86 protein-coding genes (1 of these 86 cut by a window edge) are annotated in these 93,072 nt (G+C 56.9%); 63 read left to right on the forward strand and 23 right to left on the reverse strand.

Going from position 1 to position 93,072, the window contains the following annotated elements; translation table 11 throughout:
- Positions 1-325 carry the 3' portion of a nickel/cobalt transporter gene (locus AQ981_RS18485; protein WP_058913228.1) on the forward strand. It extends 659 nt beyond the left edge of the window, so 325 of the gene's 984 nt are visible here — the last part of the coding sequence; the start codon falls outside the window, past its left edge; the stop codon is at positions 323-325.
- A gap of 100 nt (positions 326-425) precedes the next feature.
- On the forward strand, positions 426-1,259 hold the full coding sequence (locus AQ981_RS18490) for a hypothetical protein (RefSeq protein ID WP_154675952.1): 834 nt from the start codon (positions 426-428) through the stop codon (positions 1,257-1,259).
- A gap of 78 nt (positions 1,260-1,337) precedes the next feature.
- Here AQ981_RS18490 and suhB read toward each other — a convergent pair whose 3' ends face one another.
- On the reverse strand, positions 1,338-2,141 hold the full coding sequence (suhB, locus tag AQ981_RS18495; RefSeq protein WP_058913230.1) for an inositol-1-monophosphatase: 804 nt from the start codon (positions 2,139-2,141) through the stop codon (positions 1,338-1,340).
- A 121-nt stretch (positions 2,142-2,262) separates the two neighbouring features.
- On the opposite strand from suhB, the gene trmJ reads away from it, so the two are divergent.
- The 12 genes from trmJ to AQ981_RS18555 all read left to right on the forward strand — a co-directional run bounded on the left by trmJ (position 2,263) and on the right by AQ981_RS18555 (position 13,311).
- Positions 2,263-2,997 carry a tRNA (cytosine(32)/uridine(32)-2'-O)-methyltransferase TrmJ gene (trmJ, locus tag AQ981_RS18500; RefSeq protein ID WP_058913231.1) on the forward strand — a complete coding sequence of 245 codons (735 nt, stop codon included), beginning with the start codon at positions 2,263-2,265 and terminating at the stop codon, positions 2,995-2,997.
- A 191-nt stretch (positions 2,998-3,188) separates the two neighbouring features.
- Positions 3,189-3,677 (forward strand): Fe-S cluster assembly transcriptional regulator IscR, encoded by a 489-nt coding sequence (iscR, locus tag AQ981_RS18505; RefSeq protein WP_058913232.1) that lies wholly within the window; start codon positions 3,189-3,191, stop codon positions 3,675-3,677.
- Between the two features lie 117 nt (positions 3,678-3,794).
- Positions 3,795-5,009, forward strand: a complete 1,215-nt coding sequence (gene iscS / locus AQ981_RS18510; protein WP_058913233.1) for a cysteine desulfurase — start codon at positions 3,795-3,797, stop codon at positions 5,007-5,009.
- A gap of 25 nt (positions 5,010-5,034) precedes the next feature.
- The gene (iscU, locus tag AQ981_RS18515) at positions 5,035-5,421 is read left to right on the forward strand and encodes a Fe-S cluster assembly scaffold IscU (protein WP_058913234.1); all 387 of its coding nucleotides are present in this window, start codon (positions 5,035-5,037) and stop codon (positions 5,419-5,421) included.
- A 13-nt stretch (positions 5,422-5,434) separates the two neighbouring features.
- Positions 5,435-5,758 (forward strand): iron-sulfur cluster assembly protein IscA, encoded by a 324-nt coding sequence (gene iscA / locus AQ981_RS18520; protein WP_058913235.1) that lies wholly within the window; start codon positions 5,435-5,437, stop codon positions 5,756-5,758.
- Positions 5,759-5,893: 135 nt separating this feature from the next.
- Positions 5,894-6,409, forward strand: coding sequence for a co-chaperone HscB (gene hscB / locus AQ981_RS18525; RefSeq protein WP_058913236.1), 516 nt, complete (start codon positions 5,894-5,896; stop codon positions 6,407-6,409).
- A 14-nt stretch (positions 6,410-6,423) separates the two neighbouring features.
- Positions 6,424-8,274, forward strand: a complete 1,851-nt coding sequence (gene hscA / locus AQ981_RS18530) for a Fe-S protein assembly chaperone HscA (RefSeq protein ID WP_058913237.1) — start codon at positions 6,424-6,426, stop codon at positions 8,272-8,274.
- Position 8,275: 1 nt separating this feature from the next.
- On the forward strand, positions 8,276-8,611 hold the full coding sequence (fdx, locus tag AQ981_RS18535) for an ISC system 2Fe-2S type ferredoxin (protein ID WP_058913238.1): 336 nt from the start codon (positions 8,276-8,278) through the stop codon (positions 8,609-8,611).
- Between the two features lies 1 nt (position 8,612).
- Positions 8,613-8,813: a Fe-S cluster assembly protein IscX gene (iscX, locus tag AQ981_RS18540; RefSeq protein WP_058913239.1), complete on the forward strand. Its 201-nt coding sequence runs from the start codon at positions 8,613-8,615 to the stop codon at positions 8,811-8,813.
- 75 nt (positions 8,814-8,888) lie between these two features.
- Positions 8,889-10,175, forward strand: a complete 1,287-nt coding sequence (gene pepB, locus AQ981_RS18545; RefSeq protein ID WP_058913240.1) for an aminopeptidase PepB — start codon at positions 8,889-8,891, stop codon at positions 10,173-10,175.
- Positions 10,176-10,239: 64 nt separating this feature from the next.
- The gene (sseB, locus tag AQ981_RS18550; protein ID WP_058913241.1) at positions 10,240-11,013 is read left to right on the forward strand and encodes an enhanced serine sensitivity protein SseB; all 774 of its coding nucleotides are present in this window, start codon (positions 10,240-10,242) and stop codon (positions 11,011-11,013) included.
- A 240-nt stretch (positions 11,014-11,253) separates the two neighbouring features.
- Positions 11,254-13,311: a M48 family metallopeptidase gene (locus AQ981_RS18555; protein WP_161969177.1), complete on the forward strand. Its 2,058-nt coding sequence runs from the start codon at positions 11,254-11,256 to the stop codon at positions 13,309-13,311.
- A gap of 37 nt (positions 13,312-13,348) precedes the next feature.
- On the opposite strand, the gene sseA is transcribed toward AQ981_RS18555, so the two are convergent.
- The 4 genes from sseA to AQ981_RS18575 all read right to left on the reverse strand — a co-directional run bounded on the left by sseA (position 13,349) and on the right by AQ981_RS18575 (position 18,116).
- Entirely contained in the window at positions 13,349-14,197 is an 849-nt protein-coding gene (gene sseA / locus AQ981_RS18560; RefSeq protein WP_058913243.1) for a 3-mercaptopyruvate sulfurtransferase, read from the reverse strand.
- 269 nt (positions 14,198-14,466) lie between these two features.
- Entirely contained in the window at positions 14,467-15,651 is a 1,185-nt protein-coding gene (locus AQ981_RS18565; RefSeq protein ID WP_058913244.1) for an amidohydrolase, read from the reverse strand.
- The gene (locus tag AQ981_RS18570) at positions 15,644-16,891 is read right to left on the reverse strand and encodes a Zn-dependent hydrolase (RefSeq protein ID WP_249226337.1); all 1,248 of its coding nucleotides are present in this window, start codon (positions 16,889-16,891) and stop codon (positions 15,644-15,646) included. The genes AQ981_RS18565 and AQ981_RS18570 overlap by 8 nt, the downstream gene beginning before the upstream one ends.
- A 1-nt stretch (position 16,892) precedes the next feature.
- The gene (locus tag AQ981_RS18575; protein ID WP_058913245.1) at positions 16,893-18,116 is read right to left on the reverse strand and encodes a hypothetical protein; all 1,224 of its coding nucleotides are present in this window, start codon (positions 18,114-18,116) and stop codon (positions 16,893-16,895) included.
- A gap of 436 nt (positions 18,117-18,552) precedes the next feature.
- Here AQ981_RS18575 and ndk point away from each other — a divergent pair, with 436 nt between their 5' ends.
- The 13 genes from ndk (at position 18,553) to AQ981_RS26285 (ending at position 32,461) form a co-directional block, all read left to right on the forward strand.
- Positions 18,553-18,984 (forward strand): nucleoside-diphosphate kinase, encoded by a 432-nt coding sequence (ndk, locus tag AQ981_RS18580; protein ID WP_058913246.1) that lies wholly within the window; start codon positions 18,553-18,555, stop codon positions 18,982-18,984.
- A 186-nt stretch (positions 18,985-19,170) separates the two neighbouring features.
- Complete coding sequence (gene rlmN, locus AQ981_RS18585; protein WP_420809773.1) at positions 19,171-20,325, forward strand: dual-specificity RNA methyltransferase RlmN; 1,155 nt, start codon at positions 19,171-19,173, stop codon at positions 20,323-20,325.
- Positions 20,326-20,728: 403 nt separating this feature from the next.
- Positions 20,729-21,751, forward strand: a complete 1,023-nt coding sequence (gene rodZ / locus AQ981_RS18590; protein WP_058913248.1) for a cytoskeleton protein RodZ — start codon at positions 20,729-20,731, stop codon at positions 21,749-21,751.
- A 27-nt stretch (positions 21,752-21,778) separates the two neighbouring features.
- Entirely contained in the window at positions 21,779-22,897 is a 1,119-nt protein-coding gene (ispG, locus tag AQ981_RS18595; protein WP_058913249.1) for a flavodoxin-dependent (E)-4-hydroxy-3-methylbut-2-enyl-diphosphate synthase, read from the forward strand.
- Between the two features lie 115 nt (positions 22,898-23,012).
- Positions 23,013-24,287, forward strand: a complete 1,275-nt coding sequence (gene hisS, locus AQ981_RS18600; protein WP_058913250.1) for a histidine--tRNA ligase — start codon at positions 23,013-23,015, stop codon at positions 24,285-24,287.
- 35 nt (positions 24,288-24,322) lie between these two features.
- A complete protein-coding gene (locus AQ981_RS18605) occupies positions 24,323-24,943 on the forward strand; it encodes a YfgM family protein (RefSeq protein WP_058913251.1) in 621 nt (206 codons plus the stop codon).
- Positions 24,944-24,953: 10 nt separating this feature from the next.
- Complete coding sequence (gene bamB, locus AQ981_RS18610; RefSeq protein WP_058913252.1) at positions 24,954-26,135, forward strand: outer membrane protein assembly factor BamB; 1,182 nt, start codon at positions 24,954-24,956, stop codon at positions 26,133-26,135.
- Between the two features lie 154 nt (positions 26,136-26,289).
- Complete coding sequence (gene der, locus AQ981_RS18615) at positions 26,290-27,762, forward strand: ribosome biogenesis GTPase Der (RefSeq protein WP_058913253.1); 1,473 nt, start codon at positions 26,290-26,292, stop codon at positions 27,760-27,762.
- 952 nt (positions 27,763-28,714) lie between these two features.
- Entirely contained in the window at positions 28,715-29,227 is a 513-nt protein-coding gene (locus AQ981_RS18620) for a fimbrial protein (protein WP_082683217.1), read from the forward strand.
- A gap of 10 nt (positions 29,228-29,237) precedes the next feature.
- Positions 29,238-29,753 carry a fimbrial protein gene (locus AQ981_RS18625; RefSeq protein ID WP_058913254.1) on the forward strand — a complete coding sequence of 172 codons (516 nt, stop codon included), beginning with the start codon at positions 29,238-29,240 and terminating at the stop codon, positions 29,751-29,753.
- Positions 29,754-29,797: 44 nt separating this feature from the next.
- On the forward strand, positions 29,798-30,760 hold the full coding sequence (locus AQ981_RS27715) for a hypothetical protein (RefSeq protein WP_154675953.1): 963 nt from the start codon (positions 29,798-29,800) through the stop codon (positions 30,758-30,760).
- 609 nt (positions 30,761-31,369) lie between these two features.
- The gene (locus AQ981_RS18635; RefSeq protein WP_058913256.1) at positions 31,370-31,675 is read left to right on the forward strand and encodes a hypothetical protein; all 306 of its coding nucleotides are present in this window, start codon (positions 31,370-31,372) and stop codon (positions 31,673-31,675) included.
- A 564-nt stretch (positions 31,676-32,239) separates the two neighbouring features.
- Positions 32,240-32,461, forward strand: coding sequence for a zinc ribbon domain-containing protein (locus AQ981_RS26285; RefSeq protein ID WP_071608941.1), 222 nt, complete (start codon positions 32,240-32,242; stop codon positions 32,459-32,461).
- 17 nt (positions 32,462-32,478) lie between these two features.
- On the opposite strand, the gene xseA is transcribed toward AQ981_RS26285, so the two are convergent.
- Entirely contained in the window at positions 32,479-33,858 is a 1,380-nt protein-coding gene (xseA, locus tag AQ981_RS18640) for an exodeoxyribonuclease VII large subunit (protein ID WP_058913257.1), read from the reverse strand.
- 169 nt (positions 33,859-34,027) lie between these two features.
- Here xseA and guaB point away from each other — a divergent pair, with 169 nt between their 5' ends.
- Positions 34,028-35,494: an IMP dehydrogenase gene (guaB, locus tag AQ981_RS18645; protein ID WP_058913258.1), complete on the forward strand. Its 1,467-nt coding sequence runs from the start codon at positions 34,028-34,030 to the stop codon at positions 35,492-35,494.
- A 68-nt stretch (positions 35,495-35,562) separates the two neighbouring features.
- Positions 35,563-37,140 (forward strand): glutamine-hydrolyzing GMP synthase, encoded by a 1,578-nt coding sequence (gene guaA / locus AQ981_RS18650; protein WP_058913259.1) that lies wholly within the window; start codon positions 35,563-35,565, stop codon positions 37,138-37,140.
- Between the two features lie 323 nt (positions 37,141-37,463).
- On the opposite strand, the gene AQ981_RS18655 is transcribed toward guaA, so the two are convergent.
- The 7 genes from AQ981_RS18655 to AQ981_RS26290 all read right to left on the reverse strand — a co-directional run bounded on the left by AQ981_RS18655 (position 37,464) and on the right by AQ981_RS26290 (position 43,666).
- Positions 37,464-38,654 carry a cytochrome c biogenesis protein/redoxin gene (locus tag AQ981_RS18655; protein ID WP_058913260.1) on the reverse strand — a complete coding sequence of 397 codons (1,191 nt, stop codon included), beginning with the start codon at positions 38,652-38,654 and terminating at the stop codon, positions 37,464-37,466.
- A 105-nt stretch (positions 38,655-38,759) separates the two neighbouring features.
- Positions 38,760-39,017: a YdgH/BhsA/McbA family protein gene (locus AQ981_RS18660; protein WP_058913261.1), complete on the reverse strand. Its 258-nt coding sequence runs from the start codon at positions 39,015-39,017 to the stop codon at positions 38,760-38,762.
- Positions 39,018-39,164: 147 nt separating this feature from the next.
- Positions 39,165-40,475, reverse strand: a complete 1,311-nt coding sequence (locus AQ981_RS18665; RefSeq protein WP_058913262.1) for an ATP-binding protein — start codon at positions 40,473-40,475, stop codon at positions 39,165-39,167.
- A complete protein-coding gene (locus AQ981_RS18670) occupies positions 40,472-41,212 on the reverse strand; it encodes a response regulator (RefSeq protein ID WP_058913263.1) in 741 nt (246 codons plus the stop codon). Before AQ981_RS18670 ends, AQ981_RS18665 begins: the two co-directional genes overlap by 4 nt.
- Before the next feature lie 95 nt (positions 41,213-41,307).
- Complete coding sequence (locus tag AQ981_RS18675; protein ID WP_249226341.1) at positions 41,308-42,279, reverse strand: alpha/beta fold hydrolase; 972 nt, start codon at positions 42,277-42,279, stop codon at positions 41,308-41,310.
- Between the two features lie 137 nt (positions 42,280-42,416).
- Positions 42,417-42,908, reverse strand: coding sequence for a DUF6130 family protein (locus AQ981_RS18680; RefSeq protein WP_058913264.1), 492 nt, complete (start codon positions 42,906-42,908; stop codon positions 42,417-42,419).
- Between the two features lie 554 nt (positions 42,909-43,462).
- A complete protein-coding gene (locus tag AQ981_RS26290; RefSeq protein WP_071608943.1) occupies positions 43,463-43,666 on the reverse strand; it encodes a YfgG family protein in 204 nt (67 codons plus the stop codon).
- Positions 43,667-44,029: 363 nt separating this feature from the next.
- Between AQ981_RS26290 and AQ981_RS18685 the strand changes: the two genes are divergently transcribed.
- On the forward strand, positions 44,030-46,273 hold the full coding sequence (locus tag AQ981_RS18685; RefSeq protein WP_058913313.1) for a sensor domain-containing phosphodiesterase: 2,244 nt from the start codon (positions 44,030-44,032) through the stop codon (positions 46,271-46,273).
- An 18-nt stretch (positions 46,274-46,291) separates the two neighbouring features.
- Here the strand turns inward: AQ981_RS18685 and ppx are convergent, their stop codons facing one another.
- The 4 genes from ppx to purM all read right to left on the reverse strand — a co-directional run bounded on the left by ppx (position 46,292) and on the right by purM (position 51,828).
- Entirely contained in the window at positions 46,292-47,827 is a 1,536-nt protein-coding gene (gene ppx, locus AQ981_RS18690; protein ID WP_058913265.1) for an exopolyphosphatase, read from the reverse strand.
- A gap of 5 nt (positions 47,828-47,832) precedes the next feature.
- Positions 47,833-49,893: a polyphosphate kinase 1 gene (gene ppk1 / locus AQ981_RS18695; protein WP_058913266.1), complete on the reverse strand. Its 2,061-nt coding sequence runs from the start codon at positions 49,891-49,893 to the stop codon at positions 47,833-47,835.
- A 259-nt stretch (positions 49,894-50,152) separates the two neighbouring features.
- Positions 50,153-50,794, reverse strand: coding sequence for a phosphoribosylglycinamide formyltransferase (gene purN / locus AQ981_RS18700; protein WP_058913267.1), 642 nt, complete (start codon positions 50,792-50,794; stop codon positions 50,153-50,155).
- Positions 50,791-51,828 carry a phosphoribosylformylglycinamidine cyclo-ligase gene (gene purM, locus AQ981_RS18705; protein ID WP_058913268.1) on the reverse strand — a complete coding sequence of 346 codons (1,038 nt, stop codon included), beginning with the start codon at positions 51,826-51,828 and terminating at the stop codon, positions 50,791-50,793. The genes purN and purM overlap by 4 nt, the downstream gene beginning before the upstream one ends.
- Before the next feature lie 328 nt (positions 51,829-52,156).
- On the opposite strand from purM, the gene upp reads away from it, so the two are divergent.
- The 3 genes from upp to AQ981_RS18720 all read left to right on the forward strand — a co-directional run bounded on the left by upp (position 52,157) and on the right by AQ981_RS18720 (position 55,009).
- On the forward strand, positions 52,157-52,783 hold the full coding sequence (gene upp / locus AQ981_RS18710; RefSeq protein WP_058913269.1) for a uracil phosphoribosyltransferase: 627 nt from the start codon (positions 52,157-52,159) through the stop codon (positions 52,781-52,783).
- Positions 52,784-52,919: 136 nt separating this feature from the next.
- Positions 52,920-54,209, forward strand: coding sequence for a uracil permease (uraA, locus tag AQ981_RS18715; protein WP_058913270.1), 1,290 nt, complete (start codon positions 52,920-52,922; stop codon positions 54,207-54,209).
- A gap of 98 nt (positions 54,210-54,307) precedes the next feature.
- A complete protein-coding gene (locus AQ981_RS18720) occupies positions 54,308-55,009 on the forward strand; it encodes a DnaA inactivator Hda (RefSeq protein ID WP_071608944.1) in 702 nt (233 codons plus the stop codon).
- Positions 55,010-55,046: 37 nt separating this feature from the next.
- Here the strand turns inward: AQ981_RS18720 and arsC are convergent, their stop codons facing one another.
- Both arsC and bepA read right to left on the reverse strand, forming a co-directional pair.
- A complete protein-coding gene (gene arsC / locus AQ981_RS18725) occupies positions 55,047-55,403 on the reverse strand; it encodes an arsenate reductase (glutaredoxin) (protein ID WP_058913272.1) in 357 nt (118 codons plus the stop codon).
- A gap of 9 nt (positions 55,404-55,412) precedes the next feature.
- Positions 55,413-56,876 carry a beta-barrel assembly-enhancing protease gene (gene bepA / locus AQ981_RS18730; protein ID WP_058913273.1) on the reverse strand — a complete coding sequence of 488 codons (1,464 nt, stop codon included), beginning with the start codon at positions 56,874-56,876 and terminating at the stop codon, positions 55,413-55,415.
- A gap of 203 nt (positions 56,877-57,079) precedes the next feature.
- Here bepA and AQ981_RS18735 point away from each other — a divergent pair, with 203 nt between their 5' ends.
- The gene (locus AQ981_RS18735) at positions 57,080-58,156 is read left to right on the forward strand and encodes an AI-2E family transporter (protein ID WP_058913274.1); all 1,077 of its coding nucleotides are present in this window, start codon (positions 57,080-57,082) and stop codon (positions 58,154-58,156) included.
- A gap of 81 nt (positions 58,157-58,237) precedes the next feature.
- On the opposite strand, the gene bcp is transcribed toward AQ981_RS18735, so the two are convergent.
- Together bcp and AQ981_RS18745 are read right to left on the reverse strand one after the other, a co-directional pair.
- On the reverse strand, positions 58,238-58,708 hold the full coding sequence (gene bcp, locus AQ981_RS18740; protein WP_058913275.1) for a thioredoxin-dependent thiol peroxidase: 471 nt from the start codon (positions 58,706-58,708) through the stop codon (positions 58,238-58,240).
- A 2-nt stretch (positions 58,709-58,710) separates the two neighbouring features.
- Entirely contained in the window at positions 58,711-59,283 is a 573-nt protein-coding gene (locus AQ981_RS18745) for a glycine cleavage system transcriptional repressor (protein WP_058913276.1), read from the reverse strand.
- Between the two features lie 148 nt (positions 59,284-59,431).
- Here AQ981_RS18745 and dapA point away from each other — a divergent pair, with 148 nt between their 5' ends.
- The 23 genes from dapA (at position 59,432) to eutR (ending at position 81,217) form a co-directional block, all read left to right on the forward strand.
- Positions 59,432-60,310, forward strand: coding sequence for a 4-hydroxy-tetrahydrodipicolinate synthase (dapA, locus tag AQ981_RS18750; protein WP_058913277.1), 879 nt, complete (start codon positions 59,432-59,434; stop codon positions 60,308-60,310).
- 15 nt (positions 60,311-60,325) lie between these two features.
- On the forward strand, positions 60,326-61,360 hold the full coding sequence (bamC, locus tag AQ981_RS18755; protein WP_058913278.1) for an outer membrane protein assembly factor BamC: 1,035 nt from the start codon (positions 60,326-60,328) through the stop codon (positions 61,358-61,360).
- Positions 61,361-61,463: 103 nt separating this feature from the next.
- Positions 61,464-62,177, forward strand: a complete 714-nt coding sequence (gene purC / locus AQ981_RS18760) for a phosphoribosylaminoimidazolesuccinocarboxamide synthase (RefSeq protein WP_058913279.1) — start codon at positions 61,464-61,466, stop codon at positions 62,175-62,177.
- Positions 62,178-62,311: 134 nt separating this feature from the next.
- Entirely contained in the window at positions 62,312-63,181 is an 870-nt protein-coding gene (ypfJ, locus tag AQ981_RS18765; protein ID WP_058913280.1) for a KPN_02809 family neutral zinc metallopeptidase, read from the forward strand.
- Between the two features lie 11 nt (positions 63,182-63,192).
- Positions 63,193-65,235, forward strand: a complete 2,043-nt coding sequence (locus tag AQ981_RS18770) for a tRNA(Met) cytidine acetyltransferase TmcA (RefSeq protein ID WP_058913281.1) — start codon at positions 63,193-63,195, stop codon at positions 65,233-65,235.
- Between the two features lie 73 nt (positions 65,236-65,308).
- Entirely contained in the window at positions 65,309-66,004 is a 696-nt protein-coding gene (ypfH, locus tag AQ981_RS18775; RefSeq protein ID WP_058913282.1) for an esterase, read from the forward strand.
- 461 nt (positions 66,005-66,465) lie between these two features.
- Positions 66,466-66,801 (forward strand): ethanolamine utilization microcompartment protein EutS, encoded by a 336-nt coding sequence (eutS, locus tag AQ981_RS18780; protein ID WP_058913283.1) that lies wholly within the window; start codon positions 66,466-66,468, stop codon positions 66,799-66,801.
- Between the two features lie 22 nt (positions 66,802-66,823).
- On the forward strand, positions 66,824-67,306 hold the full coding sequence (gene eutP, locus AQ981_RS18785; protein ID WP_058913284.1) for a EutP/PduV family microcompartment system protein: 483 nt from the start codon (positions 66,824-66,826) through the stop codon (positions 67,304-67,306).
- Positions 67,281-67,967, forward strand: a complete 687-nt coding sequence (eutQ, locus tag AQ981_RS18790) for an ethanolamine utilization acetate kinase EutQ (RefSeq protein WP_058913285.1) — start codon at positions 67,281-67,283, stop codon at positions 67,965-67,967. Before eutP ends, eutQ begins: the two co-directional genes overlap by 26 nt.
- Before the next feature lie 11 nt (positions 67,968-67,978).
- On the forward strand, positions 67,979-68,803 hold the full coding sequence (gene eutT / locus AQ981_RS18795) for an ethanolamine utilization cob(I)yrinic acid a,c-diamide adenosyltransferase EutT (protein WP_058913286.1): 825 nt from the start codon (positions 67,979-67,981) through the stop codon (positions 68,801-68,803).
- Positions 68,793-69,839, forward strand: a complete 1,047-nt coding sequence (locus AQ981_RS18800) for a phosphate acetyltransferase (protein WP_058913287.1) — start codon at positions 68,793-68,795, stop codon at positions 69,837-69,839. Before eutT ends, AQ981_RS18800 begins: the two co-directional genes overlap by 11 nt.
- A gap of 12 nt (positions 69,840-69,851) precedes the next feature.
- Positions 69,852-70,145, forward strand: a complete 294-nt coding sequence (gene eutM, locus AQ981_RS18805) for an ethanolamine utilization microcompartment protein EutM (protein WP_058913288.1) — start codon at positions 69,852-69,854, stop codon at positions 70,143-70,145.
- A 93-nt stretch (positions 70,146-70,238) separates the two neighbouring features.
- Positions 70,239-70,526 carry an ethanolamine utilization microcompartment protein EutN gene (gene eutN, locus AQ981_RS18810; protein ID WP_058913289.1) on the forward strand — a complete coding sequence of 96 codons (288 nt, stop codon included), beginning with the start codon at positions 70,239-70,241 and terminating at the stop codon, positions 70,524-70,526.
- Between the two features lie 10 nt (positions 70,527-70,536).
- The gene (locus AQ981_RS18815) at positions 70,537-71,949 is read left to right on the forward strand and encodes an aldehyde dehydrogenase family protein (protein ID WP_058913290.1); all 1,413 of its coding nucleotides are present in this window, start codon (positions 70,537-70,539) and stop codon (positions 71,947-71,949) included.
- Between the two features lie 10 nt (positions 71,950-71,959).
- A complete protein-coding gene (gene eutJ / locus AQ981_RS18820) occupies positions 71,960-72,799 on the forward strand; it encodes an ethanolamine utilization protein EutJ (protein WP_058913291.1) in 840 nt (279 codons plus the stop codon).
- Entirely contained in the window at positions 72,789-73,973 is a 1,185-nt protein-coding gene (locus AQ981_RS18825) for an iron-containing alcohol dehydrogenase (protein WP_058913292.1), read from the forward strand. The genes eutJ and AQ981_RS18825 overlap by 11 nt, the downstream gene beginning before the upstream one ends.
- Positions 73,974-74,013: 40 nt before the next feature.
- Positions 74,014-75,261: an ethanolamine utilization protein EutH gene (gene eutH / locus AQ981_RS18830; protein WP_058913293.1), complete on the forward strand. Its 1,248-nt coding sequence runs from the start codon at positions 74,014-74,016 to the stop codon at positions 75,259-75,261.
- Positions 75,258-76,661, forward strand: coding sequence for an ethanolamine ammonia-lyase reactivating factor EutA (gene eutA / locus AQ981_RS18835; RefSeq protein ID WP_058913294.1), 1,404 nt, complete (start codon positions 75,258-75,260; stop codon positions 76,659-76,661). Before eutH ends, eutA begins: the two co-directional genes overlap by 4 nt.
- An 11-nt stretch (positions 76,662-76,672) precedes the next feature.
- The gene (locus tag AQ981_RS18840; RefSeq protein WP_058913295.1) at positions 76,673-78,034 is read left to right on the forward strand and encodes an ethanolamine ammonia-lyase subunit EutB; all 1,362 of its coding nucleotides are present in this window, start codon (positions 76,673-76,675) and stop codon (positions 78,032-78,034) included.
- A 16-nt stretch (positions 78,035-78,050) separates the two neighbouring features.
- Complete coding sequence (eutC, locus tag AQ981_RS18845) at positions 78,051-78,935, forward strand: ethanolamine ammonia-lyase subunit EutC (protein WP_058913296.1); 885 nt, start codon at positions 78,051-78,053, stop codon at positions 78,933-78,935.
- 15 nt (positions 78,936-78,950) lie between these two features.
- Entirely contained in the window at positions 78,951-79,610 is a 660-nt protein-coding gene (eutL, locus tag AQ981_RS18850; protein ID WP_058913297.1) for an ethanolamine utilization microcompartment protein EutL, read from the forward strand.
- Between the two features lie 11 nt (positions 79,611-79,621).
- Positions 79,622-80,101, forward strand: a complete 480-nt coding sequence (gene eutK, locus AQ981_RS18855; RefSeq protein WP_058913298.1) for an ethanolamine utilization microcompartment protein EutK — start codon at positions 79,622-79,624, stop codon at positions 80,099-80,101.
- A gap of 60 nt (positions 80,102-80,161) precedes the next feature.
- On the forward strand, positions 80,162-81,217 hold the full coding sequence (gene eutR / locus AQ981_RS18860; protein ID WP_058913299.1) for an HTH-type transcriptional regulator EutR: 1,056 nt from the start codon (positions 80,162-80,164) through the stop codon (positions 81,215-81,217).
- Between the two features lie 206 nt (positions 81,218-81,423).
- On the opposite strand, the gene aegA is transcribed toward eutR, so the two are convergent.
- The gene (gene aegA, locus AQ981_RS18865; RefSeq protein WP_058913314.1) at positions 81,424-83,418 is read right to left on the reverse strand and encodes a formate-dependent uric acid utilization protein AegA; all 1,995 of its coding nucleotides are present in this window, start codon (positions 83,416-83,418) and stop codon (positions 81,424-81,426) included.
- A gap of 338 nt (positions 83,419-83,756) precedes the next feature.
- Here aegA and narQ point away from each other — a divergent pair, with 338 nt between their 5' ends.
- The 3 genes from narQ to acrD all read left to right on the forward strand — a co-directional run bounded on the left by narQ (position 83,757) and on the right by acrD (position 89,821).
- The gene (narQ, locus tag AQ981_RS18870) at positions 83,757-85,442 is read left to right on the forward strand and encodes a nitrate/nitrite two-component system sensor histidine kinase NarQ (protein ID WP_058913300.1); all 1,686 of its coding nucleotides are present in this window, start codon (positions 83,757-83,759) and stop codon (positions 85,440-85,442) included.
- Positions 85,443-85,486: 44 nt separating this feature from the next.
- Positions 85,487-86,131: a nitrate/nitrite response regulator protein NarP gene (gene narP, locus AQ981_RS18875; RefSeq protein WP_058913301.1), complete on the forward strand. Its 645-nt coding sequence runs from the start codon at positions 85,487-85,489 to the stop codon at positions 86,129-86,131.
- 573 nt (positions 86,132-86,704) lie between these two features.
- Positions 86,705-89,821, forward strand: coding sequence for a multidrug efflux RND transporter permease AcrD (acrD, locus tag AQ981_RS18880; protein ID WP_058913302.1), 3,117 nt, complete (start codon positions 86,705-86,707; stop codon positions 89,819-89,821).
- Between the two features lie 204 nt (positions 89,822-90,025).
- On the opposite strand, the gene ypfM is transcribed toward acrD, so the two are convergent.
- Positions 90,026-90,085, reverse strand: a complete 60-nt coding sequence (gene ypfM, locus AQ981_RS27355; RefSeq protein ID WP_121500695.1) for a protein YpfM — start codon at positions 90,083-90,085, stop codon at positions 90,026-90,028.
- Positions 90,086-90,922: 837 nt separating this feature from the next.
- Here ypfM and AQ981_RS18885 point away from each other — a divergent pair.
- The 3 genes from AQ981_RS18885 to AQ981_RS18895 all read left to right on the forward strand — a co-directional run bounded on the left by AQ981_RS18885 (position 90,923) and on the right by AQ981_RS18895 (position 92,693).
- A complete protein-coding gene (locus AQ981_RS18885; RefSeq protein ID WP_058913303.1) occupies positions 90,923-91,303 on the forward strand; it encodes an ArsC family reductase in 381 nt (126 codons plus the stop codon).
- A gap of 2 nt (positions 91,304-91,305) precedes the next feature.
- The gene (dapE, locus tag AQ981_RS18890; protein ID WP_058913304.1) at positions 91,306-92,433 is read left to right on the forward strand and encodes a succinyl-diaminopimelate desuccinylase; all 1,128 of its coding nucleotides are present in this window, start codon (positions 91,306-91,308) and stop codon (positions 92,431-92,433) included.
- A 71-nt stretch (positions 92,434-92,504) separates the two neighbouring features.
- Positions 92,505-92,693, forward strand: a complete 189-nt coding sequence (locus AQ981_RS18895; protein ID WP_058913305.1) for a YpfN family protein — start codon at positions 92,505-92,507, stop codon at positions 92,691-92,693.
- Positions 92,694-93,072 lie beyond the last annotated feature (379 nt).

The raw sequence follows: 93,072 nt of genomic DNA on the forward strand, positions 1-93,072 counted from the left end.
GATTATCCTGTCTATGGGGATGCGTCCCTGTTCCGGGGCGGTAATGGTGCTGCTATTCAGTAAAGTGATCGGGGTATTTTCCTGGGGAATGGCGGCGGCGATGGCGATGGCGGCGGGGACTTCGCTGACCATCTCGGCGCTGGCGCTGCTGGTGCACAGTTTCCGCAGTCTGGCGGTAAGACTGAGCGGCGACAAAACTCCGGCGTTATGGCGCCAGGTAGGCTGGGCGACGCTGGCGCTAACCGGCGGCGTTGTGCTGGTAGTTACGGCGCTGGTGATGTGGATGAGCGCGGCGCCGGCAGGGCGAGGAATACGGCCTTTTTAATACTGCCGGGCAGGTTAATCTCTTAAAAGAACAGTGAATTATTGTGGTCAGGGCTGGGTTATTCAAAACTCCATAGTTCAATGGAATAACGCGGAGGGTCATGATGACCGCAATAGTGACACAAGGATCCACAAAACTTTCCCGCTTCCCCTGGATGGCGGGCATTGCCGGACTTTTGGTTGGCCTGGCCATCGTCTGGTTCTGGCGCGATTTTGCCAACTGGTGGGCTATTGAGCCATACCGGTCAGGATTAACTTACGCGATGATGTGGGGGGATATCGGATGGGATCTCGTTTCGCCCGTGGTGTTCGGCCAATTAGTGATTGTCGGCTTTCTTCACACGTTGATGCTCCCGGGCCAGGGGAAACTGCCGATTTTCGCATGTCTATTGCATAATCAGCCGCAAAACAGAACGTTTTTTAGCTGGATACTGCGCGCCTGGGGACTGAAGTGCGGCATGTTGGCGGTTGTGTTTTGTAACGTGCTTTTTTTGAAATATGTCTCTTTCACTACGCTTAACTTATATATCAGTATCATAAATGGTATCGGCTATCTGATAACTATTTTGCTGGCTCTGCTATTGGTGCGCGATGCCTGGCGTCTGTCGCGCTCCTCGTCGACATCGCTCAGTCAGTTACGTTTGCCGCTTGTTCTGGTGCTGGGGTTTCAATTCCCCTGGTATGCGGTATTTGCGCTACATAGCGCCCGTGAATACGAGCATATGCTGCTGGGATGGAGTATGGTTGCGGCGATGATGACGGGGATCTTACTGGCGTACCTTGTTACCGCGTGGCTGGCGCTGGTGGTTCGCAATATGCTGGGCGAGGCCGCGTGTCAGGCCAGACGGGGGCAGTTTGCTCTGTTTAGCGCAATGGTGATGTTATGCGTGACGGGGAAGATATTATTTATTTTCGCGTTACAAATCCTGAAATAAACTCAGGCCATTGAATGTCTTTGCGGCCGGGTTTGCCCTTGATAAGGGAAGCGTGATGCTTCCCTTAGTTCTCATGGCTTAACGCTTCAGCGCTTCGCTCAGTTCGTCGCGCATATTCGCCAGCATCGCTTTTACCACGCGCGGGTTACCGGCGACGATATTGCCGGTCAGCATGTAGTTATGACCGCCAGTGAAATCGCATACCAGCGCGCCAGCTTCGCGGGCAATCAGTTCGCCAGCGGCGAAATCCCACGGCTTGAGGCCAATTTCAAAGTAACCGTCAACGCGGCCGGCGGCAACGTAGGCCAGATCCAGCGCGGCGGAACCGGTGCGGCGGAAATCAGCGCACTCAGTGAATAGTTTACCGAGAATATTCATATAAGCGCTGGCGTGCTGTTTGGCTTTGAACGGGAAACCGGTAGCCAGAATGGTGCCATCCAGATCGCGGGCGTTGCTGCCGCGCAGGCGATAACCGTTGAGCTGAGCGCCCTGGCCGCGAGTTGCGGTGAACAGTTCGTTGCGCATCGGATCGTAAACCACGGCGACTTCAGTGCGGCCTTTAACGCGCACAGCGATGGAAACGGAAAAGTGGGGAAGACGTTTTACAAAGTTGGTGGTGCCATCCAGCGGATCGATAACCCATTGTACATCCTGATCTTCGCCTGTGTGCTCACCGCTTTCTTCGGTGATGATGGTGTGCTGCGGGTAAGACTTGCGAATGGTATCAATAATCACCGCTTCGGCGGCTTTATCTACGTTGGTGACGAAATCATTGGTGCCTTTCTGGCTGGCCTCTACGGCGTCCGGCGTTTCGTAGTTTTTGGCGATTAAGTTACCCGCCTTGCGCGCGGCGCGCACGGCGATGTTGAGCATCGGATGCATCGGTTTCTCTCACTGGATGTTAAAGAACGGGAAAACGGCCGGGAGTATAGCAGAGGGTTCGGATAATGTCCCGGAAATATGGTATGCTGGGCGGATATTATTCGAATTCGTTGTACAGGCTATGCTGGAAAATATTCGTATCGTGCTGGTGGAAACCTCTCACACTGGCAATATGGGCTCTGTAGCCCGCGCCATGAAAACCATGGGATTAACTAACCTCTGGCTGGTCAACCCGCTGGTTAAACCGGATTCCCAGGCCATCGCCCTGGCGGCCGGCGCCAGCGATGTGATCGGCAACGCGCATATTGTCGATACCCTCGACGACGCCCTTTCCGGCTGCAGCCTGGTGGTTGGCACCAGCGCCCGCTCCCGTACCCTGCCGTGGCCGATGCTCGACCCGCGGGCCTGCGGTATCAAGAGCGTGGCGGAAGGGGCGCACGCGCCGGTAGCGTTGGTGTTCGGCCGCGAGCGCGTCGGCCTGACCAATGACGAATTGCAGAAGTGTCATTATCACGTCGCGATTGCCGCTAACCCGGAGTATAGCTCCCTCAATCTGGCTATGGCGGTGCAGGTGATTGCTTATGAAGTGCGTATGGCCTGGCTGGCGGCGCAGGAGCAGGGCGCGCAAGAGCATGAGGAAGCCCCGTATCCGCTGGTGGACGATCTGGAGCGCTTCTACGGTCACCTTGAGCAGGTGCTGCTCGACACCGGGTTTATTCGCGCCAGCCACCCCGGCCAGGTGATGAATAAACTGCGCCGTTTGTTTACCCGCGCGCGCCCGGAAAGCCAGGAGTTGAATATCCTGCGCGGGATCCTGGCGTCGATTGAAAGCGGCAAAAAACACGGGCAATCTTAACCGCACAAATAGTTGAGTAAAATGCCGGGTTAAATAGTTGACCAAATTACTCAGGAATGTCAGACTTGCCCCTGCTATGCAGTACTTATACGCAAAATCACTCAGGATGTGTCGATGTAGTAGCCAGGTGGATGGCGTGTATATCAATAATAAGTACCCCGGCTCGGGGCAATTCTGAGGTTAAGTAACACATGAGACTGACATCTAAAGGGCGCTATGCTGTAACCGCAATGCTTGACGTTGCGCTTAACTCTGAAGCCGGCCCGGTTCCGTTGGCTGACATTTCTGAACGTCAGGGTATTTCCCTCTCCTATCTGGAGCAACTCTTTTCCCGTCTGCGTAAAAACGGCCTGGTGGCCAGTGTACGCGGTCCGGGCGGCGGCTATCTGCTGGGTAAAGACGCTGCCGATATCGCCGTTGGCGAAGTGATTAGCGCCGTGGATGAATCCGTGGACGCGACCCGCTGTCAGGGTAAAGGCGGCTGCCAGGGCGGCGATAAATGCCTGACCCACGCGCTGTGGCGCGATCTGAGCGATCGTCTGACCGGTTTTCTGAACAATATTACCCTTGGCGAGCTGGTGAATAACCAGGAAGTTCTGGATGTTTCCGGGCGTCAGCATGGTGAAAATCACCGCACGACGCACATGCAGGACGCTATCGACGTAAAATTACGCGCATAAAAATATAACGAATTTCAGAATCAGGCCGGGGCCGCAGGATGACCCCGTCGGCCCGGACGTACATCAAGCCAGTAGCCTGATTCGCCACATTGAAGTGATGTACGGAGTTTGAGAGCAATGAAATTACCGATTTATCTTGACTACTCAGCCACGACCCCGGTTGATCCGCGCGTTGCTGAGAAAATGATGCAATTCCTTACCATGGACGGGACTTTCGGTAACCCCGCTTCCCGGTCGCATCGTTTTGGCTGGCAGGCGGAAGAGGCGGTAGATATCGCCCGTAACCAAATTGCCGAGCTGGTCGGCGCCGATCCGCGTGAAATCGTCTTCACCTCCGGCGCAACGGAATCCGATAACCTGGCGATTAAAGGCGCTGCCAACTTTTATCAGAAAAAAGGCAAGCACATTATCACCAGCAAAACCGAGCACAAAGCCGTGCTCGATACCTGTCGTCAACTGGAGCGCGAAGGGTTTGAGGTCACTTACCTGGCGCCGCAGAGCAATGGGATTATCGATCTTAAAGAGCTGGAGGCGGCGATGCGTGACGACACCATCCTCGTTTCTATTATGCACGTAAATAACGAAATCGGCGTGGTGCAGGACATTGCCACCATTGGCGAAATGTGCCGCGCGCGCGGGATTATCTACCACGTTGACGCTACCCAGAGCGTGGGCAAACTGCCTATCGATCTGAGCCAGTTGAAAGTCGATCTGATGTCCTTCTCCGGCCATAAAATCTATGGCCCGAAAGGCATTGGCGCGCTGTATGTGCGCCGTAAACCGCGTATTCGTATCGAAGCGCAGATGCATGGCGGCGGCCACGAGCGCGGTATGCGCTCCGGTACCCTGCCGGTGCACCAGATCGTCGGTATGGGCGAAGCTTACCGTATCGCCAGAGAAGAGATGGAAACCGAAATGGCGCGTCTGCGCGCGCTGCGCAACCGTCTGTGGAACGGTCTGAAAGATATTGAAGAAGTGTATCTCAACGGCTCTCTGGAGCAGGGGGCGCCGAACATCCTCAACGTCAGCTTTAACTACGTTGAAGGCGAATCCCTGATCATGGCGCTGAAAGACCTGGCGGTCTCTTCCGGTTCCGCCTGTACCTCAGCGAGCCTTGAGCCGTCCTATGTGCTGCGCGCGCTGGGCATGAATGATGAACTGGCGCACAGTTCTATCCGTTTCTCTTTAGGTCGTTTTACTACCGAAGAAGAGATTGACTACACCATCAATCTGGTACGCAACTCCATTGGCCGCCTGCGCGACCTTTCTCCGCTGTGGGAGATGTTTAAGCAGGGCGTGGACTTAAATACCATTGAATGGTCACATCACTAATCGGTAACCCGGAGGAGAATTCACCATGGCATACAGCGAAAAAGTTATCGATCACTACGAGAATCCGCGTAACGTCGGTTCTTTCGACAATAGCGATGACAGCGTAGGCAGCGGCATGGTCGGCGCGCCGGCGTGCGGCGATGTGATGAAGTTGCAGATTAAAGTCAACAATGACGGTATCATTGAAGACGCGCGTTTTAAGACCTACGGTTGCGGCTCGGCGATCGCGTCCAGCTCTCTGGTCACCGAGTGGGTGAAAGGTAAAACCCTGGATGAAGCGCAGGCGATTAAAAATACCGATATTGCAGACGAACTCGAACTGCCGCCGGTAAAAATCCACTGTTCTATCCTGGCGGAAGACGCGATCAAAGCCGCCATCGCGGATTACAAGAGCAAACGAGAAGCAAAATAACTGAGGTTTTGTTATGTCGATTACCCTGAGCGACAGTGCGGCCGCGCGAGTCAATACTTTCCTGGCGAACCGCGGCAAAGGTTTTGGCCTGCGTCTTGGCGTACGGACTTCCGGCTGTTCCGGGATGGCGTACGTGCTGGAGTTTGTTGACGAACCGGCGGCGGAAGATACCGTGTTCGAAGACAAAGGCGTGAAGGTCGTGGTCGATAATAAAAGCCTGCAGTTTCTCAACGGCACTCAACTGGACTTTGTCAAAGAAGGCCTGAATGAAGGGTTTAAATTCACCAACCCGAATGTCAAAGATGAGTGCGGCTGCGGCGAAAGCTTTAACGTTTAATCGCGTATCCCCTGTTATACCCTGAACTATTCAGGTTGCGGGCGTCAGACCTGTAACCTGAAGCCGACGGGGATAGCCCCACCGCAGCCAGGCTGTGGGTGGGGTTCGTTTTAACAGGCTAACCCTGAGATTGTTATGGATTACTTTGCCCTCTTTGGGTTACCAGCCCATTATCAGATTGATACTCAGGCGCTGGCATCCCGCTTTCAGGATCTGCAACGCCAGTTTCATCCGGATAAATTCGCCAGCGCTTCGCAGGCGGAACAACTGGCGGCGGTTTCGCAGTCCGCCACCATCAACCAGGCATGGCAAACTCTGCGTCACCCGCTGACGCGCGCTGAATACCTGCTGTCTCTTCACGGTTTTGACCTCGCCAGCGAGCAGCACACTGTGCGCGATACCGCGTTCCTGATGGAACAGCTGGAATTGCGCGAGCAGCTTGAAGAGATCGAAAAAGCCCGGGATGAAGGACGTCTGGGGAGTTTTATCCGGCACGTGCAGGGTATGTTTGACGCTCGCCATCAGCAAATGGTGGAACAATTAGATAGCCAGGCGTGGGACGTGGCCGCGGATACGGTGCGTAAACTGCGTTTTCTCGATAAACTTCGCAGCAGCGCTGAACAACTCGAAGAAAAACTGCTCGATTTTTAATTTCGGAAACCATTATGGCCTTATTACAAATTAGTGAGCCTGGCATGAGCGCCGCGCCGCACCAGCGCAGGCTGGCGGCGGGCATTGACCTGGGCACCACCAACTCACTGGTGGCGACGGTACGTAGCGGACAGGCCGAAACGCTGGCGGACAGCGCAGGGCGCCATCTGCTGCCTTCAGTGGTTAACTACCAGCAGCAGGGCCAGACCGTGGGCTACGAGGCGCGCGCCATGGCGGCCGCCGATCCCGCCAATACCATCAGTTCGGTAAAGCGGTTGATGGGACGCTCTCTGGCGGATATTCAGTCCCGCTACCCACACTTACCTTATCACCTGCAGGCCAGTGAAAATGGTTTGCCGCTGATTAACACTCCCGCCGGGGTTCTGAACCCGATTCGCGTTTCCGCCGATATCCTGCGGACGCTGGCTGAACGCGCCCGGGAAACTCTCAGTGGCGATCTGGACGGCGTGGTCATTACCGTGCCGGCCTATTTCGACGACGCTCAGCGCCAGGGCACCAAAGACGCTGCGCGACTGGCCGGGCTGCACGTATTGCGGCTACTCAATGAACCGACCGCGGCGGCTATCGCCTACGGCCTCGACTCCGGCCAGGAAGGGGTGATTGCCGTTTATGATCTGGGCGGTGGCACGTTTGATATTTCAGTCTTGCGCCTCAACCGCGGCATTTTTGAAGTGCTGGCCACTGGCGGCGATTCCGCGCTGGGCGGTGATGATTTCGATCACCTGCTGGCGGACTGGCTGCGCGAGCAGGCCGGGATTGCCGATCGCAGCGACGATCGGCTGCAGCGTCAGCTTCTGGATGCGGCCATTGCGGCGAAAATCGCTCTCAGCGACGCGCCGCAGGTCGCGGTGGAGATCGCCGCCTGGCAAGGCTCCGTCAGCCGCGAACAGTTTAATGCCCTGATAGCCCCGCTGGTAAAACGTACATTGCTGGCCTGCCGCCGCGCCCTGAAGGACGCCGGGGTGGACGCCAGCGAAGTGCTGGAAGTGGTGATGGTGGGAGGCTCGACGCGCGTGCCGCTGGTACGCGAACAGGTCGGCGAATTTTTTGGCCGCCCGCCGCTGACTGCCATCGACCCGGATAAAGTGGTGGCGATTGGCGCCGCTGTGCAGGCCGATATTCTGGCGGGGAACAAGCCGGACAGCGAACTGCTGCTGCTGGATGTGATCCCGCTGTCGCTGGGTCTGGAGACCATGGGCGGTCTGGTGGAGAAAGTGATCCCGCGCAACACCACCATCCCGGTGGCCCGCGCCCAGGAGTTCACCACTTTTAAAGACGGGCAGACCGCGATGTCTATCCACGTTGTGCAGGGGGAGCGCGAGCTGGTGCAGGATTGCCGGTCGCTGGCGCGCTTTACGCTGCGCGGGATCCCGCCGCTGCCGGCTGGTGGGGCGCATATTCGCGTCACTTTCCAGGTGGATGCCGACGGGCTGTTGAACGTTACGGCGCTGGAAAAATCCACCGGCGTTGAAGCGGCGATTCAGGTGAAGCCTTCTTACGGCCTCAGCGATAGCGAAATCGCCACGATGATCCAGGATTCCATGAGTTTTGCCGGCCAGGATATCGCGGCGCGAATGCTGGTGGAACAGAAAGTCGAGGCTTCCCGGGTGCTGGAAAGCCTTGAGAGCGCGCTGGCCGCTGATGCCGCCCTGCTCGACCCGCAGGAGCGTCAGGCCATTGACGACGCGACGCGGCAGTTGCGCGACGTGGCGCAGGGCGAAGACGCCGACGCTATTAAACAAGCCATTAAAAATATAGATAAACAAACCCAGGAGTTCGCCGCGCGCCGGATGGATAATTCCGTTCGTCAGGCGCTGAAAGGCCACTCCGTGGACGAGGTTTAACATGCCGAAGATTGTATTTTTGCCCCACCAGGACCTGTGTCCCGAAGGGGCGGTTGTGGAAGCAAAGCCTGGTGAGACCATTCTTGACGCTGCCCTGCGCAGCGGCATCGAAATTGAACATGCCTGCGAGAAATCGTGCGCCTGCACCACCTGCCACTGCGTCGTGCGCGAGGGATTTGACTCGCTGGCCGAAAGCAGCGAAGAAGAAGATGATATGCTGGACAAGGCCTGGGGGCTGGAGCCGGAAAGCCGGCTCGGTTGCCAGGCGCACGTCACCGACGAGGATCTGGTGGTCGAGATCCCGCGTTACACCATCAACCACGCCCGGGAGCATTGATATGGGTCTGAAATGGACGGACAGCCGGGAAATCGGCGAAGCGCTTTATGATAGCCGCCCGGATGTCGATCCGACGACGGTGCGCTTTACCGATATGCACCAGTGGATCTGCGAGCTGGACGAGTTTGATGACGATCCGAACGCATCAAACGAAAAGATCCTCGAAGCGATTCTTCTCGTCTGGCTGGATGAAGCCGATTAAGCAAGCGGGCTGCCTCAGGCGGCCCGTTTTGGTGTTTAACTCCGTTAACTTTTTCTGCGTTTATAAGGAACAACAATGACAGCGCAAATCATGAACATTACGCTCTCCACCCGGCCAGCCGACGCCCGCTGGGGAGAGAAAGCCAGTTACAGTATTGATAGCCAGGGGGTTACCCTGCATCTGGCCGGTAAAGACGACCTCGGCCTGATCCAGCGCGCGGCGCGCAAAATAGATGGTCTGGGCATCAGGCATGTCGCGCTGGCCGGCGACGGCTGGGATATCGAGCGTTGCTGGGCATTCTGGCAAGGCTATAAAGGGCCGAAAGGCAGCCGTAAAGTGGAGTGGCCGGCTCTTGACGATGCCCGGCGCCAGGAGCTGGAGAATCGCCTGAAAATTATCGACTGGGTGCGCGATACCATTAACGCCCCGGCCGAGGAACTGGGGCCGGAGCAACTGGCTCAGCGGGCAGTGGATCTGCTGTGCGGCGTCGCCTGCGATGATGTCTCTTACCGGATCACCAAAGGGGAAGACCTGCGCGAGCAGAATTATCTGGGGCTGCATACCGTGGGACGCGGTTCGGCGCGCCCGCCGGTGCTATTGGCGCTGGACTATAACCCGACCGGCGATAGCAATGCCCCGGTTTATGCCTGTCTGGTCGGCAAGGGCATCACCTTTGATTCCGGCGGCTACAGCCTTAAGCCGAGCGCTTTTATGGATTCCATGAAATCCGATATGGGCGGCGCGGCGCTGGTCACCGGCGCGCTGGCGTTTGCCGTTACCCGCGGCCTGAAGCGGCGGGTGAAGCTCTACCTGTGCTGTGCGGATAATATGGTCAGCGGCAATGCCTTTAAGCTCGGGGATATTATTCATTACCGTAACGGCAAGACCGTGGAAATCATGAATACCGACGCTGAAGGGCGGCTGGTGCTGGCGGATGGTCTGATCGACGCCGCGGCCCAGAAGCCGGAGCTGCTTGTCGATGCCGCCACGCTGACTGGCGCGGCGAAAACCGCGCTGGGCAATGATTACCACGCGCTGTTCAGTTTTGACGATGCCCTGGCTAACCGACTGCTGAGTAGCGCGGCGGCGGAAAATGAGCCGTTCTGGCGCCTGCCGCTGGCGGAGTTCCATCGCAATCAACTGCCGTCTAATTTCGCCGATCTCAATAACACCGGCAGCGCCGCTTACCCGGCGGGGGCCAGCACCGCTGCCGGTTTTCTGTCGCACTTTGTGGATAACTACCAGCAGGGCTGGCTGCATATTGACTGTTCCGCGACTTACCGCAAAGCGGCGGTGGAGCAGTGGGCGGCCGGCGCTACCGGGCTTGGCGTACGGGCGCTGGCCAATCTGCTGACGGCCTGAGGCGTGGTTCCGGGGCGAGCGGGGGGAGAAGACCGGCTCGCCCTTTTTTAATGATGGTGTTGTTATGTCTGAAACGAAAAATGAATTAGAGATCCTGCTGGAGCAGGCTGCCGCTGAACCGGCTTATCGGCCGGCGTTCTTTCGAACGCTGCTGGAATCCACGGTGTGGGTTCCGGGAGAGAGGGCCGCAGGTCAGGCGGCTACGGTGCCTGATGCTGTCGATCTGCAGCATTGGGAAAAAGATGACGGCAGTTCAGTGATCGCGTTTTTCACCTCACTGGAGGCGCTGCGTCAGGCGGTGCAGACTGAGCAGGCGTTTGTGGTGATGCCGGCGCGCGATCTGTTTGAAATGACCATTGGCGAATCCCTGTTTCTTAATGCCCGCTTACCGACCGGTAAAGCATTCACTCCCCGGGAGATTAGCCATTTGCTTGGCCGCAGCGATCCACTCAGCCAGCAGGAGGTGCTGGAGGGGGGGGAATCACTGCTGCTGTCTGAAGTGACGACGCCGCCGGCGCAAATGATTGACTCCCTGACAACCCTGTTTAAGAACCTGAAAACCGTGAAGCGGGCGTTTATCTGCTCCATCAAAGAGCGCCAGCAGGAGAGCGCTAATCTGCTGATTGGTATTGAGGCCGAAGGGGATATCGAAGAGATTATTAATGCCGCCGGCAGTGTGGCGACTGATACGCTGCCGGATGACGAACCGGTGGATATCTGTCAGGTAGTGGAAGGGGAGGCGGGCATCAGCCATTTTATGACTGCCCACCTGACGCCGTTCTACGAGAGGCGCTGGGGGAGTTTCCTGCGCGACTATAAAGATAAAAGAATTCTCTGAAGTATGACGGAATATGTCGATCCACGACACAATCTGCGTAATATCAGATAATTGAACTTTCGCGAGGCGTGCACTGCGCCTCCGGTTCATCATATATTTCCGCTAAGCTATTCATCCGTCTGAGTGCTAATAAACGGCGGTTTATGCAAAAAAGGATATTGATAAATCTACAGTTTTTACAACGGAGTGTATTAAGAAATGAGACGGAGCTTGTTACTGTGGCTTTTTATGGTGCCCCTTTTGTTAATCGTCTGTGGCGGATGGCAATATTATCGGATAAACAATGTTAGCGAGCGTATTTATTTGTCATGGCGCCTTGAGAACCAGGCAAATCATATTATCGCTGGCGATCCTGAAGGAGATATCCATTTCTCTTTTAAAGGGCAATCCTACACCTTCCCGGCACAGGATGTGCTGAAAAATGAACGTACCTTTCAGCGTAAATATCAGCATCTGATTGTACCTGGTATATCCCGGGACTGGCTGGCGAAAGGCGCCGTGTTGCTGGGAGGCATGGGCCTGTTGTTAAGTGCCCTGGCCATCTGGCTGTGCAAACGCAGCGTTGCGGCCTCCCGGCGTTCTCAGGATGCCTTGATCCACGCTTTCGAACGCTGTCGTAAAATGCTGCCCTTTATCATGCTGGGGCAGATAATCGCCTTTGGTCTGGGGCTGGTGGCCTGCGCGGTTTATGAAGTGGTGTGGTTTGTCACCAGTTTCAAAATGAACGCCGGTGGCGGAAAGCTGGTGATTCTGGCGATTTTGTTTATTGGCGGTATTCTCTGGATGCTGATTAAAAGCCTTGGCAGCCTGCGCAAATGTTTCGCCATGTTCCGCGGCGAACCTTCCCGGGTGGCCGGGCGTCAGGTTTCCCGCGCTGAAGCGCCGGGGCTGTGGCTGTGGGTGGAGTCGCTGGCGGCGCGCCTCAATACCGTGGTGCCGGACCATATCGTGGTCGGCATTACTGACTGCTTTTATGTCACCTCCAGCCCGGTACAACTGGCGGACGATGTGGTACTGGAGGGCAATACCCTCTATTTCCCGCTGACCTATGCCTCATTACTGAGCCGCGATGAAACCGGTGCGGTCATCGGCCATGAACTGGGGCACTTCTCCGGGCAGGATACTCAATATAGTCTGCGTTTTGCGCCCCTTTATTCGGGGATCTCCAATAGCATTGCGTCAATGGCGCAAAATATGCAGAACTCGTTTATCGACCGGTTAGTGCTCTACCCATCGCTGCATATTGGCTTCTTTTTTATTGAACAACTCCATGAAGCGGTCAACCGCTGGAGCCGGATCCGTGAACACGCGGCGGATAGTATGGGGGCGCAGGCCAGTTCCGGGAAAGCGCTGGCGACGGCGCTGCTGCGTATTTCCGCCGTCAGTGATGTGATTGATGAAGAGCTGGGGGCGCTGTACACCGGCCAGGCTGAGGAAAAAAATGTCCTCGGCAACATCATTAGCCGCCTGCAGCGCGAAGGCGTGCCGGGGGCGGAGAAATATCTGGAAAACGTGACCGCGCATCCCAGCGACAGCCATCCGCCGACCCGCTTACGCATTGAAGCGCTGCAGGTGGCGGTGGATGAAGCGCTGCTGCGCGAGGCCGCGCGTCCGGTGCCAGAAACCGCCGATCGACAGCTGGCGGATCTGTTCGCGCATTTAGACGACCTCGCGGCAGGGATGTCGCAGGAGTTGTCCGGGGATGGCGCCGCGGCGCGCGAGGAGTTTCAACAGGAATTGCAGGATATCGCCGATCGGGTGAGCGACGATAAGCCGGTGGTTTTATATGGCGCGAAGTCACCGTTAATTCTGGCAGCACTCTGCTTTCTGGTGGCCGGCGGGGTGATGGCTGCCTTTCTGGTGGGCAATCAGGCGCCGGAATGGTGGGTAATCGGCGGCTGCGCCCTTTTCCAGACAGTGCTGCTGGTCTCCAGCTGGCGCTACTGGGTGCGTAATAATACGCCGCTGTTGACCATTACCCCGCAAGCGATCCACTGCCGCTATCTGCAGCAGCCGGTGCTCTTTACCGATCTGGATGATCTGGCGTTCAGTAAAGTGAGTATGCATACCTTTATGACCTTGCAGTATAGGGAGGGCGTTGAAGCGCCAGTGTTTGAGGTACGCACCAGGGCGGCGAGCTGGAAGGCGAAGCATCGCCAGTTGATGATTCGCTACTCCGGGAAATTAACCGATAAAGCGCGCCGTAAAACGCTGGATAGCGAAGATTTTGTCGGCCTGATCGTCAATTACTACAATGCCGCCCATGCCCGCGCTCATCTGGCTGAAATGCAAAAATAAATCATCCGGCGCCGCTCGCGACTGGCGCCGGAAAATATTATTTCCCCGCAGGCTCAACCGGCAGATCGTCGCGGCTGCCCCATTCGCTCCATGAGCCGTCGTACAAGGCCACATCCCCGGCGCCCAGCGTGGTCAGCGCCAGCACGACGACGGCCGCCGTCACCCCGGAGCCACAGCTGACAATGGTCGGTTTTTCCGGGTGGACGCCGTGGTGGGCAAAGATAGCGCTCAACTGATCGGTGGTTTTAAGCTGGCCGTTTTCCACGAGTTCGGTCCATGGGACATTCAGCGCTCCGGGAATATGGCCGCGGCGCAGACCGGGGCGTGGTTCATCCGCTTCGGCGTTAAAGCGCGCCGCCGGGCGGGCGTCCACCAGTTGAATCTGCCCTTCGTGGCTGGCGACCAGCATGTCGGTCAGGCGGCGGATCGGCGCGGGGTCGAATTTGACCTCAAATTCCGCCTCCGGCAGCGTAACGTCGCCGGTTTCCAGAGTCAGGGATTCCCGCTGCCAGTCCGCCAGTCCGCCCGCCAGAATAGAAACATTCTCCACTCCAAAGCGTTTCAGCATCCACCACGCCCGCGGCGCGGAAAACAGATTGCCTTCGTCGTAAATCACCAGATGACGGCTGCTGTTGACCCCCAATTCGCGCATCGCTACGGCAAAGGTTTCCGGACGCGGCATCATATGCGGATAGGGGCTGTGGTGATCGGAAAGCGCCTCAATATCGAAGAACACGGCGCCGGGAATATGGCCGCTGCGATACTCCGCCGCCACATCGCGATCGTCCTGGCCTGGTGGAGCCATGCGGGCGTCCAGAATCTGAATTTCCGGGTCATTGATATGCTCTGCGAGCCAGTCGCCTGCAACAAAGAAGGAAGTGGACATGGTTTGCCTCCGTGTCATCATCGGTACTGAAATTGTTGATGTTTTTTGCCGGGCCGACAAGCGAGACACATAACAAATCTGCAAGCTGGCGCGCTGATCAGCCGGGCTGGTAAAAAATTAGCAGCAAAATCAAAAAATTGCCTTGATAGTTTACCCACAAAACAGCACGTTTGGCCGGGGGTTGTCAACTATTTACCCAGGGGCGGGCTGCCGGACGCCAGCAGACGGAAAAAGGCGCTCCCGGGGAGACGGGAGCGCGAGGAAAAGAATCAGAACTGCGCCTGATGCAGATAGCGCCAGGCGTACTGGGCATAGAGTTCCGCGCCTGCCGCCATGGTATCTTCATCAATGTTGAAACAGCCGTGGTGGTGCGCGAAATGGCTGCCTTTTTGCTCGTTACCGCAACCGACCAGCGCAAAACAGCCCGGCGCCTTCTCCATATAGAAACTGAAGTCCTCACCGCCGGTGGTGGGACGCTCGGTCATCAGCGCCTGCTCGCCAAAGGCGTCGCGGATCACCGACTGGGCCAGCAGTGCGCTGCGTTCATCGTTTATCACTGGTAGCGTACCGTAGGTATATTCTACTTTAGCGCTGGCGCCGTAGACCGCCGCGGTATGTGCGGCGTAACGTTCAATGGCGGCTTTCAGGCGTTCGCGATCTGCGACGCTGAAGCAGCGTACGGTGCCGTCCAGCACCGCGTTTTCGGCGATGACGTTAAAACGAGTACCGACATCCATTTTACCGATGGTGACAACCGCTGAGTCCTGCGCGGCGGTTTCCCGGGACACGATGGCCTGCAGGTTCATCACAAACGAAGAGGCGACTACAGCGGCATCGACGCAGGCTTCCGGCATTGAACCGTGGCCGCCGCGCCCTTTGAATGACACTTTCAGCAGATCGGCGGAGGCGAAGGTTGAACCGACTTTGCAGGAGATTTTGCCGGACGGCATCACGGTCCAGATATGGATGCCGAAGACGTTATCAACACCCTCCATGGCCCCCTGGCGCACCATCTCTTTGGCCCCTTCGGCAATTTCTTCCGCTGGCTGGAAAATCAGCCGCACGTTGCCTGGCAACTGGTCGCGAATGCTGTGCAGCGCCGCGGCGGCGGTGAGCAGCATTGCGGTGTGGGCGTCGTGGCCGCAGGCGTGCATTTTTCCTGGCGTTTGCGATTTGTAGCTCAGGCTATCGTTAAGCTCCAGTACCGGCAGCGCGTCCATATCGGCGCGCAGGCCGACGGTTTTACCGGGCTTAGCGCCCTGAATTTCGGCGATGATGCCGGTAGGGGTGGTGAGCCGGTAACTGATACCGATTTCATCAAGGGCTTTGGCAATCTGTTGGGTGGTGCGTTTTTCTTCCCACGGCAATTCCGGGTGGGCGTGCAAATCGCGACGAAAATCGATCATTCGCTGTTGATTTTCTTTAACAAATGCCGCGATGGCAGGGTTAGTCATGGCTCCTGGCCTCCGTAATAGTTTTAACCGCGTGGAAAATCACCTCCACGCCTTTAGCGATCTGTTCGGCGTCGGTCCATTCATCCGGGTGATGGCTCAGCCCGTCGCGGCTGGGCACGAATACCAGCCCGGTGGGGGTCAGGCCGGCGAAGATCATCGCATCGTGGCCGGCGCCGCTGACCATGGTTTTACAGCTGAAGCCCAGTTTGTCACACTGCTGCCCGAGGTTATGGGTGATTTCCGGGTCCATCGGCGTGGGGGGGACATACAGCGTTTGTTCGATATTCGCGCTGATACCGTCGACCGCCTGGCGATGGATGGCTTCACGGGTCTGTTCAATGACCTGACGCAGTTTTTGCTCGTCCCGGGAACGGATATCCACCGAAAACACCACCTGATGCGGAATAACGTTGGAACCGTTGGGATAGACCTGCAGTTTCCCGACGGTGGCCACGGTAGCTTCGCCGGCCTGACGGGCGAAGTCCCCCACCTGACTGATAATGTGGCTGGCGGCCACCAGCGCATCCTGGCGGCGGTCCATCGGTGTGGTGCCGGCGTGGCCGGCCTTGCCGGTCAGCGTGACGGTCAGTTGGGTCATACCGACAATCACATCGACGATGCCGATGTCGGTACCGGTTTGTTCCAGTACCGGCCCTTGTTCAATGTGTAACTCAATAAAGGCTTTCAGCGATTCCGGCGCGCGTACCACGCTGGTAATTTCCTGCGGCGCATAGCCGGCATCCGCCATGCGCTGAGCGGCGCTGATCCCGGCGCTGTCGCGTAGGTTTGCCAGGGTTTGAGCGGTGATATGGCCCGCCATCGCCGAGGAGGCCAGTAGCCCGCGCTCGAAGCTGGCGCCTTCTTCTTCCACCAGCGCCACCACCTCCAGCGGATAGTCGGGCTTTAAGCCCTGCTCGTGGAACAGGGTGGCGATTTCCAGCGCCATAATCACCCCGGCCGCGCCGTCGAAGGCGCCGCCGTGGGGAACGGTATCGAAATGGGAGCCGATCATCACCGCCGGGAGGCTGGGACTGGCGCCCGGCAGCGTGCCGATAACGTTGCCCATTGCGTCTTTTCGCACCTGCAGGCCAGCCTGCTCCATTTGCTTACGCAGCCAACCGCGCGCCTCACGGGCCTGTGGGCTGTAGCTCATCCGGGTGATGCCCTTACCCGGGGTGGCGTTAAATTCGGCCAGTTCATCAAGGAACCGCTTAATACGGGTACTGCTGACGTTCATCATTTTATCCTGCAACCGGAGTGATATAGCTAACCAGAATACCGGCCAGCACGACAGAAACCATCGTAACGGAGATAAAGCCGCCGACCAGCATTGGTCCCAACATGTGATGGGTCAAGACTTCACGCTCTTTCTCGTCGCGGGTCAGAGAGTTGATGGCTTCATTAGTAATAATGTAGTCCGCCGGGAAGCCGTACAGGGCGGTCAGGGAGATAGCGAAGGCCATCGGCATATTGACGCCGAGCAGTTTGCCGACCACCCAGGAGACCAGGAACATACCGATGACCGCCGTGGCGATCAGCACCAGCATCGGGTAAATCAGGCGCAGCAGCATTTCCGGCGTGGCTTTGTTGAGGGTGTCGAAAATAAACAGCATCAGCCCCATCACCGCGAAGCCAAATCCATTGGCTTTCTGCAGTACCTGACGTTCGAGGAAACCGAACGAGGTAAAGACGACGCCAAACAGCAGACACAGGACAAACGGACTAATGCTTACCAGTGGCGCACACAGATCGGAGACCCACCAGGCGAGAAAACCGACAAACGCCAGGCGCAGGAACTTAAAGTAGCTGGTGTTGTACTGGGTGGGGATGGCGCTGAACAGGCGCGGCATTTTTTCTTCGCCGGCAACGGTGGTGGCCGGCGATTTATCCACGGTTTCCACCGGAACGTGGCTTTTCCACTCGCCGCGGCGGTATTTTTCCAGGACGTGCCTGCCTTCGCGCTGCAGCATGATGGCGGTCAGCGGGTAACCGGCGAAACCCTGCATGACATAAATCAGAATCGCGAATACCGACAGATCGACCAGCCCGGCTTCGGCGGCTCCTTTGGACATGATCAGCGACGAGACAATACCGCCCACTAATGGCGGAATGGTCACCAGCGCGGTGTTCATGTCGAACAGCACCATACAGACGGCGAAAACCGCGACGATGATGCCGGCGATACCGGCGAGGGCGATAACCACCGTTTTCCACTGCTGTCCCAGCTCTTTCAGGGACAACAGCGTCCCCATGTTGGTAATCAGCAGATACATCAGCATCACGGCGATTGCCGGCGTGATCCCTGCCCGGCTGATGATATCTGTCGGGAAGATGGTCCAGTAACCGACCAGGAACAGAACCGCGCAGACGAATACCGAAGGTATCCAGGCTTTTGAACGGGTGGAAACGACGTCGCCAATATAAAGAATGGCAATAATAATGACTAACGCTACCATCTGGGTCATTGTTAACTTCCGTTGTTAGTTTTGTTATCAGGATATTGTGTGGTGTATTTATAATAATTATCGGATTATTAGTTACATATAATTGTCTGCCAAAGTCAAACTTCGTTCGGAAAGTCAGAGTATCATCTGGCTATCTGCCGCTACTGGCAGACTATCTGTGGGAAAGTTTTATTATTCTGGTAATTAATTGTAGGATTTTTTCTGGCCATATATTGCGGTGAATTGTGGCTGGCGGTTAGGGTCTGGCGGTGGGTCGGTCTCTTCGCGGTAAAATCACCGGGTAGTAGGTCGCACTCAGGTGATGTTGCTGAAAGTCATTTTATTTTAAAAAAATGTTACCTCTATCCATAGGCAACGTGGCGATAGCTCTTTATAATCCTGCGCCAGGTCTTACCGGGTATCCGGTGCAAACAGAACAACATTACAAGAGGTTATCATGGCTATTGAACGTACTTTTTCCATCCTTAAGCCTAACGCGGTGGCAAAAAACGTTATTGGCAACATTTTCGCGCGTTTTGAAACGGCGGGACTGAAAATTGTCGGTACTAAAATGGTACATCTGTCTTCCGATCAGGCGCGTGGTTTCTATGCCGAGCATGAAGGCAAACCTTTCTTTGATGGCCTGGTGGCGTTCATGACCTCCGGCCCGATTGTGGTCAGCGTACTGGAAGGGGAAGACGCGGTGCGTCGCCACCGTGAAATTCTTGGCGCAACCAACCCGGCGAACGCGCTGGCCGGCACTCTGCGCGCCGACTATGCTGACAGCCTGACCGAAAACGGTACCCACGGTTCTGATTCCGTGGAATCCGCCGCCCGCGAAATCGCCTATTTCTTTGCAGAAGGCGAAGTTTGCCCGCGTACCCGCTAAGCGCGCTTGTTAAGCGGTAGTTACACTTTTATTTTGTCGCACTCGCGATAAGACGTAGCAACGCCGCAGCGGAATTTGTACAATACCGCGCCCCGCATCACCGTATGCCGGGGCGCTTCTTTTTTCTTAAACCTACCTGGGGCCATAACGTGTAACAACGAGGCCGGAAAACATATGTCTGAGCAAATGATCACCACCGGGACGCCCGCGTCCGACGCTTCCGTTAATGTAGAAAAAGTGAACCTGCTGGATCTGAACCGCCAGCAGATGCGCGAGTTTTTTAAAGAACTGGGTGAAAAGCCTTTTCGCGCCGACCAGGTGATGAAATGGATTTATCACTACTGTTGCGACGACTTTGATGACATGACGGATATCAATAAGGTGCTGCGCGCGCGCCTGAAAACGGTAGCGGAAATTCGTGCGCCGCAGGTGGTGGAAGAGCAGCGCTCCTCCGATGGCACCATTAAATGGGCCATCGCCGTTGGCGATCAGCGGGTAGAGACCGTGTATATTCCGGAAGACGATCGCGCCACGCTGTGTGTCTCCTCCCAGGTGGGTTGTGCGCTGGAGTGCAAGTTTTGCTCCACGGCTCAGCAGGGCTTTAACCGTAACCTGCGGGTATCGGAAATTATTGGCCAGGTGTGGCGCGCGGCGAAAATTATCGGCGCCGCGAAGGTCACCGGCCAGCGTCCGATCACCAATGTGGTGATGATGGGCATGGGCGAGCCGCTGTTGAACCTGACCAATGTCGTGCCGGCGATGGAGATCATGCTGGATGATTTCGGTTTTGGTCTCTCCAAGCGCCGCGTTACGCTGTCCACCTCCGGGGTGGTGCCGGCGCTGGATAAACTGGGCGATATGATCGATGTGGCGCTGGCGATTTCTCTGCACGCCCCTACCGATGAGATTCGTGACGATATTGTCCCGATCAACCGTAAGTACAATATTGAGACCTTCCTTAGCGCGGTACGTCGTTACCTGGAGAAATCCAATGCCAATCAGGGACGTGTCACCGTAGAGTACGTGATGCTCGACCATGTGAATGATGGCACCGAGCATGCGCACCAGTTGGCCGAATGTCTGAAAAATACGCCGTGCAAAATTAACCTGATTCCGTGGAACCCGTTCCCCGGCGCGCCGTATGGCCGTAGCTCCAACAGCCGCATTGACCGTTTCTCCAAAGTGTTAATGGAGTATGGGTTTACCACCATTGTTCGGAAGACCCGCGGCGACGATATCGACGCCGCCTGCGGACAATTGGCCGGAGATGTGATCGACCGCACCAAGCGTACGCTGCGTAAGCGGATGCAGGGTGAACCGATCGCTGTAAAAGCAGTCTGACAAAATAGCATGGGCCACCCGCACGGCCCCTGTGAGGCAAAATGGTCACAGGCTGTGCGGATGAACCGGAAGCGGGCAAGAATTACGGTGCGTTTCCTGGCGCTTTAAGGCAGTATGTAGCGGCACAACAATAGTTTAGCCGCTCTGCGCTAAACTAATTCTGCGCCAGTAACCAGACAGAGTGGGAAATTCTGTCTAAGGTTAACTCACCTGGCGTGAGCGAGAGTGAGTAACGCATCATTAGTTTGCGTTCCGTGAAGCAGCTTTGTGCCGGTGGTTTATCCGTGCACTGGTCCGCCGGGGCATCGATGTAAGATCTTTTCGCGGCACGGGCCCGATTCGGTGACACAGAGTCAGCCCGGTGTCTGGTTCCTTAATCAAACAGTACCAGCAGTTGTAGCTAATGAATACTGAAGCCACTCAAGAACAGAATGCAGCACAAACCACGGGCGTACGGCTACGGGCCGCTCGCGAAAAAATGGGGCTCACCCAACAGGCGGTGGCGGAACGCCTGTGCCTGAAGGTTTCTACCGTCCGGGATATTGAAGCCGATAATACGCCGAGCGATCTGGCGGCAACGTTTCTGCGTGGCTACATCCGCTCTTATGCCCGCCTCGTGCATATCCCGGAAGAAGAACTGCTGCCGATGATGGCCAAACAGGCTCCCATCAGAGCGGCGAAAGTGCAGCCGATGCAAAGTTTTTCGCTGGGCAAACGGCGCAAAAAGCGCGATGGCTGGCTGATGAGTTTTACCTGGCTGGTGCTTTTTGTGGTGGTCGGTCTGACCGGCGCCTGGTGGTGGCAAAACCACAAAGCGCAGCAGGATGAGATTGTCTCGATGGCCGATCAATCCACTGCGGCGCTTAACAATAGCGGCACATCGCAACCGATTTCCTTAAGCCCTGACGATCGCGCCAGCGAACCGGCGGCGCCGGTCGGCGGTCCTGCCGAGCAGAATGGCGCCGTAGCGCCGGCGGGTAACGAAAACGCGACGGCGAGCGCCAGCGGGCAGCAAAGCGTTGCGCCAGCGGCGACGCCGGAAACTCACCCGGTGGTATCCCCGAGCCAGGCGAATGTCGATAATATGGCGACCGCGAATACCGGCAACGCTGGCGCTGCGCCACTGCCGGTAGAGCCTGCGCAAACCGCGGCGCCTGCCGCCGATCCTAACGCGCTGGTGATGAATTTCACCGCTGATTGCTGGCTGGAAGTCACCGACGCTACCGGTAAAAAATTGTTCAGCGGTATGCAGCGCAAAGATGGCAACCTCAATCTGGCAGGGCAGGCGCCCTATAAACTGAAAATTGGCGCCCCGGCGGCCGTACAGATCCAGTATCAGGGGAAAGCCGTCGATCTCAGTCGTTTTATCAGAAATAACCAGGTTGCGCGTCTGACTCTCCAGGCTGAGCCTTCAGCGGTGCAGTAACAGACGGGCTAATGGAGAGAGTGGTATATGCATAACGAAGCGCCCATTCAGCGTAGAAAATCCACGCGGATTTACGTCGGGAATGTGCCGATTGGCGATGGCGCGCCCATCGCCGTTCAGTCAATGACTAACACCCGTACCACCGATGTGGAAGCGACAGTCAATCAGATTAAAGCCCTTGAGCGCGTCGGCGCGGATATCGTTCGCGTTTCGGTGCCGACCATGGATGCCGCCGAGGCATTCCGCCTGATCAAACAGCAGGTTAATGTGCCGCTGGTGGCGGATATTCACTTTGATTACCGCATTGCCCTGAAAGTGGCGGAGTACGGCGTTGACTGTCTGCGTATCAATCCGGGCAACATCGGTAACGAAGAGCGTATCCGCATGGTGGTGGACTGCGCCCGGGACAAAAACATTCCGATTCGCATCGGCGTGAATGCCGGTTCGCTGGAAAAAGATCTGCAGGAGAAATACGGCGAACCGACTCCGCGAGCGCTGCTGGAATCCGCCATGCGCCATGTCGATCACCTCGATCGTCTTAACTTCAATCAGTTCAAGGTGAGTGTTAAAGCGTCGGACGTTTTCCTGGCGGTGGAATCCTATCGCCTGCTGGCGAAAGAGATCGATCAGCCGCTGCACCTCGGGATCACCGAGGCTGGCGGCGCTCGCAGCGGCGCGGTGAAATCGGCGATCGGTCTCGGACTGCTGCTGTCCGAAGGGATCGGCGATACGCTGCGCGTGTCGCTGGCGGCAGATCCGGTAGAAGAGATCAAAGTCGGTTTTGATATTCTGAAATCGCTGCGCATTCGTTCGCGCGGTATCAACTTTATTGCCTGCCCGACCTGCTCGCGTCAGGAGTTCGATGTGATTGGCACCGTCAATGCCCTGGAGCAGCGGCTGGAAGATATCATCACGCCGATGGATGTCTCGATTATCGGCTGCGTGGTGAATGGTCCCGGCGAAGCTTTGGTGTCAACGCTCGGCGTGACCGGCGGCAATAAAAAGAGCGGCTTCTATGAAGACGGCTCGCGCAAAGATCGCCTTGATAATGACGATATGATCAACCAGCTGGAAGCGCGGATTCGCGCTAAAGCCACCATGCTGGATGAAGCGCGGCGCATTGACGTTCAGCAACTGGAAAAATAATGCAAGCTGGGAAGCGACGGGCTTCCCGTGTATGATTGAACCCGCCAGGCGTCCGGTTAATCGGGCTATCTGGATTCCGGGTTCATTTTTTGTATCAGATAACTAGAGACTAAACGTGGCAAAGAACATTCAAGCCATCCGCGGCATGAACGATTATCTGCCGGGCGAAACCGCCGTCTGGCAGCGCATTGAAGGCATTCTTAAGCAGGTGCTCGGCAGCTACGGTTACAGCGAAATCCGTTTGCCGATTGTAGAGCAGACCCCGTTATTCAAACGCGCGATCGGTGAAGTGACCGATGTGGTTGAAAAAGAGATGTATACCTTTGAGGACCGCAACGGCGAAAGCCTGACGCTGCGCCCTGAAGGCACCGCGGGCTGCGTGCGCGCCGGGATCGAACATGGTCTGCTGTACAATCAGGAACAGCGCTTATGGTATATCGGTCCAATGTTCCGCTACGAACGTCCCCAGAAAGGGCGCTACCGCCAGTTCCATCAACTGGGCGCTGAGGTGTTTGGCCTGCAGGGGCCGGATGTCGACGCTGAGCTGATCATGCTTACTGCCCGCTGGTGGCGCGCGCTGGGCATCGACCAGCATGTCACGCTGGAACTGAACTCTATCGGCTCCCTGGACGCCCGGGCCAATTATCGCGACGCGCTGGTGGCGTTTCTTGAACAGCACAAAGATAAGCTGGATGAAGACTGCCTGCGCCGTATGTACAGCAACCCGTTGCGGGTGCTGGACAGCAAAAATCCCGAGGTTCAGGCGCTGCTGAACGACGCGCCGGCGCTGGGGGATTATCTGGACGACGAATCCCGGGAACATTTTTCCGGTCTGTGCCGTTACCTTGACGCGGCGGGGATTCGGTATACTGTCAATCAGCGCCTGGTGCGCGGGCTGGATTACTATAACCGCACCGTTTTCGAATGGGTCACCAGCGCGCTGGGCGCCCAGGGGACGGTATGCGCCGGCGGCCGTTACGACGGCCTGGTGGAGCAACTGGGCGGGCGTCCGACGCCGGGCGTCGGTTTTGCCATGGGGCTGGAACGTCTGGTATTGCTGGTTCAGGCCATTAATCCGGAATTTAAAGCCGAATCCGTTGTCGATATATACCTGATTGCTTCTGGCGCCGGGACTCAGACGGCGGCCATGCTGCTGGCCGAGCAGGTTCGGGATGTATTGCCGGCAGTGAAACTAATGACCAATTATGGCGGCGGCAACTTTAAGAAGCAGTTTGCTCGCGCCGACAAATGGGGCGCGCGCGTCGCCCTGGTGCTGGGTGAAGACGAAGTCGCCAGCCAGCAGGTAGTGGTGAAAGATTTGCGTTCAGGTGAGCAGCAGACTGTCGCGCAAAGCGACTTGGCGGCGCATCTGCAGGCGCTACTGGGTTAACTTCCCCGCTATTTATCGTTAAGGAGAAGGACTGCGTGGAAATTTATGAGAATGAAAACGATCAGCTCGAAGCGGTAAAACGCTTTTTTGCCGAAAACGGTAAAGCGCTGGTTGTTGGGGTGGTACTGGGCGTTGGCGCGTTGGTAGGCTGGCGCTACTGGAATAGCCATCAGATGGAATCAGCGATGTCTTCCTCGCTGGCGTACGAGACCGTGACGAATGCGGTGAATATCGATAAGCCGGATACCATCGCCGCGGCGGAGAAATTCGTCACGGAGAACAAAAATACCTATGGCGCGCTGACTGCCATGGAACTTGCCCAGAAATTTGCCGATAAAAACGACCTTGCCAAAGCGGCTACGCAGTTACAGCAGGGGATCGGCAACACCAGCGATGAAAATCTGCAGGCGCTGCTGAATCTGCGTCTGGCGCGGGTTCAGATTCAGCAGAAGCAGTCCGACGATGCGCTGAAAACCCTTGATGCGATAAAAGGGGAAGGTTGGCTGGCGATTGTTGCCGATCTGCGCGGCGATGCGTTGCTCAGTAAGGGCGATGTGCAGGGAGCCCGCGATGCCTGGAGTAAAGGCGTCGCCAGCGAGGCTTCTCCGGCGTTGCGTGAAATGATGCAGATGAAAATTAACAACCTGTCCAGCTAAGAGGGACCAGATGCAATTGCGTAAATTACTTGTGCCAGGCCTGATTTCTCTCGCGCTGCTCAGCGGCTGTTCACTGTTTAACAGTGAGGAAGATGTGGTGAAAATGTCGCCGCTGCCGCAGGTGGAAAATCAGTTTACGCCGACCACCGCATGGAAGACCTCGGTAGGTAACGGCATTGGCGAATTTTACTCCAACCTTCATCCCGCCTGGCAGGATGGCAATGTGTATGCCGCCGATCGTCGTGGTACCGTTAAAGCGGTAAATGCCAGCGATGGCAAAGAGATCTGGAAGGTCGATCTCTCCGAGAAGACCGGCTTCCTGTCCAGTAATCGTCCGGCGCTGCTATCTGGCGGTGTGACGGTTTCCGGCGGTCACGTCTATGTCGGCAGCGAAAAAGCCCAGGTTTACGCGCTGGATACCTCTGACGGTTCTGTCGCCTGGCAGACCAAAGTGGCTGGCGAAGCGCTGTCGCGTCCGGTAGTCAGCGATGGCCTGGTGCTGATCCATACCAGCAACGGTATGCTACAGGCGCTCAATGAAAGCGATGGCTCACTGAAATGGACCGCGAATCTGGATATGTCGGCGTTGACGCTGCGCGGTGAATCCGCTCCGGCGACGGCGTACGGCGCTGCGGTGGTAGGCGGCGACAATGGCCGCGTCAGCGCAGTCCTGATGCAGCAGGGCCAGTTGATCTGGCAACAGCGTATCTCCCAGGCCACTGGCGCTACTGAAATCGATCGCCTCAGCGATGTGGACACCACGCCGGTGATCGTTAACGGCATAGTCTACGCGCTGGCCTATAACGGTAACCTGACGGCGCTGGATCTGCGTTCCGGTCAGATCATGTGGAAACGCGAGCTGGGTTCGGTAAACGACTTTATTGTTGATAATAACCGTATCTATATGGTCGACCAGAGCGATCGTATTCTGGCCCTGACCACCGACGGCGGCGTTACACAGTGGACGCAGAGCGATCTGCTGCACCGTAACCTGACCGCGCCGGCGCTGTATAACGGCTACCTGGTGGTCGGCGACAGCGAAGGCTATATGCACTGGGTGGATATCAATGATGGCCACTTTGTGGCGCAGCAGAAAGTCGACAGCTCCGGCTTCCTGACGGAACCGGTGGTCGCCAGCGATAAGCTGCTGATCCAGGCGAAAGACGGCACGCTGTACGCCATCACCCGCTAAACAGCGCTGCGCCAGTGTTGATGAAACGGTCCCTGAACGATCAGGGGCCGTTTACTGTTTTTAAAAACGGCCCTTTCGCGACCGGCAATATGCCGGGCGCCGGTAATCAATCAGAGCCGTTTGACGATTAATTTTTTAGAGTAATGAGGCATTTATGGTACCTGTGGTCGCGCTGGTCGGGCGCCCTAACGTTGGTAAGTCAACGTTATTTAACCGTTTAACGCGTACCCGCGACGCGCTGGTGGCGGATTTTCCGGGGCTGACCCGCGATCGTAAATATGGTCGTGCCGAAGTGGAAGGCCGGGAATTTATTTGTATCGATACTGGCGGTATTGACGGTAACGAGGAAGGGGTGGAAACCCGGATGGCGGAACAGTCGCTGTTGGCGATTGAAGAAGCCGATGTGGTGCTGTTTATGGTGGATGCTCGCGCGGGCCTGATGCCGGCGGACGAAGCCATTGCCAGACATCTGCGCACCCGCGAGAAGCCGACGTTCCTGGTAGCCAATAAAACCGACGGCCTCGATCCAGACCAGGCGGTAGCCGATTTTTATTCGCTGGGTCTTGGGGAAATTCATCCGATAGCCGCATCCCACGGGCGCGGCGTGACCTCTTTACTGGAACAGGTTCTGCTGCCGTGGATGGCGGATATCGATCCGCCGGAAGAGGTGGATGAAGACGCGGAATACTGGGCGCAGTTTGAAGAGAGTGAGCAGGAAGAGGAAGAGCCGGAGGAGGCGTTTAATCCCCAGGATCTGCCGATTAAGCTGGCGATTGTTGGCCGCCCCAACGTAGGTAAGTCAACGCTAACTAACCGTATCCTCGGGGAAGATCGCGTGGTGGTTTACGATATGCCCGGCACCACACGCGATAGCATCTACATTCCGATGGAACGCGATGAGCGGGAATATGTGCTGATTGATACCGCCGGGGTGCGCAAGCGCGGCAAAATCACCGATACGGTGGAGAAGTTCTCGGTGATTAAGACCTTGCAGGCCATTGAAGACGCCAACGTCGTGCTGTTGGTGATCGATGCCCGTGAAGGGATCTCCGATCAGGACCTCTCTCTGTTGGGCTTTATCCTCAATAGTGGGCGCTCACTGGTGATCGTCGTTAACAAATGGGACGGTCTGAGCCAGGAAGTCAAAGAGCAGGTCAAGGAGACGCTGGACTTCCGTCTGGGGTTCATTGATTTTGCCCGGGTACATTTTATTTCCGCTCTGCACGGCAGCGGGGTTGGTAATCTGTTTGAATCAGTGCGCGAAGCCTACGACAGTTCAACGCGTCGGGTAAGTACCTCTATGCTGACGCGTATTATGAATATGGCGGCGGAAGACCATCAGCCGCCGATGGTGCGCGGCCGTCGGGTTAAACTCAAATATGCGCATGCTGGTGGTTATAACCCGCCGATTGTGGTCATTCACGGCAACCAGGTGAAAGACCTGCCGGATTCTTACAAACGCTATTTGATGAACTATTTCCGCAAATCGCTGGATGTTATGGGGACTCCGATCCGCATTCAGTTCAAGGAAGGGGAAAACCCATTTGCCAATAAGCGCAACACGCTAACGCCGAATCAACTGCGTAAGCGTAAGCGTCTGATCAAACATATTAAGAAAGGCAAATGACGAATCACTAAGATTTAACTGTTCCTGGAAAAAACCACAGGCCCGCATGATGCGGGCTTTTTTTTGTGATGAGTTTTGATAAAGACGTATCAGAGTACTTATATATACATGCCTGTTTGGGGACATGGCAGAGACAGAATCATCTGCTAAAGCTGGCAGACGTTCAGATACGCGCATGGATCATGTATACCGGTGAAGGGGGACATCTTTCCCTCTGCTACAGGCGCTGATAAAACCGATAATATCAGTACGCTAACGAAACTCCTGCCCGCCACTTTACCTGATTCAGGAGATAATATTCATTCAATTACAATAAATTGATGAATCTTCCTGGGTAATATTCATGTTGATATTTCTCTTAGTTATTGAAAAATCATACAGTTTATTACCATGAAAATTCTTAATTTATTATGTAATTGTTTGATCTCTTGATTTTGATTTCCTGAAAAAACATTAGGTTAGATTATGCATTATCTGCCCAATTATGCTGTTATTTTGAGGGGAGTAGGATATTTCCGGGTTATCAACAGAGAGATTAAGAAATTAATTTAATAGATTTTAACGATCAATACAAAAAATATAATAGATAAAATAAATCAAATTGGTATTATTGATCGTTATAAACGATTAAGTGGTTTTAATTGGCTGGTATATAAATCCATTAAGCACCGTACATTCACTTTTTAAAATTTCATAGGTAGGCCTATATATCAGTAAGTTTTCAGGTTGAATGAAAGACATATTGAAACAATCCAATTTTTTCCTGAAGAGTGTTTTTAGGTGGTTATTTAAACCGGTGGAAATTCACCTGTGGTGGAGTGTCTTCGCATCACTTAAACAGAAGAAATAAATGCGCAGGTCAGCCTGTCCGGGGATTTTTTGCGGACGTAACTGGTGAAAGACCCGGAATACTGTTGCGTTGATGACGGAGCAATAAATACAGGAGGTAACAATGTTTATATGGAAGTCAGCACCCTTTGCCCTTGTGTGCTGCCTGGCCGGCTTGCCAGCCATCAGTCTGGCGGCAGATGGCGGCACCACCACGCTGACCATCACCGGCAACATCGTCGAGCCGGACTGCGTGATTAACAATAACCAGCAGATAGTGGTGGATTTTAAAGAGGTGATGACCACCCGTATTGACGGTGTGAGTTACAAACGAGAGCAGATTATCTACACCGTGAGCTGTGACAGTGACAAACTGATCAGTAATAAGCTGCTCATCACCCTGAGGGGGACTGCCGGTTACAACGCCGGCCTGTTCAGTACCGATGTCACCGGTCTGGGTATCCGGGTGACCAATGCGTCCGGTACGGCTATCGCGCCCAACGGTACGGTGGATTTTACTTATGTGGACGGCGGTACGCCGCCGGTACTGTACGCGATACCGGTGGCGCAGAACGCCGCCACGCTGCCGAACGTGGATTTCAACGGCTCGGCGACCATGGTTTTCAGCTATCTGTGAGGATGACCGAATGAATCAGTTAACGGCAGGTTTGCTGCTGCTGGGGGCTGGCCTGGTCGGGATAACTCCGGCGATGGCGGCCAGTGACGCAGAGATCACTTTCAAGGGCACGCTGGTGACGCCGCCGGGGTGCTCGATTAACAACGATCAGACTATCCATGTGCCTTTCGGGGATCGTCTTTCGATTAAAAAGGTCGTCGATGGTATTTACCGCGAAGAGGTGAATTACAGCCTGGATTGCGAAAATACCGTGGGTCGCGACTGGAAACTGATGCTCAGCGTACGCGGTACCCAGGCGACTTTCGATACCACGGATCGGGCGACGGTGGCGACCTCGTCAGGCAATATCGGCAACCTCGGGGTGAAGATCCTGCGCGACGGTCAGCCATTCACCTTTGACACACCGGTAGAAATCAGCCTGGCGTCGAAGCCGAAAATCGAGGGGCTGCTGGTACAGCGTCCCGGTATTGAACTGGCGGAAGGGCCGTTTGAAGCCACGGTAACCCTGAGAGCGGAATACCTGTAATGGTCATCGGGCTGCGGAACATTATGTATAGCAGTAGGGTACTTATGGAAAAGAGAAAATTATACCGATTAATTCTGGCGGGTAGCGCCATTCTCGGCGGTTCGCTGTTTTTTTCCGCGCCGGCGTCGGCGGGGAGTTGTACTTCCAACTCAGGTGGCGGATGCCCGGTGGTGACCTCTGTGACTCATCAGTCAGGTAATAATTATACCGTTAACTGGATATATGAAGGGGCTGCGCAATACTGGGTGTCTGCATCCGGAATGGGAGCGTCGGCATGGGGTCTGTATTTAATCACTAATTACGTGTCCAGCGGGCATTACGTCCAGGGCGGGAATTATCAGGGGCTGAAGACGGTTACGCGTAGTGACCCGGTTGTGCATGCTAATGGAACCACCGGAACGGATAATTGTACCAATGATTCCTCGGCGGGAGGTGTTTACTGCGATCATAGTAACTATGCATCACGCTTTCTGTTGAAACATGGTAGTGGCGGTACGACTACAGTGACGATACCAGATAATGTTACCAACTCCTGTATCGTCTTTGGCATCCCGCGTAGTGGCATGAATGAATTCTTCACGGTGTTTTCTGGCTATGTGTCGACCCCGGTTTGTGGACCCGGCGGGGTTAGTGTTCCGGAGCCTGAACCCGATCCGGAATGGTGCGGGATGAGTACCAGCGAGCTGATCTACGATTTCCTTGATATGGCGCCGGCAGGGGTGGCCGGGCAATCGCTAACCCGTACAGCAACCATGACTTGTAGCAAAGCCAATGTGCCCTACAACCTGTATCTGTCCAATATCTCCACCTCCGGACGTGATACCATTAATTTGGGCAGAGGGGTTAGTGCTAAAGTTACGGTCAATGAGCAGTCCCTGCAGACGATGCGAACATCTGGAGCAGACACGAATTTGCTGAGAGTCACCGTCACCCTGAGTGGTACGCCAACCAGCACCGGACCGATTGGCGGGCAGAATATTGGGATTCTGGCGGTGGAATACTATTAGCGCCTTGATTTGTCTTTTCGGTTTCAGGCCGCTTATCAGCGGCCTTTTCTGTGTTGCTTCTGCTCATTTCAGTGGAGACGATGCTGACCATTATGGACGGCATTATCTGCTGAGCCGCCAGTCCCGTTGGTGCTGATGATCCTGACCCCGAATATGATCCCCTCATCGCCCGGGATAACCGATACCCACTGGCAGATGGAAAAGTGTTTATGATTTCGGGATGCTGTTTCAGCGGAAGCTAACGGAGTGCTTTAGTTTTTTGTGTCCCCAATTTGATTGTTAAAATGTAAAATCATTTTAAATCAATGCCTTTATATGGTTTTTTATCTTTTATACTAAGAAAGTCAGGTAATGGACTGCTGAGATCTGCTGCAATTTATATATTGGTTATCACGACCGTATTGTTGCGGGGGATATTTTCATGTTCTGTTGTTATAGTTTATTGAAATGTATTTCTGGTTTTTATGAGTGCAGCGTAAACATGATTAAAAAAGTTAATTTTTTATCCGCTGTGGTTGTATTGCCGGGAATAATGGCGAGAATAGTACCTCCTTATTCTTAAACCACAGAATCGGGAAATACGCTAAAAATACATTACAAGGATTTGTTATGAAAAAAATCACTTTGCCGCTTACTCTGGGCCTTGCCGTATTACTGACCGGGTGCGCCACCGGTGCGCCGGATATGATGAGACTGCAACAGGGCACCACAAATGAACTGGGACTTTCCTCTACGGATGAAGTCACCCTTAGTAATGTGGTGAAAGGCCCGGCCAGCGCTTTGGGCGGCAGCACGGTAACCTGGGATGCAACGACCACTAAAGGCCGCAAATTCAGCTGTAAAACGTTGATGATGCCGTCACTCAATCCGCTGGAAAAAGCCCCTTACGGGAATTTTGAGTGCGCGCCAAAATAAATTCTGTGCCAGCATCTGATGACGGCGTCCTGGCCAGACTGGACGCCGTCATTCAGATAATTATGTGCTTTAACAATCTCCAGTGACTTTTTACTGGTTCCCCGTACTGTCTGGCGACACAACGGCAAGCCAGTTTTCTCAGACATCACAATATATGAAGTCGCGCGGTTTTTTCGGTGTCGCATTTATTCTCTGAGGATAGTTCGAAATATCTGAAATTAAGAGCTGCGCTGATTGATAGCTGTTAGCTGAAAAGCTAAATAACAGGGATGTTGTCAATATATTGATTTTTAATAATACTGCACAGTAATACTTCTCTGTTAACGCCTGCTGTGGTAATGCCTGATATATTGTCAATACTCTGTGGATATCAGTATGGAAACGGGTATACAGATTCACCCGGACAACGACGATGCCATCCGTGCAATACGGTGAGGCAGCGTTCAGCGACGCAGAAGGCTGGGGGTGACAGGTTACGTTACAGTAAAACGAGGCTAATATAGTGTCGTCCATCAGAGGATGTACTGCGACGGGGCGTAACCCCCATTTTGCTGAGGAGATGACGTGGAATTTAACTGCCCGGGCTGCCAGAAACCGTTAGCGGTGGAAGGACAGCATGCCCATTGTGAGAGTTGCCAGCGGGATTTTAGCCTTGAGGCCCGCTGCCCGGAATGCCACAAACCGTTGCAGGTACTGAAAGCCTGTGGCGCGGTGGACTATTTTTGCCAGAACGGCCATGGGTTGATTTCACGCAAGCGCGTGGAGTGGACGCCCGTCGGTCATTAATCCTCAAAGCGCGATGGCTACGCGCTTTTCGTGCGGCGCGGCTTACGTTTGCCGGCGCTGCTCACCCCTTTTACTTCGCTTTCTACCCAGCCATCTTCCAGCCGGGTGGTCAGCATATCGCCGGTTTTCACCTGTGCGGTCTGTTTCAGCACTTTCCCGTCGCCAGCGGTGGTGACGCTATAGCCGCGCGCCAGCGTCGCCAGCGGACTGACTGCCTCGAGATGGGTGAGGGTATTACCAAAGCGCTCCCGGGAATGACTCAGACGGGCGCTTATCAGCTGCGACAGACGATACTCCAGTTGTTGTACTTTCGACTGCGCGCGGTGGATGCGTGGTTGCGGCTGTTGTTGATTCAGACGCTGGCTCAGGCGCTGCTCGCGCTCGCGGGCGCGGCGCAACTGTAACTCCAGACCGGAAATCATACGCTGACGCAGGGAGACCAGCAGAGTCTGCTGGCGCGCCAGGCGCAATTGAGGGTGCTGCTGTTGCAAACGATGTTGCAGACCGGTGAACTGGCGGGTCTTGTGGGAAAGATAGTAGTCCATCGCCATCTCCAGCCGCTGCTGCTGGCTGTGAAGCTGGCGCACCAGTTCCTGCTGGTTGCGGCTAACCAGTTCTGCCGCCGCAGAAGGCGTCGGGGCGCGCATGTCGGCGACAAAATCAGCGATGGTGACGTCGGTTTCATGGCCCACGGCGCTGACAACCGGAATGCGGCTGGCAAAAATGGCTCTGGCGACCCGCTCGTCGTTAAAACTCCACAAGTCCTCCAGCGAACCGCCGCCGCGCCCGACAATTAGCACATCACATTCGTTGCGCTGATTGGCCAGCTCGATGGCCCGGACAATCTGCTGCGGGGCATCGGCGCCCTGAACCGCCGTTGGGTAGATCACCACCGGCAGGGAAGGATCGCGGCGCTGCAGAATATGCAGAATGTCGTGCAGCGCCGCCCCGGTACGCGATGTGACGACGCCCACCTGGCGGGCCGGCGAGGGCAGGGACTGCTTTTTACCCGGGTCGAATAACCCTTCCGCGAAGAGTCGCTGTTTCAGTTGTTCGTACTGTTGCTGCAATAAGCCTTCGCCGGCGGGTTGCATACTTTCGGCAATGATCTGGTAATCGCCGCGCGGTTCGTAGAGGGTGATGGTCGCCCGCACCAGCACCTGCTGCCCGTGCTGAGGACGGAACGTCACTCGCCGGTTGCTGTTGCGGAACATCGCGCAGCGCACCTGAGCGGTATCGTCTTTCAGGGTAAAATACCAGTGGCCGGAAGCCGGCTGGGTGAAGTTGGATATCTCACCGCTGATCCACACCTGGCCCATCTCCTGCTCAAGCAGCAGACGCACCGTCTGGTTAAGGCGGCTAACGGTAAAAATGGACGGGCATTGAACTGGTAACATGTGAGCTGGATCAAATTCTAAATCAGCAGGTTATTCAATCGATAGTAGCGCGCTGAGCCGGGAAGGCAACCATTTTTTGCAAAAAACTGTGGCAGCAATCGGTTACGCTCTGTATAATGCCGCGGCAATATTTTATCTGTTCTCTTTCACCCCAGGTTGAGATATTGCCATGCTACGTATCGCTAAAGAAGCCCTGACGTTTGACGACGTTCTCCTTGTTCCCGCTCACTCCACTGTTCTGCCGAACACTGCCGATCTCAGCACCCAGCTGACCAAAACCATTCGCCTGAATATTCCGGTTCTCTCCGCGGCGATGGATACCGTTACTGAAGCGCGGCTGGCGATTGCGCTGGCTCAGGAGGGCGGCATCGGTTTTATCCATAAAAACATGTCTATTGAGCGCCAGGCGGAAGAAGTCCGTCGGGTGAAAAAGCATGAGTCTGGCGTGGTGACCGATCCGCAGACGGTATCTCCCACCACTACTCTGCGTGAAGTGAGAGAGCTGACCGAGCGCAATGGCTTTGCCGGCTACCCGGTCATTGCCAATGATAATGAACTGGTTGGGATTATCACCGGCCGCGACGTGCGCTTTGTTACCGATCTCGACCAGCCGGTCAGCGTTTATATGACCCCGAAAGAGCGCCTGGTCACCGTACGTGAAGGCGAAGCGCGTGATGTGGTGCTGGCGAAAATGCATGAGAAGCGCGTTGAAAAAGCGCTGGTCGTGGATGACCAGTTCCATCTGCTGGGGATGATCACGGTGAAAGATTTCCAGAAAGCAGAGCGTAAACCGAATTCCTGTAAAGACGAACAGGGGCGTCTGCGGGTTGGGGCCGCGGTTGGCGCCGGCGCCGGCAACGAAGAGCGTATCGATGCGTTGGTCGCCGCCGGCGTGGACGTGCTGTTGATCGACTCGTCCCACGGTCATTCTGAAGGCGTGCTGCAGCGTATTCGCGAAACCCGCGCCAAATATCCGGATCTGCAAATTATCGGCGGTAACGTGGCGACGGGCGCCGGCGCTCGTGCGCTGGCCGAGGCTGGCGTCAGCGCGGTGAAAGTGGGTATTGGCCCGGGCTCTATCTGTACTACCCGTATTGTTACCGGGGTTGGTGTTCCGCAAATTACCGCCGTTTCCGATGCGGTGGAAGCGCTGGAAGGTACCGGTATTCCGGTTATCGCCGACGGTGGTATCCGCTTCTCCGGCGATATCGCCAAGGCGATTGCCGCCGGGGCAAGCGTGGTTATGGTGGGGTCAATGCTGGCCGGTACCGAAGAATCTCCGGGTGAAATTGAGCTCTACCAGGGACGTTCTTACAAATCCTATCGCGGCATGGGCTCGCTGGGCGCGATGTCCAAAGGCTCTTCCGACCGTTATTTCCAGAGCGACAATGCGGCGGACAAACTGGTGCCGGAAGGGATCGAGGGCCGGGTGGCGTATAAAGGCCGTCTGAAAGAGATTATCCATCAGCAAATGGGCGGTCTGCGCTCCTGTATGGGTCTGACCGGCTGTGGTACTATCGACGAGCTGCGTACGAAGGCTGAATTTGTGCGCATCAGCGGTGCGGGTATCCAGGAAAGCCACGTCCACGACGTGACGATCACCAAAGAGTCGCCCAACTACCGCCTGGGCTCCTGATTTTCTTCGCCCGACCTTGTGTCGGGCGATTTATTTCATCTGTTTCATTTGCCTCGGAATTAGCGTCAATGACGGAAAACATTCATAAACATCGCATCCTGATTCTTGATTTTGGTTCTCAGTACACACAGTTGGTTGCCCGCCGCGTTCGCGAACTGGGTGTCTATTGCGAACTATGGGCATGGGATGTCACCGAAGCTCAAATCCGTGAGTTTAACCCCAGCGGGATCATCCTGTCTGGCGGTCCGGAAAGTACCACCGAACAAAATAGCCCGCGCGCGCCGCAGTATGTATTTGAAGCCGGCGTACCGGTGCTGGGCGTGTGCTACGGCATGCAGACGATGGCGATGCAGCTTGGCGGCCATGTTGAAGGTTCCAGCGAACGCGAGTTCGGCTATGCGCAGGTTGAAGTGACCAGCGACAGCGCGCTGGTGCGCGGCATTGAAGACGCGCTGAGCAAAGCCGGCAAACCGTTGCTTGATGTCTGGATGAGCCATGGCGATAAAGTTACCGCCATTCCGTCCGATTTCGTGACCGTTGCCAGCACTGAAACCTGCCCGTTCGCCATTATGGCGAACGAAGAGAAACGTTTTTACGGCGTGCAGTTTCATCCGGAAGTGACCCACACCCGCCAGGGTTTGCGCCTGCTGGAGCGTTTTGTGCGCGATATCTGCCAGTGCGAAGCGCTGTGGACGCCGGCTAAAATCATTGATGATGCGGTAGAGCGTATTCGCCAGCAGGTGGGTAGCGACAAAGTGATCCTCGGTCTGTCCGGCGGAGTGGACTCTTCGGTGACCGCGATGTTGCTGCACCGCGCCATCGGCGATCGCCTGACCTGCGTGTTTGTCGACAACGGTCTGCTGCGCCTTAATGAAGCTGAGCAGGTAATGGAAATGTTCGGCGATCACTTTGGCCTGAACATTGTCCACGTACCGGCGGAAGGGCGTTTTCTGGATGCGCTGGCCGGGATTGCCGATCCGGAAGCCAAGCGTAAAACCATTGGTCGGGTATTTGTGGAAGTGTTCGATGAAGAAGCCCTGAAGCTGGAAGAGGTGAAGTGGCTGGCGCAGGGGACTATCTACCCGGACGTGATCGAGTCAGCAGCTTCAGCGACCGGTAAGGCGCACGTCATCAAGTCCCACCATAACGTCGGCGGTTTGCCGAAAGAGATGAAGATGGGGCTGGTGGAGCCGCTGAAAGAGTTGTTCAAAGATGAAGTGCGTAAGATCGGTCTGGAGCTGGGCCTGCCGTACGACATGCTGTACCGCCACCCGTTCCCGGGGCCGGGTCTCGGCGTGCGCGTGCTGGGAGAAGTGAAGAAAGAGTACTGCGATCTGCTGCGTCGTGCCGACGCTATCTTTATCGAAGAACTGCGTAAAGCGGATCTGTACGACAAAGTCAGCCAGGCGTTCACCGTATTCCTGCCGGTGCGCTCCGTTGGTGTGATGGGCGATGGCCGTAAGTACGACTGGGTGGTATCTCTGCGCGCAGTAGAAACCATCGACTTTATGACCGCCCACTGGGCGCACCTGCCGTATGACTTCCTGGGGCGCGTTTCCAACCGCATTATCAATGAGGTGAACGGCATTTCCCGTGTGGTGTATGACATCAGCGGTAAACCGCCGGCGACCATTGAGTGGGAGTGATCTAAGATAGCCTCACGCTGTCTCAGGCGATATCACCAACCCGTTTAAACGCAGTGCCTGCAAGGGTTTAGGGGTGACATGCGGTGTCACCTCGTCTCACCAAATCTCGCGCATTTTAACGGTACGGATGATGGTATAGTCAGAGGCGGTGTGAAAAGCCACCCATTGTACCGTCAGACCCTCTGACGGTATCAAGCGGCAAAACCATACTACGGATCTGGCAACAGCCTGCACGTAAAAGCAGTAAAACACCGCTATTAGCCCGCGTCACTGCGGGCTTTTTATCATTCCTCTGACGTGTATATTTATACCTACTCACTCATTCAGGCGCGGGCTTCCTTCAGTAGTTGCTGAATGACTTGTTCCTGATTGTCATAGTCCTGTTCGCCAAAATGGCTGTAACGCAGTTTGCCATGGACATCAAAAATGTACTGCGCCGGCCAGTACTGGTTGGCGAACCGGTTCCAGATGGCATAGTTATTATCGGCGACCACCGGGTAGGGCAGTTGCCAGTCACTAATGGCTTTGGCTACCGCGTCGGGATTACGCTCCCACGGATATTCCGGGGTATGCACCCCCAACACCACCAGTCCATCCGCCCGGTATTTGTTGGTCAGCTCACGCACGTGCGGCAGGGTGTGCTGGCAGTTAATGCAGTCGAAGGTCCAGAAATCCACCAGGACCACTTTACCTTTCAGCGCGGCGTTGCTCAGCGGTACGCTGTTAAACCAGTGGGTTCCCCCCGCCAGTGAGGGCATGGCGCTGGTGGTTTGCGGTTCAACCACCAGTTGCGGTTGTACACCAGGACGCTGTAGCGACAGACGCTGACTGAGATACAGTTCCAGGTTCTGCGCGAAGGCCGGCGCGCTTTGCAACACGCTTTGTGAGCCGGAAGCAATCAATACCACCGATGCCAGCATTAATCCCCCGGCGAGCTGGCGCAGACGCGCTGTGATGACCAGACCCGGGCGCAGCCGCGCCACCACACCGCGACCCGCCGCCCACAGCAGGACCAGCATCAGCGCGCAACCGCTGCCATAGGCGACAAGCAACAGGCCGACGGAAACCGGTGCCTGACCGCTCACCGCCAGACTGAGGATCGCCCCGAGCACCGGGCCAGCGCAGGGCGACCACAGCAGGCCTATCGCCATACCTGCCAGCAGGGCCGGGAGCAGTCCGCGACGGCGGTTGCTGGCGTCATTGAGACGGTTACCCAGCGCCACCAGCGGCGTGCTAATGAATTGCGCCACCCGGGTGGACAGCAGCGCCAGCGCACTGAGCGTCAGGAAAGCCAGCGCCAGCCAGCGGCCAACGGTGGTGACGCCGGCCGCCCAGTGGCTGGTAACCGAAACCAGTAGCGCGACGGCGGTAAACACCATCACCATTCCGGTGAGCAGCGCCGCCAGTTGGCCTGTTTTACCGCGGACGCTGGCAAAAACCAGAGGAATAACCGGCAGGGTACAGGGGCTAAGCAGCGTCAGCATGCCGGCTAAAAAAGCGATTATCAGCGACATAAGTATGGGTTCCTGTTGATTGAGTGACGGCCAGCCGCATCAGTTGCCCGGCGGTAACCCGGCGCGGCTGGCGCTATGGCTGAGGAGCCAGTGGGCGCGACGCTTTCAGCGATAGATATCCGCGCTGCCGGAGAGGATGTTGTTGCCGTCGACGGAAATAATGCGCAGCGCGCTGGCGCCTTTTTTCTGCGCTTTTGCCTGTAAGTGACTTTCCAGTTCTGACAACGAAACCGCACCGCTGCTGTCGGAGACGGTGCCGATTTTATGCAGGCCATCGACATGCTCCACTTCCTGGACGGCGAAGGAAGAAGCAGAAGCGCAAACGCTGGTAACGGTAAGTACGGCAAGCAGGAACTTTTTCATAAGCGACCTCGTAAACAGAATCAGGGAGACGGGTAACTGCCTTATCCGGCAGTGAGGCCATTACACCTGCCTGATGTGTTCACGACGTGTCCGAACCCCTGCGGATTTGTCAGTCTCCGTGTGCGCAGGGGGAGCAGATACATAAAGCTACAATGACTTCTCGCGCAGGGTAATACGTGCGTCAAGGCCGCCCTGCGGCTGGTTGCTGAGGGTTAAAGTGCCCGCCATCTGGCTAATCAATTGCGAGGCGATCGCCAGGCCGAGTCCGGTGCCCCCGGTGTGGCGGTTACGTGAGGTTTCCACGCGGTAAAAGGGTTCCACCACGGCCTGTAGTTCGCTTTCCGGGATCCCCGGTCCATTGTCGCGGATGTGCAATTCCACATGGCCCTGCTGCGGCGCGCTGAGGGTGATCTGCGCCGCGCCGGCGAATTTCAGCGCGTTATCGATGAGGTTAGTCATAATGCGCCGTAATGCCTGCGGACGTACCGCGAAACGATCGTCGCCGTGACAGGGCAGGAAGCTGACCGCTTTACCAATATCCTGATAGTCGCAGGCGATGCTGTCGAAAAACGCGTTCAGGCTGACAGTCTGGCGTTTCTCCTCCAGTACCTGCGCCGAGCGGGCAAAAGCAATTCCCTCGCGCACCAGCCGGCTCATATTGTCTAAATCGGCCAGCAGCTTGTCGCGCAGCTCCGGCTGTTCTGACATTTCCAGGCGTAGTTTCATGCGGGTGATCGGCGTTTGCAGATCGTGTGAGATGGCGGCGAGGATCTGCGCTCGCTCTTTCAGGTACGCCTGAATGCGCATCTGCATGGCATTGAAGGCCCGGGCCGCCTGCTGTACCTCTTTCGGACCGCTTTCCGGCAGGGTCAGCGTCGCGCCCGATGTCGGTTCCAGCGCCTCCACGGCCTCGGTAAAGCGGATAAAAGGCCGCACTACCTGGCGTACCGCCAGCCAGGCGCAACACAGCAATAACAGCAACTGGCCGATTAACACGACCGGCAACCAGCGGGCGATAGCCGGCATCCGCGGCCACAGGTCGAGAGTTAACGGCGCGCCGTCGTGCAGTGTCAGATGGACCTGAATATGTTCGCGCGGACCCGCAATCGCGCTGATACTCATTTGGTAGCGGCCGCCAAGGGTTTCCTGCAATGAGCGTACCGCATCGCGCGAGCGCCAACTGGTGGGATACGGGCCAGCCATCCCCCGGGACAGAGAATAGCTATAATTGCCGCGCGCCAGCTTATCCAGCCACTGCGGGCGTTCTTCCGGCGGCAGGCGATCGAGGATCGCCACGCTGGTTGCCACGTCGTATTCCAGATTACCCAGCATCACGTTTTTGGCGCTGCTCATCCGCTCAAGCATCAGGCTGGCCAGCGTCATACCGTTAGCCAGCAGCAGGCCGAGCAGCACAATCAGCAGCAAACGCGATAGCAGCGAGCGCGGCCACAGGGTCATGAGTTAGCCTCTTTGATGATAACCGGCGCGGCGAGGACATAGCCTTCGCTGCGTACCGTTTTGATATAGGCAGGTTCGCGCGCGTCTTCGCGCAGCCGCTGGCGCAGGCGACTCACCAGCAGGTCGATAGAACGCTCAAACAGTTCGGCATCGCGCCCCTGGGTCAGGTTGAGTAGCTGGTCGCGCGACAATACCCGCTGCGGATGATCGAGGAACACGCGCAGCAGCCGGTATTCAGCGCCGCTCAGCGCCACAATCGTCGCATCATGATCCAGCAGATGGCGTGCCGAAGTGTCTAATTGCCAGTCGCCGAAGGCGATAATTCTGCCGGCCTCGGTCACCTGAAGGTTTGGCGGCAGCGCCCGGGTGCGGCGCAGAATCGCTTTGATACGCGCCAGCAACTCCCGGGCGACAAAAGGTTTCACCAGATAGTCGTCGGCGCCCATTTCCAGCCCGAGAATGCGGTCGGTATCTTCACTGCGCGCGGTGAGCATTAGTATCGGCAGATTACGCTGAGTATCGCTGCGCAACTGGCGGCACAGCGTCAGACCGTCATCTCCCGGCATCATAATGTCCAGCACCACCAGATCGATGTGGTTGTTGGTCAGTACGGCGCGCATCTCCCGGCCATTGGCGACGGCGCTGGCGCGATAACCGGATTTAATCAGATAGTCGGTGATGAGCTCGCGGATGTCGCGATCGTCATCGACGACAAGGATGTGATCAATATGCTCCAAATGGTCCTCCGGCGTGCGGATGATAAACAACAAATTGAGACAGACCGGCGCAGGTGATCCGGTCTGCCTCGCTGGTCGCGGTTGGGCAACGCCGTTTACATTGCCGCGGCATCCACCACCGCTTTAACAAAATCCTGCGGATCTTCTGCCGGCGGGTTATGGCCGATATTGCCGCTGAATGTCCGGTGTTCATATTTGCCGCTGAATTTCGCCCGATAGCTTTCCGGGGCCGGATGCGGCGCGCCGTTGTTATCCCCTTCAATGGTGATGGTCGGAACGCTGATTACCGGCAGAGCGGCCAGTTTTTTCTCAAAGGCATCATAGCGTCGCTCGCCGTTTTCCAGTCCCAGGCGCCAGCGATAGTTACTGACGGTGACCGCGACGTGGTCGGGATTATCCAGCGCTGCGGCGCTTTGATTGAACGTCGCGTCGCTGAACTTCCAGCCCGGCGAGGCCAGTTGCCAGATAAGTCTGGCGAAATCATGGGTATTTTTACTGTAGCCTTCGCGGCCGCGTTCGGTGGCGAAATAGAATTGGTACCACCACTGCAATTCCGCTTTCGGCGCTAGCGGTTTCTTGCCGGCTTCCTGGCTGCCAATTAGATAGCCGCTGACCGATACCAGAGATTTCACGCGCTCCGGCCACAGTGCCGCCACAATGTCAGCGGTACGCGCCCCCCAGTCAAAACCGGCGAAAACCGCTTGTTTAATCCCCAGCGCATCCATCAGCGCGACGGTATCTTCGGCCAGCGCTGATGGCTGACCGTTGCGCGGCGTATCGGCGGAGAGGAAGCGCGTATTGCCGTAGCCGCGCAGGTAAGGCACGATGACGCGATAACCTTTCGCCGCCAGCTGTGGCGCGACGCTGGCATAACTATTGATATCGTAGGGCCAGCCGTGCAACAGAATCACCGCTTCGCCGTCGCGCGGACCAATATCAACATAGCCAACATTTAGCACGCCGGCATTAATCTGCCGGACCTCTTTAAATGCCGCCGCATAGTCTTCAATGCTTTGGGCGGCCAGAGCCGTATTGCCTGCCGAGGCCAGTATCAGCGCTGCCAGCATGGATTTTCGCGTGATCATTTTCATTTGTTTTCCTTGAGACACAGAGTGAAGTAGGCGTTTGTTGCGCAGCGGCCAACGTCATCCGTAAGCAGCGGCGAACTCATCGGGTAAATCGTTAAGCAAGCTGTACTGACCGTTTATTGACGCACGGCCTGCGGATGCGCGTCGTGTGCGGCTGGCTCGTGAGGGGGGACGGTGAATTCCACGGTTTTACTATCGAGAGGTTTATGGGTGGGATCGGCCAGAGTGATGGTGACTTTATGTTTGCCGGCGGGTAACCCGACCAGAATCACCGGCTCTCCGCTGGCATCCGCCCAGTGCCAGGGATTGTCGTCGACAATGACATGAATATGGCCGATACGCGGGGTGACCCTGAGCGCCTCGGGGCCGAAAACCGGTTCGATGCGCAGATTCTCCGCCCGATACTGAATAAACACCGCGCCTTTGCGCAGCGGGCCGGCCAGCGGCGGATCGACAATCAGCCTGGCCGGCGGCTGGGGATGGTCGGGCGGCGCGACGGCGGCAGGGCCGAGCACATCAGCGGCGCTAAGTTGGTTGAGCTTTTCTGCCCAGGCGCAGGTTGCAGAGGTAAAAATGAGCAGCGGTATCAGTAACAGTTTACGTAGCATTGCGATATCTCCTCTGAGTGAGCCATCCAGATGAAGGATAGGTGACAACGACAGGAGAACACGGCCATGTATAGCGATTGTTTGCATAAAGCAGGCTTATTGCATCGCCGTGTAAGTGAGCGGCAGGTTGATACATTACGATACAGTGCAGGTGACGCAGCAGGTGCGCTGCGGGGCGAGACGGAAAAAAGATCTGATCTGAATTAATGTGCGGAGTGGCTATCGAGCTGTTTTTCCAGGAATTTTCCCGCTATTTCGGGATGTGAATTTCTGGCGAATAATTCCTATTTTGCCAATCAGCGCCGCGATGTCCATTACTTATCACTTAAAGCGTTACTGGCCTGGAATCAGGAAAAAGCCTGAGGAAATAGTTGAATTTTCTGTTAACAGGTCATTTATGGCGATATTCACTACTTTTTCTTTATAGGGGGTGGTATGTGCTGGCGTAGCTATTTTACCTGCTTTTGTTGATGGGCAGGAAAGAGATAAGTCCAGTATCGATTTGCTGATAAGCTCTCGACAAATTACCTGACGGTGAACGATAATCAGCGGGTTTAGCGCAGAGACGTCGGTGTATTAAGGCTACCGGTTGGGGTTGTCTGTTGAGTCTGCTGAACTTTTTCCTGATGATGATGCCAGGCGCCAATGGAAGAGTAGATCAAACGACCGAAGAGAAACAAGAAGCTGATGAGGAGTACAATGCGCGTCATGCGGCCGTTAAACCGATGTCGTTTTCGCATAGCCGTTGCCTGTGACACAAAATAATCCTTACCGTTTACCCATCAAGCGTGGGCGACGAGCCCATTTAGGCATAGTCAACGGGTAGGGTCAATGGTTGGCATGTAAAAAAGCGTCAGCAAAAAATATTCACAAATGTTATGTGAGTAGAGGGATGTATTAATATTTAAGATTAAATATGTGTGATGAAGCGATAAAACCGCGGGGAGCAAGGATTGTGTTGGTAAATGTTGACCTGAGTCAATAGGTACTTTGGGTAGCGAAATAGAATCTACCCTCCGCTCTGCGCCTGAAATTCTTTGGGGCAGTTTTTGTGGCCGGTCTGGATATCCGGTCCGTTTGATTCGACCATTCCGGACGCTGGTAAAGATGAAGAGCATCAAATGCGATTTGCTAACTGGTATGATGTAAATAAAAATAAATGGTGGTTGCTTCCTTTGCTGCTACCGTCAGCGTTATTGCCGCTGGCGGCGCTGTGTAACGCCAATAGTTACCTGGGCGATATTCGCATTGCGCTTTATTATTTGCCGCATGCCGTGATGATGGCGTTAATGATTATTTTTGACTGGGCCGCGCTGCCGGGGATTATTCTGGCAATCGTGGTGTATTATCTCCCGGCCAGAGGCATTGTTGATACCGCGACCGGCGTATTCCACTACTTGCTCCCGCTGACGATTAGCTGGGGGGGCTATAAGATATTTTCACAGCAGCGTAGTCGGGTCACATTTGGTCATCTTAAATATACCTTAATGCGTATGTTTTGGCTGGTATTCTGTAACGCGACGCTGTTCTTTTTCTTTTATCAGGTTGCGGTGTTTTTTGGTTTATATGATATTCAGAGCAGTCTGTTAGGTAAAAACCCGCTACAGATTACTACGCTGATTAATTACCAGGCGATACTGGTCGGCAGTCTTACCGGCGTACCGTTGAGCTATTTTATTATCCGAATGATTCGCCATCCGGCGTTTTTATTTAGTTTCTTTTCCAGAATGCGCGCTCAGTTTCACCCTGCCACTACCCGTATGGAGATTGCGCTATGGGTGGTTATCATGCTGATTTTTATGGCCCTTTTATTGGTTCCTCTCAATGAGTCCAGCACCATATTTAATACTAACTATACCTTAACGCTTATTTTGCCGGTGATGCTGTGGGGGGCGATGCGCTTTGGCTATTTATTTATTACCAACATCTGGACGATAGTGCTGATTATTTTGTGTCACTATTTTTATTTATATATTCCCCAGTCGCAGGATTATAAATTACAGATAGCGATCACTACCTCCTGCTTTGCCGTATTTTCATTTTCGATTGTTCTGATGGCGCTGGTGACGACCCGCCAGCGTCAGATGTACTCACGGGTTCGTCGTCTGGCGTATATTGATCCGATTGTTCATATTCCTAATCTGCGGGCGCTGAGTAAGGATATCAGCAAATATGCGTGGTCAGCGATTTGCTTCCTGCGCGTTCCCGGGCTGGAATTGCTGGGGCGCAACTATGGGATCATGCTGCGAATTCAGTATAAACAGCAACTGGCGGCCTATTTGCGCGCCAGGCTGCGTAAGGACGAGTTTGTCTATCAGATGGCCGGGAATGAACTGGTGATGCGTCTGAACGGCGAGTCGCACCGCCAGCATATCGAGGATATTGACCGCTACATACGCGAGTTCCGCTTTTACTGGGATGGCATGCCGTTACAGCCTCAGGTCGGGATCAGCTACTGCTATGTGCGCCATCCGGTGGAGTTTCTCCATTTGCTGCTCGGTGAAATGAGCACTATGGCCGATGTATCGATCACCACCAACCGGCCGGAAAGCCTGCTGCCTAACGGCGCCCGACAGATCCAGAATGCGGTACGTGAGAAGGTGGACATGTTGCACCATCTGCAAAACGCCCTCGATCACGACTATTTTCTGCTGGCGGCTCAGCCGGTGCAGGGGATTCGCGGCGATGTTTATTATGAGATCCTGCTGCGTATGTCGGATGAGCATGGCACGGTATATCTGCCGGATCGCTTCCTGCCGGTGGCCCAGGAGTTTGGTTTATCCTCAAAGATCGATCTCTGGGTGCTGGAATCTACGCTGGCCTTTATGCAACAGCATCGTGAAGAGCTTCCCGGGTTGCGTCTGGCAGTGAACCTGACCCCTTCTTCGGTCTGTAACGCGCATTTCGCCGATGATGTGAAAGCGCTGATTCACAAATATGGCGTTGAGCCATGGCAATTGGTATTTGAAGTGACGGAGAGCAATAGCCTGACCAATCTGGCCCAGGCGAATCAGACGCTGAGCCTGCTCCAGGATATCGGTTGCCGGATCGCGATTGACGATTTTGGTACCGGCTATGCCAGCTATGCCCGCCTGCGCGATATGAATGCCGACATCATGAAGATTGACGGCAGCTTTATCCGCAATATCCTTACCAGCAGCCTCGATTACCAGATTGTTGAGTCGATATGTCAGTTGGCGCGGGTTAAAAAAATGCAGATTGTTGCCGAGTATGTGGAGAGCGATGAGATTCGCGCCGCGGTGGAACATTTAGGCATTGATTATCTTCAGGGATATGCGATTGGCCGGCCGGTGCCGCTGTCGACGCTGCTGGAGGTTAAAGAGCCGGCGGCGGGCGGGGCATAGCCCCGGCCCGGGTATTATTTATGCGACGGCGTCGGGGCGTTCAGTAATAATCAGCTTCCAGCCGGCGACGGTATCCCAGTACTGCTGTTCACGTTCCAGGTCGAGCAGCACCAGCGCATTCTGGCTGAACCAGTTGGCCGGAAAACACAGCGTCCAGTGATGGTCGTCAATCTCTAAATCCAGCGAGGGCGGCGTGGTGGTCGCCTGGCGCTGGTTATTGAGCAGTATCGCCAGACGCAGCATCTTGATAAGCGGCAGGAACTGCTTCTTTCTGAACAGCGTAAAGCGCGGAAGTTCCTCCAGACGAATGCCTTTGCGACTGAAGCGCACCAGAGAGGCCATCAGCATCTGTTGTTCCTGGGTGAATCCGGGCAGATTGCTGTTTTGCAGGATGTAGGCCGAATGGCGGTGCATACCGCTGTGGTTAATGTTCAGGCCGACTTCATGCAGCATCGCCGCCCATTTCAGTAGCGCCTCCATCTGCGGGTTGACCAGTTTCGGGCACTGCTGCTGCCACTGATCGTACATTTTTAGCGTGGTTTCCAGCACCCGGCGCGCCTGGTCGCTGTCGATATTGTACTGATTGGCCAGACTTTGCGCGGTGCGCACGCGGATGTCCTGGTGGCGAAAACGGCCTTCCATTTCATACAGAACCCCTTCGCGCAGCGCACCGTCGGACAGGCGCAGTTCCTGGACGTTCAGAGCGTCGAAAACCCCGCACAGAATGGCCAGGCCGGGCACGAAGACCGCCTGACGATCCTCGGAAAGACCGGGCAGGCTGAGGGTCGCGAAAGTTTTGTATTTCAGCACCTCGGACACCAGTGTTTCCAGCCTTTCCGGGGTGATAAGACCATCTTTCTCGCCCAATTCCAGTAGTACTTCGTGAGCGGCTTTGATGGTGCCGGAAGCGCCGAGCGCCACATTCCAGCCGTGCAGGCGGAATTGCCATGCCAGACTTTCCAGCTTTTGCACGGCGGCAAGGCGCGCGCGGCGGAAGTTTTCGGGGCTAATTTCTCCGTTAGTGAAAAAGAGCTGGGCGAAGCTCACGCAGCCCATACGGCGGCTTTCCACCAGCGCCGGTTCGAAGTCTTCGCCAATCACCAGTTCTGTGGATCCGCCGCCAATATCAATCACCAGTTTGCGGCCTTTTTCCGGCTGAGTGTGCTCCACCCCCATAAAAATCAGGCGCGCTTCTTCGTTTCCGGAAATAATTTCGATCGGGTAGGGGATGACCTGCTCCGCGCGTTTCAGAAAATCCGACGCGTTGGCCGCCTGGCGTAGCGTATGAGTACCGACGATGGTGACATTATCCGCCGGATAGCCCTGTAGCCGTTCGGCAAACAGCGCGAGACAGGACAGACCGCGCTCCATCGCCTCTTCGGTCAGGTTATTATTGGCGTCCAGGCCATCGGCCAGATGAACGCGCTGTTTCAGGCGGCCGATGATTTGCAGCGCGCCATCCACCACGCGGGCGATGACCATGTGAAAGCTGTTGGAGCCGAGGTCGACCGCAGCAAATTCCTGCGGACGTTGATGGGGTTGAGATATCGGCATAGTGGTTATTCAGGCTGTTCCAGAGATTTTATGTAATCGTAAATCGCTAACTGGGCGCGCACCTTACGGCGATTGCCGCGCGGAACATAGCGATTACTCAGCTCTTTGTCGATAATGCGCGCTTTCACCGTGTCGCTGAACAGAATTTCGATGATATCCAGCACCCGCTGTTTCAGGCGCGGATCGAGCAGCGCGACGGCAACTTCAATGCGATAGTCAATATTGCGCGTCATCCAGTCCGCCGAGGACAGGAAGACTTTTTTATCTCCACCGTTTTCGAAAATATAGACCCTGTCGTGTTCCAGATAACGATCGACGATACTGATAACCCGGATATTTTCGCTGATGCCTTCCAGTTGGGGAATCAGCGAACACATACCGCGGATTAATAGATTCACTTCGACGCCGGCGCTGGAAGCGGTATACAGGCGATCCACCAGCCCGTTATCCACCAGGTTGTTCAGCTTCAGCGTGATCCCCGCCGGCTGGCCGTTCTGAGCGCTGGCGATCTCTTTATCGATCATCTCATACAGCAGGCGCCGCGAGTTCTGCGGCGAGACCATCAAATAGTCAAAGGTCACCGGTCGATACGGGTTTTCGATAAAGTTAAATACCCGGCGCACTTCGTTGGTAATGCGCGCATCGGCGGTGAGTAATGAATAGTCGGTATAAAGGCGGGCGGTCTTCTCGTTAAAGTTTCCGGTACCGATATGCGCGTAGCGCACCACATCTTCCCCTTCGCGGCGGGAAATTAAAAACAGCTTGGCGTGGATCTTCAGGCCCGGCGCCGAGAAGATCACGTGCACCCCGGCTTCAGTCAGGCGCTTCGCCCAGTGAATATTGGCCTCTTCGTCGAACCTCGCCTGCAGTTCCACCACCACGGTGACTTTTTTACCGTTGTGGGCCGCGTGGATCATCGATTCGATAATGCGCGAATCTTTCGCCACCCGGTAAATATTGATTTTGATCGCCAGTACGTTGGGATCGAACGAGGCCTGGCGCAGCAGCTCCAGGACATGCTCAAAGGTGTGGTACGGGTAATACAGCAGAACATCGCGTTCGCGAATCGCGTCGAAGCCGTTGCGAAATTTATCAAACCAGAGGTGGCGCAGGCGCGGCAGCGGCTTGTTGACCAGGTTAGCTTTTCCGACATTGGGGAAGCTAATGAAATCTTTGAAGTTGTGGTAGCGACCGCCGGGCACGATGGAATCATAGCGGGAAATCGTTAACTTCTCGCGCAGCATCTCGACCAGTGCGTCAGGCATATCCCTTTGATAGACAAAACGAACCGGTTCGGCGGTCAGGCGCTGTTTCAGGCTGGAGGACATCAGTTCCAGCAGGCTGGACTCCATTTCATGTACCAGATCATACTCCGCATCGCGGGTCATCTTCATGGAGTAGGCATTCAGGGCGTCATAGTCAAAGAAGCCTTTAAAGATATCGTCCAGACAGTAGCGCAGGATGTTATCCAGCAGGATCATCGGCTTGCGGCGGCGCGGCGCTTCCGGCGGCAGATTGACGAAGCGCGGAACCTTATCGGAAGGGATCTCCAGCAGCGCATAGCGGATCTCCTCGCCGCGGATGATTTCTACCGCCAGATAGGTGTAGTCATCTTTCAGGAACTGCACCAGATCGGTTTCGCGGGTGACGAGGATCGGGGTAATGTGCTGACGCAGAAACTGCTTAAAATAGTGACGTAGCCAGACCTGCTGATTTGGCGACAACTGGCGTTCGTTGATCAGAAAGATCTGATTACGGGCCATTTCCAGCAGCAGGTCGTTATACAGGGCATCGAATTCCTGATCGGCCTTCAGAACCCGGGTCTGGATTTTGCCCAACAGATGGCGCGAGTGAGAGGTTAATCCCTGCTCTTCGCTGATCAAAATGCGCCGCTTCAGTTCGGCAAAACGGACCTTATAAAACTCATCAAGGTTGTTGGAATAAATGCCGAGGAAACGCATCCGCTCGATCAGTGGGTTAATTTTATCGGCCGCTTCCTGGAGTACCCGTTCATTGAACGACAACCAGCTTAGTTCTTTTTCGGTATAAAGCTTATCCTGACCCATTACGACTCACACTCCGGTTCTTAATGCAGGGCGTGCTAAATTCGTCCTGTCGGCTATTATGGCGAGCTTTGCCTGAAGATGTCCAACTCTACTGCCAGGCCGCAGGCTGCCTCTTGCGCGCGCAGAGCGGCCTTTCTTACAGAAACATGCTGAATAAATGCTGTGTATATATCAGAGAAGTATGACAGTTAACGGCGAGTTATGAGAGAACAGTGATTTTGGGCAATAAGAACGCCGGGCCGCCGCCCGGCGAAGGCGGTTAGTCTTCCGCCGCATAACCTTCAGGAGGCAGGCGAGCGCCGTCCAGCCAGGCCGCGTTGTCACGCATCGCCAGACGACCATCGACGAACCAACTGATGACCAGCGGATAGATGGCATGTTCCTGGTGCTGAACCCTGGCGGTGATTAACGTTTCGTCATCGCCGTCAAACACCGGTACTTTAGCCTGCAGAATCACTGGTCCGCCGTCCAGCTCGTCAGTGACGAAATGGACCGACGTGCCGTGTTCTTCATCGCCGTTTTCCAGTACCTGGCGATGGGTATACAGACCGGGATATTTGGGTAGCAGGGAAGGGTGGATATTCAACAGACGCCCCGCGTAATGGGCGACAAAGGCCGGGCTGAGGATGCGCATATAGCCGGCCAGCACCACCAGGTCGGGGGCACAGGCGTCTATTTCGGCGATTAACTGGCGATCGAATGCCTCGCGACTGGCATAATCGGCCGGTAACAGCACGTGAGCACGGATCCCCGCTTCCCGGGCGCGTTCAAGGCCGAACGCGTCGGCCTTATTGCTGAATACTGCACACAGGGTGCCGTTAATCTTCTTTTGCTGGCAGGCATCAATCACCGCCTGCAGGTTACTTCCGTTACCGGAAATCAGCACCACAATGCGTTTCATTCAATAACCACACGCTCTTCGGAATCAGAAGCCCTGATGAAACCGATCTTCCAGGCTTTTTCTCCCATGTTATTCATAAGGCTTATAGCTTTAGCGGCTTCTGCGGCCGGCAACGCAATCACCATGCCCACACCGCAGTTAAAGGTACGGTACATTTCGTGGCGGCTGACGTTGCCCGCCTGTTGCAGCCAGTTAAAGACCACCGGCCACTGCCAGGAGGATTCATCAATCACCGCCTGGGTGTTGTCCGGCAGAACGCGCGGAATATTTTCCCAGAAACCGCCGCCGGTCAGGTGGGCAACCGCGTGGACGTCAGCCTGGGCAATCAGCTCCAGCACTGATTTTACGTAAATGCGCGTGGGAGCCAGCAGATGATCCGCCAGCGATTTACCTTCCAGTTGAGTGGTTTGTGGGCACTCGCCGCTGACTTCAAGGATTTTACGTACCAGCGAGTAACCGTTGGAGTGCGGGCCGCTGGAGCCCAGCGCGATCAGCACATCGCCATCCGCGACTTTTGAACCGTCAATGATTTGTGATTTTTCCACCACGCCAACGCAGAACCCGGCGACATCATAGTCTTCGCCGTGGTACATGCCCGGCATCTCCGCCGTTTCGCCGCCGACCAGCGCACAGCCGGATTGCAGACAACCTTCGGCGATACCGCTAATCACACTGGCCGCGGTGTCCACATCCAGTTTGCCGGTGGCATAGTAATCCAGGAAGAACAGCGGCTCGGCGCCCTGTACCACCAGGTCGTTGACGCACATTGCAACCAGATCGATGCCGATCGTGTCGTGGCGTTTCAGGTCCATCGCCAGGCGCAGTTTGGTGCCGACGCCATCGGTGCCGGATACCAGTACCGGTTCACGGTATTTCTGCGGCAGCGCGCACAGCGCGCCAAACCCGCCCAATCCCCCCATCACTTCCGGGCGGCGGGTTTTTTTCACTACGCCCTTGATACGATCGACCAGGGCATTCCCTGCATCAATATCGACACCGGCATCTTTATAGCTGAGAGAGGTTTTGTCGGTCACTACGAAGTCCCCACGCGGTTGCGGTAGTAAAGAAAAAATCGGCGCAATTCTATCAGCGAAGGCAAACGTTTGCGAGCCTCTTCTCGAACCTGCTGGCGAATCGTCCGATGACGCCGTTACCAAGGCGCAGGCGCGCGAAACGCGCGAAAACCTCTGGCGGGAGCGAAAGGGAAATGCGCAGTAGCTATCATTTGGAGTGATATTTGAGTCTGATTTATTCTTGATAACGTTTGATGCAAATCAAGTGTTTTGAGTATGGTCTTAGCGGTAAAAAGCGGTATAATCCGGCGATTTTTTTGTGGTTAGCGGCTTTCAGAGGAGAAAGAGCATGAAGATTGTGGAAGTGAAACACCCACTCGTCAAACACAAGCTGGGACTGATGCGCGAACATGACGTCAGCACCAAGCGCTTTCGTGAACTTGCCTCTGAAGTCGGTAGCCTGCTGACCTATGAAGCCACCGCCGATCTGGAAACCGAAAAAGTCACTATCGAAGGGTGGAACGGCCCGGTCGAAGTTGAACAGATTAAAGGTAAAAAAATCACCGTGGTGCCGATTCTGCGCGCCGGTCTGGGCATGATGGAAGGCGTGCTGGAGCACGTACCGAGCGCCCGCATCAGCGTGGTGGGGATCTATCGTAATGAAGAGACCCTTGAGCCGGTGCCTTATTTCCAGAAACTGGTGTCGAACATCGACGAGCGCATGGCGCTGGTGGTGGATCCGATGCTGGCGACCGGCGGTTCAATGATAGCCACTATCGATCTGTTGAAGAAAGCCGGCTGCAACAGCATTAAAGTGCTGGTGCTGGTCGCGGCGCCGGAAGGGATCGCCGCGCTGGAGAAAGCCCATCCCGATGTTGAGCTGTACACCGCCTCGGTTGATCAGGGGCTCAACGAACACGGTTACATTATCCCGGGTCTTGGCGACGCGGGCGATAAGATATTTGGTACCAAATAAACATCCTGGCCGACTTTGATAGTCGGCTTTTTTTTAAGTTGTTCCAATGATAATGCCTGATAAATGCCGGGGGCGCGTGGCTGCGCGATAACCGACAGGACAGGGCGGGCTGATAACAATATAAGAGGAAAACATTATGACGCGCCGTACTATCGGGGTGAGTGAACGACCGCCGCTTTTACAGACCATCCCGCTGAGTTTGCAGCACCTGTTTGCGATGTTCGGAGCCACAGTGCTGGTGCCTATTTTGTTTAATATCAACCCGGCGACGGTACTGCTGTTCAACGGTATCGGTACGCTACTCTATTTATTCATCTGTAAAGGGAAAATCCCCGCTTACCTCGGCTCCAGCTTTGCCTTTATCTCCCCGGTATTATTACTGCTGCCGCTGGGTTATGAAGTGGCGCTCGGCGGCTTTATCATGTGCGGCGTGCTGTTCTGCCTGGTGGCGCTGATTGTCAAAAAAGCGGGGACCGGCTGGCTGGACGTGATGTTCCCCCCGGCGGCGATGGGGGCGATTGTTGCGGTGATCGGCCTTGAGCTGGCGGGCGTCGCCGCCAATATGGCCGGGCTGCTCCCGGCTGAAGGGACCGCGCCGGACGGCACTACGGTGACCATTTCCCTGGTTACGCTGGCGGTAACCGTATTTGGCTCGGTCCTGTTCCGCGGCTTCCTGGCGATTATCCCAATCCTTATCGGCGTACTGGCTGGCTATGCGCTCTCCTTCGCTATGGGAGTGGTGGATATTACGCCGATTAAAGAGGCGCACTGGTTTGCCCTGCCGACCTTCTATACGCCGCGCTTCGAGTGGTTCGCTATCTTCACTATTCTGCCGGCGGCGCTGGTGGTGATTGCTGAGCACGTCGGCCATCTGGCGGTGACGGCAAACATTGTTAAACGCGATCTGGTGCGCGATCCGGGCCTGCACCGTTCGATGTTCGCTAACGGTCTGTCGACCATGATTTCCGGGTTTTTCGGCTCAACGCCCAACACTACCTACGGTGAAAATATTGGCGTGATGGCGATTACCCGGGTGTACAGCACCTGGGTAATCGGCGGCGCGGCTATCTTCGCGATCCTGCTGTCCTGCGTGGGTAAACTGGCGGCGGCGATCCAGATCATTCCGGTACCGGTAATGGGCGGCGTCTCTTTGTTGCTGTACGGAGTGATTGGCGCTTCCGGTATTCGGGTACTGATCGAATCGAAAGTGGACTATAACAAAGCCCAGAACCTGATCCTGACCTCGGTGATTCTGATTATCGGCGTCAGCGGCGCGAAAGTACATATTGGCGCCGCGGAGCTCAAAGGCATGGCGCTGGCGACAATTGTTGGCATCGCCCTGAGTCTGATCTTCAAGCTGATCAATGTGCTGCGCCCGGAAGAGACGATACTCGACGCGGCCGATCAGGACGAATCACGATCCTGACAGGCTTATCCCGGGCGGAATTTTCCGCCCGGTTTTCCAGGCTCCAGGTTTTGTGATAAATTGACCCGCGTTTTTATGCCACTCTGGTCGAGGTTTTTCTGAATACGCCGGCACAGCTCTCTCTGCCACTCTATCTTCCTGACGATGAAACCTTCGCCAGTTTCTGGCCGGGTGATAACGCCTCTCTGCTGGCGGCTGTGCAAAATGTGCTGCTGCAAAAGCACAGCGGTTATATCTATCTCTGGGGAAGGGAAGGGGCCGGACGGAGCCACCTGATGCATGCCGCCTGCGCGGAACTCTCGCTGCGTGGCGAAGCGGTGGGCTATGTGCCGCTTGATAAGCGCACCTGGTTTGTGCCCGAAGTGCTGGAAGGAATGGAGCAGCTGGCGCTGGTATGCATTGATAATATTGAATGTATTGCCGGCGATGAGCTGTGGGAGATGGAGATCTTTAATCTCTATAACCGCATTCTGGAATCCGGCAATACCCGGCTGCTGATATCCGGCGATCGTCCGCCGCGCCAGCTCAATCTGCAATTAGCCGATCTGGCTTCCCGCCTCGACTGGGGGCAAATCTACAAACTGCAGGCGCTGGACGACGACGATAAATTGCAGGCGCTACAGCTGCGGGCCAGACTGCGCGGCTTTGAACTGCCGGAAGATGTCGGGCGGTTTTTGCTCAAACGGCTGGATCGCGAAATGCGTACGCTATTTATGACTCTCGATCAACTGGATCGGGCGTCGATCACCGCCCAGCGCAAACTCACCATTCCGTTCGTAAAAGATATCCTCGGCTTGTAAACGGCGGCCTTTTCCTGCGCCGCCGGTAAATTGACCCTTACAGAATCTCCAGTACCTGCTCCGGCGGGCGGCCAATACGCGCCTGACCGTCTTTCACCACTATCGGGCGTTCCATCAGTTTAGGGTGCTCCACGATAGCCTGAATCAGCGCCGTTTCCGACAGACCGGTGTCCGCCAGATGTAACTCTTTATAAAGATCTTCTTTCTGGCGCATCAGTTCGCGGGCGCTGTGCATACCTAACATGGCGAGTAGCTTTTTGACCGTCGCCGCGTCCGGTGGGGTCTCCAGATACAGAACTACCTGCGGTTCCACGCCGCGTTCATTGAGTAGGGCCAGGGTTTCCCGGCTTTTGGAACAGCGCGGGTTATGGTAAATGATAACGCCTGAGGACATGATTTCTCCTTACATCTTTTGATACTGGCGGAATCGCTGCTGCAATTCGCGCAGTTGATCGATACGCGCATCATAACGCGCCTGCTGTAGGCTACCCAGCTTGACCTGGCCGCTGGCGTTGCTCAGCAGGGAAATCGCCTGATCCAGCCTGCCGGTTAACGCCATGATTTCAGCCCGCGCTGCCAGCTCCTGATCGCGGTTGCCCAGTGTCGCCTGAGTCTGGGCCAGCAGATCCCAGCCGTTGATATCATCCGGATGGGTAAAGGTATAGCGGTTGAGGATAGCGGCTGCCTGTGCCGGCTGACCCCCTTCAACATAAGCGTTCGCCAGGTTTATCTGCAGTACCGGATTGTTCTTCAGGTCGGGAGCGTTTTTCAGGCGATTAATGGCATCGCTGGCTTTGTTCTGACCAAGATCGATATCGGTGGCGGCATCCAGAAACCATGGACTATTGGGCTCGGCGCTCAGCAGCGGCTGGAGCTCCTGGCGCGCCAGGGCATAGTTTTTCTTATCCATTGCCTGTAGTACGCGGCCATAGCGGGCGGCGCGCTGTTCGCGCACATTGCCTTTCGACCAGGCGTCCAGCAGATCGCTGTCCAGCTTATTGCGTTCAGAACCGTACATCCCCAGTGCGCGCACTTTCGCCATATAGAAATTTTCTGACGACTGAACCACCACCGGACGCATCTGGTTAGCGCGGTTGCGGGCGTCGGATAAACGACTTTCCGGCAGGGGGTGGGTAAGCAAAATCTCCGGCGGCCGCGAGGAGTAGCGCGACTGATCGAGCAGCTTTTCAAGGAAGGTCGGCATCGCCTGGGGATCGAAGCCGGCGCGCTGTAATACCTGAATCCCGATGCGGTCCGCTTCCTGTTCGTTTTGTTGGGTGAAACTGATCATGCCCTGGCGAGTGCCCGCCAGGGTGCCGGTCAACGCCGCCATACCCGCCTGGGGACTGGCCATTGCCAGCAGGATAGACCCCAGCGCGCCAACCCAGGTGAGAGGCGCGCTGCGCTGCTGATCTTCCATTGCCCGCGCCAGATGGCGCTGGGTAACGTGAGAAATTTCATGCGCGACCACCGACGCCAGTTGGCTTTCGTTATCCGTGTAGCGAAACAGGGCGGAGTGGAGCACGACATTGCCGCCGAAGAACGCGAAGGCGTTGATTTCGTCGTTATTGATCAGAAAGAAGTGGAACGGCGTTTTCACCGACCAGGCATTGCTTACCAGGCGCATGCCCAGGCTATTGATGTACTGTACCAGCAGCGGATCGTTAATCAGCGGCGCGCTGCCGCGCAACTGGCGTACATAGAAGTCCCCCATCTGCATTTCCTGGCCGATGGATAGCGTACTACCAGCCGAGGTACCAATATCCGGGAGTTGATCGGCGGAATCGGCGTAAACCGGAGCTGTCTGGCCGGCCACCAGCGTGGCGAGCAGCGCGCAGACCAGCGTTTTTTTCAACGGCCTGAACATAACCCTGTTTCCTGTGTAATCTGACTCTGTGTTCGACATGAATGATGGCGGTTCAGTTCACTTCCCTGCGGGGAAATCCGAGTGTAGCCCGTCCGGGGGGCCCGGGGAAAGCTTTCAGGATAAAAAGCAAAGTCTTTTCTGTGACATTTAGATACAATTACGCCCGTCCATTGATCCCTCCGTTTCCGCCGGGAAGAAAAAGTATGCTTGAAATGTTGTTGCAGTGGTATCGCCGTCGGTTCAGCGATCCGGAGGCGATTGCCCTGCTGGTTATTCTGGTTGCCTGCTTTGGCATCCTGTTCTTCTTTTCTGGCCTCCTGGCGCCGTTGCTGGTGGCGATTGTACTGGCTTATCTGCTGGAATGGCCGACGATTCGCCTTGAGCGGCTGGGCCTTTCGCGCGGCGTGGCGACTTCGCTGGTGCTGATCGTGTTTGTCGGGGTATTGCTGTTGATGGTACTGGTGGTGGCGCCGATTGCCTGGCAGCAGGGTATCAACCTGATCCGCGATATTCCGGGAATGCTCAATAAACTTTCCGACTTTGCCGCCACCCTGCCGCGCCGTTATCCGGCATTGACCGACGCCGGTATTCTCGACGCTATGGCGGAGAATATGCGCACCCGCATGCTGAGCATGGGGGATTCGGTGGTGAAATACTCCCTGGCGTCGCTGGTGGGGCTGTTAACCCTGGCCATCTACCTGATTCTGGTGCCGCTGATGGTCTTTTTCCTGGTGAAGGATAAAGAGCAGATGCTGAACGCTGTACGGCGGGTTCTGCCCCGTAACCGCGGGCTTGCCGGCCAGGTCTGGAGCGAAATGAATCAGCAGATCACCAACTATATTCGCGGCAAAGTGCTGGAGATGGTGGTGGTCGGCGTGGCGACCTGGGTAGGTTTCCTGATTTTTGGTCTCAACTATTCGCTGCTGCTGGCGGTGCTGGTAGGCCTGTCGGTACTGATTCCCTATATCGGCGCCTTTGTGGTGACCATTCCGGTGGTTTGCGTCGCGCTGTTTCAGTTCGGCGCCGGCACCGAATTCTGGAGCTGCTTTGCCGTCTACCTGATTATTCAGGGGCTGGATGGTAACCTGCTGGTGCCGGTACTGTTTTCGGAAGCGGTGAACCTGCATCCGCTGGTGATTATTCTGTCAGTGATCATCTTTGGCGGGCTGTGGGGTTTCTGGGGGGTATTTTTCGCCATCCCGCTGGCGACGCTGGTGAAGGCGGTGATTCACGCCTGGCCGGATGGACTACAGTCGGACGATGAGAGTTCCTCGCCATAGCGCAAGACTGGTGTACAGCGCATTAAAAAGCCGACAGCAATGTCGGCTTTTTTATCGCTGTTATAGCGCGCCGCTTCAGGTTCAGGCGTGCTCCTGCAGCCAGCTCAGGACAATGTCGTGGTGATTACTGGTTTTAAAATCATTGAATACATGCTCCACCACGCCATTGGCATCGATCAGAAAGCTGATGCGATGGATACCGTCATAGGTTTTGCCCATAAAGGATTTTTCGCCCCAGACGCCAAACTGTTCGCACACCTGGTGGTCTTCGTCTGACAACAGCGTGAAGTTAAGCAACTCTTTTTCAGCGAAACGCGACAGCTTTTCCGGTTTGTCGGTGCTGATGCCCAGCACCTCCACGCCGGCTTTCTTCAGATCGTCCATGTTGTCTCGCAGGCCGCAGGCCTGAACGGTGCAACCGGGGGTCATGGCTTTAGGGTAAAAATAAACCAGAACACGTTGCCCCTGGAAGTCGGTTAAATTTACTTGTTCACCATCCTGATCGGGCAAGCTAAATTTCGGTGCAATATCACCGGCTTTCAGTGGATTCATCACTATACTCCGTCCTGTTCGTCATGCTGTGGGTAATTAACGACGCTAATAGTGCCTTGTGCGTTGAGTTCTGTACATAGGGCCTTAAATGCCTGCTCAATATTTGTCGCATCGTGCGGTACCGGGCTATGGGCGGTAATCTGGATATATAACCCGGGCGCGCCTTCCTGAGTTTCCGACGGCTGAGTGCGCGAAACCAGTTCAGCAATATTCATATGGTGAGAGTCGAACAGATCGGTGAAACGTTCGATCAGGTGCGGTGAATCGTCGACCTCGACCTGCACCCAGACTGTCGCCGGCATCGCCGGACGCACCTGAGCATTGGTGCGCTTCATAACAATCAGCAGATCCAGCTCTGCGCCTTTTAATGGCAGGGTGGATTCAATCAGGGTTATCGCATTCCAGGTGCCGGACAGCAGCATAATAAAGGTAAATTCGTCCCCAAGCATCGCAAGGCGGCTGTCTTCAATGTTGCAGCCGCAACTACTGACGTGCCGGGTGATGGTATTTACAATGCCCGGGCGGTCAGCGCCAAGGGCTGTAATCACCAGATAATGTTGTGATGAGGGCCTCAAACGTAATCTTCCTGTGGATTTATGCGGTAATCATAAGGAAAGCATAAAAAAAACTTGCGTACAACCGCCAGGATAGTCCCCTGGCCGCTTGCTTTTGAGGCGGCACCAAACGTACCATTGTGACACTTGTTTGCGGAGAGGATGGCCAATGTTCACGGGAAGTATTGTCGCGCTGGTTACACCGATGGATGAAAAAGGGAATGTCTGCCGGTCGAGCCTGAAAAAACTGATTGATTATCATGTCGCTAGCGGAACGTCGGCGATTGTGTCGGTAGGGACTACCGGGGAATCCGCCACGCTGAGCCATGATGAGCACGGCGATGTGGTGATGATGACGCTGGAACTGGCCGATGGCCGTATCCCGGTGATTGCCGGTACCGGCGCTAACGCTACGTCTGAAGCCATCTCTCTGACTAAACGGTTTAACGATTCCGGCATTGTGGGTTGCCTGACGGTCACCCCGTATTACAATCGCCCCACTCAGGAAGGGCTGTACCAGCACTTTAAGGCGATTGCCGAAAACACCGATCTCCCCCAGATTCTGTATAACGTACCGTCCCGTACCGGCTGTGACATGCTGCCGGAGACCATCGGTCGTCTGGCGAAAGTAAAAAATATTGTCGCTGTTAAAGAAGCCACCGGGAACTTAACCCGGGTAAACCAGATCAAAGAGCTGGTTGATAACGACTTTATTCTGCTCAGCGGTGATGACGCCACTGCCCTGGATTTTATGCACCTTGGCGGTCATGGGGTTATCTCGGTCACGGCGAACGTGGCTGCCCGCGAGATGGCGGAAATGTGCCGGCTGGCGGCGGCAGGTCAATTTGACGAGGCGCGGGTAATTAACCAGCGCCTGATGCCGCTGCATACTAAATTATTTGTTGAACCCAACCCGATTCCGGTCAAATGGGCCTGTAAGGCGTTGGGACTTGTGGCGACCGATACGCTGCGCCTGCCGATGACGCCGATGACAGCGGAAAGCGTTCCGGTGATCACCAGTGCGCTGAAGCATGCCGGTCTGCTGTAATTTTAGGGAGATTTGATGGCTTACTCAGTACAGAAGTCGATGGTGGCGAAAGTGGTGGGCGTGTCGCTCATCATGATGCTTGCCGCCTGTAGTTCCGACCAGCGTTATAAGCGCCAGGTAAGTGGCGATGAAGCCTATCTGGACGCCACCCCGCTTGCGGAGCTGCATGCCCCGGCGGGGATGATCCTGCCGGTTGAAAGCGGCGACTATCATGTTCCGGTGACCAATGGCAGCGGTCCGGTTGGTAAACAGCTGGATATCCGCCCGCCGGCGCAGCCTCTGGCGCTGGTAACCGGAGCCCGCACCCAGTTTACCGGGGACACCGCGACGCTGTTGGTGGAAAATAGCCGCAGTGGTTCTCTCTGGCCGCAGGTGGTCAGCGTGGTACAGTCTAAAAACTATACCATCGACAAGCGCGATGATGCCGCCCAGACCCTGACCACTGACTGGGTTCAGTGGAACCGGGCTGACGAAGACGAGCAGTTCCGGGGCCGTTATCAAATCACCGTGCAGCCGCAGAGCTATCAGCAGGGTGTGGTGGTGAAGGTGCTGAACCTGGAGCAGGCCGGCAAACCGGTCGCCGATCCGGCGTCGTTGCAGCGCTACAGCACCCAGATGCTGAACGTTATCTCCGCCGGTCTGGATCAGGCCGACAGCGCCACCCAGAACGCCAGCAGCCGCGCGACGGGTCAGCTTGATGTCCAGAGCGGCGCCGACGATACCGGTCTGCCGTTACTGGTGGTGCGCGGTCCGTTTACTACCGTGTGGAGCCGCCTGCCGGCGACCCTTGAGAAAGTGGGCATGAAGGTTACCGACAGCACCCGCTCTCAGGGCAGCATCGCAGTGACCTATAAGCCGCTTTCCGAAAGCGACTGGATCGCGCTCGGGGCGAAAGATCCGGGTCTGCCTTCCGGCGACTACAAGCTACAGGTTGGCGATCTCGACAACCGCAGTACGCTGCAGTTTATCGATCCAAAAGGCCACACGCTAACCCAGTCGCAGAATGACGCGCTGGTGGCGGTGTTCGAAGCGGCATTCAGCAAGTCGTAATTATCAGAGGGCCGGTACTACCGGCCCTTCTTAATTTATTTAGTGTTTCTCGCGTTAAATCATCTGGTCACGTCAGTGGCTAACCTATCTGGAGTAATTAAAGATGCAAAAGCAAGCTGAGTTGTATCGCGGTAAAGCGAAGACCGTGTACAGCACGGAGAATCCCGATTTGCTGGTACTCGAATTCCGTAACGATACATCAGCAGGGGACGGCGCTCGCATCGAGCAGTTTGATCGCAAAGGAATGGTGAATAACAAATTTAACCATTTCATCATGAGCAAACTGGAAGAGGCGGGTGTTCCGACGCAGCTGGAAGCCCTGCTTTCTGATACCGAATCGCTAGTGAAAAAACTCGATATGGTGCCGGTTGAGTGCGTGATCCGCAACCGCGCGGCGGGTTCGCTGGTTAAGCGTCTGGGCATTGAAGAGGGGATTGAGCTTAATCCGCCGCTGTTCGATATGTTCCTGAAAAATGACGCTATGCACGACCCGATGGTCAATGAATCCTATTGCGAAACCTTTGGCTGGGTAAGCAAAGAAAACCTCGCGCGCATGAAAGAGTTGACCTACAGGGCAAACGATGTCCTGAGCAAATTGTTTGATGATGCTGGTCTGATCCTGGTGGATTTCAAGCTGGAATTTGGTCTGTACAAAGGTCAGGTCGTTCTCGGCGACGAGTTCTCCCCGGACGGCAGCCGCCTGTGGGATAAAAACACCCTCGACAAAATGGACAAAGACCGTTTTCGCCAGAGCCTCGGCGGCCTGATTGAAGCCTATGAAGAGGTTGCACGACGTCTTGGCGTTAAATTAGACTAACTGCGCAATCGTTTACGTTCTGTGGCGGATCGGGCACTATTCCGGTCCGCCATTTTTATTGTCGATTTCTTATGGTAATTCCGTCGTCAGCCAGCCAGGATCTGTGTATTACAAATAGTGTCCGGAGTTGAGATATGCGTTGGCAAGGACGTCGCGAAAGCGACAATGTTGAAGACAGGCGCAACGATGCGCGCGGGCCCCTGTCCGGCGGCGGCGGCGGTTTCCGCGTGCCGCGCGGCAAAGGGGGGCTGGTATTGCTGATTGTGGTACTGGTGGCGGGCTATTATGGCGTGGATCTTTCTCCGCTGCTGACCGGCGGCCAGCCGGTGACTCAGCAAACGCAAACTGGCTCCATCAGCCCGCGCGATGATGAATCCGCGAAATTTACCTCGGTGGTACTGGCTACCACGGAAGACACCTGGAGTTCCCTGTTCCGCCAGATGGGCAAAACCTACCAACAGCCGAAACTGGTGATGTATCGCGGCGCCACGCGTACTGGCTGCGGCACCGGCCAGTCGGTGATGGGGCCCTTCTACTGCCCGGCGGACGGTACGGTCTATATCGATCTCTCTTTCTACGATGAAATGAAAAGTAAGCTGGGCGCCGGCGGCGATTTCGCTCAGGGCTATGTGATTGCCCATGAAGTCGGCCACCACGTCCAGCGGCTGCTGGGGATTGAGCCGAAAGTACGCAGCATGCAGCAGAATGCCTCGCAGGCAGACGCTAACCGGCTGTCGGTGCGCATGGAGTTGCAGGCGGACTGTTTCGCCGGCGTCTGGGGCCACAGCATGGAGCAGCAGGGCATTCTGGAGGAGGGCGATCTGAAAGAGGCGCTTAATGCCGCCGAGGCGATTGGCGACGATCGCCTTCAACAGCAGAGCCAGGGGCGGGTGGTGCCGGACAGTTTTACCCATGGCACATCCGAACAGCGCTATACGTGGTTTAAACGCGGTTTTGACAGCGGCAATCCCGCGCAGTGTGACACCTTCGGCGGGAGCCTGTAATATTCCGCGCCATGGATGACGAGACTTTTCTTTGCGCGCTGGCGCATTATGCGTCGCAGATGCGCGAGGTCGGGTTCCGCGGGCTGCTGGTGCTGTCCGGGGAAGCGACCTGGAGCGCTGAGCAGGCCAGCGCGCTGGCGCGCCGTCTGCCCGGCGACTGGCTGTGGGTTGGCGAGCCGACGGACGCCGCGCAGGCCTGCCCTCCGCGCCAGTTGCGCAGTCTGCTGGGGCGCGAATTTCACCACGCGATTTTTGATGCCCGCCGCGGGTTCGACGCCGAAGCGCTGGCGGCGCTGGCGGGGACTTTAACCGCCGGTAGCTGGCTGGTGATGTTGACTGCGCCGGCTGCCTGCTGGCGCGCCAGTATCGACGCCGATTCCATCCGCTGGAGCGACAGCCAGCAACCCATCGCCACTCCCCATTTCCTGCACCACGTCCTGCGCATTGTGAACGCCGATCCGGCGATCGTTCACTGGCGGCAGTCTGAGCCGGTACCCTCATTGCCTGATCTGCCGCAGCGCCTCTGGCTACAGGCCAGTGGCGCACCGCAGGCGGAACAGGCGGAGATGCTGACCAGGCTGCGCCAGATGCGCCGGGGGATCGTCGCCATTACCGCGCCGCGCGGTCGGGGCAAATCGGCGCTGGCCGGCATGTTTATTCGTGACGGAGCCAGGACGGCGCTGGTGACGGCGCCGGCGAAGGTGGCGACCGGGGTGATGGCGCAGTTCGCCGGCGATAAATTCCGCTTTATGGCCCCGGACGCCATCGAACGCGCCTTACAGGAAGGATCGCTGACGCCCTGCGACTGGCTGATCGTGGACGAGGCGGCAGCGATTCCGGCGCCGCTATTGTCGCGCCTGATGAGCGCTTTCCCTGGCGTGCTGCTTACCACCACGGTGCAGGGTTATGAAGGCACCGGACGGGGATTTTTACTCAAGTTCTGCGCCCGTTTCCCGGCGCTGCAAAGATTTACTCTGGCGACGCCGGTGCGCTGGGCCAGCGGCGATCCGCTGGAGCGGGCGCTGGATGAACTGTTGCTGTTTGACGATCAACTGGCGCCGGTGGATGCCGGGGGAGAGGTGCATATTCTGCCGGTGCCGCAGTCCGCCTGGCGGTATCAACCGGCGCGTATGGCGAATCTGTATCGCCTGCTGGCCGGGGCTCACTACCGTACTTCCCCACTCGATCTGCGGCGCATGATGGATGCCCCGGGCCAGGGGTTTTATGCGGCGCTGTCCGGGGAACAGGCGGTCGGCGCGCTGTGGATGGTGGCGGAAGGCGGCCTCGACGAACAGTTAAGCCGCGCCGTGTGGGCCGGGTTCCGGCGCCCGCGTGGCAATCTGGTCGCCCAGTCGCTGGCGGCCCACGGCGGCAGCCCGCTGGCGGCGACTCTCCGCGGTCTGCGGGTGAGCCGCATTGCGGTACACCCACAGTGCCAGCGCCAGACCATTGGCCGGCAACTGATTGAACAGGTTCGCCATCAGGCGGCAGAGCAGTATGACTATCTGTCGGTAAGCTTTGGTTTTACCCCGCAGTTGTGGCGTTTCTGGCAGCGCTGCGGGTTTGCGCTGGTGAGGATCGGCAGTCATCGGGAAGCCAGCAGCGGCTGTTATACCGCGATGGCGCTGCTGCCGCTGAACCGCCGCGGCGCGGCGCTGGCCGATAACGAGCATCAGCGATTGTGCCGCGACAGCGGCTGGCTACAGCCGTGGATTGATGAGCCGATCCCGGTGACATGGCGGAAAACGACTACTCTTACTGATGATGACTGGCAGGAACTGGCGGGATTCGCGTTCGCGCATCGCCCGCTGGAAGCCTGTACCGGCAGCCTGCAGAGGTTGCTGCTGGCGCAGGCGCCAGCGATGCCGTTGCTGGAGGCGCTGTTGCGCCAGCGTGTTACGGCAAGTGAAGTATGTCGGCGCCAGCGTCTGTCGGGACAGAAGGCGCTACTGGCTGCCTGCCGCGCTGAAGCGGGTCGGGCGCTGTACCGTCTGGATGAAGCGCGCGCCCGTCAGCTTGCAGCGCAGATTTTGCAATTGCAATTTTTCCAATGAGTTGTTCAAAGCGCTTATATGGTCATTTATCTCACCCGGCGTAGACTGAACGCCATCAACTAAGGAGATAACCATGAAACATGACCATTTTGTTGTCCAGAGCCCCGCAGCGCCGGCGAAACAGTTGCTGCTGTTGTTCCACGGCGTCGGTGACAATCCGGTGGCCATGGGGGAGATCGGTAGCTGGTTTGCGCCGCTATTCCCGGAGGCGCTGGTCGTCAGTATTGGCGGTCCGGCGCCGAGCGGCCCGCCCTCAGGGCGCCAGTGGTTCTCCGTTCAGGGGGTGACCGAGGAAAACCGCCAGCCGCGCATTGACGCGATTATGCCGACATTTATTGAGGTGGTGCGCTACTGGCAGCAGCACAGCGGCGTCGGCGCCGGCGGAACGGCGCTGATCGGTTTTTCCCAGGGAGCGATTATGGCCCTCGAAAGCCTGAAGGCGCAGCCGGATCTGGCCGGGCGGGTGATTGCTTTTAACGGGCGCTACGCCACGCTGCCCGAATCAGCGACCACGGCGGCGACTATTCATCTGATTCACGGCGGCGAAGATCGGGTTATCGACGTTTATCACGCATTTGCCGCTCAGGAGGCCCTGCAGCGCGCCGGCGGCGATGTGACGCTGGATGTGGTAGAGGATCTCGGCCACGCCATTGATGAACGCAGTATGCAGAAGGCGCTGGATCATCTGCGCTACACCGTACCGAAGCGCTATTTTGATGAAGCGCTGAGCGGCAGCAAACCCGGGGATGATATGGTGGAGTTGTTTTAACGGACCCGGGCATCCAGTGGCGCTTTGCGCGGCGGAGCCCGGTAACCATCAGTAAGGTCTGGTCTGGCGATCCCGGAACGCCCCAGAGAGGCGGAAAATTTTCGGCCCGTCGAATTGCCGATGCGCAAATTAGCGGGCTGTCGCTGCGCAATTGATTCGATCATTACGCGCCAGAATTGCCAAAGAATCGGTAAATTAAAACTGCCTATCGATTATTCTGTTATCACCACGCCGATAACAGAATAATGCGACTTTTCTTAATCACTTCCTTTGACTCCCATCACTCTTTGCAAATCGTTGCCGATTTTTGATATTCAATTTCCTGAAAATATGCCTTTCGCACAAAATAAAAATCCCCGTTAATTATTTAGTGATCGTCTTCAACTTTTAAGTTTGCTTGCCGATTTTTGTTATTTACCGGCGCTAAAAATTGTCAGTATCGCCCCATCACAGGAGGGGCTATGGATAAAGAGCGCATCATTCAGGAATTTGTTCCCGGCAAACAGGTGACGCTGGCGCATCTTATTGCCCATCCCGGGGACGACCTGGCGAAAAAAATTGGCGTGCCAGGGGCTGAGGCGATCGGCATTATGACGCTCACCCCCGGAGAAACCGCGATGATTGCCGGCGATCTGGCGACTAAAGCGGCCAGTGTGCAAATCGGATTCCTTGACCGATTTACCGGCGCGCTGGTGATTTATGGCTCTGTCGGGGCCGTGGAAGAGGCGCTGCTGCAAACCGTCAATGGGCTTCACCATCTGCTCAGCTATGCGGTTTGCGGGCTGACGCGTAGCTGAATTTTATTTTTCAGGAGCGTAAATCATGCGGGCGATATTTATCGGCGTGCCGGGGTCGGGGAAAACGACCTTATTTAATGCCCTGCAGGGAAATTACCATCTGGCGCGTAAAACGCAGGCGGTAGAATTTAGCGACGGCGGCGATATCGACACCCCCGGGGAATATTTAAGCCATCCCCGGCTGTACCACGCATTAATTAATACGCTCCAGCAGGCAGACCTGGTGATTTATTTACAGGCGGCGAATGATTTGCAGTGCCGGATCCCGGCGGGGCTGCTGGATATCTGGCCGCATCAGCGGCGCATCGCCGCAATCAGCAAAATTGATTTACCTGACGCCAGCCCGGCAGCGGTGCGTCAGCTTCTCCGGCAGGCCGGTTTTCACCAGCCCATTTTTGAACTCGATTGCCGGAACAGAGCAAGCATACAGCCACTGGCCGATTTTCTGCTGAGGCAGAGCGATAAGGAGGAGTCAGCAGATGAAAACATTAATTACCGCCAATGATATTCGTGAGGCGCACGCCAGAGGAGAGACGCGTCTCGCGCTGGTGCTGAAAAACTGCATTATCACCCCGGAAGCCCGTGAAGTGGCGGAACTGCTCGGGCTGGAAATCTGTGAACAGCAGGAGGCGTCGGTAGCGCCGGCGCCGTCATCGCCTCAGGAAGTACGCCAGCGCATCCGGGAAACCATTATCGCCCAGTTGCCGGAAGGCAGTTTTACCGAAAGCCTGATGGCGCAACTGATGGAAAAGGTTCTCAGGGAACAGCAGGCGCGCGCAGGCGTTGCCGCCAGCGGCGATTTTAAATCCCATACCGGCAAAGGCGGTATCAAAGTGATTGACGGCAGTTCCGTCACCTTTGGTCGCTTTGACGGCGCCGGGCCGCACTGTGTGGGGCTCACCGATCTGGTGGGCGTCGACGACGGCAGCAGCATGGCGGCGGGATTTATGCAGTGGGAAAACGCATTTTTCCCCTGGACTCTGAACTATGACGAAATCGACATGGTGCTGGAAGGGGAGCTGCACGTGCGCCATCAGGGGGAGACGCTGATCGCCAGAGCCGGCGACGTGATGTTTATTCCCAAAGGATCGGCCATTGAATTCGGCACCCCGGACAAGGTGCGTTTTCTGTATGTCGCCTGGCCGGCAAACTGGCAGTCCTGCTGAGGGGCCGCGCGATGGGCGAATTTGTTACTGAGGCCTGGCTCAGGGCGCATCACAGCCTGAGCGAAGGCAGCGAAATCCATCTTCCGGCAGATTGCCGCCTGACGCCGTCGGCCCGGGAATTGCTGGAGGCGCGCCGTCTGCGGGTGAAATTTCAGGATGCGCAGGGGCGGCTATTTATAGAGCGCCCGGGTGAGGACGGAGAGGCGGTGCGCGCAGCGGTTCACGGCCTGACCAGCGAGGCAACGCGTCGCGTCGCCTGCTGCGAACTGTGTCGCCAGGCGGTCAGTCAAAAGCCCGATACCCTTACCCATCTCAATGCCGGGGTGATGGTGGCGAAAAACGATCCGCGTCTGGCGTTTCGGGCGGCGCTGGACAGCAGTATCGCGCTGACCGTGTGGCTACAGACCGAAATGCACGGCGAGGTGCTGGTCTGGCTGAGCGATATCCGTTCGCTGCTTGGCAATATCATGCGCGCCGACGCGCTGGAAGAAACACTGGCGCCCCAGCACATTGCCGGTCTGGATGAGGCCGATATTCACCGTTTGTCCCATCAGCCGCTGCGCTGGCTGGGGCACGACCATCTGGTGCCGGAAGCCGTCCACGGCCGGGAGGTGGCGCAGCTTAACCTGTTGCGCGCCCGTATTCGCGAAACGGAAATCCAGGCCGCGCAGACGTTTATCGACGGCGCCTTTCACGTGGCGCGTCCGGATCTGTTACAGGCGCTGAACCGGCTTTCCAGCGCGGTATATGTGGCCATGATTCTCTGCCTTACCGCCGGCTGGGCGCAGATAGCCGCGCTGAAACAGCGCCTGCAGGAGGAATCTCATGCTGCTTAAACGCTGTCGCGATGCGGCGTTACGCGCGCCGCGCCGGGTGGTGTTCCCGGATGCGCTGGATGTGCGGGTACTGGAAGCGGCCCGGGAACTGTATCAGCAGAAGCTGGCCCATCCGCTGTTGGTAGCCAATCCCTTTGCCCTGCGCCACTTCGCGCTGATGCATAACATCAGCCTGAATGGTCTTACGGTGGTCGATCCGCAGGCGAATGACGCGGATCTGGCGCAGTTCGCCGGGCGGTTAACGGCGCGCCTCGGGGATAAAGCGCCATCCGATCCCTGTCAGGCGCTGAGCCAGCCGCTGTGGTTCGCGGCGGCGCTGCTTGAGGCCGGCAGGGCGGATTTGTGTATCGCCGGCAATCTCTCTTCCACGGCGGATGTACTGCGCGCCGGGCTGAAAGCGATCGGCCTGCAGGCGGGGGTAAAAACCCTTTCTTCACTGTTTTTAATGCTCCCGCAGGGCGACGGCGAGCCGCTGGGATTCGCCGATTGCAGCGTGGTGCCCCAGCCGACGGCGGCGCAGCTGGCGGATATCGCCATCAGCAGCGCCGCGACCTGGCAGGCGATTACCGGCGAAGAGGCGCGGGTGGCGATGCTCTCTTTCTCCAGTCGCGGTAGCGCCCGCCACCCTTGCGTGGCGCATGTACAACAGGCGACAGAAATCGTCCGCCAGCGCGCGCCGTGGCTGTGCGTGGACGGCGAATTGCAGTTTGACGCCGCCACGGTGCCCGGCGTGGCGCGCCAGAAAGCGCCGGACAGCGTTCTTGAAGGGCGCGCCAATGTGTTGATTTTTCCCTCGCTGGAGGCGGGCAATATTGGCTACAAAATCGCCCAGCGCCTCGGCGGATATCGGGCGCTCGGGCCGCTGATTCAGGGGCTCAACGCGCCGCTGCACGATCTTTCCCGGGGCTGTAGCGCCCGGGACATTTTTGAGCTGACGCTGGTGGCGCAAAGCCAGTGTCAGGCTGAAAACGCCGGGGCCGCGCCCCGGACTACGCAAACTGTGTCATCACCGGTCCCACAGGGGATCCTAAGTTAAGAGGAAACAACCATGGAAGCATTAGGAATGATCGAAACCAGGGGCCTGGTTGCATTAATCGAAGCCTCCGACGCGATGGTCAAGGCGGCCAGAGTCAAGCTGGTCGGCGTCAAACAGATCGGCGGCGGGCTGGTTACCGCCATGGTGCGCGGCGATGTGGCCGCCTGCAAAGCCGCCACCGATGCCGGCGCGGCAGCGGCGCAGCGCATTGGCGAGCTGGTGTCGGTACATGTCATCCCCCGTCCTCATGGCGATCTGGAAGAGGTATTCCCCATCAGCCTGAAAGGCGACAGCGGCAGTATCTGATCAACGCCGTGACGTCAGGCGGTGACGTCACGTCGCTTTCCCGCTGCGACGGCGCCGGGAAGCGTGTTACCTGAACAGTGCGCGGAGGTAAAGATGAAGCTGGCAGTCGTTACCGGACAGATTGTGTGTACCGTTCGTCACGGCGGGCTGGAACACGACAGGCTGCTGATCGTGGAGATTCTTGACCGACACGGTCAGCCCGGCGGCGAATGCGCGGTGGCGACCGACAGTATCGGCGCCGGTAATGGCGAATGGGTTCTGGTGGTTAGCGGCAGTTCCGCCCGACGGGCGCACGGCGGGGAACATTCGCCGGTGGATCTTTGCGTCATCGGTATTGTGGATGAGGCGGTTATCGGCAATCAGGTGATCTTCCATAAATAGGACAGATGAAATGGATCAACAAGCGATTGAACGGGTCGTCAGGGCGGTGCTGACCGGGATGCAGGACGCCGGCAAGGCGCAACCTGTTCCCTGCGCGCCGCTGAGCAGCGGCGTTTTTGCCAGTCTCGATGAAGCGGTCAGCGCGGCGACGCTGGCGCAAAAGCAGCTCAAAACCGTCGCGATGCGTCGCACGGTGGTGGCGGCCATCCGTCGCGCCGGCGAGCAGTACGCCCGGGAACTGGCGGAAATGGCGGTAGCGGAAACCGGTATGGGGCGGGTGGAGGACAAGTACGCCAAAAACCTGTCGCAGGCCCGGGGCACTCCTGGCGTGGAGTGCCTGTCGCCCCAGGTGCTGACCGGCGATAACGGACTGACGCTGATTGAAAACGCGCCCTGGGGCGTGGTGGCGTCGGTGACCCCCTCCACCAATCCGGCGGCGACGGTGATCAACAACGCCATCAGCATGATCGCGGCGGGCAACAGCGTGGTGTTTGCCCCTCATCCGGCGGCGAAAAATGTCTCGCAGCGCACCATCGCGCTGCTTAACGACGCCATTAGCGAGGCCGGCGGACCGGCGAATCTGCTGGTCACGGTGGCGAATCCGGATATTGAAACCGCGCAGCGGCTGTTTAAGTACCCGGGCATCGGGCTGTTGGTGGTGACCGGCGGTGAAGCGGTAGTGGAAGCGGCGCGCAAACACACCGATAAACGGCTGATCGCCGCCGGTTCCGGCAACCCGCCGGTGGTAGTGGATGAGAGCGCCGATCTGGCGCGGGCGGCGCGGGCCATCGTCCAGGGCGCCTCCTTCGATAACAATATTATCTGTGCCGACGAAAAAGTTTTGATCGTGGTGGATAGCGTCGCCGACGCGCTGCTGGCGGAGATGGCGCGCCACGGGGCGGTGATGCTGGATACCGCCGCCGTACAGCGGTTGCAGCCACTGCTGCTGAAAAACATTGATAACAACGGCAATGGTCAGGTGAGCCGCGACTGGGTGGGGCGCGACGCAGCGAAAATCGCCGCCGCCGTTGGCCTGCAGGTGCCGGACGCCACCCGCTTACTGCTGGCGGAAACCCCGGCCCACCACCCGTTTGCCGTTACGGAAATGATGATGCCGGTGCTGCCGGTGATCCGCGTCAGTAATGTCGATGAGGCGATTGCTCTGGCGGTGAAGCTGGAAGGCGGTCGCCACCATACCGCGGCGATGCACTCGCGCAATATTGACAACATGAACCAGATGGCCAACGCCATCGATACCAGCATTTTTGTCAAAAATGGCCCGTGTATTGCAGGACTGGGGTTGGGAGGAGAAGGGTGGACCTCGATGACCATCACTACGCCGACCGGCGAGGGGGTGACTTCGGCGCGCACTTTTGTACGCCTGCGCCGCTGCGTTCTGGTGGACGGCTTGCGCATCGTTTAGGGGAGAGGGCATGGAGCGTAGCGAACGACAGTGGCTGGCGCCGCGCCTTTCCCGGGCGGCTCAGTTGTGTAACCGAATGCCGGAAAACAGCGATGAAGCGCTGTGGCTGGGGATCGATCTCGGCACCTGCGATGTGGTGTCGGTGGTGGTCGATAGCCAGTGCCAGCCGCTGGCGGTGTGCCTGGACTGGGCCGATGTGGTGCGCGATGGCATTGTCTGGGACTTTTTCGGGGCGGTGACCATTGTGCGCCGCCATCTGGACACCCTCGAAAAACAGCTCGGACGCCGGTTCACCCATGCCGCGACTTCGTTTCCGCCCGGCACTGACGCGCGCATTTCCATCAATGTGCTGGAGTCGGCGGGGCTGGAAGTGAGCCGGGTGCTGGATGAGCCTTCGGCGGTCGCCGGTATGCTCGCCCTTGACGGCGCCGCGGTAGTGGACATCGGCGGTGGCACTACCGGTATTGCCGTGGTGCGGCAGGGAGCGGTGATTTACTCCGGCGACGAAGCCACCGGCGGCCACCACATCTCCCTGACCCTGGCCGGTAACCGCGGCATTGCTATTGAAGAGGCCGAGCAACTCAAGCGCCATGAAGGGCAGGCTATCTGGCCGGTCGTGCGTCCGGTGTACGAAAAAATGGCCGATATTGTCGCCCGCCATATTGCTGCCTATCCGGTGAACGACCTGTGGCTGGCCGGCGGATCCTGTATGCAGCCCGGGGTTATCGAACTGTTCCGCCAGCGTTTTCCGGGACTGACGGTCCATCTGCCGGAACACGCCATCTTTATGACGCCGCTGGCCATTGCCGACAGCGGCATTCGCGCGACGGAGGGCTGTTATGCACGCTGATCTTCAACAGGCGCTGTATCTGGCGCTGGACCAGATGAACGCCGGGCGGGTGACCACCTTTGCTGTGCCGCCGGTGATACTCAGCGGCGCCGGGGCCAGCGCGCGCTGCGGCGAGTTACTGCGCCAGCGCGGCCAGAAACATGTGCTGGTGATGGTGGATAGCGTCGTCTGGCATTCCGGCGCTGCCGATGCGCTGGCGCGCAGCCTTAACCGCTACGTGATTGCCCGCGAAATCTGGCCGTGTCCGGCGGGAGAACCCTGCGATACCGATGTGGCGGCGGCTGTCGCCCGGCTGCATGAACGACAGTGCGACGGCATTGTGGCGCTGGGGGGCGGTTCGGTCCTCGACGCCGCCAAAGCGGTGGCGGTACTGGCGACCAACCCGGGGCTCGATCTGGCGCAACTGAACGCCGCCAGCGCGCTGCGGCCGCGTCTGCCGTTGACCGCTATTCCCACCACCGCCGGTAGCGGATCCGAAAGTACCAGCGTGACGGTAATCATCGACGCCGCCACTCATCATAAGCGGGTGCTGGCGCATGCGACGCTGATGCCGGATGCGGCGATTCTCGATCCGCTGTTGACGCTGGGAGTGCCGGCGGCGGTGACGGCGATGACCGGCATCGATGCGCTGACCCATGCCATTGAAGCCAGCGTAGCGCGCCACGGCACGCCGCTGACGCAGTGCCTTGCGCTACAGGCGGTACGCATGATAGGCGAATCCCTGCGTCTGGCGGTCGGCTGCGGCGACAACCTGGCGGCCCGGGAAGCCATGCTGCTGGCCTCGGGAATGGCCGGAATGGCGTTTTCCAGCGCCGGGCTGGGGCTGTGCCACGCCACGGCGCACCAGATTGGCGCCGCCTATCGCATCCCCCACGGGATGGCCAACGCCATCATGCTGCCGGCGGTGATGAATTATAACCGCCTGGCCTGTCAGGAGACCTATGCGCGCATCGGTCTGGCCCTGACTCAGCGCCACGGCGACGCTCTGGCGGCGATTGCCGCCGTCGAACAGCTGATTGCGGAAGTCGAGCTGGAGGGCGATCTCAGCGCGATCGGCGCCAGGGAAGCCGACTTTGCCGGGTTTGCCCGGGATGCCCTGAATGATGTCTGCATTACCACTAATCCACGCACTGTAACGGAAGCCCGGATTATCGCGCTGTATCAGGCCTCCTGAACGGGAAGATAAACGCCTCACGGCGCAAGGAGAACAGGCTATGGGAATTAACGACATTATCATGTACATCATGATGATATTTATGCTGATTGCCGCCGTTGACCGCATATTCGCCCAGTTTGGCGGCTCGGAACTGATCCTCGGTAAAATCGGCCTCGGTAAGCTAGGTAAGAGCATTGATGGCTCCGGCGGCCAGTTTGAAGAAGGTTTTATGGCCATGGGAGCGCTGGGGCTGGCGATGGTCGGGATGACGGCTCTGGCGCCGGTGCTGGCTTTCCTGCTGGGGCCGGTGGTGATCCCACTGTATGAAATGCTCGGCGCTAACCCGGCGATGTTTGCCGGTACTCTGTTGGCCTGCGATATGGGCGGCTTCTTCCTTGCCAAAGAGCTGGCGGGCGGGGACATCGCCGCCTGGCTCTATTCCGGCCTGATCCTCGGCGCGATGATGGGGCCGACGATTGTCTTTTCGATCCCGGTGGCGCTGGGCATTATCGAACCTTCTGACCGCCGCTATCTGGCGCTGGGGGTACTGGCCGGTATCGTTACTATTCCCATTGGCTGTATCGCCGGCGGGCTGGTAGCGATGTACTCCGGCGTCGAGGTTAACGGCCAGCCGGTCACTTTCACCCTGGCGATGATCCTGATGAACATGATTCCGGTCTTAATTGTCGCGATACTGGTGGCGCTGGGCCTGAAGTTCATTCCGGAAAAGATGATTAACGGCTTCCAGATTTTCGCCAAAATTCTGGTGGCCATCATCACTATCGGGCTGGCGGCGGCGGTAGTGAAATTCCTGGTAGGCTGGACGCTGATCCCCGGGCTGGATCCGATCTTTATGAGCGAAGGGGATACCCCGGGCCAGGTGATGCGCGCCATTGAAGTGATCGGCTCTATCTCCTGTGTGCTGCTCGGCGCCTACCCGATGGTGCTGCTGCTCACCCGCTGGTTTGAAAAGCCGCTGATGCGCGTCGGCAGCCTGCTGAAAGTCAACAACATGGCGGCAGGGGGGATGGTGGCGACACTGGCCAACAACATTCCGATGTTCGGCATGATGAAACACATGGACGCCCGGGGCAAAGTGATTAACTGCGCCTTTGCCGTCTCCGCCGCTTTCGCTCTTGGTGACCATCTGGGTTTCGCCGCCGCCAATATGTCGCCGATGATCTTCCCGATGATTGTCGGCAAGCTGGTGGGGGGGATCACCGCCATCGGCGTCGCCATGATGCTGGTGCCGAAAGAAGCGCCTGAGCAGCGCGTTCACGACGCCGCGTCGGAGCTCCCGTCGTGAAACTCCATGAACTGCTGAGCGTCGGCATTGATATCGGCACCACCACCACCCAGGTGATTTTCTCGCGCCTGGCGCTGGTCAACCGCGCCGCGGTTTCCCAGGTACCGCGCTATGAGTTCGTGAAGCGCGAGATCATCTGGCAGAGCCCGGTGTGCTTTACGCCAGTGGATTTCGCCGGCGCCCTGCGCGAAGCGGATCTGCTGGATCTGATTCTGCAACAGTATCAGGCCGCCGGCATTGCGCCACAACAGATAGACTCCGGCGCCATCATCATCACCGGCGAGAGCGCAAAAACCCGTAATGCCCGGCCGACTATTCTGGCGCTGGCTCAGCAACTGGGGGATTTCGTGGTGGCCAGCGCCGGGCCGCATCTGGAGTCGGTGATTGCCGGATACGGCGCCGGGGCGCAGACCCTGTCGCAGCAGCAGCTATGCCGGGTGATGAATATCGATATCGGCGGCGGGACCGCCAACTATGTGGTGTTTGACGCCGGCCAGGTGAGCGGAACCGCCTGCATTAACGTCGGCGGCCGCTTGCTGGAAACCGATGCTCAGGGGCGGGTGCTGCGCGCCCATGCGCCCGGCCAGTTAATCGTCGATACGCTGTTCGGCGCCGGTTGCGATCCCCGTCAGCTCGACGCCGCCCGCCTTGAACAGGTGGCGGATCGCATGGCGACGCTGATTCTTGAAGGGGTAACCGGCCAGCTCAGCCCGCTGGGGCAACAGCTCATGATGACCCGCCCCCTGCCGCCGGGGCGACAGCCCGACCTGATCACGCTTTCCGGCGGCGTCGGCGAATGCTGGCGCCAGCCGCCGGAGCAGCCGTTTTGCTTCGGCGATCTCGGTCCGCTGCTGGCCCGGGCGCTGCGCCGCCATCGGCAATGGCAGGCGCTGCCGCTGCGCGCGCCGGCCCAGACAGTGCGCGCCACGGTGATCGGCGCCGGCGCCCATACCCTGTCCCTGTCCGGCAGCACTATCTGGCTGGATAGCGTCACGCTGCCATTGCGCAATATCCCGGTGGTGTTTGCCGGCGGCGAAGACCGGCTGGTAGCGCGCTGGGAGCAGGCGATTGAGCAGATGGATCTCCTGGCCGCCACGGACAGTTACGCGCTGGCGCTACCGGATACGCTGCCGGTGACATATCACTCGGTACAACTGGCGATACAGGCGCTGGGCGAATTTCATCGCCGCTGGCCGACGGCGCAGCCGCTGCTGGTGGTCGCCCGCCAGGATTTTGGCAAAGCGCTGGGCATGCTGCTGCGTCCGCAACTGGCCGGGCGCCAGCTTGCTGTGATTGACGAGGTACATACCCGCCCCGGCGATTTTATTGATATCGGCGCGCCGCTGTTTGGCGGCGCTGTGGTGCCGGTCACCATTAAATCACTCGCATTTCCTTCCTGAGGGAACGTTTTATGAAACTGAAAACTACGTTGTTTGGCAATGTCTGGCAGTTCAGGGATGTAAAGGAGGTTCTGGCTAAAGCGAATGAGCTGCGTTCCGGCGACATTCTGGCCGGGGTGGCGGCGGAAAGTTCACAGCAGCGGGTGGCGGCGAAACAGGTCCTCTCGGAGATGACCGTCGCGGATGTACGCAACAACCCGGTAGTGCCCTATGAAGAGGACTGCGTGACGCGCATTATCCAGGATGACATCAACGAAACCGCCTATCAGCGGGTGCAGCACTGGACTATCGGCGAGCTGCGCGAACACCTGCTCAGCGATGAGACCTCGCAGGACGATATCGCGTTTATTCGCAAAGGGCTGAGTTCGGAAGTGGTGGCGGCGGTCGCGAAAATCAGTTCTAACGCCGATCTGATCTACGGCGCGAAAAAGATGCCGGTGGTGAAGAAAGCCAATACTACCATTGGCCTGCCCGGTACCTTCAGCGCCCGCCTGCAGCCTAACGACACCCGGGATGACGTGAAGAGCATTGCCGCGCAAATCTATGAGGGGCTGTCGTTCGGCGTCGGCGATGCGGTGATAGGCGTCAATCCGGTGACTGATGATGTGGAAAACCTTAGCCGGGTGCTGGATACCATCTATGAGGTTATCGACAAGTTTTCGATCCCTACTCAGGGCTGCGTGCTGTCCCACGTCACCACACAAATTGAGGCGATCAAGCGCGGCGCGCCCGGCGGGCTGATCTTCCAGAGTATCTGCGGCAGCGAAAAAGGGCTGAAAGAGTTCGGCGTCGAGCTGGCAATGCTCGATGAGGCCCGGGCGGTGGGGGCGGAATACAACCGTATCGCCGGCGAAAACTGCCTCTACTTTGAAACCGGTCAGGGGTCGGCGCTGTCCGCCGGGGCTAATTTTGGCGCCGATCAGGTCACCATGGAGGCGCGCAACTATGGTCTTGCCCGCCACTACGATCCTTTCCTGGTCAATACCGTGGTGGGATTTATCGGCCCGGAATATCTGTACAACGACAGGCAGATCATTCGCGCCGGGCTGGAAGATCACTTTATGGGCAAACTGAGCGGTATTTCGATGGGCTGTGACTGTTGCTATACCAACCACGCCGACGCCGACCAGAACCTCAATGAAAACCTGATGATCCTGCTGGCCACCGCCGGGTGTAACTACATCATGGGGATGCCGCTGGGGGACGACATCATGCTTAATTACCAGACCACCGCTTTCCACGACACCGCCACTGTGCGCCAGTTGCTGAATCTGCGTCCGTCGCCGGAATTCGAACTCTGGCTGGAGCGGATGGGGTTGATGGTGAATGGCCGCCTGACCGCGCGCGCCGGCGACCCATCCATATTCTTCTGATTACGGGGAACCTACCATGGATCAAAAACAGATTGAAGAGATTGTACGCAGCGTGCTGGCCAGTATCGGGCAGGAGGAAACCGCGCCCGCGGCGCCTGGAACCCCCCCGGCGGCGGCGTCGGCGAGCGATGCTGAAAGTTGCGCTGTGGATCTTGGCTCCGCGCAGGCGAAAGCGTGGATTGGAGTGCAGCATCCGCACCGCAGCGAAGTATTAAGCGAACTGCGCAACAGCACCGCGGCGCGGGTGTGTACCGGGCGTGCCGGTCCGCGACCGCGCACTCAGGCGCTGTTGCGTTTTCTGGCCGATCATTCGCGATCGAAAGATACGGTACTCAAAGAGGTGCCGGCGGAGTGGGTCCAACAGCAGGGGTTGATCGAGGTTCAGTCGGAAATCAGCGATAAAAACCTCTACCTGACCCGTCCGGATATGGGGCGGCGCCTCAGCCAGCAGGCCATCGATACCCTGAAGTCTCACTGCGTGGCCAATCCGGATGTTCAGGTGGTGATTTCCGACGGCCTGTCCACCGATGCGGTGACCGCCAACTATGAGGAGATTCTGCCGCCGCTGCTGGCCGGGCTGGAGCAGGCGGGGCTGAAAGTCGGCACGCCGTTTTTCGTACGCTATGGCCGGGTGAAGATCGAAGACCAGATTGGCGAACTGCTGGGGGCGAAAGTGGTTGTCCTGCTGGTAGGGGAGCGCCCTGGCCTGGGGCAGTCGGAGAGCCTCTCCTGCTATGCCGTATACTCGCCCACGGTGGCGAATACCGTGGAGGCGGATCGCACCTGTATTTCCAATATCCACCGCGGCGGCACTCCACCGGTCGAAGCGGCGGCGGTGATTGTCGACCTGGCGCAGCGCATGCTGTCCCGAAAGGCATCCGGTATTAATCTGACTCGTTAAACGGAGTTTTTTATCATGGCAGCATTAGATTTGATTACCCCTTCGGTAAAAGCCATGCGCGTGATCGCCTCGGTCAGCGAGGGTTTTGCCAGAGAGCTGAAGCTTGCGAAGCATATTCGTAGTCTGGGACTCATTACTGCGGATTCGGATGACGTAACCTACATTGCGGCGGATGAAGCGACCAAACAGGCGCTGGTAGAAGTGGTGTATGGCCGTTCGCTGTATGCCGGCGCGGCCCACAGCCCGTCGCCGACCTCCGGCGAGGTGTTGATTATGCTCGGCGGGCCGAACCCGGCGGAAGTGCGCGCCGGTCTCGACGCGATGGTCGCCACCATTGAACAGGGGCCGGCTTTTCAGTGGGCCAGCGATGCGCAGGACAGCGCGTTTCTGGCTCACCTGGTGTCGCGCACCGGCTCGTATCTGTCGGCAATGTCCGGAATTCAGCTCGGCGATCCGCTGGCTTATCTGGTGGCGCCGCCGCTGGAGGCGACTTTCGGTATCGACGCCGCTCTGAAAGCCGCCGATGTGCAACTGGTCACTTATGTGCCGCCGCCGTCGGAAACCAACTATTCCGCGGCGTTTATGACCGGCAGCCAGGCCGCCTGTAAAGCTGCCTGTAACGCGTTTGCCGACGCGGTGCTGGATGTGGCTCGCTGTCCGATACAGAAAGCCTGACGGAGGGAACCGTGATCAATGCGCTTGGGTTACTGGAAGTCTCGGGTATGGCGGCCGGCATTGATGCCGCCGATGCGATGCTGAAAGCCGCCAGCGTGCGCCTGCTGAGCCACCAGGTGCTGGATCCTGGCAAGGTGACGCTGGTGGTGGAGGGGGATCTCGCCGCCTGCCGGGCGGCGCTGGATGCCGGGGCCGCCGCGGCCTCGCGCAGCGGAACGGTGATTAGCCGCAAAGAGATTGGCCGTCCGGACCCGGATACCGAACGCCTGGTCGATGGATTTCGTCCCAGGTCTGACGGCGCGGCGCCGGCTACCTTTGATGACGCGCCGCTGCTGGAGGCTCTTGGCGCTCAGCGCCAGGGGATGACCAGCGGCGAAGTCTCCGCCAGCTTCGGCTGGCCTCTTGAGCAGGCGCGTATTCGCCTGGAACAGCTCTGGCAGCAGGGGAAAGTACAAAAACGCGGCAGTCGGTATCGCCGGAAAAAAACATAGTCTGGCGCGGGGCGCGCGGCCCGGAGAGATAAGGCCGCGCTCTCCTGCGGGGATGGGATCATGAGAAAGAAAATTGCTGCAAATCTGCACCATCTTTATCGTGAAACGTTGCCTGAAGATGTCCGGCTGTCGCCGCTGGCGGAGGATGAAAACGTTCACCAGCGGCAAACCCGGGATGTTTATGAACACGCCTGTACCATTACCGCCTGGCAGCAGCTCTACGATCAGCTACAACCGGGGGAATTTCGCGGCGAACTGACGGAAATTCTGCTGGATGAGATTCAGGTTTTCCGCGAATACACCAGCCTGGCGCTGCGCCAGTCCTGTATGGTGTGGCCGAACGCCTGGTGGTTTGGCGTACCGGCGGTGCGCAGCGCGCCGAGGGGCTATATCGGCGCCCAGGAGCTGGGCCGCGAAGAGATAGCCACCCGGCCCGGCGGCCATGAGTTTGAATTGAGCACCCCGGATGATTACACCATTCTCGGGGTGGTTATCTCCGATGAGACGTTATTCGAACACGCCGGAGTGTTTCACCGCCCGGAGCGGCTGCGGTTGTTGCTCGAATGCTACCCGGCGCTGGACGTGCCGGCGGCGAAAAAGGAGGCGCTGTGGCAATTTGTGCATCAGGCGCTGGCGACCTTCAGCAATCAGCCGGACAGTCTGCAGCAGACCAATGTGCGCAAAGTGTTGAGTCATAATCTGCTGGTGGCGATGAGCGAACTGTTGGAAAACGCCCATCCGGTGATGTCGCCGGAAAGCGCCCATTTGCACAGCTATCGGCGGCTGGTCTCCCGGGCCAGAGAGCGGGTACTGGAGCAGATGTCGGAGCCGGTGACGGTGCTGGATTTGTGCCGCGAGTTACACGTCAGCCGCCGTACCTTGCAGAACGCTTTTCATACGCTGCTGGGGATTGGTCCCAATATGTGGCTCAAGCGGATCCGCCTGAACGCGGTGCGGCGCGAGTTGATAAGCCCGTGGTCGCCGTTCCATACCGTGAAAGATGCCGCGCTACAGTGGGGGTTCTGGCACCTCGGGCAGTTCGCTACCGACTACCAGCGCCTGTTTAATGAAAAACCGTCGGCAACGCTGAGCGGGCGGCTGAGAATGGTCGGATAGGGCTGGGGGTAAACTCTTTGCGCTGCGGATAACCAGGCCGCGCTGCGGCGCGGCTCAGGTTGCTGATAAAGGAGGAAAAAGCGTGTTTTTTCCTCCTTTATGATTATCAGTTGAAAATCACTGTATTGACTCTCCATCTGGCTATATCGGCAATTGAGCTGAGGCTGTCATCAATCCCGCCAGCTCTGTCGCCCCAACTGGCGGCGTCAGTTAAGCCACTGACGCGGCACCTGCAGATAGTGCAGAATACCGTGCGCCGCATGGCGACCTTCCGCCATGGCGGTGACCACCAGATCGGCGCCGCGCACCGCGTCGCCGCCGGCGAAAATCTTCGGGTTAGAGGTCTGGTAGCGCACCTGGCTTTCCACACTGGCTTTAATTCGCCCCCAGTCGTCCAGCGTCACGCCGTGTTCTTCCAGCCATGGCATGGCGTGCGGATGGAAGCCAAATGCCATCACCACGGCATCCGCCGGCATGATGAATTCCGATCCTTCTACCGGGACCGGGCGGCGGCGGCCTTCGGCATCCGGTTCTCCCATACGGGTGCGCAGCATGCGGATACCGCACACCTTGCCGGCGTCATCCAGCTCAATATTCAGCGGCTGAACATTGAATTCGAACCCGGCGCCCTCTTCGCGGGCATTTTTGACCTCTTTTTTCGAGCCCGGCATATTCGCCTCGTCGCGCCGGTAGGCGCAGGTCACCCGCTCGGCGCCGTGGCGCAGCGAGGTACGCACGCAGTCCATCGCCGTGTCGCCGCCCCCGAGTACCACTACGTGCTTGCCGGCCATATCGATATAAGGTTCGTCATCCCGTTCCGGCAACCCCATCAGCCGTTTGGTATTGGCGATCAGAAATGGCAGGGCGTCATAGACCCCGGGAGCCTCTTCATTGGGCAGTCCCGCTTTCATGGAACGGTAAGTGCCGACGCCGATAAATACCGCATCATGCTCATCAAGCAACTGCCCGAGGGGAATATCGCGACCGATTTCGCAATTGAGACGAAACTCAATGCCCATCGCGCTGAAAATCTCCCGGCGGCGCGCCAGCAGAGATTTGTCGAGTTTGAACGCCGGGATGCCGAAGGTCAGGAGACCGCCGATTTCCGGATGGCGATCGTAAACCGTCGTCCGCACGCCGTTGCGCGCCAGAATATCGGCGCAGGCAAGCCCCGCAGGCCCGGCGCCGATGATGGCGACATGGCGGTCGACTGGCGCGACTGCCGACAAATCCGGGCGCCAGCCGCTGGCCAGCGCCTGCTCGGAAATAAAACGCTCGATATTACCGATGGTCACCGCGCCGGACTCGTCGCGCAGGGTGCAACCGCCTTCGCACAGCCGATCCTGCGGGCAGACCCGGCCGGTAATCTCCGGCAGGCAGTTGGTCTGGTGCGAAATTTCTACCGCTTCCATCACCTTTCCCTGTTTTACCAGTTCAATCCACTGGGGGATGTGGTTATGGAGAGGGCAGTTCCACTCGCAAATACTGTGCTCGCCGCACTTCAGGCAACGTTCACTCTGAGAAGCCGCCTGCGGCGGGGTAAAGGTCAGATATAGCTCGTCAAAGCCGCGCTTACGGGCGGCGAGGGCGATTTTGTCCGGATCCAGACGCGGGCCCACCGCCGCCATCTGGCGCACTTTGCGCAGATCCACCGTTACGGTCTGCCCCTGCTGATATGACTGCGCGCTACCGTGCCACGGTTGTATCTCCTGGGTCGCCGCCCGCAGCCGACGCGCCTGCGCCAGATCGGTAAGGGATTTTTGCGAGATCAGCCGCAGCGCGCCACTGGGGCAGTTTTCCACACAGGCCGGTCCCGCAGCGCGCCCGGCGCATAAATCGCATTTCAGGGCGCTGGCTTTCACCTGGCCGTGACCGACCGGCCGGGTGACGACCTGCATAGCGCCGAACGGGCAGGCGACTTCACAGCTCTTACAGCCGATACAGCGCTGCTGATCGACCTGAATGCTCTCGCTATCGCGCGCAATGGCGCCATTCGGGCAGCTCTTCAGGCAGGGGGCATCTTCACAGTGGCGGCAGGTGACGGCATTGCGCCGGTTATGGGCTTTTATGACCCGAATGCGTGGTAAAAAACGTTCCGCGGTCAGGACATGTTGCTCATCATTATGGGACATCACACAGGCTACTTCACAGGCGTGGCAGCCCAGACATTGCTGCGCATTGGCAATTACAAATCTATTCATCGTCATTGTCGTTCTTCTCTTGCCTGTTTCAGGTCAGGGGGAACTTAATTTTTATAAGGATATTTTATTACCCGACAGTCCCTGAATCTGGCAATGTCCAATTGCCCAGGTCGCAGGAGAATTTGTATGAAACCTGTGGCAAGTCAATGATTGGTTATTTTTTTGAAACCCGGTTTCAGAGTTGCCGGCGTTAAGCGCAAGTTGCCTGTTAATTAAAGAAACGTTTCAGCCAGGGAAGGTTCTGGAAGCCATTTCGTAAAACCAGCGCGTAGTGATTCCCGCACCGGAGCATTTCTGTTACGTTGCGCGCAATGGCTCAATGGAATTGATGGGTTGTCATGGTTAAACGTCCCGTATCAACAAGCCTGGCCCGGGCATTTTTTTATATCGTCCTGCTTTCTCTGCTGACGACCGGCGTGGCGCTCCTGATGCTGGCCAGCAGCCTGCGGGACGCGGAGGCGGTCAATATGTCCGGCTCCCTGCGGATGCAAAGTTACCGACTGGGGTACGATTTGCAGGGCAACCACTCCGATCTGCAACTGCACCGCCAGCAGTACGCCCGCACCCTTGATTCGCCGGTCCTGCGCATGCTCGACAGCCGCTGGGTGCCCGGTGACGTCCGCGAACGCTATACGGCGCTACATAATAACTGGCGGCAGATGGACGCACGTCTCCAGGCCGGAGATCTGGCGTGGTATCAGCAAAATATTACCGATTACGTTGAGCAAATCGATCTCTTCGTGTTGGCTATCCAGCACCATGCGGAGCGCAAGATGATGCTGGTGGTCGTGATATCCGTGCTCGGCTTTATGGCGATTTTCACCCTGGTGTTTTTCACTCTGCGACGTATTCGTCATCAGGTGGTTAACCCATTGAATCAACTGGTAGCCGCCAGTGAATCGATCGAACAAGGGCAGTTTTCCCACGTTCCTCTGGACACTTCACTGCCCAACGAACTGGGGCTGCTCGGGCAAACCTTTATGCGCATGACCGATGAACTGGAAAAGCTTTATCGCTCGCTGGAGGAAAAAGTTCATCAGAAAACCCTGAGCCTGCAGGAGACCAAGCGAACGATAGAAGTGCTGTACCACTGTTCCCAGGCCCTGAATGTCGGCACTATCGATCAGCACTGTTTCCGGCAGATTCTGCAGATTATTCACCAGTCGGAGGCCATGGATTACCTGGAAATGCAGATTGGCGATAACTGGCAACTGGCGGAAGGGGCTGTGGTCGAGGGGACGGAGTGGCAGAGTGTGCCCATTACCACCCAGGAGGCGGTTCTCGGGAAACTGCGCTGGCAGAGCCAGAAAAAACGGCCCTCGCCGCAGTTGATGCAGAGCGTGGCCAATATGCTGGGACGCGGGGTCTATTTTAATCAGGCGCAAAAACACTACCAGCAACTACTGTTAATGGAAGAGCGCGCGACGATCGCCCGCGAGCTGCACGATTCGCTGGCGCAGGTGCTTTCTTATCTGCGTATCCAACTGGCGCTGCTGCGGCGCGCCGTGCCGGAGGAAAACCACAGCGCGCAGCAGATTATTCATGATTTTACCCAGGCGCTGAATGACGCCTATCGTCAACTGAGGGAGCTGTTAGCGACGTTCCGATTGACGCTGCAGCAGGCGGATTTGCCCGCCGCGCTGCAGGAGATGATGGCGCCGCTGCGCGAACAGACCAGCGCGACGATTTCCGTTGATTGTCGCCTGCCGAGCCAGGCGCTCGACGCGCCGCGCCAGGTTCATTTGCTGCAAATCATTCGCGAAGCGGTGTTAAATGCCATTAAACACGCTGATGCTACCGAGATCTCGGTACGCTGCCAGGCAAATCCGATCGACGGCGATACGGTGGAAATCTGCGATAATGGCCGTGGCATTGAAAGTCTTGAGGAGCCTCAGGGGCATTACGGACTGAATATTATGCAGGAACGAGCGGCAAGGCTGGGGGGAACGCTGGAAATATCCCGCCGGTCCCAGGGAGGTACCCGGGTGTTGGTGACATTGCCTGCCAGCACCGGCGTACTGTAGCCGTACAGGCGCAATACAAAAAAATGATAAGACTGGAGTCAGCAATGTCACACAAAGCGCACTATGACGTACTCATCGTCGACGATCACCCGCTGATGCGCCGGGGAATTCGACAGCTTCTGGATATTGACGATGCATTTAATATCGTCGGGGAAGCCAGCAGCGGCAGCGAGGCTATCGCGCTGGCTTCCCGTCTCTCGCCGGATCTGATTCTGTTAGATCTGAATATGAAAGGCCTCAGCGGTCTGGATACCCTGCGCGCTCTGCGTCGCGACGGCGTCAGCGCGCGGGTGATTATCCTGACGGTTTCCGACGCGCGCAGTGATATTTATGCCCTGGTGGACGCCGGCGCGGATGGCTATCTGCTTAAGGACAGCGATCCGGATGCGCTGCTGGAGGCGATTCGCGAAGGGGCCGACGGCGGCGAAGCCTTCAGCGAGCAGGTGCGCCAGTATCTAAAAAACCGCCATAATGAGAGCGGCGAGCAGGATCCCTTTCGTATGCTGACCGAACGGGAACTGGATGTGCTTCAGGAAGTGGCGCGCGGACTGTCTAACAAACAGATCGCCGCCACGCTGCATATTTCGGAAGAGACGGTCAAAGTCCATATTCGTAACTTACTGCGCAAGCTCAATGTGCGCTCCCGGGTGGCGGCGACGGTGCTGTTTCTGGAAAACCGGGGTATCTGACTGACCGGCAATGCCCCCTTTTTTATGAGGGGATAACCACGCGCAGGCCCGGCAGCTTGTCCGGGCAGGGTAAATCTGTGCTGATTCGGTCAATCCGCGGCGGTGGTCTCTGGTCCTGTAAAACAGCAGTAGGATAATGGCGTGGTGTCCGGCGGCAGTCGGCGGGTTCCCGATAGCGGCAAAGGCTGTAAAAACCGGACGCGAGCGGGTTATATTCGGTAACCTGAAGAAACTGGAGGAAGACATAAATAACCAGAATGTTATTTACAATATCTCCTCAATTTCTCCACGTTTATCCCGGCGCTTACCGCTAAAGTGATTGCGGCTGTTAATAATAATAATCCGTAGCGTTTATTCCCGTGGGCATTATTGACGCAGGCAGTTTGAACATCGACAGCGCGTAGCCGCCGGCATGTACACGCAGTGCATCCGGATTTACTCGCTTTTGCTTATCTTTTACGTGCCCTCGTGGCGCGCAGGGGCGCATTTTTGTGAGTCGTGTTCTGGTTCGCTACTGCAGGCGCAATAGTCCAGGTGGGATGCACTCCACGTATTCTGTGAGGTTCCTGAGGTATGGCTAACTTTTTTATCGATCGCCCAATTTTTGCCTGGGTGATAGCCATCATCCTGTGTCTGACCGGCGCCATGGCGATAACGTCTCTGCCGGTAGAACAATACCCCGATCTCGCGCCGCCCAACGTGCGTATTTCGGCAAACTATCCGGGGGCTTCAGCGCAAACGCTGGAAAACACCGTCACCCAGGTTATCGAGCAGAACATGACCGGTCTCGATAATCTGATGTATATGTCTTCCCAGAGCAGTAATACCGGTCGGGCCACCGTTTCCCTGACATTCGCCGCCGGTACTGACCCCGACGAAGCCGTGCAGCAGGTGCAGAACCAGCTGCAGAGCGCGATGCGTAAACTGCCGCAGTCGGTACAAAGCCAGGGGGTAACGGTCAGAAAAACCGGCGATACCAACATTCTGACCATCGCCTTTGTATCCACCGACGGCAGCATGGATAAGCAGGATATCTCCGACTACGTTGCCAGTAATATTCAGGATCCGCTGAGCCGGGTTAACGGCGTCGGTGATATTGATGCCTATGGCTCTCAGTATTCGATGCGTATCTGGCTCGATCCCACCAAACTGAACAGCTACCAGCTCACTACCCAGGATGTGGTTAACGCCATCCAGTCCCAGAATAACCAGATAGCGGTGGGTCAACTGGGGGGAACGCCGGCGGTGGATCGCCAGGCGTTGAACGCCACCATTAACGCCCAGTCGATGCTACAGACGCCGGCCCAGTTCCGGGCTATTACGCTGCGGGTAAATAAGGATGGTTCGCTGGTGACCCTCGGCGATGTGGCGGAAGTCGAAATGGGGGCGGAGAACTATGATTACCTGAGCCGCTATAACGGTAACCCCGCTTCCGGCCTGGGGGTCAAACTGGCCTCCGGTGCCAATGAAATGGCTACGGCGAAGCTGGTGCTCGACAGGCTGGATGAGCTTTCCGCCTATTTCCCCCAGGGACTGGAATACAAGGTGGCCTATGAGACCACCTCCTTCGTGAAGGCGTCGATTCAGGACGTGGTCAAAACCCTGTTCGAAGCGGTGCTGCTGGTCTTTCTGGTGATGTACCTGTTCCTGCAAAACTTCCGCGCGACGCTGATCCCGACCATTGCCGTTCCGGTGGTGCTGCTCGGTACCTTTGCGGTGCTGTATACCTTCGGTTATAGCATTAACACCCTGACCATGTTCGCCATGGTGCTGGCGATCGGCCTGCTGGTGGATGACGCCATCGTGGTGGTGGAAAACGTCGAACGTATTATGAGCGAGGAGGGGCTGTCGCCGAAAAAAGCCACCCGTAAATCAATGGGACAAATTCAGGGAGCGCTGGTCGGTATTGCGATGGTGCTCTCAGCGGTGTTCGTGCCAATGGCCTTTTTTGGCGGCACCACCGGGGCGATTTACCGACAGTTCTCGATAACCATTGTTTCAGCGATGGTGCTTTCGGTACTAGTGGCGATGATTTTGACCCCCGCGCTGTGCGCCACCATGCTTAAGCCCCTGAAAAAGGGTGAGCATCATGGTCGCAAAGGTTTCTTCGGCTGGTTTAACCGCATGTTTAACCGCAACACGGAACGCTATGAGCGCGGCGTGGCGAAAATATTGCACCGTAGCGTGCGCTGGATGCTGATCTATGTGCTGTTGCTGGGGGGGATGGTATTCCTGTTTCTGCGTCTTCCTACCTCATTCCTGCCGCAGGAAGATAAAGGGATGTTTCTGACGTCGGTGCAATTGCCCAGCGGTTCCACCCAGCAGCAGACTCTGCAGGTGGTGGAAAAGATTGAGAACTACTTCCATACGCAGGAAAAGGACAACATTGTATCGGTGTTTGCCACCGTCGGCTCCGGCCCGGGGGGAAATGGTCAGAACGTGGCGCGTATGTTTGTGCGCCTGAAGGACTGGAGTGAACGCGACCCGAAAACCGGTTCGTCTTTTGCGATCATCGAGCGGGCGACTAAAGCCTTTCGCGATATTAAGGAAGCGCGGGTGACCGCCAACAGCCCGGCCGCCATTAACGGTCTGGGCAGCGCCGCCGGTTTTGATATGGAATTGCAGGATCACGCCGGCGCCGGGCATAACGCGCTGATGGCGGCCCGCGATCAGTTACTGGAACTCGCCGGTAAGCAGCCTGAGTTGACTCGCGTACGCCACAACGGCCTGGACGACAGCCCACAGTTGCAAATTGATATCGATCAGCGCAAAGCCCAGGCGCTGGGCGTCTCGATTGATGATATCAACAACACGCTGCAAACCGCCTGGGGCTCCAGCTATATCAATGACTTTATGGATCGCGGCCGCGTCAAGAAAGTGTATGTGCAGTCCGCGGCCCGCTACCGCATGTTGCCGGATGATATCAACCTCTGGTATGTGCGTAACAGCAGCGGCAGTATGGTGCCATTCTCTGCTTTCGCGACCTCACGCTGGGAGAGCGGCTCCCCGCGTCTGGAACGCTACAACGGCTATTCGGCGCTGGAGATTGTCGGCGAAGCAGCCCCGGGAGTCAGTACCGGGACGGCAATGGATATTATGGAAAACCTGGTGCGTCAACTGCCGGGGAACTTCGGTCTCGAGTGGACGGGAATGTCTTATCAGGAGCGGCTGTCCGGGGCTCAGGCGCCGGCGCTGTACGCGATTTCACTGCTGGTGGTCTTCCTGTGTCTGGCTGCGCTGTATGAGAGCTGGTCGGTGCCATTCTCGGTCATGCTGGTGGTGCCGCTGGGAGTTATCGGCGCGCTGCTGGCGACCTGGATGCGCGGCCTGGAAAATGACGTCTATTTCCAGGTGGGCCTGCTGACGGTGATTGGCCTGGCGGCGAAAAACGCCATTTTGATCGTCGAATTTGCCAATGATCTCAACGCCCGCGGTCAGGATTTGCTGGCGGCGACGCTCAACGCCTGCCGTCAGCGTCTGCGGCCGATTCTGATGACATCGCTGGCCTTTATCTTCGGCGTGTTGCCCATGGCTACCAGCAGCGGAGCGGGTTCCAGCAGTCAGCACGCCGTGGGCACCGGGGTGATGGGGGGGATGATTTCCGCCACGGTGCTGGCTATCTTTTTCGTGCCGCTGTTTTTTGTGCTGGTGCGGCGCCGCTTCCCGCAGCGCGAACATCACGAGGATTAAGCTGATAACGGACCCGACCCGGAAGCGCGCTCCCGGGCCGGGTTAAAAAATGTGCCAGTGCTGTGGTTTACCGGAACAATCTGCGCATCCGGAATGTTTGTCATCAATACCGAACAAAAAAGGCGACCGGTCAGGGTCGCCTTTTTTGTTGGAGATTTCTTAGCCCCTGGTGAGGGCAATCACACTGCTTCAAATCTGGTCAGATTACTTACGAAGCATATTTTCGATGAAATCCTTCCAGTTTCCTAATTCACGCTCAATCATAACAGCCTCTTACTTATTCTTTACTATTATACGAAAACCCAGGCGCCCGGAAAATAGCCTTTTACGAATTGCTACAATTGTTGTTACTGAACGGCGACCCGGCTTCGTTGGAATAACTATGCGCCAGCAGCGTTACATATAATGTGACAGACAGCAATAATTCAACATGTTCAGCGCCAGCCGATCGCCATTTAGGATATTTTCCCTTTCTTTTGCTGTTGTGCGACGCTTTGGATGGTGTTGCCCGCGCGCTGCCACGGACAGGGCGATTTCCGGCGTATTGTACGGGTATCAGATAACTCCAGCATGTCAGGCATCTGCGGCGAGGTGGGTGCGGCAAATAGCGTGATTAAAATTGTCATACATTAATATCATCAGCAGATTCTTATTTATTAAAAATACCTTTGTAAATCTTTTCGGAAAAATCGCCGGGTTGTTGAGATTTATCTGCCGTGTGCATTTTTTGTTACCACATCACGCCGGGAATACTTGCCTGAATGACCAGGATATTCAAGTTTACTGCCCGGAAAGTAATCAAAAGGTAATATTTAGCTCTGATTCATAACATCAGTGTAATTGATGAAGAAAAAAACTGCTGAACGGCTGACAAATTATTCGTTTTTTTTGAACAATCGCACTACACATCGCCTAATCGGTCCGGCGCCAGCAAAACTGTCGCACACCCCAGTCCGCCGCGATTTCTCCTCGCCGCTGAGTTGCCAGGCGGATACCATAACCTTCTGGATTTGCGACCCATTTTACTGGCATTATCACCCTTTCCACCTGCCAGATGTACCCCGTCTGTCACTGAATACAATGACAAGGTAGTTTTGCGCTATGACTGATAAACAGCCGAATCCCGCCGTTGTGATGTACGGCATTAAAAATTGTGACACCATTAAGAAGGCCCGCCGCTGGCTGGAGCAGCAGCAAATCGACTATCACTTTCATGATTACCGTAGCGATGGGCTGGACGACGCGCTGTTGACGTCTTTTATCAGTGAGTTGGGGTGGGAAGCGTTACTCAATACTCGCGGCACGACCTGGCGTAAACTGGACGAGTCCCGGCGCGCCGCGATTACTGACGCCGCCAGCGCCGCGGCGTTAATGAAAGAGATGCCGGCGATAATCAAACGCCCGTTGCTCTGCGTATCTGGCAAGCCCGGACTACTGGGTTTCAGCGAAGCCAGTTATCAGTCGTTTTTTAGCGAGGTTTAGTTATGTCTTGCCCGGTCATTGAGCTGACTCAGCAGCTTATTCGTCGCCCTTCTCTCAGCCCGGATGACGCCGGATGTCAGGCGCTATTAATTGAGCGTTTGCGTGCCATTGGTTTTACCGTTGAGCAGATGAATTTTGGCGATACCCAAAACTTCTGGGCGTGGCGCGGGGCAGGGGAGACCCTGGCCTTTGCCGGGCATACCGATGTGGTGCCTCCCGGCGATGCCGGGCGTTGGATCAACCCGCCGTTCGACCCTACCATTCGCGACGGAATGTTGTTTGGTCGCGGCGCCGCCGATATGAAAGGTTCACTGGCGGCAATGATTGTCGCCGCCGAGCGCTTTGTCGCGCAGCATCCCAACCATCGCGGTCGTCTGGCATTTTTGATTACGTCGGATGAAGAGGCCAGCGCCCACGATGGCACGGTAAAAGTGGTGGAAGCGCTGATGGCGCGCCGCGAACGCCTCGACTATTGCCTGGTGGGGGAACCGTCAAGTACTGAGGTCGTGGGCGATGTCGTGAAAAACGGCCGACGCGGTTCCCTGACCTGTAATCTCACCATTCACGGCGTGCAGGGCCACGTGGCCTATCCGCACCTCGCGGACAACCCGGTGCACCGGGCGGCGCCGATGCTCAATGAACTGGTAGGTATCGAATGGGATCGGGGAAATGCCTTTTTCCCGCCGACCAGTATGCAAATCGCCAATATTCAGGCCGGTACCGGCAGCAATAATGTCATTCCCGGCGAGCTGTTCGTGCAGTTTAATTTCCGTTTCAGCACCGAGTTGACGGATGAGATGATCAAACAGCAGGTGATTGCGCTGCTGGAGAAACATCAGTTGCGCTACACGCTGGAGTGGTGGCTCTCTGGCCAGCCGTTCCTGACACCGCGCGGCAGGCTGGTTGACGCGGTGGTCAATGCGATTGAGCACTATAATGAAATTAAGCCGCAACTGCTGACCACCGGGGGGACGTCCGACGGGCGATTTATTGCGCAGATGGGGGCCCAGGTGGTTGAACTGGGGCCGGTCAATGCCACGATTCACAAGATTAATGAGTGTGTTAACGCCGCCGATCTGCAGTTATTGGCTCGCATGTACCAGCGGGTGATGGAGCAACTTGTCGCCTGACGGTATGAAAAACCGCCGGGCAGCGCTTTTGCGGCTGCCAGGCATGGTGCGATCAACGAGAGGAACCGGGCATGGACTGGCTTTCAAAATACTGGTGGGTACTGGTACTGGTGATCCTGTTGGGGATCTTTATCAATGTGATTAAGGATCTGAGCCGCATTGATCCGAAGAAGTATTTGAATAATAAGCCGGATCTTCCTCCTCATCGGGATTTTAATGATAAGTGGGATGAGGACGACGACTGGCCGAAGAAGAAGTAGGGGGGCAGGTGTCGCTTGTTTACTTTTAGTCTGCGGCAAAGAATTCTGTTCGCTGTGGTTATTATTTGCCTGGTCAGGAGGTTCTGTTCGCTGTGGTTATTTTTTGCCTGGGCAGGAATTCCGTTCACCGTAAGTCAGCGCCTTATTTTGCTTTTGTCGCCAGGTGAACGGGGAGAGGGGGCTCGCCGCCGCCCCCTCTCCACTCCGGGCTCCCGGCAGTAAAATCGCCGCTGCGCGGTACCCGTCAATTTTCGCGTCTGGCTTCGGGTCGGGTAAGACGGCACATCCCTGTGCCGGCTTACCCTCAGGCCGGTTCCCTCCGGCCTGCCCCGGCCATCCACAAAAATAGCCGGCGATTTTAAGCCGGACTCAACACCCC

Source organism: Entomohabitans teleogrylli (assembly GCF_001484765.1).
Lineage (GTDB): Bacteria > Pseudomonadota > Gammaproteobacteria > Enterobacterales > Enterobacteriaceae > Entomohabitans > Entomohabitans teleogrylli.

Excerpts from the sequence above, each read along its gene's own strand:
- AQ981_RS18490 (WP_154675952.1), top strand. The coding sequence starts at position 426 with ATGATGACCGCAATAGTGACACAAGGATCCACAAAACTTTCCCGCTTC.
- suhB (WP_058913230.1), bottom strand. The coding sequence starts at position 2,141 with ATGCATCCGATGCTCAACATCGCCGTGCGCGCCGCGCGCAAGGCGGGT.
- trmJ (WP_058913231.1), top strand. The coding sequence starts at position 2,263 with ATGCTGGAAAATATTCGTATCGTGCTGGTGGAAACCTCTCACACTGGC.
- iscR (WP_058913232.1), top strand. The coding sequence starts at position 3,189 with ATGAGACTGACATCTAAAGGGCGCTATGCTGTAACCGCAATGCTTGAC.
- iscS (WP_058913233.1), top strand. The coding sequence starts at position 3,795 with ATGAAATTACCGATTTATCTTGACTACTCAGCCACGACCCCGGTTGAT.
- iscU (WP_058913234.1), top strand. The coding sequence starts at position 5,035 with ATGGCATACAGCGAAAAAGTTATCGATCACTACGAGAATCCGCGTAAC.
- iscA (WP_058913235.1), top strand. The coding sequence starts at position 5,435 with ATGTCGATTACCCTGAGCGACAGTGCGGCCGCGCGAGTCAATACTTTC.
- hscB (WP_058913236.1), top strand. The coding sequence starts at position 5,894 with ATGGATTACTTTGCCCTCTTTGGGTTACCAGCCCATTATCAGATTGAT.
- hscA (WP_058913237.1), top strand. The coding sequence starts at position 6,424 with ATGGCCTTATTACAAATTAGTGAGCCTGGCATGAGCGCCGCGCCGCAC.
- fdx (WP_058913238.1), top strand. The coding sequence starts at position 8,276 with ATGCCGAAGATTGTATTTTTGCCCCACCAGGACCTGTGTCCCGAAGGG.
- iscX (WP_058913239.1), top strand. The coding sequence starts at position 8,613 with ATGGGTCTGAAATGGACGGACAGCCGGGAAATCGGCGAAGCGCTTTAT.
- pepB (WP_058913240.1), top strand. The coding sequence starts at position 8,889 with ATGACAGCGCAAATCATGAACATTACGCTCTCCACCCGGCCAGCCGAC.
- sseB (WP_058913241.1), top strand. The coding sequence starts at position 10,240 with ATGTCTGAAACGAAAAATGAATTAGAGATCCTGCTGGAGCAGGCTGCC.
- sseA (WP_058913243.1), bottom strand. The coding sequence starts at position 14,197 with ATGTCCACTTCCTTCTTTGTTGCAGGCGACTGGCTCGCAGAGCATATC.
- AQ981_RS18565 (WP_058913244.1), bottom strand. The coding sequence starts at position 15,651 with ATGACTAACCCTGCCATCGCGGCATTTGTTAAAGAAAATCAACAGCGA.
- AQ981_RS18570 (WP_249226337.1), bottom strand. The coding sequence starts at position 16,891 with ATGATGAACGTCAGCAGTACCCGTATTAAGCGGTTCCTTGATGAACTG.
- AQ981_RS18575 (WP_058913245.1), bottom strand. The coding sequence starts at position 18,116 with ATGACCCAGATGGTAGCGTTAGTCATTATTATTGCCATTCTTTATATT.
- ndk (WP_058913246.1), top strand. The coding sequence starts at position 18,553 with ATGGCTATTGAACGTACTTTTTCCATCCTTAAGCCTAACGCGGTGGCA.
- rlmN (WP_420809773.1), top strand. The coding sequence starts at position 19,171 with ATGATCACCACCGGGACGCCCGCGTCCGACGCTTCCGTTAATGTAGAA.
- rodZ (WP_058913248.1), top strand. The coding sequence starts at position 20,729 with ATGAATACTGAAGCCACTCAAGAACAGAATGCAGCACAAACCACGGGC.
- ispG (WP_058913249.1), top strand. The coding sequence starts at position 21,779 with ATGCATAACGAAGCGCCCATTCAGCGTAGAAAATCCACGCGGATTTAC.
- bamB (WP_058913252.1), top strand. The coding sequence starts at position 24,954 with ATGCAATTGCGTAAATTACTTGTGCCAGGCCTGATTTCTCTCGCGCTG.
- der (WP_058913253.1), top strand. The coding sequence starts at position 26,290 with ATGGTACCTGTGGTCGCGCTGGTCGGGCGCCCTAACGTTGGTAAGTCA.
- AQ981_RS18620 (WP_082683217.1), top strand. The coding sequence starts at position 28,715 with ATGTTTATATGGAAGTCAGCACCCTTTGCCCTTGTGTGCTGCCTGGCC.
- AQ981_RS18625 (WP_058913254.1), top strand. The coding sequence starts at position 29,238 with ATGAATCAGTTAACGGCAGGTTTGCTGCTGCTGGGGGCTGGCCTGGTC.
- AQ981_RS27715 (WP_154675953.1), top strand. The coding sequence starts at position 29,798 with ATGGAAAAGAGAAAATTATACCGATTAATTCTGGCGGGTAGCGCCATT.
- AQ981_RS18635 (WP_058913256.1), top strand. The coding sequence starts at position 31,370 with ATGAAAAAAATCACTTTGCCGCTTACTCTGGGCCTTGCCGTATTACTG.
- xseA (WP_058913257.1), bottom strand. The coding sequence starts at position 33,858 with ATGTTACCAGTTCAATGCCCGTCCATTTTTACCGTTAGCCGCCTTAAC.
- guaB (WP_058913258.1), top strand. The coding sequence starts at position 34,028 with ATGCTACGTATCGCTAAAGAAGCCCTGACGTTTGACGACGTTCTCCTT.
- guaA (WP_058913259.1), top strand. The coding sequence starts at position 35,563 with ATGACGGAAAACATTCATAAACATCGCATCCTGATTCTTGATTTTGGT.
- AQ981_RS18655 (WP_058913260.1), bottom strand. The coding sequence starts at position 38,654 with ATGTCGCTGATAATCGCTTTTTTAGCCGGCATGCTGACGCTGCTTAGC.
- AQ981_RS18660 (WP_058913261.1), bottom strand. The coding sequence starts at position 39,017 with ATGAAAAAGTTCCTGCTTGCCGTACTTACCGTTACCAGCGTTTGCGCT.
- AQ981_RS18665 (WP_058913262.1), bottom strand. The coding sequence starts at position 40,475 with ATGACCCTGTGGCCGCGCTCGCTGCTATCGCGTTTGCTGCTGATTGTG.
- AQ981_RS18675 (WP_249226341.1), bottom strand. The coding sequence starts at position 42,279 with ATGCTGGCAGCGCTGATACTGGCCTCGGCAGGCAATACGGCTCTGGCC.
- AQ981_RS18680 (WP_058913264.1), bottom strand. The coding sequence starts at position 42,908 with ATGCTACGTAAACTGTTACTGATACCGCTGCTCATTTTTACCTCTGCA.
- AQ981_RS18685 (WP_058913313.1), top strand. The coding sequence starts at position 44,030 with ATGCGATTTGCTAACTGGTATGATGTAAATAAAAATAAATGGTGGTTG.
- ppx (WP_058913265.1), bottom strand. The coding sequence starts at position 47,827 with ATGCCGATATCTCAACCCCATCAACGTCCGCAGGAATTTGCTGCGGTC.
- ppk1 (WP_058913266.1), bottom strand. The coding sequence starts at position 49,893 with ATGGGTCAGGATAAGCTTTATACCGAAAAAGAACTAAGCTGGTTGTCG.
- purN (WP_058913267.1), bottom strand. The coding sequence starts at position 50,794 with ATGAAACGCATTGTGGTGCTGATTTCCGGTAACGGAAGTAACCTGCAG.
- upp (WP_058913269.1), top strand. The coding sequence starts at position 52,157 with ATGAAGATTGTGGAAGTGAAACACCCACTCGTCAAACACAAGCTGGGA.
- uraA (WP_058913270.1), top strand. The coding sequence starts at position 52,920 with ATGACGCGCCGTACTATCGGGGTGAGTGAACGACCGCCGCTTTTACAG.
- arsC (WP_058913272.1), bottom strand. The coding sequence starts at position 55,403 with ATGTCCTCAGGCGTTATCATTTACCATAACCCGCGCTGTTCCAAAAGC.
- bepA (WP_058913273.1), bottom strand. The coding sequence starts at position 56,876 with ATGTTCAGGCCGTTGAAAAAAACGCTGGTCTGCGCGCTGCTCGCCACG.
- AQ981_RS18735 (WP_058913274.1), top strand. The coding sequence starts at position 57,080 with ATGCTTGAAATGTTGTTGCAGTGGTATCGCCGTCGGTTCAGCGATCCG.
- bcp (WP_058913275.1), bottom strand. The coding sequence starts at position 58,708 with ATGAATCCACTGAAAGCCGGTGATATTGCACCGAAATTTAGCTTGCCC.
- dapA (WP_058913277.1), top strand. The coding sequence starts at position 59,432 with ATGTTCACGGGAAGTATTGTCGCGCTGGTTACACCGATGGATGAAAAA.
- bamC (WP_058913278.1), top strand. The coding sequence starts at position 60,326 with ATGGCTTACTCAGTACAGAAGTCGATGGTGGCGAAAGTGGTGGGCGTG.
- purC (WP_058913279.1), top strand. The coding sequence starts at position 61,464 with ATGCAAAAGCAAGCTGAGTTGTATCGCGGTAAAGCGAAGACCGTGTAC.
- ypfJ (WP_058913280.1), top strand. The coding sequence starts at position 62,312 with ATGCGTTGGCAAGGACGTCGCGAAAGCGACAATGTTGAAGACAGGCGC.
- AQ981_RS18770 (WP_058913281.1), top strand. The coding sequence starts at position 63,193 with ATGGATGACGAGACTTTTCTTTGCGCGCTGGCGCATTATGCGTCGCAG.
- ypfH (WP_058913282.1), top strand. The coding sequence starts at position 65,309 with ATGAAACATGACCATTTTGTTGTCCAGAGCCCCGCAGCGCCGGCGAAA.
- eutS (WP_058913283.1), top strand. The coding sequence starts at position 66,466 with ATGGATAAAGAGCGCATCATTCAGGAATTTGTTCCCGGCAAACAGGTG.
- eutQ (WP_058913285.1), top strand. The coding sequence starts at position 67,281 with ATGAAAACATTAATTACCGCCAATGATATTCGTGAGGCGCACGCCAGA.
- eutT (WP_058913286.1), top strand. The coding sequence starts at position 67,979 with ATGGGCGAATTTGTTACTGAGGCCTGGCTCAGGGCGCATCACAGCCTG.
- AQ981_RS18800 (WP_058913287.1), top strand. The coding sequence starts at position 68,793 with ATGCTGCTTAAACGCTGTCGCGATGCGGCGTTACGCGCGCCGCGCCGG.
- eutM (WP_058913288.1), top strand. The coding sequence starts at position 69,852 with ATGGAAGCATTAGGAATGATCGAAACCAGGGGCCTGGTTGCATTAATC.
- eutN (WP_058913289.1), top strand. The coding sequence starts at position 70,239 with ATGAAGCTGGCAGTCGTTACCGGACAGATTGTGTGTACCGTTCGTCAC.
- AQ981_RS18815 (WP_058913290.1), top strand. The coding sequence starts at position 70,537 with ATGGATCAACAAGCGATTGAACGGGTCGTCAGGGCGGTGCTGACCGGG.
- eutJ (WP_058913291.1), top strand. The coding sequence starts at position 71,960 with ATGGAGCGTAGCGAACGACAGTGGCTGGCGCCGCGCCTTTCCCGGGCG.
- AQ981_RS18825 (WP_058913292.1), top strand. The coding sequence starts at position 72,789 with ATGCACGCTGATCTTCAACAGGCGCTGTATCTGGCGCTGGACCAGATG.
- eutH (WP_058913293.1), top strand. The coding sequence starts at position 74,014 with ATGGGAATTAACGACATTATCATGTACATCATGATGATATTTATGCTG.
- AQ981_RS18840 (WP_058913295.1), top strand. The coding sequence starts at position 76,673 with ATGAAACTGAAAACTACGTTGTTTGGCAATGTCTGGCAGTTCAGGGAT.
- eutC (WP_058913296.1), top strand. The coding sequence starts at position 78,051 with ATGGATCAAAAACAGATTGAAGAGATTGTACGCAGCGTGCTGGCCAGT.
- eutL (WP_058913297.1), top strand. The coding sequence starts at position 78,951 with ATGGCAGCATTAGATTTGATTACCCCTTCGGTAAAAGCCATGCGCGTG.
- eutR (WP_058913299.1), top strand. The coding sequence starts at position 80,162 with ATGAGAAAGAAAATTGCTGCAAATCTGCACCATCTTTATCGTGAAACG.
- aegA (WP_058913314.1), bottom strand. The coding sequence starts at position 83,418 with ATGAATAGATTTGTAATTGCCAATGCGCAGCAATGTCTGGGCTGCCAC.
- narQ (WP_058913300.1), top strand. The coding sequence starts at position 83,757 with ATGGTTAAACGTCCCGTATCAACAAGCCTGGCCCGGGCATTTTTTTAT.
- narP (WP_058913301.1), top strand. The coding sequence starts at position 85,487 with ATGTCACACAAAGCGCACTATGACGTACTCATCGTCGACGATCACCCG.
- acrD (WP_058913302.1), top strand. The coding sequence starts at position 86,705 with ATGGCTAACTTTTTTATCGATCGCCCAATTTTTGCCTGGGTGATAGCC.
- AQ981_RS18885 (WP_058913303.1), top strand. The coding sequence starts at position 90,923 with ATGACTGATAAACAGCCGAATCCCGCCGTTGTGATGTACGGCATTAAA.
- dapE (WP_058913304.1), top strand. The coding sequence starts at position 91,306 with ATGTCTTGCCCGGTCATTGAGCTGACTCAGCAGCTTATTCGTCGCCCT.
- AQ981_RS18895 (WP_058913305.1), top strand. The coding sequence starts at position 92,505 with ATGGACTGGCTTTCAAAATACTGGTGGGTACTGGTACTGGTGATCCTG.